The sequence below is a fragment of the uncultured Barnesiella sp. genome, from assembly GCF_946496565.1.
Taxonomy (GTDB): domain Bacteria; phylum Bacteroidota; class Bacteroidia; order Bacteroidales; family Barnesiellaceae; genus Barnesiella; species Barnesiella merdigallinarum.
Window position 1 is genome coordinate 1 of the sequence record NZ_CAMMHD010000003.1, and the last position, 115,343, is coordinate 115,343.

A 115,343-nucleotide genomic window follows, 5' to 3' on the forward strand; every position below is an offset into this window, starting at 1 on the left:
ATCCCTACAAGGACACCAAGATACCCGTGGCGCAGTTCACGGCGGAGGGCGGCTACTACCTCAAGATACTCTCCGATGCCCGTAAAATCGTGTTCGTCTATGCAGGGGCTTCGGCTCTTGCCGGATATGAATCGGTGAACTGGGGCGAAAAGGTGCTGTATGACGGCTCCACGCTTCATGACAGGGACGCCTTCATCTACGGCGGTGCGCTGACACTCGATGTGGAGTTTTACGTGGCTGACTGGATCGCCCTGCTCGCCAACCTCCGGGAGCGTTGCCTGTGGGGTGGTGACACGAGGAAGTTTCATACGCAGTTCGGGGTCGGTATCAAGTTCATCATCAACTGACACGGACATGGAACGGACGGAAATAGACATCATCAGACAAATGCCCATTGCGGTTTTTCTCGCACGGCTGGGGCATGAGCCTGTCAGAAGGAGCGGTAACGAGCTGTGGTATATCGCCCCATATAGGGGCGAGCGCACGCCCTCTTTCCGTGTGAACGTGGCGAAACAGCTCTGGTACGACTTCGGTCTGGGCAAAGGTGGCGACATCTTTACGCTTGCCGGAGAGTTTGCCCGAAGCGGTGACTTCATGGAACAAGTGAAATTCATAGCGGGAACCGCCAATATACCTATGCCTGTTCCCGAAGTGAGCAAACCGACTTTACTGCCTAAACCGTCAGAACCTGCCTTTGAGGGAGTGGAAGCCGTCCCGCTGTTTCGTTCTCCACTGACGGACTATCTGGCGGAACGGGGCATTCCTTACGCTGTCGCATCACGTTACTGCTGCCGACTGAATTACGGAGTGCGTGGCAAACGATATTTTGCAGTCGGTTTTCCGAACGTGGCAGGCGGATATGAAATCCGCAGCCGTTTCTTCAAAGGATGCGTGCCTCCGAAAGATGTGTCGCTGGTCAAGGCGGAAGGCTCTCCGGCTGACGTGTGCAGCGTTTTTGAAGGCTTCATGGACTTTCTTTCTGCTGCCACGCTCGGATTGGAAAAGGGAGACTGCCTCGTATTGAACTCTGTTGCCAACGTGGAAAAGGCAATGAGGTATCTGGACGGCTACGGGTGCATAGACTGTTATCTCGACCATGACGCAGCCGGACGGCGCACGTTGAAAACGCTGAAAGGACATTATGGAGAACGTGTCTATGACCGTTCCGCTCTCTATGACGGTTGCAAGGACTTGAATGAGTATCTGCAACTGACAACCAAAAAAGAACAATAACTTAAAAATCAAATGACAATGAACATACTGAACAACAAAAACAAGAGAATATCAATCTTCAAGACGTTGGCACTCTGCCTATTCGCTGCCGTGTCGCTCACGCTCGTGTCGTGTGACGATGACATGGATATCCAGCAATCCTATCCCTTCACGGTGGAAATCATGCCCGTGCCTAACAAGGTGACGAAGGGACAGACGGTTGAAATCCGCTGTGAGTTGAAAAAGACGGGCGATTACGCCAACACCCTCTATACCATCCGGTATTTCCAGTTCGAGGGAGAAGGCACGTTGAAAATGGACAACGGCATCACGTTCCTGCCAAACGACCGCTACCTGCTCGACAACGAGAAGTTCCGGCTGTACTACACAGCGGAGGGCGAGGAAGCGCACAACTTCATTGTAGTGGTAGAGGACAATTTCGGCAATTCATATGAGCTGGAGTTTGATTTCAACAACCGAAACGTTAAGGAGGACGGGGTTATCTCTGTTGTCCCCATCGGAAACTTCAAGCCCCTTACACGATGATGCGTGTATTCATAGCTATCCTTTGTTCGCTTCTGGCGGTCTGTTCCGTGTCCGCACGGGACAGCCGCCATGAGGGAACGGACGGACAGGCGGCTATCTATCGGTTGCTGCCATTTGAGAGGGCGGTGCGATGCACGAAGTATTTTGAAGGCTGGCACTCGGAAAAACATTACCCGTATGTGGGATATGGGCATAAGTTGTTACCGGGTGAAAGGTATTCTGCACGCACCATGACGAAGCGGCAGGCGGACGCGCTTCTGCGGAAAGACCTACGGAAGTTCTGCGCAATGTTCCGGCAGTTCGGGAAAGATAGTCTGCTCCTTGCCACGCTCGCCTACAATGTCGGTCCGTACCGTCTGTTGGGAAGCGGGAAGATACCCAAAAGCACGCTGATCCGAAAGCTGGAGGCAGGAGATAGGAACATCTATCGGGAGTATATCGCTTTCTGCAACTACAAGGGAAAACGCCATGCCATGCTACTCAAACGGAGGAAGGCGGAGTTTGCGCTACTGTATATCCCGTAATAGATTTCAATGGCATTTAAGTTCTGGTTATTCTAAGAACTTAAATGCCATTGTTTCAAATAAAACAATTACCTTTGTCATTAGTAATTTAGAGATAAAATGAAAGATATTCAATATTTCTTATCGGAAGAAGAAAAGTATTTAGCATCCTCACAAGCTGAGCCGGAATTAGTTTGGAATGAGGAACTTGAAGAATTTGGCTTTTCATATGACCCTTTGAGTTTCTTGGGTAAAAAACCTTTTCAGAGTTTTCAGCACAACAACATTGACAAGGAAAATCGCTATGGACTAACCGATGTGGAAAAAATGATATTAACCTGTTTTCTTGGTAATATATCGTATGCATTTAGAGATGACAATTATTATGGAGAAGTGCCTGATATTGTTCACGAAATGCAAATTATACTAAACAGTATAATAAACAAAGCACCTAAGTTTAACGGAAATATATTATATCGTTTTACTAAAACTGGAGATAAAACAAATTTTGAAGTAGGTGATATATACCAACCTTCCCATAGCCTTACGACAACAACCGAAGATTGGAAACAAAACAGAAGTGATGTTTACGTTATAAAAACTCTTCCTGAAAATGAAACGCAAGCACATTGTCTATACATGATTTATAATCATGGTCAGGAAACGCAAGTCAATTTTTTGAGAGGAACTTCATTTGAAATAACCGATATAGAGCCAATAGAAGGTAGTGAATACAAACGAATTTATATGTCAGAAATTAGGCAATAACATCGTAGATTAGAACAGAGGTTTCTTTGCTACTTTCTTTGTCCGCCATCATGCTCACTGAAAGAAAGTAGGCGGCTTTCGCCGCCCACCTCTCAAAAACGGGTGTAAAGCCCCGTCACCATCGTGAACATTTCCTCCAGCATATCGCAATATATCCCCTCGTGCGTTTCGATGTCCTTCGTCTTGCACTCGAATGTCTTTTTGCTGAACGTCCTGCGGTAGAAACGCATATTGTAGAGGTCTGCTCCTCCGTCATAGATGATGTCAAGTCGGTTGGCACTCGTCTTGTTCCTCGCAAGGCTCATGCGTAAACCGTTACCCATGTCTATGAAGTCTTTGCTTCCCGTCATGGCGGCAAAGCGTCTGCCACCTATCTGCTCCATAATTGTCTTTGCTATCATATTCGTTGTTTTTAAGTGTTATGGTGTGGCGGTGCGGACACCGCCACACCGTTCAAAATTCTGTTTTCTCAGCTATGGGTGTGCATCTTTCCAGCCACTTTCTCAGACACTCCATGTTGTACTCGCTCGTTATGACTGCCGTATGGCTGTCAATGGCGGTGAAACGGCTGCTTTCATAGCTGTCTATCCACCCCTTCAGGGTATCAACTCCCCACGCTTCCGCATCGTCAAAGATGCCGTCCAATGCCTTGATAGGCTCGCTGAATCTGACGATCAGTGTTTGGTAGCCTGCCACGTTCATCGCTTGCCCTCCTTTCCTTCCTTTGCCGTCAGCCACTTGTCCCGTGCGGTTCGGCACTCGTCCAACGTGGGTTTGACACAAGAGAACAACTCTCCGTCCGTGTGGCGGTAATCGTATTGCACAAGTGTTCGCCTGCGTCTGCCAATACCCATTTGAAATTTCTCGTATTTCTCCGTACCTGCTTCCGTGCAGGTACTTACTCCGTTGATTGTCATTCGTGTACTCATAATCGTTGTTTTTTAGATGGTTAGAAATGTACTGACAACACTCTGTTCTGCATCACCATATCGGGATTGCTTGTGTAGCGTTGGTGCAGGTAGAAATGGTGTGAGCCGAAGCCGTAAAGAAAGAACTTGTCAAGTTCGTGCTTCTCGGAAAAGTCTTTTACGCTTGCTCTTAACTGCTCCTCACTCTGACAAAGAGTGAGGAGGTTTATAAATTCAAGGAACATCGAGGGGATTTTATCGTCCCACAAACAAATCATACTTTCAATTCTTACTTCCATGCTGTTATGTATTATAAGTTGATATTATGCTGCGTTCATACGCTGACGGATAAGTCCGGCATTGTCCTCCACAAGTCGGATGATGCGGTCGTGGTACTCGGTATTGGAATTGCATACCCCTCTGCTCTGTACCACTTTCAGCGTTTTCAAACTGACTTCTATCGTTTCAATCCGTTTGCCTTCAATGGTGGCGGATAGGATGAGAGAGTTTGCCTTGTTGTGATAACCGCCCACGCAATGGTGCATCAGCCGTCCTTCCTCAATCATTTCCTCCACGCTTTCAATGACTTTGACAAGAATAAGGTTGTCGGAAAATACAAGCCCGAAGAACATTCCTTTGTCTTTCAGATAGTTCTTCTCGTCCTCAATCGCCTTTTGCCGTTGCTGTTCCGTCCGCTCACGCTCCCTTTGCAGGTTGCGCTTTGCCACCAACTTGTCGTGTTCCGCTTTGAGGTCGGCAGGGCAGACGTATTTCGGGCTGTTCGTGTCCTTGCCAAAATGACGCAGGAGGTCTATGGTGTCGCACCATACGGAGCCGTCTGAAATGGTGTAACCATTGCGGATGCAAATCTTGACGGATGCCCAATATTGCTCCATGTCAAAGGAACTGCGAATATAGTGGCTCAACATGGCGTATTGCCCTGCCTTCAAGAGTGTTTCGGCTTGGCTGTCGGAAAGGATAGCCGTGAAAAGGTCATACGGCAGTGTGTTGTGATAGTCCCCGTTGAAACCGTTGCGTTTCAGTTCGGGGATGAAACGCTGTCGGGGATAGGTACACACAGGTGCTATATCGTATGCGTGAAGTCCGTTGTTCTTGCGCACCTCCATGTCGCTGTATTCCGCCCATTGGTCGTAATACAACATTGACATACCACGAAGTCGGGCAACGGTGGTGGTTGTGCCTTTGGGCGAAATCCACCTCTGCACCACTTCATAAATGGAATACTCGGCTGCTTGCCCTGCCTTGTATCGGGACTTGACGAAGAAGAAGCGTATCACTTGATACTGCTTGCTGGTGGTGACAATGGAGAAGTATTCATTCTCGCTGAAAACGCTCTTTCGGGTGCGCAACGCTTCCAACTGCATACCGCAATGGGGGCAGATACATCCGCAAAGGGTGTCTGCAAGGTCGTGGTCGCTCTTCCACGAATGTCCGCACTCGGTACAGATGTTCGTGCCGTCCGCTCTCTTGATTGCGTAGTGCTTGAAGCAATGACGGAAAGCGTATGCCTTTTGCGTGGCGGTCAATCTCGGTAGTCGCTTGCTCAGATGTGCGACTTCCTGCTGTATGTGTGTTCTCGGTTTCATAAGCCTAAATCAAATAATGAGGGTTGTTGTATTTCTTGGATGGTCGCTTTGGTGGCGGTTCTCGGCTTGTTGCGGTTCTGCAACTTGCGGAGTTCCTCGTCTTGGTATTGTCGGATAGCGTTCTGACGTGCTTCCGCCTTTTCCTCTGCGGTGAGTTCCACCACATGGTTCACGGCTACTTGGCATTGGATAGGCTTGCCCACCTCTATCTCGTTCTCGTCATAGTAATGTACGGCTTGTCCGTATATCTCCCCGTCCGTGAAGCCGTTGCAACCGCTTTTCTGCACATAGTTCAGAATGTAGGTCACGCAATCGTCTATGTTCTTGGCAGGGTTACGGTATTTCTTGGCAAAGAGCGCATCTTCCGCTGCACGTTGCTCCAAATACATCTGTATCGTTCTCTTGAAATGGTCTGTCGTTTTCATATCGTTATCGGTAAGATTAAAGGGTGAATAACCAAAGGATGAAGCCGAAGAAGGCGATTGCGGAAAGGATAGCCACGATTATGCCTATCGCCACTCGGAACACTCCGTTTACTATCTCTCTGACGATGCCCCAAAGGATGCCGAACACCCAAAGGGCGGTGCGCATGATTAGGGCGCATATCGCAAGCCCTATGTATTGCGCCACTTGTCTGAAGTCTGCCGTTGCTGTCATATCCTCGCTATTTTTCAAGTTCTACAATGTTGTCTATCCTGCCGTATAGGTATCTGCGAAGTCCGGTCTTGTCCGTTGCCTTGTATTCCGTCCAACGTCCGTATTGGCACACGAGAAACGTGCGGAGTACATCGGAGAAGTCAAACCTCCAGCCTTGCAGGGGGACTGCGCTCTTGAAATAGGTGTTGCTATTCACCTTTTCGGTGAGCCAATCTTTTTCCTCTCGGTTCATCTGTCCTCCGTTGTTCAGTTTTTCACGAAGGATGTAAACCTTACTGCCTTTCAGTGCTTCCAATGTCGGCACTTCCCAAGCCACGAATTTTGTTGCCATTGTTGTTCCCATATCTGTTCTGTTTTTGATTTTTATTTTTTATGCGGATTCAAGAGCTGAGGGAGTTGAGTTTCAAACTATCTTATCTGCCTCTCGTTTATCCGACATTTTTTTTATGCGTCTTTCTGTCGCATCGGTCGTTTTCGTTTCGGGTGCTTGAAAAGGTAGGGATTAGGGAATGCAAGGTTTTTCGGTAAAAATACTACCCGCAGGGCTGGAGATTTTTCCCGAAAACAGGAGGCTTGACCTTGCTTTCCCGTCAAATCCCGGAGTTACCTTTGCGCCCAGAACGGAAATGACTGCCTGATGCGGCTTACTGAAAGGCGCGAAAATGGAGGTAAACGGAAGTAGAGGCAGATTATACAGGAAACTTCAAAAGAGAAATCCGTGAAAAAAGGAAGTCCCCAACAAAAAAAAGACATAGCCGGTAGCGTGAAACCGGGCAAACCACCTGCAAGGAAGTATGGTTTTATCTGTCCGGCCGGACGTGTCGGGGCGGGCAGATAAAATCATTCTTCCCGGTTTGCCTGCTGTGGGTGACGGCTTGTTCCATTTATGGGCAAGCGGTCATACACGGCTTTCCGCTTCCGGCTCAAAGGAACAGCGAAAAAGAAAAATTATCTGAAAAGCCGTAAAAACACCTCTTTGGCATAAGCACAAAAGAAATGGGCTTTGCCTCATCAGTCTAAACTGTTGCTTAGGCGTGAGGCAAAGCCCTTTTCTCCGCTTATGCAGTAGTCGGCACACGTTCGTTCAAAATCCTTTTGGGCGATGGTGTGCCGACGAATAAAGCCGCTTTTACGGAAAAATTTGTATGAGATAGAAAAAATCAGGGAGATTCATATCAAAATCTCCCGTTTTATTGTTACTTTTGCATATGAAGAGTTCTTTGAAGGTTACGCAACGCGCAGAGGAATAATGCAGCAGATAACTAACTAAATCGTAACCTATTACTATCATGAGCATCTAACCTACGCTCATTTCCAATAAATTACACTCTTTTCGTAACTTCGCTATACAAAGATAGAAAAAAAGTCCGAATAGATAATGCTCCGACAAAATTCAACAACCCGAAACCACCATTTCTCTCTCCGCAAGCTACAGGCAGGGCAACCGATAAAAGAAGGCGGGGACTGCCTCATCGAGAGGAGCCCCCGCCCTGTATGCGATACCGCTGTTATCCCGGCGGATGTTCATTACTCTACATCACCAAAAGCCTGCTTCCAGATATCCTGGCGCAAGTCGACCAGAACAAGCGCCGTGATAAGAGACGTTCTCCGCGACCCGCCAAAAGGTTTAGGCAATTGAATGGTATAAGCCACGTCGCCCATGGAAGGGATTGCCGGATTCTCATCATAGGTAATACCAAGTCGGATAATGGCGGCCCCGTTGGCATCCTGATCGACCAGGTTGTTGTCGCAATAGTAGATGTGCGACACATATCCCTCCTCGTCGAACTCAGCACCCCAGATGGTCATGGCGTGCAGACTCTCGCCTCCGGTGGTAAATTTATAGGCCGTAAAACCTATCGCCTTGTTCTCGGTGAAGGCCCGTTTCATCATCGCGTTGAAATTCTCCTTGGACATGTCACGACTGTCCTCGATAATAGTCGCCGTTCTTGACCACGACCGAGAAGTCGGTCGAGTTGTCGCTTCGCAGCAAATACTCTACCTCGTCCATTGCCACAATCTTGCCGGTATCGGTATCCATATACCACCGATACGAGGCTCCTTGAGCCGACGATACCCAACAAAGGGCACAAACGAGCACCATGAAATAAGGGAATCTGAATTTTCTTATTCGTTTTTATTTAAATTGATTCATACTATACACTTGGTCACATCGCAGCCATTCGACCACATTTGCATCGCTGCACAACAGGGAGAAATCCAGGATGGAATCACCACCATCCGATATTGGAATCGGCACATACACAACCGTTTCGGTCAGTCCGAAGGGCAGACAAGCCACCCGTTCGCCGGGCAAAGATAAACAAATTTCCCAAAATCTGCCGAAAGCAAACAATTTTCTCCCTCATTTATTATAATTATTATCAAATACCATATCGTTTTTTTTCTTACTTTTGTGAAGCAAATTCTAAAACCCAAATGATATGAAATCTATTAAAGTTCTGTCTTGTATTCTGATAGCCGGTATGCTGTTTACAGGTTGTAACATGTCAAATACCGGCAAAGGAGCCCTCATCGGAGGCGGTAGCGGTGCTGCCGTAGGTGCCGGATTGGGTGCCATCTTCGGAAAAGGCAAAGGTGCTGCCATCGGTGCCGCCGTAGGTGCTGCCGTAGGTACGACCGCCGGAGCCCTCATCGGTAAAAAAATGGATAAGGCTGCCGAACAAGCCAAACAGGTAGAAGGCGCACAGGTCGAGCAGGTAACCGACAATAACGGTCTGCAGGCTGTAAAGGTAACCTTCGACTCGGGCATCCTCTTCTCGACGAGCAGCTCTACCCTCAGCGCATCGGCCAAAGCCGCTCTGAGCAAGTTTGCCAACAACGTGCTGAACCAGAACCGCGACATGGATGTCGCCATCTATGGATATACCGACAATCAGGGCTGGAAAAACTCGACGGCCGAGCAAAGCTACCAGAAGAACCTGAACCTGTCGCAAGAGCGCGCACAGAGCGTAGCCAGCTACCTGCTGGGTTGCGGTGTGTCGTCGATACAAATCAAGACCGTCGAGGGCATGGGCGAGGCTAACCCCGTTGCCGACAACTCGACCGCTGCCGGCCGCCAGGAGAATCGCCGGGTAGAAGTATACCTCTACGCCAGCCAGCAGATGATTCAGCAGGCCGAAGCCGGAACGCTTTAAGCCGCACCTCTCACAGCACGAACCCGGCTCTCGAAAGCCGGGGCTTGTTTGCCCCACAGCATCGGCCATACCTACCGACGGGATGGCCGACAGGGTTTTGTGAGCCTCTATAAACCTATATTGACAATAAAAAAAATCGAAATAATGAAAACTGTTTATTTATTTCTCGCTACAGGATTTGAAGAAATGGAAGCCCTCACGGTTGTAGACATGCTGCGTCGTGCCGGAATCGACATCACCACGGTTTCCATCTCGCGCAATCTTCAAGTCGAGGGATCGCATGGAGTTACCGTAACCGCCGATTGTACTTGGGTAGAACTGTCGGCCGATGATGTAGAATGGCTTGTCCTGCCCGGTGGAATGCCCGGCACCAAACACTTGAGCGAATGCAAGCCCCTCGTGTCGCTGCTGCAACGCCAGGCTGCCGCCAACAAACACATTGCCGCCATCTGTGCAGCCCCCTCGGTATTGGGTCAGGCCGGACTGCTCAACGGCTACAAAGCCACCTGCTACCCCGGTTTCGAACAATTCCTTACGGGTGCCACCGTCACCGGCGAACTCGTAACCATCGACCGCAACATCATCACGGGCAAGGGCCCGGCTGCCGCCATCCCCTTCGCTACGGCCATCATCGCCCAAATTGCCGGCGAAGAGAAGGCCAAGGAGGTGAGAGCTGCCATGCTGCTGTAATCGGCAGAAATAAATCACTGCATAAAAAAACTCCGGTTCTCGAAAGAACCGGAGTTTTTTATATCGCGCGAATCGCAGGTTGCGGGAGATTTAACCCACAACCAGCGAAACCATCTTTTCCAACGCATCGGACAGGTGCTCGGCATTCTTACCGCCGGCCTGTGCGAAGTAAGGCTGTCCGCCACCGCCACCCTGTATCAGTTTGGCAGCTTCGCGCACGATAGCCGACGCATTCTTGCCATCGGCCACCACGTCGTTGCTAAACATCACCGTCAACAACGGTTTGTCGTTGTCCTTGGTAGCAGCTACAAAAGCCAATCCCTCGGCCACCTCGTTGCGCAGCATGAAGGCGATGCCCTTCACGACATCGGCAGGCATAGGCCCGATGAAACGAATCAGCTTCATACCGTTGACATTCTCGGCCGTCTTGAGCATGCGCTCCTTCATATCTGCCATTTTCTCCTTCACATACTCCTCGGCCTGCTTGCGCAACTCGGCATTCTCGTCGATAGCCTTGTGGATAGCCTGCATCAGGTTGGGGGCATTGTTGAAGAGAGTCGCTATCTCCTTGAGCGAATCCTGCAACGAGTAGATTGTCTCCTCTACACGGGCTCCCGTGATGGCCTCGATACGGCGGATACCGGCCGCAATCGAACTCTCGGTCACAATCTTGATCATACCGATGTTACCGGTATTGGCCACGTGGGTACCGCCACACAACTCGACCGACGAACCGAAACGGATTACCCGCACCTCTTCGCCGTACTTCTCGCCGAAGAGAGCCATGGCTCCCATGGCCTTGGCCTCGGCAATAGGCACGTTGCGGCGCTCGTCCAGCGGAATGGCTTCGCGCACCTTGCGGTTGGCCAAAATCTCTACCTGACGCAACTCTTCGTCGGTCACCTTCTTGAAGTGCGAGAAGTCGAAGCGCAGCGACTGGGGCGATACATACGAACCTTTTTGCTCGACATGCGTACCCAGCACCTCGCGCAGGGCCTCGTGCAGCAAGTGGGTGGCCGTGTGGTTGCAGGCCGTAGCCTGGCGGGCCTCCTTGTCGACAACGGCATGGAACTGAGCCGTCACCTCCTCGGGCATGTGCTCGGTAATGTGTATACCCAGGTTGTTTTCCCGTTTCGTCTGCAGAATCTCTACCGTCTCGTTGGCCGAAATCAGTTTGCCGGTATCGCCTACCTGGCCACCCATCTCGGCATAGAAGGGGGTGCGGTCGAGCACAATCTGGTAATATTCCTTGTTTTTCTGTTTTACCTTACGGTAGCGCAGGATGCGGCAGTCGCACTCCAGCATGTCGTAGCCCACAAACTCGGGCTCGCCCTCGCGCAGCACTACCCAGTCGCTCGTCTCTACGGCAGCGGCATTGCGGGCTCGCTCTTTCTGCTGCTGCATCTGGGCGTTGAATCCGTCGAGGTCTACCCCCATGCCCTTCTCCTTGAGGATGAGCTCGGTCAGGTCGATGGGGAATCCGTAGGTATCGTAGAGGGTAAAGGCATCTACCCCGCTTATCTCGTTCTTGCCGGCAGCCTTGGCATCGGCTACCACCTTGTCGAGCAGCTTGATACCGGTCTCGAGCGTACGCAAGAAGGCATCTTCCTCCTCCTTGATTACCTTGCCGATGAGCACCTTCTGCTCCTTCAGTTCGGGATAGGCATCGCCCATCGTCTCGATGAGAATATCGAGCAGCTTGTAGAGGAAGGCCTGTTTCTGACCCAGGAAGGTGTAACCGTAACGCACGGCCCGGCGCAAGATACGGCGGATTACATAGCCGGCCTTGGCATTCGAAGGCAACTGTCCGTCGGTAATCGAGAAGGCGATGGTGCGGATGTGGTCGGCAATCACACGCATGGCGATGTCGACCTTGGGGTCTTCACCGTAGGTCTTGCCGCAGAGGCGGCCAATCTCCTTGATGATGGGCTGGAACACGTCGGTATCGTAGTTCGAGGTCTTGCCCTGCAAAGCCATACAGAGGCGTTCGAAACCCATACCCGTATCGATTACCCGGGCAGGCAGCGGCTCGAGCGAACCGTCGGCCTTGCGGTTGTATTGCATGAACACGAGGTTCCAGATCTCGATTACCTGCGGGTGGCTCTGGTTCACGAGCGTGAGGCCATCGACCTCGGCCCGCTCGGCATCGCTACGCAGGTCGATGTGAATTTCGGAGCAGGGACCGCAGGGACCCGTATCGCCCATTTCCCAGAAGTTGTCGTGACGGTTACCGTTGATAATGTGCTCCTTGGGCAGATGAGCCTCCCAGTACGAGGCAGCCTCGTTGTCGCGCTCGAGCCCTTCGGGAGCATAGCCCTCGAACACCGTAGCATACAAGCGGTCGGGATCGATTTTGAGCACATCGACCAGATATTCCCAGGCCCAGTTGATGGCCTCTTTCTTGAAGTAGTCGCCAAACGACCAGTTGCCCAGCATCTCGAACATGGTATGGTGATAGGTATCGAGACCCACCTCTTCCAAATCGTTGTGCTTGCCGCTCACGCGCAGGCACTTCTGTGAATCCGCGACTCTCTTGTATTTGGCAGGAACATTGCCCAGGATAATATCCTTGAACTGGTTCATGCCCGCATTGGTAAACATCAATGTAGGGTCGTCTTTAATGACCATAGGAGCCGACGGCACAATCTGGTGGCCTCGTTCCCTAAAAAAATCCTTAAACGATTCACGAATCTCTTTTGCTGTAAGCATAACAATCTAATTAAATTAAGTTCTTACGGCGCTCCCGCTCCGTTACCGAAGCCGAAATCGCCTGTCTGGTATCTTAATATTACCAAAAACAATTTGCAAAAATAGCTCAATTTATTATTTTTGTGACCATGTGCAGATAAAAAAATGTTCAACAACATCTTTTTTTTGACGATTTACCCCGACGGGTGCCGATAGGACCGGCCTGTTAGTTATATCCATGAGTAAAAAGGTTTTCTACATATACAACCCCAAGACACTGACCTACGAACGGGTGTACCCCTCCCTGCGCCAACGTATCGCCGTGGTGCTGCGCCACCTGCTCGTCGGGGGAGTCATCAGTATCGCACTCGTGGCCGGCCTCTACTTTTGGCTGGGCTCGCCCAAAGAGGAGATTCTCAAGCTCGAAAACGAGCAGATGAAGACTCAATACAAACTCCTCTCCAAACGGGTAGATGCGGCACTGGCCGTGATGAGCGACCTACAACAGCGCGACGACAACATGTACCGCGTGGTGCTGCAAGCCGAGCCCGTGAATGCCGAGGTGCGCGACAACGGCATCTACAACCCCAGCCGGTATGCCGACCTGCTGAAGATGAGCGATGCCCAGCTGGTTGTATCGACCAGCCAGAAGGTCGACAACCTCACCCGCCAGGTCTATGTGCAATGCAACTCGATGAACGAACTCGTGAAGCTGGCTCAGGGACAGGAGGAGCGCATCAAGCACCTGCCCGCCATACAGCCGGTAGCCAACAAAGACCTCAAGCGCACCGCCTCGGGCTACGGCTATCGGGTCGACCCGGTATACAAGACCACCAAGTTTCACGAAGGCATGGACTTCTCGGCCAACATAGGAACCCCCGTCTACGCCACCGGCAACGGCAAGGTGATCGAGACCGGCTGGCAACAGGGCTATGGCAATACGGTCGTCATCGACCACGGCTACGACTACAAGACCCGCTACGCCCACCTGAACAAGATTCTGGTACGACAAGGTCAAACGGTCGTTCGCGGCGAAGAGATTGCCGAGGTGGGCAACACCGGCAAATCGACCGGGCCTCACCTCCACTACGAGGTATTGTATAAGGGGAAGGCTCAGAACCCCATCAACTACTATTTCTTCGACCTATCGCCCGAAGACTACGACCGCATGATTCAACTGGCCGAAAATCAGGGCCGTGTCATGGACTAACCTAATACGCTATCGCATGAAAGAGACAGATCCCGAAAAACAAAAGCTCTACTACACCATCGGCGAGGTTTCCGAAATGCTCGATGTGAACCCCTCGCTCCTCCGTTTCTGGGAGTCGGAGTTCAAAACCATCAAGCCCAAACGCTCACCCAAGGGCACCCGATACTATTCGCAAAAAGACATCGAGGAGATCAAACTCATCCACTACCTGCTCAAAGAGCGCAAGCTGAAAATCGAAGGGGCCAGGCAAATCCTCAAAAACAAACGCGAAAGCGTGACCCGCACCCAGCAGGTGGTCGAGCGACTCAAAGCCTTGCGCAACGAACTTGCCGACATGATTGCCGACATGGATTAGCGGCGGGAGTGCCACCGCATCCAGAGACGGGGCAACACATAGAGACTCAACAGAAATCCCAGCAGGGCTCCGCAACTGTTGGCGGCAAAGTCGAGCCAGTCGGCACTACGGCCCAGCCCCATCGCCCCTTGCAACAGCTCCATCACACCACCCCACATGACGGCCACAACCATCCACCCGAGACGACCTCGTACCGACGGGCGCCCCACCCGATACAAATCGTAGCTACCCACCACGACCAAAGCCAGATACATGCAGCCATGCACTACCTTGTCGGCCCCCTCGAAGAGGTGCAGCCCCTGGGTATGCACCGGGTCTTGAGCCAACGACAGATAGGTAATGGCCACCAACACGACGATTGTGGGGACAAAAGCCCCGCGCTTGAATAGTTGCATAGATCTCGTTTTTCGTTTTTCCATATAACACCTGTGAGCCGGGAATATCTCAAACCCTCGGGCCGAAGTAGCCGGCGCGGCAACAAAGTTAACACTTGCTCCCGGTAAAACCAAATACCTCCGTTGCGGCTTATCTGCCTCAAAGCCATGCGACTCGGTGCAGCCTCGAAGACTACACTTTTATACCAAAATCGTCAAATCTCCTTTTTATCATTACTTTTGCAGTCGAATAGATTAAAAATTTATATTTTTGCAATCATATTCCGAAAATGTCATAACGATGGGAGAACAAGCAAAATTTGCAACAAAACTGGGTATTATCGCCACCACAGTGGGCTCGGCGGTAGGATTGGGAAACATCTGGCGATTCCCCTACGAAGCCGGTATGAACGGCGGCGGAGCCTTCCTGATGGTTTATATTCTGTGTGTACTGATACTGGGCATACCGGTCATGTGTGCCGAGTTCATCATAGGCCGGCGCTCCAAGAGCGACACGGTCGACGCCTTCCGCAAACTGGCACCGGGCAGCCGCTGGCACTACATCGGCTACATGGGCATATTGGCCTCAGTCCTCATTCTGGGCTACTACATGGTCATCTCGGGGTGGACCCTCGAGTACCTCTTCCGCGCCCTCGGCAACGACCTGGCCGGGAAAACGGCCGCCGAGTTCAAAGCCGAACAGAATGCCTTTATCCAGAGCGATTTCCGCCCGCTGCTGTGGACCTATCTGTTCTTGATAATCAACTACGTGATTCTGTCGCGAGGGGTACAGAAGGGCATCGAAAAGATGTCGAACATACTCATGCCGCTGCTCTTCGTCATTCTCCTCGTCTTCTGCGTACGGTCGCTCACCCTGCCGGGCTCGAGCGAAGGGCTCGCCTTCTTCCTCCACCCCGACTTCTCCAAAATCACGCCGCAAGTCATCATCCGGGCCATGGGGCAAGCCTTCTTCTCGCTGAGTCTGGGCATGGGCATTCTGGTCACCTACTCCTCCTACTTCACCTCCAAGACTCATCTGATAAAGACCGCCTCGACGGTAGCCGTACTCGACACCACAGTGGCTATTCTGGCCGGGGTCATCATCTTCCCCGCCGTATTCTCCTGCGGTCTCGACCCCGTGGCCGGCCCCGACCTCGTGTTTGTCACCCTGCCCAATGTCTTCAACCAGATGCCGGTATCGGCGCTGTGGTCGGTGCTCTTCTTCCTGCTGCTCACGGTGGCGGCGCTCACCTCTACGGTTTCGCTCTTCGAGGTGGCAGTCGCTTTCCTCATCAACTACATGCACATGAGCCGTAAGAAAGCTACCCGGATAATGATACTCGTCATCGCCCTGCTGAGCACCGTCTGCTCGCTCTCCATCGGGTCGTGGAGCCACATCCGGATTTTCGGGAAGACCATCTTCGATGCCTTCGACTACTTCTCGGCCATCATCCTGCTGCCCGTGAGCGGACTGCTCATCAGCATCTTCATCGGCTGGGTACTGAAGCGCAACATCTCGCGCGAGGAGCTCACCAACCGCAACAAGTTGCACGAGCCGCTGTTCAATGCCATCTTCTTCTCGATCAAATACATTGCGCCTGTCATTATCATACTTATCTTCCTGTCGGGATTCGGCATTCTGTAAATGGCACTCAGACGCGACAGCTTCTTCAAACTCTCGAGGGGCGAACGACGAGCCGCCCTGTGGCTGACAGGCATGCTGGCCGTGCTTGCCGTCGCCCGCATGGCCAAGTCATACCTGTTTCTGCACAAAGTTCCCGACACACCGGTACAGGTAGAGGCATTCCGGAATGACTTGAACGTGCTCGACAGCCTGCACCAGAGCCAGGTCGATGCTACCGATGCACCCGTTACGACCGACCCGAAACCCGGCCCGCCCAAAAAGCTGGATGCGGTTCCGCGCGAAGAGTAGCCAGCCGGACGAAGTTTTTCGTCCAATCATGCCGTGCCATTCAACAAAAAGCGTTATCTTCGCTTAGTCAATCGGCACCCTCGACAGGCCGGTGCCACAAACCGGCCGGGACCGAAACCCGACACCTGCAAGAGATTGTCTATATGATATTTCGCAACGTACCGAACAAACCGCTATCGCTGAATCTGGGAGGAGAACTGGTCTCCCTCTCGAGACCTCTGGTCATGGGTATACTCAACGTCACCCCCGACTCGTTCTACGCCGGGAGCCGCACCCCCGCTCCCGAACAAATTGAGGCACGGGTGCACCAGATTGTCGACGAAGGGGCCGACATCATTGACATCGGGGCCTACTCGTCGCGGTCTCAAGCCGACGACATCGCCCCCGACGAAGAGATGCGCCGCCTCGCTTCGGGGCTCGAAATCATACGCAAGCTCTACCCGCAGGCTCACGTATCGGTCGACACCTTCCGGGCCGACGTTGCCTCACGCTGCGTGCGGGAATACGGGGTGCAGATGGTCAACGACATCTCGGGCGGCGAGCTCGACCCCCGCATGTTCGAAACCGTGGCCGACCTCAAGGTGCCCTACATCCTCATGCACATGAAGGGCACGCCGCAGACGATGATGCAACAGACCCACTACGACCACCTCATCGCCGAGATGCTCTACTACTTTGCCGAGCGCATCGCCCGGCTCGAGAGCCTCGGCATGAACGACATCATCATCGACCCGGGATTCGGGTTCAGCAAGACCCTCGACGACAACTACCGCCTGATGAACCGGCTCGACGAGTTTGCCCGCATGGGCCGCCCGCTGCTGGTGGGCATATCGCGCAAGTCGATGATATACAAACTGCTGGGCACATCGCCCGACGAGAGTCTGAACGGCACCTCGGTACTCAACACGCTGGCCCTGCTGGGGGGTGCCCATATCCTGCGGGTACACGACGTGAAAGAGGCCGTAGAGACGGTAAAAATAGTTTCAAAAACCTTACAATCTGGAGATTAACATGTTTTCATTCGGCATAAAAGATATTATCGACATACTCATCGTAGCCCTGCTGCTCTACACCCTCTACAAGATGATGAAGGAGTCGGGCACGATAAGCATCTTTACCGGGGTACTGGCCTTCGTGGGGGTGTGGATTGTGGTGAAGCAGATACTCGACATGCGGCTCATCGGCTCGATTATGGACAAGTTCATGAGCGTGGGCCTGCTCATCCTCGTCATTCTGTTTCAGGACGAAATCAAGCGATTCCTCGTGCAGCTGGGCTCGCACAAGCGGTGGCGATTCTTTTTCAACTTCTTCCTCAAGCACAAGGACCAGGGCGAAAAGCCCTATATCATCCCCGTCGTGTATGCCTGCATGAACATGGCCAAGACCAAGACCGGCGCCCTCATCGTCATCGAACAAGGGGTGTCGCTCGACAACTACAAAAACACCGGCGACACCATCAATGCCAACGTGAACGCCCGCCTCATCGAAAACATCTTTTTCAAGAACAGCCCCCTGCACGACGGTGCCCTCATCATCGCCGACAACCGCCTGGCCGCAGCGGCCTGCATTCTGCCGGTATCGCACAACAACAAGATTCCCAAGTCGATGGGGCTTCGCCACCGCTCGGCGCTGGGCATCACCGAGGTGACCGACGCGCTGGCCATTGTCGTGTCGGAAGAGACGGGCAACATTTCGCTTGCCCACAACGGCAAAATCACCACCAAGATTTCGGGTAAAGACCTGGAGCGCATGTTGGTACAGGAGTCTATCGACTAATACGAAAACACTGCGAACGGGCCCGATGCAAGAGACTCGTACCCCACGGTTCCCATCCGCCGGCTGCGGTCGAAATCGTCTTACCAATATCTGCAAATAAAAGTCAGGTAACCGAACTGCCCCGATGCAAGGCAGTTCAATCTTTGTCGTGCGGTGTCGCCGGGCGCGACTTCTGCACGGCCAGCGTATTGCGCTCCCAGAATACCCCGTCGGCATAACCCTGTATCGACGGGTCGCTCTCGGCCAGACACAACCGCTTGGCCGCCCACAGGCAATACTCCTCGTTCACCTCCACCCCCAGATAGCGGCGATTCAGCTTCCTGGCCACCACGGCCGAGGTGCCGCTCCCCAGGAAGGGGTCGAACACGAGGTCGCCCTCGCGCGACGAGGCCAGAATGAGCTTGGCATAGAGTTTCTCGGGTTTCTGGGTGGGATGGTCGGTATTCTCGGGCATCGACCAGAAAGGGATGCTGATATCGTCCCAGAAGTTCGAGGGGCAGGTGAGGCGGAAGTTTCCGGCACTCGTCTCCTGCCAGTCCTTGGGCTTGCCGTCCTGCCGATAGGGGGCTATCACCCGCCGCTTCTGCTTGACCGCCTCCACATCGAAATAGTAGTGCCGGGCATCCTTCACGCCGAACCAAATATCCTCCATCGCATTCTTCCAGTTGTGCAGGGCCCCTTTGCCCTTCTCGCGCTGCCAGGTGATGCGGTTGAGCACCGTAAGCTCCTCGTCCATCACCGTCTGTAAGGCCGCCGTACAACGCCAGTCGCCGCACAGGTAGAGCGACCCGGTGGACTTCAGCTTCTCGCACACCCGGTGGAACCAGCTGCGCAGATAATCCAGATAAGCCTCGTGCGAACGGGCCTGAAAGCTCATACCGTGAAAGTTTTTCGACAGATTATAGGGCGGGTCTACGATAATGAGGTCGGCCACACGGTCGGGGATACGGTCGAGCACGGCCAGCAGGTCGCCTTGGATGATGCGGTTGTCGAAGTCGAAATCCGCCGTCACCCGCCCGGCCGGGGTGATGAGCGGGCGCAACCGCTCCACCTCGTCGGGTTCGACGGTCAGGGTCCTGTTGTTTTTGGCACGTCTCTTTTCCATACGACAGAAACAGGCAGCGTCCGTATCGCCGCCCCGAAAGATGCGTGAAGATACGCAATTTTCTGCAGAAAGCCCCGCCTCACCCCACAAAAAAAACGGGATGCGAAACAAATCCGCACCCCGCTATATCATACAAAGTTTTATGGCTCTTACGAACGGTTGGCCCGCTTGCGCTCGGTCTCGTCGAGAATAATCTTGCGCAGGCGCAGGTGGTGAGGCGTCACCTCTACATACTCATCTTCCTTGATGTATTCGAGGGCCTCCTCGAGGCTGAAGATAACCGGCGGCACGATACGGGCCTTGTCGTCGGCACCCGACGCACGCATGTTGGTCAGCTTCTTCGACTTGGTCACATTCACCACAATATCGTTCTCCTTGGCATTCTCGCCCACTACCTGACCGGCATAGACCTCCTCTTGCGGGAAGATGAAGAAGCGGCCGCGGTCTTGCAGCTTGTCGATGGCATAGGCATAGGCCGTGCCCGACTCCATGGCGATGAGCGAGCCGTTGGTACGGCGCTCGATATTCCCCTTCCAGGGTTGATATTCGAGGAACCGGTGCGCCATGATGGCCTCGCCGGCCGAAGCCGTCAGCACATTGGTACGCAGACCAATGATACCGCGCGAAGGTATCTGGAACTCGATGTGGATGCGGTCGTTCTGGGTCGTCATCGACACCATCTCGCCCTTGCGGCGGGTAACCATATCGATAATCTTGCTGGCATACTCCTCGGGCAGGTTGATGGTGAGCAGCTCGATGGGCTCGCACTTCTGCCCGTCGATCTCCTTGATGATAACCTGCGGCTGACCTACCTGCAACTCGTAGCCCTCGCGACGCATGGTCTCGATCAGGACCGACAAGTGCAGCACGCCACGGCCATAGACCGTCCAGGCATCGTCGCTGTCGCCACGCTCTACACGCAGGGCCAGGTTCTTGTCGAGCTCGCGTTTCAGACGGTCGGCAATGTGGCGCGAAGTCACATACTTACCATCCTTACCAAAGAAGGGCGAGTCGTTGATGGTGAAGAGCATCGACATCGTAGGCTCGTCGATGGCGATACGCGGCAGCGGCTCGGGCTCGGCAGCATCGGCAATGGTGTCGCCAATCTCGAAATTCTCGATACCCACGAGGGCGCAAATGTCGCCCGAAGCTACCGACTGCACCTTGGTACGGCCCATACCCTCGAACACGTCGAGCTCCTTGATGCGTTGCTTTACGGTCGAACCGTCTTTCTTGCACAACGAAACCTCCATGCCCTCTTTCAACACGCCCCGGTGCACACGGCCCACGGCGATACGGCCTACATACGACGAGTAGTCGAGCGAGGTGATAAGCATCTGGGGAGTACCCTCGAGATACTGAGGTTCGGGGATGTATTCGATAATGGCATCGAGCAGCGCCGTAATGTTGTCGGTAGGTTTACGCCAGTCGGTCGAGAACCACCCCTGCTTGGCCGAACCGTATATGGTGGGGAAGTCGAGCTGGTCTTCGGTTGCATCGAGGCTGCACATCAGGTCGAAGACCATCTCCTGCACCTCGTCGGGGCGACAGTTGGGCTTGTCGACCTTGTTGATAACCACAATCGGCTTCAGCCCTATCTCGATAGCCTTCTGCAAGACAAACCGGGTCTGGGGCATCGGGCCCTCGAAAGCGTCGACCAGCAGCAGACAGCCGTCGGCCATGTTGAGCACACGCTCCACCTCGCCACCGAAATCGGCGTGCCCCGGAGTATCTATAATATTGATTTTGTAATCCTTGTAACGAATAGAAACATTCTTGGAGAGAATCGTGATACCTCGTTCACGCTCCAAATCATTGTTATCCAATATCAACTCTCCGGAGTTCTGGTTCTCGCGAAAAAGATGTCCGGCCAAAAGCATTTTGTCTACCAGCGTCGTCTTGCCGTGGTCGACGTGAGCGATAATCGCAATGTTTCTGATTTTCTGCATATAACCTATTTTAACCAAGTAGAGAGACCCAACCGCCACGCGAGTTGCGCATGCGCTTGCCTCTACGTTTCAAGGTGCAAAGTTACTATATTTTTTTGAAATGATACATCACTCTATTACTTTTAGTAATGACTTACCCCACTCTTCACGCCTCAGATACACCTCACTATCCCTGCACAACCACCCGGATGGACCACCTTTCAAAAAAAGAACAGCCAAATGTTTGTATACTCAAAAACAAATAACTACCTTTGTGCGCTCAATAATTTATATTAACAACAAAACTCAAAGAAATGTACTTAGATTCTGAGAAAAAGAAAGAGATCTTTGGGAAATACGGAAAGTCCAATACTGATACTGGCTCACCCGAAGCGCAGATTGCATTATTTTCCTACCGTATAGCCCATTTGACTGAGCACTTGAAGTCAAATCACAAAGATCATAGCACTGAACGAGCTCTTAAAATGTTGGTAGGTAAACGTCGTCGTTTGCTCGACTACCTCATCAAGGTCGACATCAACCGCTACCGTGCCATCATCGCACAAAAAGAGCTGGGTATCAGAAAGTAATTCTTTACGCTACACAGCAAAAAGAAAAGCGATTCGAAAACGAATCGCTTTTTTTGTATCCTTACCGAAGGTGCCGGCCCGCTCAATCGTCATAACGCTCCATTTCATAGCCATAGTCGAGCGAGCTATAATTGTTGCTGTGAAGAATCAGCTTAGTAGCATAATTCTCATCTTTGCCATAAGCCCACAGATTGGTTTGATAGTGGAACATCTCGCCATCGCCCGTAATGTCGACCCACTCTTTGTAGGTCTCGTGATAGGCGCCGCTGTCCTCCGGCTCAAAACCAAACACGAAGCCGACGAAGCCGTCGCCATCGAGGTCGCACGGGCAAGTATAATCGGTAATCATCTCCGACGGGAGGGTGCCCCCACCCAGACTTTGACGGTTCAAAACCACCTCACTCGAGAAATGGAAATGTGCCTGGCCGTTGGAAAACTCAATCCACTCAATCGAACAGGGCAGTTCTTCACCCACATAGGCCATCTCGCCCGACGGGTTCTCGACATAACCGGCTTTTACTACCCGCCACTTACCGGCCAGAGCCGTGGTATAATTCCCTTGTATGGGTTCGTCGTCGCCCCCGAAAAGGTCGTCCATCAACTCGCTGCACGAGGTCAGAGAGACTACCGTCAGGGAGACCAGCAGCATCCGCAATATACTATCTTTCAGTCTCATATTCTTCTTTTTATTAAACTCACAAACTCATAGCTTGTACAATCAGTCGTCGTAACGCTTCATCTCATAGCCAAAGTCGACACACTCGGCATTGGTGCCATAGAGCACAAGCGTGGTGGCATAGTCCTCGTCCTTGCCATAGGCCCACTGACGCACCGACGAGTAGAATATCTCTCCGGTATCGCCCATATCATACTCGGTATAGGTCTCGACATAGCTGTCCCGATCGCTGTCGTATCTGAACCCGAAGACGAAATTATGGAAACCACTCCCGTCGAGTTCACACGTACAAGTATAATCGGTCATGGTTGTCGAGGGTCTCTCACTCCCGCCAAAGACGAGGTAATCGAGGGTTACCGGCTGTGAAAAGTGGAAATGCGCCTGACCGTTGGAAAATTCGACCCACTCGAGCGAACAGGGCACTTCACCCCCTTCTCTCACATGAGCCATCTCTTCCGGTACATTTTCAATATCCCCGGCAGCTACGACCCTCCACTTACCGGCAAGGGCTGTCGAGAAATTACACTGAATGGAGTCCTCCTCTCCATCTCCAAAAAGTTCCTCCATCAATTCGCCGCACGATGTGAAAGAAAGCAGCGCACTCAGGCACAGCAATGCGCCTGTCAGTTTCCTTAATGTTTTCATTGCTATTATACGATAAGAGTTTATCTATCTCAGTCCTGTTTTTACGTATATTCAGTTTCTACGCCTCAAAGATAACACTTTTTTACAAGTCCAAGGTTGATGAACGGACATTTTTTCTCGCCTCACCCTCACCCGCCCCCTCTTGCGCCCTCCTATTAAGCCACAGGGCCGCGGCTGTATTCGACAGCCGCGGCCCTGCCTTTCTTTTATCCCGGGAAAGGTTCTATATGCGTTCCAGAACGGTCTGGATAAGATCCGAGACGGCCGTCTTGTAGTTGGGGTTGGCGTGGTGTGCCACCCGGTTGGCAATGATGCTGCACACGGTCATGGCCTTGTGGCCCATCAGCTTCGACAATCCGGCCAGAGCCGAGCTCTCCATCTCGTAGTTGGTGACTACATGCGAACCATACTTGAAGGCCTCGATTTTCTTGTTCAGCTCGGGGTCGGCCAGAGGCAGACGCAACTCACGGCCCTGCGGCCCATAGAAACCGTTGGCCGATATGGTCACGCCACGCACCATATCGTCACCCCCGATACGGGCCACCAGCTCGGGGTCGCTGTCGACTACATAGGGAGCGGCCCACAGCGGATTCCACTTGACCGACTCGCAAAAGGCCTTCTCAAACTCGAGGTCGCACACCTCGTTGCGACGGGCGTAGAAGTTGAGCACACCGTCGAAGCCGATAGACTTCTCGGCAATGACCGGCGTACCTATGGGCACATGGGGTTGCAACCCGCCCGAGGTTCCCACCCGCACAAGGGTCAACTGGCGGAACTGGGGCTTTTCGTAACGCGTCGTAAAGTCGATATTGGCCAGGGCATCGAGTTCGTTGACCACGATGTCGATATTGTCGGTACCGATGCCGTGCGAGAGGCACATCAGCGGTTTCCCCTTATAGGTACCGCCTATGGTATGAAACTCCCGGCTCGAAACCTCGAAATCGCGGGTGTCGAAAAACGAAGCGACCAGATTGACCCGACCGGGGTCACCGACCAGGATTACCTTGTCTCTCAACTGCTCGGGGAGCAAATGCAGATGGAACGCACTGCCATCGGCATTGATAATAAATTCAGACTCTGGGAAATGTTTCATATTGCTAAAAATTTTACCACGCCGCCCGATTGGGGACGGCGTGGTACGAATATACGGATTGTGAGTGAATCGGCGAAATTGTTTCCTCTAATTTTGTCTAAAAGGCTCTGATTCGCCCTGGCAGATGTCCGTTGCACTCCGAGGAGAGAACCTCGGCGGCACCACCCCCATCACTCTTGCTTCTCGGCAGTCTTCTTGGGAGTCTCGGCCTTAGCCTCTTTCTCCTTCTTGGCCTCGGCCCGTTTGGAGTGGCGCTCGGTGCGTGCCGACTTCAACTCTTTCTGCAACATCTCAATCTCGGCAGCCTGGTTCTTGATGGTTGTCAACAAGGCGTTCAACTCCTCGTTTTCAATCGACTCGGGATACTGGGCCTCGACGCGTACGATAAAGTCGCTCAACACATTCATGTAGTTGGTGAATGCCTCGTAAGGACTGTCGTAGGGGCTGTAATGGCTGTGCACGGCACCGTCGGAGAGATACTTCGTGCACATGTAGTAGAAGTGGTCGCTGGCCTGCAGATAGTTCCAGTCTTGTTTCAGGCGGCGGTCGTCGCACAGGCGCACCCGCTCGGCTACCGAATAGAGTTTGCGGAAGGCCTCGTTCTGCAACGTGTTACCCAACCAGGCACTGGTATCGCGAGCCTCGTCGGCCCACGACATGGGATAAGGTACCGACAGTGCGTCAACCGGTTTGAGTTTGCTGATGGCTTCGGTAGGCGTGCAGAAACCTATGCCCTCTTGCTCGGCAAAGCGAGGCAAAGCCTTCATAAACTCGAAGATGCCCGACTCGCGCGGTTGCAGCTCGCCCAGCGTCTCGTAGTTCATAAAGAGGTTGACGATAGGCTCCTCGGCCGGGGTATTCTTGATCCACGAGATAAACTTGTCGGCAGTGAGAGGATAGTCACTCCACTCGTAGTTGGAGAAGCGGAACGAAATGTCGTCGCTCATCTTGTAGTTCTTCAGCAACATTTTCAGTTTGGGAGCCGCAGCCGAGCAGTAAAGGTAGTTGGGACTCTTCCAACCCAGGATGTGCTTGGCCCCTTCGGTGATAACCCCCTTGAAGCCCATCGAGGCAATCATCGAGGCGATGTCGTCGGAGAATATCAACTCGGTATTGCGGAATACCTTGGGTTTCACGCCGAAGAGCTGCTCAATCTTCTCGTCGTGGTGTTTTACCTGAATCTTGAACTCCTCGGGATCGGCCAACGAAGCAAGCGAGTGGGCGTATGTCTCCGAGAGAATCTCCACGCAATCGGTCTTGACCAGCTCCTTCATGCTGTCGATAAACTCGGGCACATAAATCTCGAGTTGCTCGAGAGCTACACCCGATATCGAGAAAGCCACCTTGAACTTGCCGTTGGCATTCTTGATCATCTCGAGCAGCGTGGCATTGGCCGGCAGATACGACCGTTGAGCAATGCGGGTGATAATATCGTCGTTGGCAAAGTCGTCGTAGTAGTAGTGGTCGTTACCTATGTCAAAGAAACGATAGCGTTTCAATCGAAACGGTTGATGAATTTGAAAATAGAAACAAATTGTTTTCATATAAGGTTGTGTTTTTTCATTTATTTATAATTGCGCAGCACATTGTGGTAGATGTCGAGTACCTTCTGGCCGGCATACTTCCACTTAATCTCGTTTACTTCACGCTCGCCCTCTTCGCGCAACTGTTTATAGATGGCGGGATAGGTGATGATCGAATAGATAGCGTCGGCCATAGCGTCGATGTCCCAATAGTCGATTTTGATGACATTGGTCAAAATCTCGGCACAGCCCGACTGTTTCGAAATGATCGAAGGCACGCCTACCTGCATGGCCTCGAGCGGCGAGATACCGAACGGCTCCGATACCGACGGCATCACATACACGTCGCTGGCCTTCAACATCTCGTAGACCTGACGTCCCCGCAAGAATCCGGTGAAGTGGAAGCGGTCCGATATGTTGCGTTGTGCCGACAACATAATCATCTTGTTCATCATGTCGCCGCTACCAGCCATTACAAACCGCACGTTGTTGGTCTTGCGCAATACCCGGGCAGCCGCCTCGACAAAGTATTCGGGTCCTTTCTGCATGGTGATGCGGCCCAGGAAGGTAACCACCTTTTCCTTCGGATTGTGCGGCACCTCTATCGACTTGATTTCGTCGCTCAACGGCTCCACGGCATTATGTACCGTAGTCACCTTGGCCGGGTCGATGTGATACTTGTCGATAACCGTCTGGCGCGTGAGGTTGCTCACCGTGATGATGTGGTCGGCATGCAACATACCGTCGCGCTCGATGTTGTAGACCGTAGGGTTCACATTACCCCGGCTGCGGTCGAAGTCGGTCGCATGCACATGAATCACCAACGGCTTGCCGCTCACCTGCTTGGCATGAATGCCGGCCGGATAGGTGAGCCAGTCGTGCGAGTGAATGATGTCGAACTGCTCGGTGCGGGCAATCACACCGGCTACGATAGAATAGTTGTTGATCTCTTCCATGAGGTTGTCGGGATAGCGCCCCGAAAACTCGATACAACCCAGGTCATTGGTCTTCAGATAATTGAAATCTGCATAGATATGACTGCGAAGGTCGAAATACTCCTGCGGGTCCATGCAGTAGCCGTAGCGTTGCTGCACGTAATCCCAACTTACATCGCGCCAGGCGACAGGGGTATTGGCGGCCCCGATTATATGAGCAAAAGTTTTATCCTCATCTCCGTAGGGTTTAGGTATGACAAAGGTGATTTCAATATCGCCACACTCGGCCATGCCTTTGGTCAGGCCATAACTGGCCGTGCCCAAACCTCCCAGAATATGAGGGGGAAATTCCCAACCAAACATTAGCGCTTTCATAGATATAGGAATTAGGCTTTACATGTTATACTTCTTCAATAATTTCAACACTCTCAATATTTCACCGACGTTGGCGGCATAGCTGATGGCTCCACGACCGGCGAAGGGCGGGTTGCCGTCGAACAGCTCGGAGATGGACCCGATACAGGTTTGCGACATCTCGTCTTCAAACCCGATGAGCATCCGCTCCAGGAACGAGACACCACTGATGCCGAACACCTTCAGATAGGCCTCGGCATAGGCGCCCATCAGCCACGGACGTGCGGGCCCCTGGTGATAGGCATACTCCCGCTCGGTCTGCGAACCTACATAGGTGGGGTTATAGCCGTAGCTCTTGGGGCTGAGCGTGCGGATACCCTTGGGGGTAAGCAACTCGCGCGTAACCACCTCGAGAGCCCGCTTGCGCTGACGCTTGTCGAGCGGCGAGTAGTCGAGCCCCAATGCTATGAGCATGTTGGGCCGTACACTCCAGTCTGACATCGAGCCGTCGACATAGTCGATCAGGTAACCATAATCGTTCAGGAAGGTAGCTACAAACGTCTCGCCCGCCTTATCGGCAATGGCATTCCACTGTTCTACCCTCGAAGCCAATTCCATATCTTCGGCAAAAAGGGCGGCGGCAAACTTCAAAGCATTGTACCACAACGCATTGAACTCTACCAAATAACCGCTGCGCGGGTTCACGGGGCGACCGTCAACCACGGCATTCATCCACGAGATCACCCGGTCTTTGCCATTGGAGTAGAGCAGCCCGTTGTCGTGCAGGAAAAGGTTGGGATGCTTGCCTTTGACAATGTAGTCGAGAATATCGCACAGGAAACGGCCATACTTCTCGCGACAAGTCTCCATACCCTTCTCCTTGGCATACTGATAGATAGTCCAGGTAGCCCACAGCGGAATATCGGGCAGGTCGAGTTCGCCGATGTTTTCGTCGAGTTCGCCGGTAGTCATAAAGTGGCGCAGGGCCTTCTCGGCCGAAGCCATCACGTCTTCAAACGTCTGGTCGTCGCCAATGGCCAGCGTACACCCCGGCAGGGCAATAAACTGGTCGCGGGCCCGTACCCTGAACCAGGGATAACCGGCCAACAGATAGTGCCCCTTCTTCTGCTTGAAGTAGAACTGCTGAGCCGAGTTTTTCAGGCAGTTGTAGAAACTCGAGCGGCACATGTGGCGATTGGCCAACTCTACTTCGTAAGTGTGAGCCAACGAGCGGGGTTTGGCCTCGACGGTTCCCGCCGAGAAGATGATGCTTTCGCCCTTCTTGATAGGTATCTCGAAGTAGCCCGGCACATAGAGGTCCTCCTGATAGGGATAGCCTCGCTCCTGGTCTTTGATATACTCGATGCCCTTGTACCAATGGGGGTCAAATACAAACTTGGGGGCCTTGTTGAACTGCATGTACAACCGGGGATAGCCCTGGTACAGACAGCAGCTTATGCCGTTGGCCGCCTCTTCGTAACGCTGGTCGAGCGCATAGTTTTCCACACACAGATCGTTGGCATTGCGGAAGGCAAGAAACGGACGGAATTGCAGAATCGTCGGGGAGTGAGCATCGACGAGCGTATACTTGATAAGGATACGGTTCTCGTGCGAGATAAACACTTTTTCTTTCGTCAGAATCACTCCGCCCACCCGATACATCGTCTGGGGCACCGACTCGCAATTAAACTCTCGAATGTACTTGTGTCCGTTCGGGCTGAAACAGTCGCCCTTGTACTTGTGCAAACCCAAGTTAAACGCAGCGCCGTGCTGAATCACTGTCTCGTCCAGCGACGACAACATCACGTGATTGTCCTTATCCAGCTCGGGGATAGGAATTACCAACAACCCGTGTTGCTTGCGGGTGTTGCAATCGACGATAGTCGTACAATGATACGCGCCCGACTTGTTGGTACGCAGCATCTCCTTGGGCAGCGACCACTCGAGGTTTATCATCAGGTTCTTGTCAAATTTCAGATAACTCATATCTCAATTAATTTCTCTTACTTGTGTCTTTTTCATAATTTTTTCAGACTCTTCGGTCTATTGCAAATCATCCGATCCCTTGCCCTATTCCAAAGATTCCGAAATGCGCCATTCATATTTGTTTCGAATTTAACATAAACCGAAATAAAATGCAAACATTTTATCGGCGAAAAAGGCATGTTCTTCAACATACCTCCACAAACAACAATATATCAGCGCATTAGAACGATTATAAAATCAAAAAGGTTCCGGCCGAAACCGGAACCTTTTCTGATTTATCGTTTGATGATTCGTTCTACCCGATCGCCACAGCGCACCAGGTAGAGCCCCTGAGTCAACTGCGACATCTCTACGACGGTCAATCCTTCGGCAGGCTCGACAATCGAGACCGTGTGGCCCGACAAATCGTAGAGATAGATTGTCTGCTCGGCCCCGCTCACATAGAGCTGATGGTCTACTACCGTAGGATAGATGCGTACCTGGGCCGACATCGTCGACTCGATTGCCGAATAGCCGGGGTCCTCCTCGGTCAGCACGGGATAGCCCTCGTTTTGTGCGGCATCGACCATCCAGTAGAAGGCCTTATGCTCGGTATTGGTCGCATTGTATGTGCGGGTCCAGTTGTTCAAACCAGCGGCAAACGTACGGGTCTTCATCTCGTCGGAACCCAATGCACTGCCCAGATAATCGCCGGCAACCACGCAACCCGACTCATAGTAACTATTCTCTACATTGGTACCCTGTGGAGCAATCGGGGCAACGATTCCATCCGTCGTCGACACAGCACCCACATTGTAACAGTTGGCTACCCGAACCTCTATAATCCAGTGACCCGATATACCACCCACGTACGCCAACTCATCAGCAGATATTCGCCCGGTATTGTAACAGTTTATTACACTCGATTCTTGACTGGAATAACCCAGAATACCTCCGGCTGAAGAGTAGTCGTGCGTTGAACCCTCGACTGTTACATCAGCGCTATTGGCACAATTCAGAATCGTCGAACTGTCCAAATATCCTCCTATACCTCCCGTGAAGGCCATATAGACCGAATAGTTGCCCGTTATCTGCACCTGGCCTGCTACCGGGCCCCTGTTTTCACACTGGTCAACGACCGAACCAGTCGCATAACCCACAATGCCACCCACATAACCATAGGGAGCCTCGAGTTCGACCGAAGCCCGGTTGATGCACGCATCGATTGTCGAGTTGTAGGCATACGCGGCAATACCACCACCATAGGTCGAACTCTTTACGATACAGTCATCGGCCAGTACTACATGGGAGACACGAGCTTGATCAAGCTGCCCGAAGAGCCCCGCAACGGCGGTATAGGCCGAGACTACCTCGCTGTGCAGATTGTGAATCTCGTAACCGCCGCCGTCGAAGGTACCACGGAAGGCCACGTCTACCGAACCTATCGGCTCCCACTTGAGTCCGTCCAAATCGATATTGCCGGCCAGTGTCACCGTCTTCCCTTCGAAGGTAGTGCCTGTCTTGACCAGATAAGCCAAACCGGCCAACTGTGCCGGGGTCGAGAGGGTAAACTCGGTTTGCGACTCGTCGTACCACGAAGCGTCGTAGTTGCCTTCCGTGGTCCACCACCCACCTACCTCGATATTCCCACCCAATACGGGATAGCCATTGTTCTCACCGGCCCGGATTTCCCAGGCGGAAAGAGTGGGCGAATAGGGATCGCTATCCATAATGGCCGTAGCATTGGCCGTGAGCAGTTCGGCAAATTCGGCACGCTTCATCTCGTCGGGCTGCATGGCCACACCCTTGGCATTCAAGCCGGTCGTATCGGCCACGCACGTCACATCGTAATAACCGTTTTCCAAAGAGAACTCTGTCGGATTACCCAGAGGCGAAATCTCTACGGTGGCCGGATTGCCATCCACCTCTATACCCGTGGCCGACAATTTGCCTGCATGATATACATTCGTCTGATTGGAATAGGAAGCACAAATTCCCCCCACATGCACATCAGGTCCGGTTCCCGATATGTCGCCTACATGGAAACAATTTATGATACGGGCATTTACACCTGCCAAACCAGACACCCAGATAGTCGCATGGTCAGACACGGCAACGATACGGCCACTGCTCGACGAATTGTAGATGGGTTTGTAGGAGCCATCGAATCCCAGAAGTCCACCTATGAAAGACTCGGTATAGCCGGCATGGTTTACCTCTATCGAAGCCTGGCTGTGACAGTTATCCATACTTGGCCCTTCAAATGCACCGGAAACGGTACCTATCATTCCCTGCAACGCAGCGACTATCTTCACGCGCACCGAGCAGTCATCGGCCAAGGTAATATTCCTGACTTCGCCAAAAGTATACCCTATAAATCCAACCAGTACCGCACTTCCTACTCGACCGCTGGAATAAGACTCTACATCCACATCCATGTGATGAATCGCATGGCCATTGCCATCGATGTTACCCCGGAAGATTCGGTAATTGCAACCGATAGGCACCCAACGGTGGCCGCTCAGGTCTATATCGTGGGCCAGCTTCACCGTTTTACCCGTGAAATCATAAGAGTGATAGGCCAGATAAGAGAGGCCGGCCAACTGTGCCGGGGTCGAGAGGGTAAACTCGGTTTGCGACTCGTCGTACCACGAGATGTCGTAGTTTCCCTCCGAAATCCACCAGCCGGTAGCCTGCTGTTGCTCGGTACTCAACTCGGGGCCATTTGCACCCAGGCGCCACTGCGACAGCGATTCGACCCACGGGTCTTTCTCCAAAATGGTCATGGCAGCCTCGTTCATCGTGGTCACCCGTGCCTGGGAGAGTAATACATCTTGCGAGAGGGCATACTCGTTATCGCTCACCCCCTCGGGCAAGCAACCGGCCCGGTAGTAGCCATGTTCTACAAATTCGTTTTCAAAAGTACCGGCCAAACCACCAAACCGGGGAGCCTCAGCCATTCTGCTGGCAATAATCGGTAATCGCCACCCATCCAGATAGCCCACAAGTTTTCCATTTTCATAGGCTGTGATGGCCATCACTGTATTTTCGCCCGTGAAAGTAACTGCAACCCCATTTGTCGAAAGCGTTACCACCAGTTCACCACTTGCACCTGTCTCACTTTCCAAGGTCAACGAATAGCGGTTGGAATACATTCCTACCATCTGTCCCAGGGGAATGTGCAGCTTTCCATCGCTTTCCAGATTCCCGGTCATCGAATAGCTCATCTCGGCACGAGTAGAGTAGATAGACAAGATATATTCATCGGCCGAATCAATCGAAGGCGAAATCGTCACGTCTAACGGAATTTCAAGATCCTCTTCTCCCTGGAAAGGCGACAAAGCCGAGGCGTGATACGTGCCCACCCATTCACTGTCGGCACCTTGTGCGGCTACCCGGCCATTAAATATCGACGACAACAGCATGGCATTCATGCAGTTGCCTGCCAAACCGCCGGCCGTATTGCCATATACCGTAGCATCGGAGCGACAATTCGTAATCGAACCTGCGCTTATCAAGCCCGCTATCGAACCGGCCGTCAAGCCCGATACCATACACGTAGAGGAGAGCATAAGGTTACAGATATCGGCACCTTCGGCATATCCAAACAACCCGGCATAAGCAGCGCCGTCGACCTGCATTCCCGAGATGGTATGGCCACAGCCGTCGAACAGTCCCACGAAAGAGCGAGCCCCTTCCTGGGTTTTATTGCCAATCGGTATCCACCGATAGGCCGACAAGTCTATATCGGCTCCCAAACGAACCGTTACACCATTCGCAATGCCTATGTGATAGACCAAATAGGACAAGCCCGCCAACTGTGCCGGAGTCGAGAGGGTAAACTCGGTTTTCGTATTGTCGTACCACGAGGTATCGTAATTGCCCTCGTCCCACCACGAGGAGGTAGGACAAACCTCGGTACTCAAGGCAGGGCCTGAAGCCCCCGATGTCCACAAGTTCATACTCTTCTCGGCTTGTGTCGGAGCCACCTCACGCACATAATCATTCAGGTTGTCGACCAACTGCGACGATTGCATCTCCTCATCGGTAAGTGCCGTACCCACCACCTGATTGGCATTGGTTACACTGTTTTCGGAGTAGTAGCAATACGCCCAGTCATATCCGCCGCTACCGACAAGCGCTCCACTCACGTCATCGCTCAGTAACCGGGCCGAGAGGGGCATCACCAGACTTTCACAAAGATATAAAGACTCACCGTCTTCGGTCATCAAAACAGCAAACGTATTGCCCTGCGATGTGGTCAGGGTCACCGTCCTTCTATCGTCGGAGAGCGTTCCCAAAAATTCACCCTCGACAAAGGCCGTAGTTTCCTCCAAAGCACACAAATAGAGCTTCCAGGTATCGCTCGAGCCTACATACTGGCCCAATGGAATGTGCAGCAGGCCATCGCTCCCGACCTTTCCGCCAAACTGATACGACAAAGCTTGTACCCCGGCAAACGAAATATCCAGGCTGTCGGGATAATCGGTACGCGGTACAAATCCTATCTGAAAACCTTGCGAAACCGAGCTGTCGGATCCACTGGGTGCATATCCAAGATAATTACCCGACCATTTCTCGGGGAGGAACTTCGAAACCCGGCCATTGAATACACACAGGCGAACCCGCGTACCATTGCAGGCCCCGACCAGTCCGCCTACCGTATGGCCCGAAACAGTAGCTTCGGAGTAGCAATTCTCTATCACTCCCTCGTCGTCTATCGAACCAATTATGGAACCGGCGATATTGCCGCTTATCTGACAATCGGAGGCCAACATCACATTGCGTATCTCGCCCCCTCGCACATACCCGAAGAGTCCGGCATACTCCTGACCGGTCACATGCAGGCCCGAAATCGTATGCCCGCCACCGTCAAATGTACCTCTAAACGAGATTTGAGAGGTGCCAATCGGTATCCACTCGTGGGCCGACATATCCAAATCGGCCTCCAATCGTATGGTTACATTCCCAAAAGAATAACCCGAAGAGAGCCTATAGGCCAAACCGGCCAACTGCTCGGGAGTGGTCAGCCGATACAGTCTGACCGAACCATCGAACCACGATATATCGTAGTTTCCCTCATCGATCCAGGTCGTAGTCTGGGCCTGTTGCCGCCGGGCCATAACCTGCTCCCGACTGGACTGCAGCCGAGACCAGTCGCGCCCTGTAACCTGAACGGGAACCGACCACGACGGAATCGTCACCTTCGAGAGTCGCTTGCCGGAGAGCGACATAACCGACTCTCCCTTCGACAACTTTGCCTGTACAGACTTCTGCCCGGAGAGAGTCTGCGTACGGTTCGGAGCAGAAGCATCGTTCAAACTCTTCAGCCGCATCTGAGCCAGCTGTACGGGTGAGAGCCGCTTCAACGGCTGTTCGGTAGCCCCTACGATTCCCACAGCCAAGCAACTCAATACCAATAATGTAAGAATTCTTTTCATATATATTTCGATTAAAGTTTGCCCCTGTCTCCAAAATATAGCGAAGTAAATAAGCAGTCCCAAAGTCCTCCTTTTGATTTCAGCCCATCGTTTATAAATGCAAAGAAAATAAAAAATATAATACTCGAGCTGTTTTTCCTTTCCTTTTTTTTACATACCGACCCACAGAGTCAACAATTTATATAACAGCAGCGAGGCGGAGCACCCCAATCGGGTACTCCGCCTCGACGATATATCGCTATAAAAAAGTTACTACTACGAGAACGACTCGAGCGCTACGGCCAGATTCTGCAAGAACATGCGCACCGAGAGGGCCAGCAGAATGATACCGAAGAACTTGCGCAGCACATATACACCGGTCTTGCCCAGCACTCGTTCCAAGATGTGCACGTTGCGTATCACGATGTAGATGACAATGATGTTGAGCACCAAAGCCGCCAATATACTGCCCAGGCCATAGAGTGCCCGCAGCGAGAGCAGCGTGGTGAACGAACCGGCTCCGGCAATGAGCGGGAATACGATGGGTACAATCGAGGCGGCACCCTCGGGCCCGTCGTTTCTGAAAATTTCAATACCCAACAGCATCTCGATAGCCATCACGAAAATGACCAGAGCTCCGGCGATGGCAAACGACGAGATGTCGACCTGGAACAACTCGAGAATCATGTTTCCCATGAAGAGGAAGGCCAGGAAGGTAATGAGCGAATAGACGGCAGCCTTCCACGCCACAATGTTATGACCCTTTTGCTTCATGTCGATAATAATCGGGGTAAGACCCGTAATATCGATTACCGCAAACAAAATAATAAAAGCACTCAGGAAATCCTGAAATTTAAACGACAGTATATCCATATTCCATATAGTTTAGGCGTGTGTGACAACAATTCAAAACCGGCTGTGCAAAGGGCTATACACCCGTCGGTATCACTCCGAACAGACCTTCGTGGCCGCCGCAAAGTTAATGAAAAAAAAAGAAATCAATACTTTCTAAACAAAGAAGATGTTTTAGCATTTCAAACGAAACATAGTGAAAAAAATTTGTTAGTTTTGAGAATCCTAATTGAGACACTATATGGACAGCATGTATGATGTTTTATTACAACTCCCTATTTTCCAAGGAGTAAGCCGGAATAAAATATCGGAGTTGATCGAGAAAATGAAATTCCATTTCCTCAAATATCCCAATGGCGAGAAAATCGTCACAAGTGGTGAAGAATGTAATCATCTGAAATTTCTCATTTCGGGCGAAATCAGGTCGGAACTGATTACGCAAAACGAGAAGATGAAAATTACCGAAAAAATACAGGCGCCTAATGTCATAGCTCCCGAACATCTGTTCGGCCGCGATACCTATTTCCCGGCCAACCTGTATGCCGAAGGCACCGTAGGAATCATGCAAATCGAGAAGAGTTCGGTCGTACAAATGTTACAAGAAGAACCTATATTCCTCATCAACCTGCTCAACATTCTGTCGCGACGCTCGCAAAAGGCTCTCGAAAGCTTCACCGCCCTCTCGTCGAACGACTTGAAAGAACGATTGGCATTCTGGGTGCTGAGCCTTACGCAACAAAAATCGAGCGACATCCACATCATCTGCAAGCAAAAAGACCTCTATGCCTTCTTCGGGGTACAGCGGTCGGTATTCCTTTCGACACTCGACAGTCTGAAAGAGAGCGGCATCATCGACTACACGGCCAAAGAGATTGTCATCCTCGACCGCTCCCGATTGAAAGACCTGTTGCTCGGCTCGACCGATAAAGAGGACTTCTAACCCAAACATTCCACCTCATCGAACGAGGTACCCAAATGGTCACCTCGCACCATGAGTGTCCGCATAAAATCATAAGAGAGAGAACCGCGCTCAGCCACCACGACACGGTTCTCTCTCTTTTTTCTACCCTCTTCCACACAAAAACGAGAGGTCTGCCGGATTCGGCAGACCTCTCGTTTTATCTCCGCTTCCCGTCAAACGGGAAACAGCAGCACATCACTTCTTCTTACTTTTTCACTACACGGAAGCTCTTCGAACCCTCGTCGGTAGTCACAACCAGAATCATGCTACCGGCAGGAAGCGTATTGGCTTCTATTCTGTTTTCACCTTCGCTCACGGCTACACGTTTCAGCAAACGACCGGCCAAATCGTATACACAGGCTTCGCCGGCGGCTGTCGAGTTGAGGTTGATCTCACTCGTAAACATCGTGGGATAAACCGTCATTTGGGCAGCCCGATTGCCATCGATTGCCGAAGGAATATCTTCGAACTCAGCTTCAATATCGAGGCTTTCGGCCGGTACATCAACGGTGAGTTTGTTGTCCACCACGTCGGCCGTTCTATCGACCGAGTTTACCATGAGGCTGGCTACCTGGTAATTCTCGTCGGGAATCAAGGTAATCTCTACTTGTTCACCCACGATTATCTCGTCGTTGTTGTTGAGCAAAGCATCTTCACCGGCATAGCGAACCTCGATGGTACCGTTGGCGGGCGAGTTGAGAGTCAACACGGCCAAGTCTACGGGAGCAGGCTCCACGATATTCATCACGAAGTCGTAGCAACCACCCTTGTCGATAGCATCCATAGCCGTGTGCTCGTGGGCCGACTTGTTGTGCCAGGCATCGGAGAACTGGATTCTCAAGCGGGTTTCGGCAATCTTGGCATCGGCCGGTACCGTGATGTTGACTGTAAAGTCTTTCAGCATCGTGTTACCATTGGCCGACAAGGTAGCGTTGGTATCTTCGTACGAGTCAATACCGACCTTGGTAATCATCTCACCCTCGTCATTGAAGTCGTAGTCGCGATTCCAATCGGCAAAGAGTACGGCGTGGCACCAGATCATGGCTGTGGTACATTGTACACGCAGCGAGAAGGTCTGACCGGCCTCTACCGTAAAGGGAGCCTGCGTGTCGATAAATACGGTCGAGGGTTTGCTCGACTGGGTGTAATCGAGATTTTCAACGGCATCGGTCGTGGTGGCCGAAGTTACATAACGATCTTCGGTAGAATGTATCGTACCGGTAGGTTGCTCCCATCCGGAGAGGAAGGTGTAGGTGGCCGAAGCCATCACACTGTTCGACATGCCCTCTTTCACGGCAATGGCTTTGACGGTAACCGTCTCGTTCAACGTAATCGGGCCTTCATAGAGGGTCGATTCGGTAGTCGGAGTCGTATCGTCGAGCGTATAGTAGATTTGAGCATCTTCGGTCTCGGTCGTAATCGTGAGGGTTTGTTCCTCGGTATAGTATCCACTCTCCAGCGAGAATACGGGAGTAGCGACAGCTTCCATACCCGAAGGTTCGGTATAGGTATCGGCGTTGTCGGTGAGCCAGTCGAGCGAAACATTCAGGAAATAGGTGCTGTAATCTGTCGTGTTGTAGTTCTCTTCGACATATACACCTATCGTACCATCCTCGAGAATAGCGATTGACGAGTAGGCCGAACCGGTAGCGCAAAGCGTCTTCTTCACGGGCCAGGTTTCACCTTCGTCGTAGCTGAGGAAGAGCGATACGTTTTGTCTTTCGGTAGCGTGGTTGGGAACCGTGTGCAGAATGCGGTCCTTGTCATAGCCGTCGAGTGTAGAGGTATATCTGACGATGTCGCCGTTGCAGGCGGGTTCGATCATCTCGGCCCACGAGTCTACGGTAGAGGTGGTCTTTTGAGTCCAGCTGACGGGCTCGGTCTTGCTGGGCACGTTGTCCGAAATCGTGTAGTAGCGGGCACCCTTCGACTGGCGACGGATACTCATCAGGATGTGACCGTCGTTCAGTTCTACCACCTTCGACTCGTCACCGCCTACCATGGCGCAGTTCGATACGTTCCAGGTCTCACCGTTATCATTCGAGTAAACCACATGGTTGTAGAGGGTACTGCCCGAGTCGTGACGCATGGCGGCCACAAACATCAGCACACCGTTGCGGGTCTTCAAGCCGTTACCGGCGGCGCAGAACGAAGCGGTCCACGAGGCACGCTCGCCGCTGAAAATCTGGTTGGTAATATCCTCGGGAGTGCTCCAGGTCTGACCATTATCGGCACTACGCGAGATATAGGTTCTGATGCGGTCGGAAGTCGTCGAGGCAAACAGACCGTTGCCTCCGATGAAGATACAGAGCAGTTCGTTTTCGGTATTGGTTCTTACGATAGCGGCATCGCCATAACCATGTCCCACGCCCGTACCTTGAGCCATGGTTACAGGGTCGCTCCAGGTTTTACCGTTGTCGGTACTGCGGCGTACCACGATATCGATGTCTTCGGGAATATCGCCCTGATTATATTTGCGTTTGTCGGTAACGGCAACGAGCGAACCGTCCCAAGCCGTAATAATGCCCGGGATACGATAGGCTACCGAACCGTAATCGCCGGGAGCGAAGAGCAGTTTGCGGCCCAGCAGAATTTCGCGGCTGCCCGTAGTCATGTTGCTTACGGCCTTGGTATCGAGCATGGTCGGTTTGATGGCAATCACATTACCCTCGGCAGCATTGTCGGCTACATCGAAGGTAAGCCACAGGTATTTGGTACCTACGGGGCTCGAGCCCTCCAGCGTACACTCTACGGTGTTGCCCTCGGGAACACAAGTACCCAGCAGTTGGGCACCCGATACGTTACGACCGTCGAACGAATTCTGGTCGGTCATGTAAACCTTGATGGCTGCGATGTCCTGTACGTTGGTCGTTCCCGTCAAATCGAGCGAAAGGTTGCCAAACGTATAGCTGTTGTCGCCTTGGCCCGTGATGGCTACAACCATCGAAGAGGCTATCTCGTTGGTGTTGCCACGACCGGTGAAGTTGGTGTCGGCTTTTGACGTAACCGAATAGAGAGAGAGGTCGGAACCTACAGGATCGAAGCCCGAGAGAGTACCGTCGTGTCCGTGACCGCTCAAGTCGGGAACCGTCAGGCCCGAAATGTTGGCAAAGTCATAGGCGGCAATCAGGCCTTCGGTATCGGGGCCCACCGTAGCGTCCATGTCGGCGGCCACCTCGGCAGCAGTCAGCGCCTTGTTCCAGAAACGTACGTTACCCAGCTTACCATCCATCAGGTGCTCTACATCTCTGGAAGTGACATTATAACAGCAACCCAGATAGATATCGTTGTTATTGACTACCGTCCACGTGTTGAGTGCACTGTTTTGCTTCTGGTTACCCTGTACCCCATCACGATAGAGGGTCACCATGTTGGTGGAGCGGTCGATAACCATAGCCAGGTGCATCCAGGTACCAGTTGTTCCACTTCCTGCTCTACACCAGTCGGAGAAGATATTGCCCCCACCAGGGATAGGCGTATTCACGGCATAGTATTGGGAACTGCTGCCGCCGCCCCACATTTCATAACCGGTAGTTTGAGAGCTTTCGCCCATTACTCGGCGCGACACAAACCGCTGTCCGTTAATCAAGTCATCGACACTTACCCAGCAGGTAATCGAGAAACTTTTATCGGCCGTAATATCAAAATCGGAATGGGAAGGAATTTCGACATACTGGTCAGTCCCGTTAAATTCAATAAAGCTCTGTGGCTGAGCCCATGCTGCAGTATAGCTAGTGAGTAGTATCGCTACAGGCAACACATAATTTGCAAACTTCATGGCATTCTGAAATATTAAAGATAAAACGTGGTGCAAATATACAAATATTATAAATAAAATAGACATATTAAATAAATATATTTATTATTTGAAAAAATATGTTTTACAACATATTCATGAAATGTATTGCATCTCCCCGTACCTCAGTCCTCAGACATAACACTATTCATACACAAAGCCTCTAAACACCCTATCGATACAATGCACCTGCCTCATCACATATCGCCCCGTTACAGATACACGACCAGGATAAAGAGCCCCGATAAATAAATATCTTTATTTTATAGACCGGAATTTTCGAGACGACACCCATTAGGCATCTACCCGCATGCGCCTCGATTTATAAACGAAAAAGTCTTAAAAAAAGAGGTCCGAGACCTTTACAGGCCCCGGACCTCCCGGTTTTTATGGTGCGACTAAACGCGTCTTGTGTTTTTTAGTCTTCCTGTTCAACACCCCATTGCTGTTTGGCCAGACGACGGTAGTTGTTGTAACGCCATCTTGCATTGTCTTCGGCAGCCTTGAACAGTTCGGCAGCCTCGTTGGGATATTGTTTCATCACCGAAGCGAAACGAACCTCGCCTTTGAGGAAGTCTTGGAACTTCGACCAGTCGGGCTCTTTGCTGTCGAGCGTGAAGGGATTCTTGCCCTCGGCTTCCAACTCGGGGTTGTAACGCCACAGGTGCCAGTAACCGCAAGCTACAGCAGCAGCCTCTTCGGCCTGCGATTTACCCATACCGGCCTTCAGACCGTGGTTGATACAGGGAGCGTAAGCGATGATAATCGAAGGACCGTTGTAAGCCTCGGCTTCGCGGATAGCCTTCAAGGTTTGAGCCTGGTCGGCCCCCATGGCTACCTGAGCACAGTATACATAGCCGTAGGTCGAGGCGATAAGGCCGAGGTCTTTCTTACGTACGCGTTTGCCGGCTGCGGCAAATTTGGCGATGGCGCCGACAGGAGTAGCTTTCGAAGCCTGACCGCCGGTGTTGGAGTAAACCTCGGTATCGAGTACCAGCACGTTGACATTCTTGCCCGAAGCCAATACGTGGTCGAGACCACCGAAACCGATGTCGTACGAAGCACCGTCGCCACCGATAATCCATTGCGATTTCTTGATGAGGTACTGGCTGAGCGATGCAATCTCCTTGCAGATTTCGCACTTGTCGGCGTTAGCCTTCACGATGGGCGTGATTTTGGCCTCGAGCTCGACGGTGCGGTCGGTATCCTCACGGTTGGCAATCCAGTCGGCAAAGAGCTCTTTGGTCTCGGCCGGACAGCTGTCGCTTTCGATAGCCTGGTTCATGAGTTTGGCCAGACGGTCGCGCATCTTCTCTACGGCGAGCGTCATACCCAGACCGAACTCGCAGAAGTCTTCGAACAACGAGTTGGCCCAAGCCACACCTTTACCTTTTTCGTTGGTGGTATAGGGAGTCGAAGGAATCGAACCCGAATAGATCGACGAGCAACCCGTGGCGTTGGATACCATCTCACGGTCGCCGAAGAGTTGCGAAATGAGTTTCACATACGGAGTCTCGCCGCAACCCGAGCAAGCGCCCGAGAATTCGAACAACGGCGTAGCGAACTGCGAGTTCTTCACATTCGACTTGATGTCTACCAGGTGTTGTTTGCTCTTCACGTGGTCGGCGCAATATTCCCAGCGGGGAGCTTCGCTCAACTGGCTTTCCAGATCGGCCATCGAGAGAGCCTTGCCGTTCTTGTTGCCCGGACATACGTCGACGCAGTTGCCGCAACCCAGACAGTCGAGCACGTCGACCTGCATGCGGAAGTGCATGCCCTTCATCGTGGCCGGCACCTTCATCTCGAGCGTCTCACCCTCTTTGAAAGGCGAAGCAGCGAGCTCGTCTGCATCGAGAACGAACGGACGAATCGAAGCGTGAGGACAAACGTAGGCACACTTGTTACATTGGATACAGTTGGCATTATTCCATACGGGAACGAAAGTAGACACACCGCGTTTTTCGTATTTGGCGGTGCCGGCAGGCCAAGTACCGTCCTCGATACCCGAGAAGGCCGAAACGGGCAGGTCGTCACCGGCTTGTGCGTTGATGACTTTCACCACCTTCTCTACAAATTCGGGAGCCTTGCTTTCAACGGCCTCGTCGTCGGGAAGGTTGGCCCATGCGGGATCAACGGTAACTTTTTCGTATTCACCACCACGGTCTACGGCAGCGTAGTTCTTGTTGACTACATCTTCACCCTTCTTGCCATACGACTTCACGATGAACTTTTTCATCTGCTCGATAGCCAGGTCGACCGGGATAACCTCGGTGATGCGGAAGAAGGCCGATTGCAGAATGGTGTTGGTGCGGTTGCCCAACCCGATTTCCTGAGCAATCTTCGTAGCGTTGATGGTATAGAACGAAATGTTCTTCTGAGCCAACGTACGTTTTACGTTGTTGGGCAGGTGTTTTACCAGTTCGTCGGCCGTCCAGATGGTATTGAGCAGGAAGGTACCGTTGGGACGGATACCGCGCAATACATCGTACATGTGCAGGTAGGCCTGAACGTGGCAAGCCACGAAGTTAGGCGTATTTACCAGGTAGGTCGAGCGGATGGGGGTATCGCCGAAACGCAGGTGCGAGCAGGTGAAACCACCCGACTTCTTCGAGTCGTAGGAGAAGTAAGCCTGGCAATATTTGTCGGTGTTGTCGCCGATGATTTTTACCGAGTTCTTGTTGGCACCTACCGTACCGTCGGCACCCAAACCGTAGAACTTGGCCTCGAACATGCCTTCGCCACCGAGAGCCAGCTCCTCTTTCGGGGGCAGCGAGGTGAAGGTAACGTCGTCGACGATACCGATGGTGAAGTGATCTTTAGGCTCGGGCAAAGCGAGGTTCTCGTATACCGACAGGATTTGAGTCGGGGTAGTATCTTTCGAAGCCAAACCGTAGCGGCCGCCTACGATCAGCGGGGCATCGGCCTTGCCGTAGAATACGTCTCTTACATCGAGGTAGAGGGGCTCACCGTTCGAACCGGGCTCTTTGGTACGGTCGAGTACGGCAATGCGTTTTGCCGTCTTGGGCACAGCAGCCAGGAAGTGCTCGGCCGAGAAGGGACGATACAGGTGAACGGCTACCAAACCTACCTTCTCGCCCTTGGCCATGAGGTAGTCGATAGCTTCGCGGGCAGCCTCGGTTACCGAACCCATGGCGATGATTACGCGGTCGGCATCCTCGGCACCGTAGTAGTTGAACAGGTGGTAGTCACGGCCCGTGATTTCGTTGATTTTCTGCATGTAGTCCTCTACGATAGCCGGTACAGCCTCGTAATATTTGTTGGAAGCCTCACGATGCTGGAAGAAGGTATCGGGGTTCTCGGCCATACCGCGCATAACCGGTTTCTCGGGGTTCAAAGCGCGGGCGCGGAACTCGGCCAAAGCCTCTTGGTCGATGAGCGGAGCCAGGTCTTCGTTGTCGAGAGCTTCGATTTTCTGAATCTCGTGCGAAGTACGGAAACCGTCGAAGAAGTTGATAAACGGTACACGCGAACGAATCGTAGACAAGTGAGCGACACCGGCCAGGTCCATCACCTCTTGAACCGAACCTTCGCACAACATGGCGAAACCGGTCTGACGAGTCGACATCACATCCTGGTGGTCACCGAAAATAGAGAGTGAGTGAGAGGCCAATGTACGAGCCGATACATGGAACACGCAGGGGAGCAACTCACCGGCAATCTTGTACATGTTGGGGATCATCAGCAAAAGACCTTGCGATGCCGTGTAGGTAGTCGTCAAGGCACCGGCCTGCAACGAACCGTGAACGGCTCCGGCAGCACCGCCCTCCGACTGCATCTCTTGTACGAGAACCGTCTCGCCGAAGATGTTTTTACGACCGGCAGCAGCCCATTCGTCTACATACTCGGCCATCGTCGAAGAGGGAGTGATAGGATAGATGGCAGCCACCTCGGAAAACATATACGAGATATGTGCAGCGGCTTGGTTACCATCACAAGTTAAGAATTTTTTCTGTTTACTCATCTTTACTGTTATTAAGTAATTAGTATTGTTTTTTCATCTCTATATCAATATACAAACCCAAACAGCCACAAAGGTATCAAGTTTTCGCTTCCAATCTTCATATTGTCTATGGCATAATAGAAATTGGGATTGATGCGGCTGCGGGGCACATTGCCCTGGACACGGAACAACTGCTCGCGATTGACCAGGAACTGCGCGTTCTTGCTGCCCATGTTCAACCGGTGGTCCTTGTGCAACGTGTTGTAAAAGAAGGTCTCGCGCACGGCCTGGTCGTTGACTTCGACCGAGCGGTTGGAGTATATGATGTTGGTATTGTGCATATAGACCATGGCCGGCTTCTTGGGGAACTCTTCGCCATCGCGATAGAGCATGTTGATGAGGCGGGCATCCTTCAGGCTCTTGATGTAGTTCATCACCGTGGCCCGCGAAATCTGTATGTCCTTGCTCAACTGACTCACATTGGTGGGCGCCGGCGACTGCACCGAGAGCAGGTACATGAGCCGCCGCACCTTGGGCAGATACGACAGCTCTATCTGCTTGATCAGGAGTATATCGACCTCCATAATCATGTTGATGTTCTTCACCAGATTTTCCGAGAAGTTGGTCTTATCGAGGAAGAACGGATAGTAACCGTGGTGCAGATAGCCGGGGAAGTAATCGAGCGGATTGACCTGACTGCAAATCTCTTGAGCTATCGTCTTGTGATGGGCCATGATGTCGTCGAGCGTGTAGGCGGGGAACCGGGTCGAAGCCATCAGATTCAGATACTCTCTGAACGAGAAGCCCCGCAGGTTGTACGAGTCGACCAGGCCGGCCAGCACGGGATTCTCCTCTTTCAACCGCATCACCGACGAACCGGAGAAGATAATCTTCAACTCGGGGAAAGTATCGTAGCAGTATTTCAGCTCTTCGGACCATCCGGGATACTTGAACACCTGGTCGATGAGCAGCACCCGGCCGCCCTGACTGTAAAAGCGCTCGGCAAACTCCCTCAACGTATGCTCCGTAAAGTATAGGTTATTGAGATTGATATACAGGCACGACCGGTCCAAGCCGTAATTTTCCTTGGCATACTGCAACAGAAAGGTGGTCTTGCCCACTCCCCGACTGCCCTTGATGCCTACCAGACGGCTGTTTTTGTTGATTTGATACATCAAGTCGCGTTTGACCGGCGACTCGACATGCTCAACGAGATACTTGTGTGTCCTATAAAACGATTCCACGGCTTCTCTCTTAAACAGGGGGCAAAGATAATAAAACCCGACTATTTTGGCAAGCCGACTTTGCAATTTATAGTGAGATTGTGGAGTTTACATCCGATTTTAACATTCTTTCAACTCTCTCTGTTCTCTCGATTTTCATCCCCTTCTCCCACCCGACGGGGCTTTGCGAGACACTCCATTCAACCGGGAGAGCCTCTCTCAAGGAGAAACAAAAAAAGAGAGAGGCTGCCATTCAGCAACCTCTCCCCCTATTGTGTTTTGTTCTCTTGTGCAGTAATTACTCAGCCGGCGAAATAGTAGCGGCACGGTCGAGGATATAAGAACCGAAGCGATCGAGTTTGGCATCGCTGGTCTTTTGCTCCAGTTGGTCGGGATTTACACCGTAAGAAACCAAAGCATCGTAAACTCTTTCGGCACGAGCCTTGCGCAGTTTGGCATTGAAGGCAGCCGTACCCGTTTCGCTGTCGGCATAACCGGTGATGACATATTTCTTGCCTTCGTTAGCCTTGATGGCTTTCGCTACGGCTCTCAACACTACGCGGTCTTTCGATTGCAGTTCCGAGCTGTTGATGTTGTAGTAAACCGTAACTACGGGAGCAGGTTCTTCAACCACTTTCTCGGCCGGACGATTCTTGCACTCGGCCAATTGTTGCTCGAGGTTGGCAATCTTGCGGTTGGCATCGCGCAACTGAGCTACCAGAGCATCGCCTTCGGCATCGCTATATTTGCCTACAACCGGTGCTACAACAGGAATCTCGGGCGACTTCCATCCACGATCTTTGAATTTGTAGGTTACACCTACCAAAGCCGAAAACGCTTTGCCGTGATTTCCTTCATTAGAAACGGTCGTTTCCAATACGTCGAAACGCAAATCGAGGTTGATGGCCCAAGCATCGCTCAAGCGGAAGCGGTTGAGCAAACCACCACGCATACCCATGTTGGCCCAATTGGGAATATCACCTTCGCCCGATATGCCTACAGGGACACTCATACCGACGTACAGGATAGGCGAATAAACGCGTTCGCGATAACCACAGAACAGACTCGCCAAGTCACCCATCACATCGAGACCGGGAACAATAAGGCCATACGATTGTTTATAATAGGTGTTGTCGAGCATCTCTCCACTGAGACCATTACCCCACAAAGCAGCACCTTTGATTCCGTAATAATCGGCGCCCAAACGCAAACCGATAATAGGTGAGAACCATTTCTCAACATTCAGTCCAAACACAGGGGCGATACGTTTGCCAAAAGAGGCATTACTATCAAAACGTCCCAAGCTAAAATCGGCTCCGCCCTCAAGCGAAATCATCCAATTGTCCTTAAAGCTATTCAAGACAATCTCTTTGGAAGATTCTGTTTTAGCTTCCTCCTGGGGAGCTGCTGCAAGCATTGCCGGCGTTGCTACTCCAGTAGCCATAAGCAAAACCGCAAATACAGTCTTCTTCATACTTTTTCCTTTTTTTAATTAAAACTACTTTAATATCGGCAATCCGACCCTCTTCTTTCAAGGAATAGAGCAGATTGCGTCATAGACCCAACTAAATTTTCGGATAAAGGTACACGTTTTTTTTTACTCAGCAAACAATTTTTATTTAAATTTACAAGAAAATCGCTTCTCCGTATTCCAGAGAAGCGATTTCGGTCAAATATGGCAATAGTTTCAACCTTTATTTACCAATGTATGAAGCTATTTCGTGCGCAATATGATCGGGTGTAAAGCCCAATTTCTCGTCGAGCACCTTATAGGGAGCCGAATAACCGAAGCGGTCCAGCCCGTAAATCTTACCACCTGTACCCACAACCGGCAACAGCGTCGAGGGCAAACCGGCCGTCAACCCGAATACGGGCAAGCCGGCAGGGATTACAGCCTCGCGATACGACTGCAGCTGGTCGAGGAAGAGCCCAATCGAGGGCACCGATACGATTTGTACCTTTACGCCCTGACCGTGCAGTATCTCGCTCGCACCGACCAGAGTCGACACCTCTGAACCGTTGGCAACCAGCACCACATCGGGGTTCTCGTCGCGCATCAACACATAGGCGCCCTTCTCGGCCTGCAAGGCATCGGCATAACGGTTGCCCGTAGCCGAAGGCAGGTCGGGCACATCCTGCCGCGACAGAATCAAGGCCGTAGGCGTATCGTTGTTCTCCATCGCCAGCTTCCAGGCGACCAACGTCTCGGCACTGTCGGCCGGGCGCAACACCAATACGCTGTTCTTTCCGCTGTGGTTTTTCAGCTGTTCCAAAAGCCGGATTTGTGCCTCTTGCTCTACGGGCTCGTGAGTAGGACCATCTTCGCCCACCCGGAATGCGTCGTGTGTCCACACATACTTCACCGGCAGCTCCATCAAGGCAGCCATGCGCACGGCAGGTTTCATATAGTCCGAGAATACAAAGAAGGTACCGCAAGCGGCCTGCATGCCGCCGTGCAGCAAAATGCCGTTCATAATCGAAGCCATGGTGAGCTCGGCTACACCGGCGTGCAGGAAGGCACCTTTGAAATTTCCTTTCGAGAAAGCACCGGTCTTTTTCAAGAAGGCCTCGGTCTTGTCCGAATTGGCCAGGTCGGCCGACGAAACCACCATGTTTTTCACCCGCTCGCCCAGATACGAGAGCACGTTGGCCGAAGCCGTACGGGTAGCCACATTGGGCTTGTACTCAATCGAAGCGAAATCGAGTTCGGGCAATTTGCCGGCATAGAAGTCGTGCAGCTCGGCAGCCAGTTCGGGATTCTCCTTCTCCCAGGCGGCCTGCACGGCCTTGCGCTCGGCCACAATCTTTTTCAGCTCCTCGGCCCGACGGGCATACAGGTCGGCTACCTCGGGGAATATCACGAACGGATTCTCTACGTTTCCGCCCAAATTTTCAATAGTCTTTTCGTACGACGCACCCGACTTGCTCAAGGGTTGCCCGTGCGTAGAATATTTACCTTCGAACTTCTCGCCTGTAGCCGTCACGCAGCCACGACCCATGATGGTCTTGCCGATGATGAGCGTAGGACGTTCGGTCTCGCGGTTGGCCAGAGCCAAAGCATCGCGAATGGCCGCAGGGTCGCACCCGTCTATCTCGATGACATTCCAGTTCCACGCCCGATATTTGGCTGCCGTATCTTCGTCGGTCACCGCATCGGTATCGGTCGAGAGCTGCACGTCGTTGCTGTCGAAAAACATAATCAGGTTGTGCAACCCCAGGAACCCGGCTACCCGACCGGCACCTTGCGAAATCTCCTCCTGTATACCGCCGTCGGAGATGAACGCATAGATCTTATGGCTGCACCACTCGCCGAAACGAGCTGCCATGAAGCGCTCGGCAATCGCTGCGCCCACAGCCATCGTATGCCCCTGACCCAGCGGGCCCGAGGTGTTTTCGATACCATGTTTCACATCGACTTCGGGGTGCCCCGGCGTGATGCTCCCCCACTGGCGGAACGATTTCAAATCGTCCATCGTATAGAAACCCGCCATCGCCAGCACGCTGTACAACATAGGGGACATGTGCCCGGGATCCAGGAAGAAACGGTCCCGATTGATCCATTGCGGATCCTCAGGATCATACACCAGAAACTCGGAATACAACACATTGGTAAAATCGGCACCACCCATGGCTCCGCCGGGGTGTCCCGATTTGGCCTTTTCAACCATTGCTGCCGTCAATACTCTTATATTGTCAGCCGCTCTGTTCAACAAGCTCGTATCGTTCATGGAATTTTTTTTACAAAAATAATACAATTCGCGAGTATAAACCTACAAAAACAGACAAAAGTTCTCAAAAAGAAAAAGAGAGCGAGGCTCCGGCCCCACTCTCTTTTATCTATATATTTATGCGATAGACAAATAGTCGATCAATCTTCGGTAGGAATATCGGTATTGACATTCTTGCAACCGATCAGGCCATAGTACAGCAGGTATGCCAACATGGCAATTACCAGCCAGTAGCTGGCCAGGTAGCCGAAGCTGCCCGAGAGCATGTTCTGGATAAACGGCATCACACCGCCACCCACTACCATGGCCATGAAGATACCCGAAGCCTTGGCCGTGTATTTGCCCAGACCTTCGACTGCGAGGTTGAAGATACCACCCCACATCACCGAGGTGCACAGACCGCAGAGTACCAGGAAGAGGGCACTCAGGGGAACCTTGGGCGTTTCGAGCGATTTCATCACCGACTCGGGAGTCATCTTCTCCGTAGCCAAGGCTGCGGCATTTTGCTCCAGGAATTCGGCAGAGGGATTGGCCACGAAAGCCTCGGCCTCGGCAGCCGGGATACCGGCATTCTCCAGAAGCTCGACGGTCTTTTTGGCCGGGTCGTATACAAACTTCGGTACATCGAAACCTACGGTTTTGGGCGTGAAGATGGCAATCAACGTGAGGACAATGGCTACCGACGAAACGGCTATCAACTGAGCGCGGGTCGAAACCTTGCCGCTGATCAAGCTACTCAAGAAACGGCCTACCAGCATCAGCAACCAGTAGATGGCCACGATGGCACCACCGATGGCGGCCCCGTTCACCAGAATACCGGCACCCTTGGCACTCGTATCGGCCATGAAGAAGTTCAACTGAGCGGGGATACCTACCTCGATACCTACATAGAGGAAGATGGCAATCACACCCAGCAACGTGTGACGGAAGGCCAGCGGGCTATGCTCGAATTTCTCTTGGGGCTCACCCTTCTTGGCCAGGTGAGGTTCAGGGATGGCAATCGCCGAGATGATAATGAACGAAACGGCAAACACGGCCATGGCGATGAAGAGCAGCGGAGTCACGTCGCTCATGGCGGTCTTGTCGGTTACCGAACCGATGAGCACACCCACGAAGAGCGGGGTAAGCGTAGCGGCCAGCGAGTTGAGGGTACCACCGGTTTGAATCAACTGGTTACCTTTGTTACCGCCACCACCGAGCAGGTTCAGCATGGGGTTTACCACGGTGTTGAGCATACATACGCAGAAACCGCAGATGAAGGCACCCAACAGATAGATAATCAGGTTCAGATACACCTCTTGTCCCCCTACGGAGAAGAGAGCCGTATCGGCACCGACAACACTCGACAAATACTGAATAAAGAGGCCCACGAAACCTACGGCCATAGCCGTAAGAGCTGTTTTCTTGTAACCGATTTTCACCAGCATCGTACCCGCAGGTACACCCATAAACAGATAGGCCAAAAAGTTCATCATGTTACCCATCATGCCGGCCCACGAATACTGGTTACCCCAGATAAGTCCAAACGGTGCCGCCAGATTAGTGACGAAAGCAATCATTGCAAACAGGAACATCATTGCGATAATGGCAATAATTTTCCCCTTGTTTTTCTGATCTGTACTCATTTTATAAGATTTTAATTTTAATGTATTTAGAATAATATAAATGTCTCTATTGATATATGTGTGTGTCTATTCACGTGAATTCTTTTTCGGCCTTCTGTTTTTCTGGAAAACTTAAAATTAAGGACAAAAGTAATGCTTATTATTCAGCTACGAACACAACAAATATATGTTCTTAAACATAAATTTCATGGTCAAACACTCTTTCAAGCAGACGAGCGGGCCTGCTCAATAGACCCGCTCGCCGAATATCGAAGTACCTATGCGCACCAGCGTACTGCCATGCCGCAGAGCCAGCCGGTAGTCGTGCGACATACCCATCGACAGCTCGGTAAAGGCTGCAGCGTCGACCGTACCCGAGGCCCTCAGTTCGTCAAACAGACTCTTCAGCTCGCCGAACTCCCGGTCTACCTCGGCCTCGTCGTCGGTGAGCGTGGCCATACCCATGAGACCGCACACCCGCACATGCGGATACCGCTCCAGGGGCTTCCCGCTCAGCCACTCGCGGCACGACTCGGGGGTGAATCCATACTTGCTCTCCTCGCGGGCCACATGTATCTCGAGCAGACAATCGACCACCCGGCCGCACTTGGTTGCCTCGCTGTCGATCACACCCAGCAGCTTCTCGCTGTCGACACTGTGAATGAGGGAGATGAAGGGGACGATATATTTCACCTTGTTGGTTTGCAGGTGGCCTATGAAGTGCCACTCGATATCCTTGGGCAGCGCCTCGTACTTGCCCACGAGCTCCTGCACCCGGCTCTCGCCAAAGATGCGTTGTCCCGACTCGTAGGCCTCCATCAGGGCCTCGGCGGGGTGAAACTTCGACACGGCCACCAGGCGGGTACCCACCGGCAGCTCCTGTCGTATGTTGGCTATATGTTGCGCAATTTCGTTCATCACTCTTTCGGTCGGTCCTCCTCCTGCGTTTTATCTTCGGGATTAAACGGATAGACATCCATGAGCGGGGTCTCGGCAATCGACACGATTACCCAGTCGGCCATGGTGCCCTTCATGCCGGCATTCAGATTCTTGAGTGCGGTTTCAAAGTCGGCAGCCTGCACCAGCATGTACGATGCGGTGCGTTTCTCCATGCCGCTCTTCTCGTCGAGGGTGATGAAATTGATTTTACACTTGTACCAGCGGTCGCCCGTCTCGTCGAAGAAGAGCTCGCTGAAGTTGGCCCGCTTCACGGCCGACACCGAAAACTCGCCCGAGATAAAGGGCGACACCTCTTCGATGATGCGCGCCTCGGCCTCGGTAAAGGAGAGGGCATCGACCAGATAGGGTTCCGTTACTTTCTTCTGCATGCCGTTTTCCAGCATCTTGTCATATTTGACTCTGCATTCAAACCAGTTTGCCATACGTTTCTATTCAAAAAAAGGAGGTGCTGCGCACCCCCGGTGGTTCATTATATCGGTTAATATTCTATTTTGTCGCTTTTGTTCTCCCACTTCTCGAAAGCCTTGATAGCCTCGTCGTGCATGAGGGGGATGGCCTTCAAGTGCCGCTCATCCATCGGCAGAGCCAGCTCGTCGTAAATAAACGAGTCGTCGAACCCGATAGCCTTGGCATCGGCCTTGGTGTTGCCGTAATAGACCTTGTCGAGGTGCGCCCAATAGATGGCCCCCAGACACATGGGGCAGGGCTCGCACGAGGTGTATATCTCGCACCCGCTCAGGTCGAAGGTACCCAGCACGCGGGCCGCCTCGCGAATGGCATTCACCTCGGCATGAGCCGTAGGGTCGTTCGAGGCCGTCACCCGGTTGGCTCCCCGGGCGATTATCCGGCCATCCTTCACGATTACGGCTCCGAAGGGACCGCCGCCGTGGTCGATATTGTCGAGCGAAAGGGCTATGGCCTCGCGCATAAAGATATCTTTTTTACACATATCTTCTCTATTAAAAACTCAAACATGCGGTGCCGGTTGCCCGACAGTCCGCCTCAAGAGAGCATCTTCCCCTCTTGGGTATACAAAGATACGAATCAAATCGGGAGAAACAAAAGAACTCCCGCCGAAAAAGAGCCGCCCGCCTCCGATTTCAATCGGCATCGGCCGCCTCCTTCAGGCTCCGGTTCACCTGGTCGATATAGTCGAGCAGTTCGTCGCGGCCGCTCCCCCGCTCCGACGAGGTGGCGAAGACCGGGGGCAACTCCTCCCACGTCTCGAGCAGTACCTGTTTGTAGTGCTCGATGGCCGACTTGAGGGCCACGGGCCCCACCTTGTCGGTCTTGGTAAAGACCAGAGCAAAGGGCACGCCGTTCTCGCCCAACCAGTGTATGAAGTCGAGGTCTATCTGTTGCGGCTTGTGGCGGCAGTCGAGCAGCACAAACAGGCAGGTGAGTTCCTGACGATGGAGGGCATACCCCTCGATCATCTTGCGCAGTGCCTCGCGGCTCTCCTTGCCCCGGCGGGCATAGCCGTAGCCGGGCAGGTCGACCAGATACCAGCTGTTGTCGATGAGAAAGTGGTTGATGAGCATCGTCTTTCCCGGCGTGGCCGAGGTCATGGCCAACCCCTTCTGCCGGGTGAGCATGTTGATGAGCGACGACTTCCCCACGTTGGAGCGTCCGATAAAGGCATACTCGGGCAACCGATGCGACGGGCAATCCTGCACCCGACTGCTGCTCACCACAAACTTGGCGTTTTTTATCTCCATATCAATCTCTTTTTTCAGATGTTCAGGGAGGACAAATATACTGACTTTTTCCGGATTTCCTACTTTCGCCCCCGGTTTGTACGTCGAGGACGATCGGCAACACGCTCAATCTCAACCCGTCGCACAGCATACCGGGTGGATACCGCATCGAGGTGCGGTATGACCAGTACGTCACCCCGCGCTGCGACGCGGGGTCCAGAGAGGGACGTAAAAGGAATGTATCTTGCGAACACTCCTGCCCGAGCTTTTTCTGGATACCGCATCGGGGTGCGGTATGACCGCACGTCACCCCGCGCTGCGACGCGGGGTCCAGAGAGAGACGTAAAAGAAATGTATTCTACGGGCTCTCCTGCCCGAGCTTTTCCAGGATACCGCATCGGGTGCGGTATGACCGAGGGCGTCACCCCGCGCTGCGACGCGGGGTCCAGTAGAAAGGGCATCGATAAAGTTGAAAAACAACTTTTCCCGTTTGCCTTTTCCCCTCACCTTTCACTATCTTTACATAAGACAGGATGCGTCTCGGGATAAAAAATATCTGAAACAAGTTTCGATATTTTATTCTCCCCTCGCCTTTCACTATCTTTTCAGAAGAAAGGATACGTCTCAGCATAAAAATCAAGCGAGCTTGTTTTTCTGCTTTCGACTTTCACTATCTTTGCATACTGCGAAAATAGGAGTCGGTTCGGCAAAAAGCTCAAGTAAACTTGGCTTTCTGCTCTCACCTTTCACTATCTTTGCACCACGGCTTTGCGGAGGGGCGGAAGTGCCGCACCTCGTCGGGAGCCGCGAAAGGGAAACTATTCGTATGGATCAACAATACTCTTCGGTTCTGCTCGAAAATGCAGTGAGCGAGTTTGCCAAGCTGCCGGGCATCGGCCGCAAAACGGCGCTGCGCCTGGTGCTCTACCTGCTGCGGCAGGAGGAGGGCGAGGCCGAGAAATTCGGGAATACCATCATCAAGCTGTGCAAGGAGATCAAGCACTGCCACGTGTGCCACAACATATCGGACACCGACACCTGTGCCATCTGCAGCGACCCGTCGCGCGACGCCTCGACGATATGCGTGGTCGAGAATGTAAAGGAGGTGATGGTGGTCGAGAATACCCGTCAGTTCCACGGGCTATACCATGTGCTGGGGGGTGTCATCTCGCCCATGGACGGCATCGGGCCGGCCGACCTCGAAATCGAGAGCCTGGTCGACCGTGTGGCGGCCGGCGGCATCAAGGAGGTGATTCTGGCCCTAAGCGCCACGATGGAGGGCGACACGACCAACTTCTACATCTTCCGCAAACTGGCTCCCTTCGACGTGAAAATCACCATCATCGCCCGGGGTGTCTCGGTGGGCGGCGAACTGGAATACACCGACGAAATCACGCTAGGCCGCTCCATCCTCAACCGCACGCTCTTCAGCGAAAGTTTCAAGGGATAGCGCACACTATTTCGGGCGGGGTATCGTTATACATTATATAAAATAGAGGAGTCGCATTCTGTGGTAAAAATCAGCATCGTCATCGTCAACTACCGGGTGAAATACTTTCTGGAGCAGGCGCTCCGGTCGGTACGGGCTGCCCTGACGGCTCACCCCATGGAGGCCGAAATCTTCGTGGTCGACAACCACTCGCAGGACGACTCGCTCGACTACCTCGCCCCCCGATTCCCCGAGGTGCGATTCATCGCCAATACCGAAAACGTGGGATTCGCCCGGGCCAACAACCAGGCCATGGAGCTGGCTACGGGACAGTACGTCCTGCTGCTCAACCCCGATACCGTCGTTGCCGAAGATACGCTGCACGAGGTGTGCCAGTTCATGGACTCGCACCCCGATGCCGGCGGTGTGGGGGTGAAGATGCTCGACGGCAACGGCCGTTTTCTGCCCGAGTCGAAACGGGGATTCCCCACGCCGTGGGTCTCGTTCTGCAAGATTTTCGGGCTGTCGGCCCTCTTCCCCCATTCGCGCCTCTTCGGCCGCTATCACCTGAAATACCTCTCGCCCGACGAGTGTCACCAAATCGACATCCTGTCGGGGGCCTTCATGTTCATGCGCCGGGCCACGCTCGACAAGAGCGGTCTGCTCGACGAGAGCTTCTTCATGTATGGCGAGGACATCGACCTCTCCTACCGGCTGGTACTGGCGGGGTACCACAACTACTACCTGCCCACGCCCATCATCCACTACAAGGGCGAGAGCACCAAGAAGGGGAGCCTGCGCTACGTGCGCATCTTCTACGAGGCGATGCTCATCTTCTTCGAGAAGCACTACCCGCATTACAGCAAGGGGTACTACCTGGCGGTGAAGTTCTCGATCTTCTTCCGGGCCCTGCTGGCCGCCGCCCACCGTATTGTGCTCCGCCCCTTCCGTCGCAGGCAGGGCGAGGGCGACAAGCGCGAACGGGGCGAATGGTATATCCTCTCCCGCGAGGCCGACCGCGTGGCCAGTCTCATACCCGGCACTCCCCGCGCCACGGCCATAGAGTCGATGCAACAACTGCCGGCCCCCCGCAAAGGGTCGCCCCTGCGCTACATCGTGCTCGACTCGGGGCTGCTCACCTATCGCCAGATTATCGACATCGTGCAACAGGGGTGCCACGACCGCAACCGATTCCTCATCTACAACCCGCAAGCGCAAGTCATTGTCTCACCCAAAGAAATTCATTCCCGGCCATGAACTACCTCACAGGAAAACAGATTGCCCTACGGGCTCTCGAACCCGAAGACCTCGACATCCTCTACCGCTGGGAAAACGATACCACGCTGTGGCAGCATGGCTGCACCGTAGCACCGTTGTCGCGCTACCTGCTCAAATGCTATATTGAAAGTTACACGGCCGACATCGCCCGCGACAACCAGCTGCGCCTGATGATTGTACGACGCGACAGCCTCGAGCGGGTGGGACTCGTCGACTGCTTCGACTACGACGCCTCCAACCGGCGGGCCGCCATCGGACTGCTCGTCGACCCGGCCTGCACCCGCCAGGGGTTGGGCCGCGATGCGCTCGAAACCTTCATGGAGTATGCTTTCCGATTTCTGCATCTGCACCAGCTCTATGTGCATATTGCCGTGTGCAACACGGCCAGCCTGGGGCTCTTCCGCGCCTGCGGATTCAGGGAGTGCGGCCACCTGGCCGACTGGGTGCGGCTGCCTCACGGCTATACCGATGCCCTCGTATTCCAGAAAATCAATCCCGCAGAAAACGACTAATTGAGCGACGGCTCTTGCGGCGAGTTGAGCCACAACAGATACCCCTCGCCCATGCTGCGCACCGTCTCGCGCCAGAAAGTATCGTCGGTCGCCGCCAGACAACTGGCTGCCGACTGCATGGTGGTGACCGCCCACGACTCTTGCCGCAGCTCGCCGTCGAGCTGGCCGGGCGACCAGCCGCTGTAACCGATGAGGAATTTCACGTGGCGGCACACACTCTCGTCGCTGCGCATGAAGTCGAGCAGCATGTCGAAATCGCCATTGGCAAACAACCCCGGCGCCACCTCTACCGCCCCGGGCAGCGAGGCGATGTCGTGCAGGAAAAACAGGTGGTCGGTACCCACCGGACCACCGCAATAGACCGGTATCGAAGGGATGTGTCCCACCCCCTCGAGCAATTCGTCCAAATGGTATTGTGTAGGGCTGTTGAGCACGAATCCCACGGCCCCCTTTTCAGAATATTCGGCCAGACAGATGACAGCCCGGCGGAAACACCCCTCGTCGAGAAAGGGCTCGGCTACCAGCAGAGCTCCCCGATGAGGCTCAATCAGCTGTCGGCGTATATGTAACGACTCGATGTGCATATCTCCTCCTGTTTGTATCTCTACAAACATACAAAAAAGTGATGAAATTCTGAAACACCCGAGACGATTTTCGTCGCCTCATCGGACAAAACGCTATGTAGAACAGGTATAAATTAAAGATTATGCTACCCCAAACGATATAACCTAACTCAAAACACTCTATATTTGCACTGTTTTTATCTCACTTTGCAATGAACGAGACCGAACAAATAAGCGACATCGACCGGGAGAAAAAAGCGGCCCGGGTCACCTGGGTGGGATTCTTTACCAACCTCATACTCTCGGCTGCCAAAATCGTAGCTGGCGTAGTGGGCCGAAGCAGCGCCATGGTTGCCGACGGTATCCACTCGCTCTCCGACTTTGTGACCGACTTTATCGTCATCATCTTCATCAAGATTTCGGCCAAGAACGAAGACAGCGACCACCCCTACGGCCACGGCAAGTTCGAGACCTTTGCCACCATGCTCATCAGCTTTGCCCTCTTCATCGTGGCCATCGGCATCTTCTACTCGGGCAGTGTAAAGATATACGAGGTACTCAACGGGCGCACCATCGAGCGGCCCACCTACCTGGCCCTCATCATGGCCGCCGTATCGATTGTGGTGAAAGAGGGGCTCTACTGGTATACCATCATCATCGGGCGCAAAATCGAGAACCCGGCCGTCATTGCCAACGGCTGGCACCACCGGTCCGACGCCTTTTCGTCGATAGGTACCCTCATCGGCATCTCGGGCGCCATGTTCCTGGGCGAACGCTGGCGCATACTCGACCCCATCACCTCGGTTATCGTGGGCATATTCATCATTGGCGTGGCCTACAAGCTGGCCCGTCCCAGCATACAGGAGCTGCTCGAAATGTCGCTTCCCCAGGAGATCAAGCAAAACATCGAGCAGAAGATACAGGCGACCCCCGGGGTCATCACCTTCCACCACCTGCGCACCCGCAAGAACGGCAACGCCTTCATCATCGACATGCACATCAAGGTCGATGCCCGTTCGTCGATTGTCGAGGCTCACGACATCGCCACCCACGTAGAGAACAACCTCAAGGCCGCCTTTGGCAAACACACCCAGGTAAACGTGCACATCGAGCCCTACCAGCCTAAAGCCTGAGCAGCCCCCTGTGGTTACCACCGCAAGCGGGGAGGCACACAGCCGCCACACGCCACACGGTCAGAGCAGCCCCAGGTCCTTGGCCACGCGGCACGCTTCGATTGAGTTGCGCACCTGCAACTTGGCCAGAATCTCCTGCCGATGCCGGCTCACGGTGTGGATGCTGATTGAGAGTGTATCGGCTATCTGCTTACTTATCAACCCCTTGTCAATCAGCCGAAGTACCTGAATCTCGCGGTCGGACAAAATCTTGGACTCGCCGCGCGCCCCCAGCTCGACCACGGCCCCCGTGACCGTATCGACCAGATGGCCCCCGCCCGGCCAGTCGAACGACAGCGGACCATACAGGCACAACGCCAGCCACAGCGAGTTGTTGAAGGGGTCGGGCACATAAAACATGCGGTGGCACACCCACAGACAATCGCCCGAGGGCGACCGCATGCGCAACTTGCTCACCAGGCAGTAGTGCTGGCGCCTCTCCCTGGGCAGGCGCTTCACGAAGTTGAAGAAACGCAACTCCTGCAAATACTTGTCATACAAGTCCTCGCGAGGAATCAACCCCAATATGTTCTCCTCCCAAATCGAGGCTATCGACTCTTCGGTGCCGGGGCGCTTCAGATTGAGCGTCTTGGCAAACCCGCCATAATAGAGGTAGCTCACGTTGGCGTGCATGTCGCTCAAAACCGACACCGTCCCCTCCATCAGGCTGTAGCTGCGAGCCACCATCTTGTAGCGCTCCAGCTCGTCGAGGTAACGGCGCCCCTTGGCACTGTCCTGCTTCAGAAACAGACTGTTAAGTTTACCGACTATATCCACGATAGAAAATGGTTATTTATAATCATTGTATATTCTATTTCAGCTCTATACATTTGCAAATATAAAAAAAGTAATGGTTATTTACTACTTATAGACATATACAAATGAAACGCTCAATTCTGTTAACCCTTGCCGTGCTGCTGGCAGCCGCCACGGGCATGGCCCAATCGTTAGAAAAAATGCAATGGTTCAACGAACCCGAACAATGGGAAATCAAAGACAACACCCTCGCCATGTTTGTAACCCCCAAGACCGACTACTGGCGCATCTCGCACTACGGCTTCACCGTCGACGATGCCCCCTTCTACTACGCCACCTACGGCGGTGAGTTCGAAGTGAAAGTCAAAGTCACCGGCGACTACAAGACCCGATTCGACCAGGCCGGCATCATGCTGCGCATCGACCACGAAAACTACATCAAGGCCGGCATCGAGTTCGTCGACGGCAAATTCAACCTCAGCACCGTGGTTACCCACCACACCTCCGACTGGAGCGTCATCACCCTCGACCGGGCCGTGCCCTACATCTGGATCAAGGCCGTGCGCCGTCTCGATGCCGTCGAGGTGTTCTACTCGTTCGACAACAAGGAGTACACCCTCATGCGCAACGCCTGGCTGCAAGACAACACCCCCGTTCAGGTGGGCGTGATGGGTGCCAGCCCCGACGGCGACGGATTCCGCGCCACCTTCGAGCACTTCAAGGTAAAACACCTGCCCGACATGCGCCGCCTCGAATGGCTGAAAAAGAACAGTGCCCAATAAGAGACAAGCAGTTATAAATCCACGTCCCGCGATGCTCTCACCCTCCCCCCCCGAGCTCGCGGGATTTTCTTTTTCCGTTCCTCCCCGCCGGCATGCCGCGCCACAACGTGGTGGCGTTCGTCATGCCACGCCACGACGCGGAATCCAGAGAGAATCTAACTCAACAAGTTTTATTCCTGATAATTAAAAATCATATATATAGATTTTTTTATTAGAATTTTGTACCTTTGTATCATACAGATAAAAAACAACCATAGAAACGATTTTTTTAATACCTAATAGGAAAGGAGATATACTTGTAAATAGAAAAATATTTTTATCGAAATAATTGAGCTTTTAGCTCTTGTTCTCTTTACGTTGAATACCGCCAATCATTCATTCCACGAGAACAAGCGTCTGAAGGTTCACGTTGTAACGGCGTGGACTGTTCTGTGCTTGTTGTGGAATATGGTCACTTGGCGGTAACCAAACGTAAAGACAAGCGAAGAATAGTTACACGCCATTTTTATATTCAAACCATAAAGAACATGAAAAAAATTATCGCCCTGCTAAGCGCTTTATTAACGCTGTTAGCATTTTCTTCTTGTACCAATGATGAACCCTCTCCATCAAACACCCAACCGGAAACCGAAACCGGGACCGAAACCGATGCGAACTACTATGTAAAATACACAGCACTCGCCTATGGAGGTGTAGGCTATGAAAATGCCAGAATAGAATCAGTTACCGTCGAAACCGAAACAGGCTCAAAAACGATTGAACCAAATGTAAAATCCTGGGAGGAAACCTATGGTCCTGTATCTAAAGGATTCAAGGCAAAAATTCAAGCTACTGGGGCAAGCAAGACTGTTCGCATCTACGTTTGCCGTGGAGAAGAGCCATTCGTTATCAAAGGCGAAGGTTCATCATCAGCTTCTTACACAATAGATTTCTAATTACTAATACGCTAAAATCATGAAAAGACTATTAACACTCTCGATGCTGTTCGTTTGCGTAACGGCACTATTTGCACAGAACGATGTCACTAAATTTTTGGGAATTCCTGTAGACGGAAGCAAAAGCGAAATGATTCAAAAGCTCAAGGCAAAAGGATTTCGATACGACAGCGAATTAGATTGCTTGAAAGGAGAGTTCAATGGCCGAGACTCCTACATCTCCGTCGTAACAAACAGCGATAAAGTGTATCGCATCATGGTAAGAGATGCCATAAGTTCAAGTGAAAGCAACATCAGAATACGGTTCAATGCCCTCTGTCGACAATTTGAAAACAATAAGAAATATCAATCTGTATCTTCCGAGTCCTACATCATACCAGAAGATGACAACATCTCTTATGAGATGTCCGTGAATAAAAAACGATACCAAGCATCTTATTTTCAAGTCCCGGAAGGAGGAATAGATTCGACTGCCATTGCGCAAGAAACCCAAGCATTCATTTTTTCCAAATATTCACAGGAACAATTATCATCCCTTACCGAAGAGCAAGGACAAGAGCTTATGACGGAATTGCTGCAATACATGACTGACAAGCTTTATAAAAAATCCGTTTGGTTTATGATTGCCGAACAATACGGCGAATACTATATCCTTCTATACTACGACAACGGCTACAACCAAGCCAATGGTGAAGACTTATAAATCTTACCCTTAAAAGAATATCGGCAGAGATGAAGATTTTCAAGCCTCTTCATCTCTGCTGTATTTACACCTCACTCATACACATTACCCACACCCAGTGCGGGGGGGGACTTCCACGTCATACCGCACCACGATGCGGTATCCAGAGATACTGGCAAAATTACCCGCAAAATACATTTTCCTTTGTGACACTTGCCTGGACCCCGCATCGCCGTGCGGGGTGACACGGTGCGCATCGGGTGCGGGGGTATCCTCGCAACGGGGTGACTCTCTCTTTTTATCAACAGGCCACGGCGGGGCGGGGCGGGCGACCGAAATTTGCAGCAGAACCACTTAAATGCAAATTCCGACATGAACGAACGCAACGTAATCAACGGCACCCTGGCGTCGTATCTGGCTTGGGCGGCCGACCTGGTCTCCCCCATCCGCTGGTTTCTGCTGGCGGCGCTGGCTCTGGTGCTGGCCGACCTGAAGTTCGGCATCGATGCGGCCCGCCACCGGGGCGAGGTCATCCGCAAGAGCCGGGCCGTGCGACGCAGCATCAACAAGATTATCGACTACATCTGCTGGATACTGGTAGCCACGAGCTTCGGCCAGGCATTCGGCACCCCCTTCGGCATACCGGTGCTGCCGGCCATCGTGCTGCTGGTGGTCTACGGCTGCGAAATCAACTCGTGTTTCAACAACTACTTCGAGGCCCACGGCAGCCGGTTGCGCATCAACATTTTCAAGTGGTTCAAGGGCAAGAGCGACATCATCGCCCCCGAAGAGGGCGACGACAAGCCGGACGACACCCCCAGGCCCCCGCACGAGACAACGCCCTGAATGACCGTTCGATAACAATAATTTACGCCAAATCGTAGACGTTTTCGCCCAAAGTTTTGTATTTTTGCGAAAATTTACAAACTTACGTCTATGAATATTCTCGATCTGAGCGAACAAGAGATCATTCGCCGCAACAGTCTTGACGAGTTGCGCAAAATGGGCATCGAGCCCTATCCCGCAGCCGAATATCCGGTAAATGCTTACTCTCAGGAAATAAAAGATAATTTTGTCGACGGTGCCGAAGAGCCCCGTCAGGTATCTATCGCCGGCCGCATCATGAGCCGCCGCATCATGGGCAAGGCCTCGTTTATCGAGTTGAAGGACTCGGTGGGCCGCATCCAGGTATATATCTCGCGCGACGACCTTTGCCCCGGCGAAGACAAGGAGCTGTACAACACGGTATTCAAGAAGCTGCTCGATATTGGCGACTTCGTGGGTATCCGCGGTTTCGTATTCCGCACACAGACGGGCGAAATCACCGTACACGCCCAGGAACTGACGGTACTCTCCAAATCGCTGCGCCCGCTGCCTATCGTCAAGATGAAAGACGGCGTGGCCTACGACTCGTTCGAAGACCCCGAACTGCGTTACCGCCAGCGCTACGTCGACCTGGTAGTAAACGAGGGAGTAAAAGATATTTTCATCAAACGTACGAAGGTCTACACCTCGATGCGCGAGTATTTCAACGCCCGCGGCTATCTGGAGGTCGAGACCCCTATTCTGCAATCGATTCCCGGCGGTGCCGCCGCCCGGCCCTTCATCACGCACCACAACGCCCTCGACATTCCGCTCTACCTGCGCATTGCCGATGAGCTCTACCTCAAACGCCTCATCGTGGGCGGCTTCGAGGGGGTATACGAGTTCTCCAAGAACTTCCGCAACGAGGGTATGGACCGCACCCACAACCCCGAGTTTACCTGTATGGAGATTTACGTCTCGTACAAGGACTATAACTGGATGATGGACTTCACCGAGAAGATGCTCGAGAAGATTTGCATCGACGTGAACGGTACCGACCAGATCAAGGTGGGCGACAACGTCATCAGCTTCAAGCCGCCCTTCAAGCGCATCACCATGCTCGACGCCATCAAGGAGCACACCGGCATCGACATCAGCGGCATGAACGAAGCACAACTGCGCGAGGTGTGCAAGCAGATAGGCGTAGAGATCGACGAGACCATGGGCAAGGGCAAGATCATCGACGAAATCTTCGGCGAAAAATGCGAAGGCCACTACATACAACCTACCTTCATCACCGACTATCCCATCGAGATGTCGCCCCTCACCAAGCGTCACCGCCACAACCCCGAGCTGACCGAGCGCTTCGAGCTCATGGTCAACGGCAAGGAGCTGTGCAACGCCTACTCCGAGCTGAACGACCCCATCGACCAGCGCCTGCGCTTCGAAGAGCAGCTGCGTCTCTCGGAGAAAGGTGACGACGAGGCCATGTTTATCGACAACGACTTCATCCGCGCCCTCGAATACGGCATGCCCCCCACGTCGGGCATGGGTATCGGCATGGACCGCCTCGTGATGCTGATGACCGGCCAGACCACCATACAAGAGGTGCTCTTCTTCCCGCAGATGCGTCCCGAGAAGGTACAGAAACGCGACAAAGAGGCCGCCTATACTGCCATAGGTGTACCGGCTCAATGGGTAGCCCCCATCCAGAAAGCCGGCTACCTCACCGTAGCCGACCTGGCCGAGGCCAACCCCAACAAGATGCACCAGGAGATTTGCGGCATCAACAAGAAATATAAACTCGACCTGGCTAACCCCACGGTCGACGACGTAAAAAATTGGGTAGAAAACGCAAATAAATAATCCTCCAAAAAGCCCTATCCTATCACATGACCATTCCCGGTAAAATAGCGATCATGGGGGGCGGCAGTTGGGCTACGGCGCTGGCCAAACTGACGCTGAACAATGCCGACAGCATCCTGTGGTACATGCGGCGCGACGACCGTATTGCCGATTTCAAGCAAACCGGCCACAACCCGGTGTACCTGTCGGATGTCGCCTTCGACACCTCGCGCATCCACTTCAGCTCCGACATCAACGAAATTGCCGAAGCGGCCGACACCCTGATACTGGTGACGCCCTCGCCCTACATGAAGGCCCACCTCAAGAAGCTGGACACCGACATCAGCGGCAAATTCGTAGTGACGGCCATCAAGGGCATCGTACCCGACGAGAACATGATTGTCACCGAGTATCTGCAAACCTTCTATCACGTGCCCGAATCGCAGTTGGCCGTCATCGGCGGCCCCTGCCACGCCGAGGAGGTGGCCCTCGAACGACTCTCCTACCTCACCGTGGGATGCAACGACCTGGAGCGGGCCCATGCGCTGGCCAACGCCCTCAACGGAGCCAAACTGAAAACCATCGTCTCGACCGACGTCAGAGGCATCGAATACTCGGCCGTGCTGAAAAACGTCTACGCCATTGCCGCCGGCATCTGCCACGGCATGAAGAGCGGCGACAACTTCCAGGCCATGCTTGTCTCCAACGCCCTCAACGAGATGAACCGCTTCTTGCGGGCCGTATCGCCCTGCGAACATCGAAACATCAGCGACTCGGTGTACCTGGGCGACCTGCTGGTGACCGCCTACTCCCGCTTCAGCCGCAACCACAATTTCGGCTCCATGATCGGGCGCGGTTATTCGGTCAACGCCGCCAAGATGGAGATGGAGATGATTGCCGAGGGATACTACGGCACCAAGTGCATCTACGAGATAAACGAGCGCTACCACGTGAACATGCCTATCCTGCAATGCGTTTATGATATACTTTACAAAAAGGTATTGCCCCGGCATGCCATCGAAAATATTTACGATACATTTCTATAATCAACAAATAGAGTCAAAGCTATGAAATCAATCGAATTGAACATCGAAAAAGCTTTAGGAACCGTATCCAAGAGCGACGTCTTCGCTTTGCAAGACAAAGCTGCAAACGGCATCGAAATGCTTCACAAAGGTACCGGCAAGGGTAACGACTTTCTGGGTTGGCTGCACCTGCCCTCCGAAATAACCGAAGCCCATCTGGCCGACCTCGAAGCCACAGCCAAACAGATGAAAGAGCGCTGCGACATCGTAGTCGTTATCGGTATCGGCGGCAGCTACCTGGGTGCCAAAGCCGTAATCGAGGCCCTCTCGGATACCTTCGAGTTCCTGCACCACGAACATAAAAACCCCATTGTCCTCTTTGCCGGACAGAACATCGGCGAGGACTACCTGTATGAACTGCAAACCTTGCTGAAGGGGAAATCGTTCGGCATCGTCGTTATCTCCAAATCGGGAACGACTACCGAGCCGGCCATCGCCTTCCGTCTGCTCAAGGAGCAACTCGAGGCTCAAGTGGGCAAAGAGGAGGCCAAACACCGCATCGTGGCCATCACCGACGCCCACAAGGGTGCCCTGCGCAAACTGGCCGACACCGAGGGTTACAAGACTTTCGTCATCGCCGACAACGTAGGCGGCCGCTTCTCGGTACTCACCCCCGTAGGTCTGCTGCCCATCGCCATCGCGGGCTTCGACATCCGCGCCCTCGTGGCCGGTGCCGTTGCCATGGAGAAGGCTTGTGGCGAAGAGGTTCCCTTCGAGCAGAACCCCGCCGCCATCTATGCCGCTACCCGCAACGCCCTCTACCAGAGCGGCAAGAAGGTCGAGATTCTCGTCAACTTCAACCCCAAACTGCACTACTTTGCCGAGTGGTGGAAACAACTCTACGGCGAGAGCGAAGGTAAGGACCACCTGGGCATCTTCCCCGCTTCGGTCGACTTCACGACCGACCTGCACTCGATGGGTCAATGGATTCAAGAGGGCGAACGCATCATCTTCGAGACCGTGCTCTCGGTAGCCCAGATGAAGCACACGGTTACCATCCCCTCGGACCACGAGAACCTCGACGGCCTCAACTACCTGGCCGGCAAACGCGTAGACGAGGTGAACAAGATGGCCGAGCTCGGTACGCAAATCGCCCACGTCGACGGCGGTGTGCCCAACCTCAAAATCGTGGTTCCCGAACTCACCGAAACCTATCTGGGCCAACTCATCTACTTCTTCGAGAAGGCTTGCGGTATCAGCGGCTACATCTTGGGCGTGAACCCCTTCAACCAACCGGGCGTAGAGGCTTACAAGCGCAACATGTTCGCCCTGCTCAACAAACCCGGCTACGAAGAGGAGAGCAAAGCCATCCAGGCTCGCATCTGACCATTGACCATCGCACTTCTGGTGACAATTATAAAGCAAAAGCCTGCCGATTTTCGGCGGGCTTTTACTTTATATAGCTTTTCAGTAACATTTTTCCATATATTTACCTATCTTTACGGGGTAAACTTTATTCGTTCGAGCTATGAAAAAACTGATTGCTCTCCTGTGGGCGCTTTATGGCCTGCAAGCGACACAAGCCGCCATCGAATCTCCCGTCGCTCTCCCGGCTACCGATGTGACCACCACCTCGTTCACAGCCAACTGGCAGCCCGTCGAAGCGGCATCGGGCTATCAACTGAATGTTTTTGCCTACACAATGGCCGATTCGGGTACCCCCGAGACCTCGATTACCGAAAGTTTCGAGGGGCTGGTCCCCACCACGCTGGGATCGAAGCGCAACAAATACATCGACTTCGACCGGTCGACCCTGCCCGAGGGGTGGTGCCTCGACGTAACCGGCGGCTCGGTGCGCCAGCTCTACACCACGACGGTCGCCACCGACACCACCTCGGTACACTCGGGCACGATAGCCCTCGCCTTCGATTCCGAGCGCGACTCGATAGTCACCCCCATCCTGCCGGCTCCCGCTTCACGGTTTTCGTTCTGGGTCAAGAATGCCAACGGCAACGGCACCGTAGCTGCCTACGGTTACGACGGCAACCGGTGGAGCCTGCTGGGCGAAACCTCGACCATCTACTACCCGGCCGGCGGCATCGTGGAGTATAGCCGCGAAATTCCCGTGGGGTGCATCCGGTTCAAAATCACCTACACCGACGAGGCTCCCGACATGAACAGCCCCACCGCCATCGACGACATAGCCATCACCTACGGCGGAATGGTCAAGACACGCGACTATCTGATAGAAGGGTTGGAGACCACAAACACTTCGGTCCCCGTAAGCGGTCTGCAACCCGATACCGACTACTTCTATACGGTGCAGAGCATCCAGGGCAACGAACGCTCGGCCGAGTCGAACATCGTCGATGTCTTCGGCTTTGCCGGCTCCCTCGAAACGCCCCGCCTCAACGACTTTACCGAAGTGCACGGCGGGCAGTATACCGCCAACTGGAGCACCGTAATCGGGGCCGACGGCTATGTGCTCTACAACGTCTATACCCACACGGCCCAACGCGACGAGCCGGGACAGACGATTCTCTATGAGAACTTCGACGCCTTCACCGGCGGCACCGTAGAGCTACCGGTCGACGACATGGGCGGCACCAACTACGACGACTACACCACCGTGCCCGACTGGTCGGCCTTCTACGGCTGCTGGACCGGCGGCATGCTCGGCGGTATCAGCATCTCCACCCCCACCATCGCCATGAGCAACACCGGCGGATACACAGCCAAGGCCCGCATCTACGGAGCCATGGGCGACCAGGTCGACTTCAACAACTACTACCAGACGGGGAATGCCGAGAAAAAGAGCGTCACACTCTCCCACCCCGGCTACAACGAGGTCACGATTACCTTCGACCACAGCAGCCCGACGACCAGTCTCGAAATCTACTTCCGACAGAGAGACTATACGCAAGAGATGTATCTCGACGAACTCACCCTCACCCAGGACCTCTCCACGGGCGACAGCTTCAGCTACAACTACGACTACCGGCTCGTCGAGGGACGACGCATCAACAGCTATACCTTCACCGACCTGCCCCAGGCGTGGGGCGACCGCTTCGCCTTCCGCATGAGTGCCTATGCCGAATCGGACGGCAAGCTCTACCAGTCGTCGTGGACCGCGCTGACCGAGGTTCCCCTCCCGGCCAGTGTCGAGAATCTCGAGAGCGACCCCGCCGGAGTGAAGGTGATGGCCCGTCCCGGCGGCCTCGTCGTACGCCTGCAAGCCTCGTGCCCCTTGACGGTCTATAACCTGCAAGGGCAACTGGTACGGCAACAGCCGGGCCTCGAAGGCGACAATACCCTCGACCTGCAACCCGGCCTCTACCTGCTGCGCTGCGGCAACCACACCCTCAAGGTGGTGGTACCGTAACCCGCCGGCCGGCCAATTCTACACACAGATAGACACATACCTGACAGAAAAATCGAAGGGGCACCGACCGATACCGTTGTATCGTGCAGTGCCCCTCTCGTTTACAGGTCGCACAGATTAGCGTACCAGCACTTTAAGATTAGCATAATTCAATCCTTTTTCGTCGCGCAACACGACCACATAACAACCACGCGCCAAGGTTATATCGGTACTCCCGACAAAATTGCGCTGGGCAACCAGTCGCCCGTCAAGGGCAAATATATGGGTCTGCAAAGCCACTGCAGTCGTGGTGTGCAGCGACAGCGTATGGTTCCACGCATACCAGGTGAGGCCGCCCAACTCCTCGACGGGAGCGATGCCGCTGCCCCCGATGGTCTCCTCGGTATCGACGCGCATCTTCATCCGATTGAGGTCGAGCGTGATGATACACGGGTCGGTGGCAGCCACGGTAAACTTGTAGTCGTTGCCCTCGACAAACGAGTTGTACTCATAGACTACGTCGTGCTCCTCACCGGGGTGAACCGGCTCGTCGCGGGTCGTGGCCACATAGCAGCGTTCCCAGGTACCCCGCCGGCGCAGGAATTTGAAATCGCCGCCCTGCACCTCGCCCTGCCAGCGGTATACACCGTCGGCAATGGGGTCGAGCACCATCGGGTGCGAGTTGTCCCACCCACAGGGCATGGCGGCACCTGCGGCAAATACCGAGAGGGGGAAGGGATCCTCGATCAGGTCGGGTTCGAACTTCTCGACCGTCATGGTCATGTGGAGCAGATCGACCTTGATTTCGTAGTAGCCGTCGCCGCTGCGGTCCGAGGCGATGCTCCATTTGTTATCCTCGCCATTCAGCCGCATGTCGAGCGGTTGACCTATCTTGTCGGCAATCGGGCAGTCGCCCGTGAGCGCCGGGTGATACTTGTCGTCCCATGTCAAGTGCGGTATGAACATGAAGCTGCCGCACTCGTCGCCCTCGTCGTTGTAGCGCATCACCCCTTTGTAGTAGAAGATATAGGGATACTGCGTATCGGGAACGAGTTGCTTGGCATCCTGGAATTTCCAGAACTGAATCTCGCGGTTGAACGGGCCGCCGATGATGTAGAGATTCTTCGGCAACTCTATCCGCTCGGCTTTCAAACTCTTCTCCTCACCGTCGACGGTAAGGGTGAGCCGGTATACATCGGTCTTGCCGGCATAGCGGATGCTCATGCCCCGCTCGTCGGGGTCGGCCTCGCGCAAGGGTATGGAGTCGCCCAGAGGGTTGTTGCTGCCACACTCCTGAATATACTGGGTAGTACCGTCGGTTACCTTGAAGAGATCTTCGACCATAGGCCCTACATACTCAAACCGATTGGCGTTGTCGCTCACCGGCGAGAATACCACCGGACTCTTCAGCTCGGCCGTATCGCCCACGAGTTTCCATTCGGCGCCTGCTGCCGGAAACATGCCCCACAGCAAGGCAAAAGCAACTATATATTTACCTGCTTTTCCCATAACCGCCTCCTCCTTTTATTCAACGGTGAGGGTTATGGTTTCGCTGCAAGCCGTAGCGGGTACCGAGATGACAATCTTCTTACCCTCGGCGTCGTATTCATAGTCGGCAGCCGTACCGTCGGCGTATGTTACCCGGGCAGGAGCCTCATCGCGAGCCAGAATCTCGAGGCGATAAGAGCGCGACTGAGGCATGCCCTCGAACGAGCCGGTGCGCGGATAGATGGTGCAGACGGTCTTCTCTCCGTCGCTCTGCTGGGTGATGCGGGTAAAGGTATAGGCGGTTTCGTAGTCGGCACTGTTGCCGGCATCTTCGTAGAAGTTGAACTCACCCTCGGCACCCGGAGCAAATTGCAGAATCAGCGTTTCGGGGCGCTCCTTCAGGTGCATGATGCGCGGGTAGAGCGGCACGATGGCCCCCTCGCGATAGTAGTAGGGAATCTGGTCGCGGGTAAAGGTGCGCGTCACCACACGACCGCCGTCGAGCACCTGGCCGGTCATCACCTCGTACCACTTGCCTTCGGGCAGCCAGATGGTTTTCTCGCTCTGGTTCGTACCGTTGTCGGTAGCCGTGATGGGAGCCGCCAGAATGTCGTTGCCAAACATGTACTGACCCTCGTAGCGGTAGGCCTCGTCGGCCTCGGGATAGTCGTAGTACATGGGGCGGCAGATGCCTACGCCCGTGTCGTACGACCAGCGGGCCATCGTATAGATATAGGGGATAAGGGCGTAGCGCAGATAGATGGCATCGCGCATCTGCTCGAAGTTCTCATATTTCCAGATACGGCGCTCGATGTGGCCGGCAGCCGTCGAGTGGGTGCGCAGGATGGGCGAGAATACACCGTATTGAATCCAACGCAGGTAGAGCTCGGAGTTGTTGGGCCAGTCTTGAATGTGGCCGCCGATGTCGTGGCTCCAGTAGCCATAGCCTACATTGGAGGCGGTAGCGGTGAAATAGGGCTGGAAGGCCAACGACGAGAAGGTCGAATGCGAGTCGCCCGAGAATCCGATAGGATAGCGGTGGTTGCCCAGTCCGCCCCAGCGGTGGAAGATGAAGGGACGGTCCTTGCCTTGCAGCTTCTTGTCGTTGAAGAAGACATGGTTCAACCAGAAGGTGTTGCCCAGGTTGGGTTCGTTCTGGGCAATCATCCATTGTTGCCAGTCGACCCACCAGAAATCGACACCGATATTCTCGTGCGGGCGCAGAATGTGCTCGAAAAAGGCTTCGTAGAAATCCTTGTTCTCGATATTCCAGCGGATGGTACCGTCGGCATTGGTCAGGCTGTCGGCCGTGATGTCGGAATAGCGGTTGGACAAGTCGGCATACAAAGCCTCGTAGTTATCCTCTTTAGGGAAAACACCATCGGCCGGGTGCAGGTTGAGCGTCGTGTTGAGGTGCTGCTCGTGCAACCAGGCGATAAAGCCGGCCGGGTCGGGGAAGAGCGCCTTGTTCCAGCTCCAGCCGGTCCACTCGGTACCGTTGGTATCGCCGGTCTTGCCGTTGCGGTGCCAGTCCATATCGATGACGAGCACATCCATGGGGATGTCGCGCGAGCGGATGTCGTTCACAATATCCCGCATGTCCTGCTCGGTATAGCGTTGATATTTCGAATACCAGTAGCCAAAGACGTAGAGCGGGGGCAACGGCATTTTACCGGCAATGCGGGTGAAATCGTACAAAGCCCGCTTGTAGTCGTGACCGTAGCCCATGAAATACAGGTCCAGCGAGTTGGGGTCTTTGCGTTGGGCCACCCAGTCCATACCCCCGTCGGGGTCTTTCTCGAACATCAGGCTCAGGCTGCCATCCTTGCGGGGCTCGCGCTCGTCGATTACCGCCCAGCCCGACCGCGACAGCAAACCGTTCTCGAGCCATTCGCGCACATCGCCCTCGGCATTGTCGAGGGTACGGGTGGTACCTTTCAGGTTATAGGGGTCCTCTTTCCCGGGATACCACACCTCTTCGGCACCATTCACCTCGAAGGCTATCTGCAGGTTGTGGTCGCAACGGTCATTGTTCACCGGGTAGGTACCCAACTTGTACTGCAGCTCCAGCTTGTCGGTCGTGATATAGAGGTAACCGTCACGCTCTTCTTGCGTGAAACGGGGTACCGGCAAGTTACGGTTGATGACCACAAACGAAGCCCGATCTTCGAACTGTTTCTTTTCGCTGTATTCGATACGAATCATTTCGGGAGTCAACACCGTGAAACGCATGTTTCCCGATTGGACAATGGCGGCCTCGTTGGCTACCGGATTGTTTTGTGCCCAGCCTCCGAACGAGAGCAGAAGAGTGGCGGCACTTAGGAGCATTTTTTTAATGTGATTCATGAATCTATAAATTTAAATAGATGTTTAAGGTCATTACACTTTTATGACAAAAAAAAGGCAACCAACCCTTATAGGCCTTTTGAAAAAATTTCGCCGTGTAGCCTAACAGACTCAAAGAGAATAAAAATAAATAGAAAAAGAAGAGGCCACCCCCGCGAAGGGGTAGCCTCGGTACATGCTGTTACAATGCGTTATCGGCAACGGCGAGCGTCAATCTTCCGACTCCAGCTCGGCGTCATACTCTGCGGCATCGCCCACCGTATCGTCGTCTTCCAACGCTTCAGAATCGGTAAGGATAGCTTTGACAAAGGTCGGTTTTTCGTTAAACAGCACCACGGCCGACTGATAACCGTCGGGGGTGATAAACTCCACCCGGGCCACGGTGCCCAACACCTCGGCCGTATCGCGACCGGCATACTGAGCCAGCGACTCGTACGACCCGATATAGTCCTCGACGTTCACGCCCACAAACTGGTCGTAAGCCGCCTTGGCCTCTTCGTATTTACGGATGTAGGAGAAGTCGCGGTCCTTGTCGAATTTCACATAGGCCTCGTGATTCTCGGGCAGGCGCTCCATGGCCACCTTGTAGCCCTCGATTTTCGAGGCATAGTTGCGGTCGTTGCCGTGGGCACGCTGGGCCTCCTGCAGTTTGCGGGCATAGTCGGCCCGGCGGGCAAACTGGCTGTTCTCGTCGAGCTTGTAGTTGTGCTCGGCCACCTCCATCTCGTATTTCAACTGTTGCTCGGTAGATACATAGGTATCGATTGCCGCTTGACGACCGGCCCGGAGGCTGTCGGCAATAGTCACCTCGTGCAGGGCCTCGACCTGAATCGAATCGACCTGGTCGGGGGTCAACCCCTCATCGGCCGACAAAACCCACGTACCGGCTTTCAGTTCCGATTTTACATACTCTTTGAACGCGCCGGCATAGTCGCCGTCGGCTACGTTGCTCCCGCAAGCACACAGAAGCACGCTCAATGCACAAGCCGGGAACCATTTCCTGATAACTGTCTTCATATCTCAACTATAATTTTTCACAAAAATAGTGAATGCTATTTTATAATCAAAAGATAAATCGAAGCATTCACAAATTTCCTCTTTGGCAAATTATTTCAAAAACTCTATTTTTGTATAAACAAACTACCGATAGAAGATGTGCGAAATTGAAGCTATCCAAAACTACCTGATCAAACATAACGCCGCGTGCATCGACCCCAAGGCCGCCCTCATCGACATGGACGGCGTGCTCTACGACTCGATGAAAAATCACGTCGAGGCCTGGTATCGCACCCTCACGCCCATGGGCATCCGCTGCACCCGCGACGAGTTCTACCTCCACGAAGGCCGGACGAGCAGCAGCACCATACGCTGCCTGTTCGAGAAGCAATTCGACCGGCATCTCTCCGACGAGGAGTGCGCCCGCATCTACGACATCAAGAAGAGAATCTTTGCCGAACTGCCCGAAATTGTCCCCATGCCGGGTGCCGACCGCATGCTGCAACGCCTCCTGGCCAACGGCATACGCCCCGTGCTCGTCACCGGGTCGGGACAGAGCTCGCTGCTCGACCGCCTCGACCGTGACTATCCCGGGGTATTTGCCCCCGATTGCAAGGTGACGGCCTTCGATGTGAAGATAGGCAAACCCAACCCCGAGCCCTACTTGATGGGGCTGACCAAGGCCGGCGTCAAGGCCAACGAGGCCATTGTCATCGAAAACGCCCCGTTGGGTGTCACGGCCGGTGCTGCCGCCCGGGTATTCACCGTAGCCGTCGATACCGGACCCATCGAGGCCCAGGCCCTCACCGAGGCCGGTGCCGACCTGGTGTACCCCTCCATGCCCGACTTTGCCGACCGGGTAGACCACCTCATCGAAATCCTGCGTACCACCAACCGATAACCCCCTTTGCCCTATGGAGCCGCAAAAACTGATATTTACCGCACAACCCGGCGAGGCACTCACTCGTGAAATCGAACGCATCGCCCCCGACAACCTCTTTGTCCTCTGCGACACCCACACCCGGGCCCTGTCGTTGCCCCTGGTGGCCGAGTCGCTCCCCCCATCGACCCGCTACATCGACATCGAGGCGGGCGATACCCACAAGACCCTCGAGGCTCTCGCCCACGTGTGGGACGAGCTGAGCCGTCACGGGGCCAGCCGCAAGTCGCTACTCGTGAACCTGGGCGGGGGTATGGTCACCGACCTGGGCGGATTTGCCGCCGCCTGCTTCAAACGGGGCATCCGGTTTATCAACATGCCCACTACCCTGCTGGGCGCCGTCGATGCGGCCGTAGGGGGAAAGACCGGAGTCAACTTCAACGGACTGAAAAACGAAATCGGCGTCTTCCGTCCGGCCGATACCGTAATCATCTCCACCCGGTTCTTCCACACCCTGCCCCACGAAGAGCTGCTCTCGGGCTATGCCGAGATGCTGAAGCATGCCCTCATCGACAGCCCGGAATCCTACCGGGCCCTGCTCGACTTCGACCTCGCGACCCCCGACTGGGACCGTCTGCTCCGGTTGCTCGAAGAGTCGGTGCAAGTAAAACAACGCATCGTTGCCCAAGACCCCCTCGAGACCGGCATACGCAAAGCCCTCAACCTGGGGCACACCGTAGGACATGCCTTCGAGAGCCTGTCGCACCGACGGGGTACGCCCATCCCCCACGGCTATGCCGTAGCCTGGGGACTCGTGTGCGAGCTGCTGCTCTCGCACCACTACCTGCAATTCCCTTCCGACCTCATCACCGGCCTGGCCCAATACATCTACCGCCACTACGGAGCCTTTGCCATCACCTGCAAAGACTACGAAACCCTCTACGAACTGATGACCCACGACAAGAAAAACGAGGCCGGACACATCAACTTTACCCTCTTGCAGGCCATCGGTCACCCCGTTATCGACCAGCATGCCGACAAGGAAGAGATATTTGTTGCCTTCGACCTCTATCGCGACCTGTTTAAATTATAAATTTATCTACTCTCATTTACAATCAGTTATGAGAAATAGCAAAAAAAGTTGCAAAAAAAGTCCACAAAAATTTTGTCATTGTAAAAAATAGAGCTACTTTTGCATCACCAAATCAGCGGGGTGTAGCTCAGCCCGGTTTAGAGTACGCGTCTGGGGGGCGTGTGGTCGCAAGTTCGAATCTTGTCACCCCGACTGAATGAAAGGCTTGATAATCACTTGATTATCGAGCCTTTTCTTTTTATCCACGCCTAACCCGCACCCCGCGGGAGGGCTGCATAAGGGGGAAGGGAACAACACCGATACTCTGAAATTCATATCCTACTCCTACTTTTGATTGCAATTGGCAAAGACCGGTAGAAATGCAAAACATTCATATGCGGGTACAACTATCCACAATCTATCTATTTCGAAACAGGCGCAAAAGAGTTATTTTTGTAGAGCTAAAAACAAACACTATGAAAGTTTTACTGATTAACGGAAGCCCCCATAAAGAGGGGAATACCTTCATTGCCTTGTCGGAAGTAGCCAAGACTTTGGAAGCCAATGGTATCGAAACCGAAATCGTATCCATCGGCGCCAAGGCGGTTCAAGGGTGCATCGCCTGCGGACGCTGTAGAGAGTTGGGCCGGTGCGTATTCAATGACGAATTGTACAACCGGGTGAGAGAACAGCTGGAGGGTGCCGACGGCATCGTGATAGGGTCGCCGGTCTATTATGCCGGTCCTAACGGTTCGCTGTGCGCATTGCTCGACCGCCTGTTCTACTCCGCCGGATCATTGCTGGCCTACAAGCCGGCAGCCGCGGTTGCCGTGTGCCGCCGCGGAGGAGCCAGCGCCACCTTCGACCGGCTGAACAAATATTTTACCATCAACAACATGCCGGTAGTCTCGTCGCAATACTGGAACAGCGTGCACGGCCGCACTCCGGGCGAGGCCTCGCAAGACATCGAGGGGCTGCAAACCATGCGCACCTTGGGCCGCAACATGGCGTGGATGTTGAAAAATCTGAAGCAGGGAGGAGAGCCTATCCCCGAGCAAGAACCGTGGACCCCTACCCATTTCATCCGATAATAGATTTTTCCTTACCGGTTCCAGCAGGGGCCTGCTACATTATATTATAATAAGTAGCGCGAATGTGTCAACACCCCTCTTGCAACCTGTAACCGATAGAGCCAAGAGTCCGGAACTTTGCCTGAACACCCGGGCAAGATTCCGGGCTCTCTTTTTAACTTTCCAAATTACATCATCTCAACCTCATCCAATAGACTAATACATCTATCTGTTAATTAACGACTTATAGTGCAACCCCAAATAATTCCTAGTCTTATAACAAATAATACTGCATATATATCAAACACTTTCTTAAAATATTAAGCCCTAAAAGGCTGTATTCCGACTTTTAGGGCTTAATTGTTTAAAATTTAATTAAAGTTTATTCAGATCTTACAAACTTTAGAATTTCAATTTTATCATCATACTCAACAGCCAACATATAAATACCTTTTGATAAATTTTGAATATTGATACAAACCAGATCTTCTCCCTTATGTTTCTCTACATGCAGTTTTACTCCATCCATTCCAATAATATAGAAAGTTGTTTCAACATCTATAGGAAATCCTGTAACATACAAATTTGATTTCACCCAACATCTCAAATTTAGAAATTCTGCATCTTCAATTCCAGAAAAGAAATGCTTTTCAATTTCTAATTCATCATATACTGAATAATCGGAAGTAGAAACAGCCATAACTTTAATAGTACCATTATCAAATCCGACTGATTCCAGCAATCCTGAATCAGACAAAGTAGCAAGACCTGAACCTGATATAATATTCCATTCTACCAACTGAGAAGCGTTCAGCGGGTACACTGTCGCTATTAACTGCAATGTAGGATTCTCTGGAGTCAACTCCTCTACTCCATTCTCCGACTCAATAATTACACGCTCCGGATAAATAATGAATCCTCTTTTCTCTACTGTAAATAAATCGTATATATCAGGATACCCCGTTACTTCAGCTCGAACCACAATCGTGCCATTTTCAACACCTACGGCAGTCAACAGACCATCTTGTGAAATAGAGGCTAAATCCTCTCCTTCAACTATCGACCACTCCACTGTTTGGGGAGCCTCATCTGGAGATACTACAGCGGAAAGTTGCAAACTCTGTTGTTCAGGAGTTAACTCCGCCTTATTCCCTTCTGAAATAATGTTTATATAAACAATAAAGTTCTTCTTCTCTACTGTAAATAAATTGTATATATCAGGATATCCTGCTACTTCAGCTCGAACTACAATTGTACCATTTTCGATGCCCATGGTTGTCAATAAACCATCTTGCGAAATAGAGGCTAAATCCTCTCCTTCAACTATCGACCACTCCACTGCTTGGGGAGCCCCATCCGGAGACACTACGGCAGAAAGCTGTAAACTCTGTTGCTCAGGAGTCAACTCCATCTTATTTCCTTCTGAAATAATATCCACTCTTTCCGGATAAATAATAAATCCTTCTTTTAGAACAACAACTTCAGCATAAACATTAGAACCATCCTTCGTAGTAGCTCGGACTACAATCTTGCCATTTCCCTGACCTTTCGAAACAAGTAATCCATTCTGGTTAATTTCAGCTAAATCAGAACCCTCCATTATTTGCCATTGTACATTGCGAATATCCGCATCAATCGGGAATAATTCTGCATTAAAATGTAATTCCAATTGTTCCGGTGTCAACTTAATATCCTTTTCCAAAGCCACAATATTTATCTGTTCTGCTAATACAATATCATATGCATCTTGTGTTGACACGACATTCGACATTCCTCCCCTATACATATTATTCTCCGATTTCATAAATATAGGTACACTCGCATCTTTCACCAACTTATCATAGCTTAGGGCATAATAATAAGCATCATTTCCTGCGGTCATATCTGTATATGAATAGACAGATCCTGAGACTTGTGCAATTTCTTCCATAGCATCTTTCGTTTGTCCACGAAGAATTACAAATGACTCAATCATACCACCCTCATATTGATTCCACATCAAGTTTATTCCAGAACCAACACTATGATTCAACATCAAATGAATACCCGAATGAGGTTTCGAGCCACCACCTTCACAACCATCACTTGTTTGATAGCGTAATTGATAGCGATTAGAAGAGACTTGTGGATTAGATAAAACATCTATAAATCCTCCATCAATAGGATTAGCACTACCTATATAATCAAATTGATTATATACAGGACCTTCCTTATAAACATTTACTCTATCAATATAACCTGGTAGTTCTTCAGTAGTCCAAAGAACCATATTTTTACCGCTTTCTTGATCGACTTTGACCAATGAAATCTCAGGCACTGGTATCTTATCTCGGATTTCTATTTCAGCTTTATATGACAAATCTCCAAACAATTCATCCCTAACTTTCAGCTCTATCCATTGACTTCCCGGGGTTGAGAATATAACTGTTATCCGTTGCCTATCATTTTGTTGTTTTACAATCAACTGTTCATCAGAAGAGCTAATTTCTCTTTTCTGGGACAACGCATCGACAAAAGGTTGTGGCAATGCTAATTCATATTCAACCCCAGCGTATCCCGAATCTGGGAATTCAAAAGTCATATCAGGACGGTCTCGAACTATAATCGTTTTTTGTACAGTTACATTATTTGTATTTATTGTAATATTTTTAGTTCCGGGTACATTCCAAGAAACCTCAAGTACATTTTGTGATTGAGAAACTAAAGTTCCTCCATCTAGATCGACCGAAATATTGTTCCAGTCCTGAACAGGTCCTTCACATGTTAATTCTATAATCTTATTTACCCCTACTTCGCTATTACTTTTTATATATAAATCGTTTTCTACTATAAATGTATAACTTTGAGACATCGGCGAAACAGCGCCCCATAAATCAACAGATTGTATCTGAACCTCATATTCCACTCCTGCTTCAAAACGCCGTATAGGAACTTCTTTTCGTGTGGCGTATGTACAATATGGCAATTGTCCTGCTCCAAAAACTACATTGCCCTTACCTTTAAAATATACATAATTAGAGCCAAAACCTACCTGAGGAGAAAGAATATAAGCAGAGTTTCCACTTGCCCCTTTCTTTTTAAGACTGATATTATATCCTATTTTATTAACAGGAGTCTCCTTATCTTTGGCTGCATCCCATTCAAGTACAATACAATCCTCTTTCTGTGTCATCCTGATATTTTGAGGAGCTTCTGGCAGTTCATTTTTCAAATTAGACTTCATAAGATATCGACCAAAATCAGGCACGCTATCACAATTGATATCCCGTATATTTTCATCAGTGGGTAACGATTCATACCGTTCTATCTCATATGACATATCATCCTTTAGATAAACAATATATCCATACCCTCCGTCTTCTCTCATCACAATATCAAGAGTTCCGTCATTGTTCATATCAAACACTGTACTAAAAGAACAAGGCTCTGGCAACAAATAAGAAAATGATTGATCATAAATATAATCCTCCGACCCAAGAACTATCGTCATCACATACTCATTTTGATATATAATTAAATCAACATACCCATCATTATTAATATCTGCCACTCCACGTAATATAACTGAGCCATACTTCTCCATACTCAATTCCCTTTGATGGAAGGTTCTGTTTCCCTTATTCTCTAATAATATAATATAATCTTCACGTTCTGGCTCCCATAATATATCGTAAAACCCATCATTATTTACATCTACAAAATATTTAGATTCATCACCCCAATCTGACCTATCAAATGTCTCATAATTCATATTATCTCCCGAATTAAATAGAATTCGATTAACCCCATCAGAACACTCCATATATCCATCATTGTCCAAATCGACTAAATTTGAAGATAAAAATGTATCAACATCTTTCCCCTCAAAAGACCTCGGTCCATTATTTTGAATTAAATTACCTTTATTAGAATTGACGATTATATCCAAGTCTCCATCCATGTCATAATCGACTGTTGAAATCAATCGATTTATTTCAAGATTAGAATTAAAGATCGAAGGTAATTTTGAAAAATTTCCCATCCCGTCATTAACATACAATCCTCCAGAATCCATGACATCTAAACTACCATTCCCGTCTATATCAAATAAATCATTATACCATTTTGAAGAGCTATACACAAACCCACAATTCTTTAATGTTACCATTTTACTTATGGTAAAGCCCTCTCCTGTCTCCTTATTTGTCATTGACAAAGTTACCTTTTTCTCTCCGGCACTATCAAATAAGACATAATATCGACTTTTATCTACAGACTCTTTTACTATATGTCCATTTTCAATATTCCATTCATAATTATACAAATCGAACCGAGGCGATATGGTCAAGACTAAACTATCAGTCGGTTCTAAAGAACTTGACGATAGAGAAAAATCCTTCTTCACCCAATCATGATGATAGACTATCTCATCCGACCACACAGAGCCCCTTCCCATAGGATCTATAGCCTGTACAGATATATAATAGTCACCTTGTTCCCACTGGCTTACATCAACAACAGTTTCCAAGTTAGATCCCATATTTCCAAGGCTACAACTACGCCGACTTCCATCAACATCTGCATCTGAAAAATAGAAATCATCTTTACCCGATTGACTTCCAATACGTAGAGCATATGTTAAATCAATTGAAGAACTCTCATTATCAACACCCCTATCCCAAGAAATTTTCAACATTCCAGCCCCTTCACTAAACAATATGGTGGGTGCATTCATTTTTAATGGAGACTGATTACTTGTAATATTACTATACCGAGGTACTTCATTTATTGAAAATGGAGGGAAGTAAGGGAATAATAATTCATAATAGCCGTCATTATCTACATCCAAGAACAAAGAGCCACTAGTAGTTCTAATACCCTCTACCAAAGACTCTTGGGGTTCTTCTATTTGGCTCATTTGAATATTATCGAACAGGTATAACCCATCTTCAACATCCGCCAATATTTCAAACCTCCCATCATTATCAATATCTATACAGTCTAAAAAAGACCACATAGTCTCATAAGCATTCTCGTGAATAATAAAATTCCCTGTTCCATCATTTTCACAAAGTACAAGAAATGAATATTGAAAATCTTGATTATAATCAAATGTCAATAAAATATCAATATCTTCATCTTTATCGAAATCATAGCAAAAAATCTTGGATAATTCAATATCTGAAATCAATGTTTGTTCCTTCCACTCTCCATTTCCTTGATAAATACGCGTGTATACCCTGCCAGACTCCACATCATTATATATAAAATCTGATATAGCATCACCATTAACATCTTTTATTATAAACTCACCTGGTTGATTTGCTACAGCAAAAAAGCCATTCCCCATATTATATAAAATAGTAGAAGAACTTACCAAATCAATAAATCCATCTCTATTTATATCAATCCCCTCTAGTTGCGACTCATTATTCATAGGGCCCGACCCGCCAACAAACATCTCCTCACTTAAATTAGGTAGCCCCCCCATAAAGGTAGCCCCCCCATAATATGGCCTGACCCATTGTTGTAAAAATGTTGAATCTGATTTCGCATCTGAAACTAATTCTACGTCAGATTCAAAAAAACTTCCGTCTCTACACTGATAATAGATACTATATCGACCATGATAACCATCTACAGCAGCTTTTGTCGTATAAAAATCTTTTAACCCATCATTATTAATATCTGTCACCGACCGGAAATCCAAAGGAAGTTCCTCTGGAGACAACCCATACTCTCCATCCTTGCTGATATATAATTTTGTAGACATATACACATCACTCATATTAGGGTCAGTCTTATAAAAATCCAACACCCCATCATTATTCCAGTGTATTGGTTGAACTTGATCAGACGTTCCTATATCAGGTAATATTTCTTCTTTTGTATCCACAATTTCATTATCAGCCCATTTATATACACTTGTATAGCCATCTATAAATTCTTTTATACCATCTCCATCAATATCGTGAAACTGATCTTTAGTGGCATACCAAGGGAGCTTCCCTCTATCAAAAAGAGTATTATCTATTGTTACAGAAATATTTTTTATATATTGATTATCTCCCTGATAGCCAGTATTGTATTTATATGTTATTTGTTCACCGGTCCCTATTAATAAATTTTCTTCTATCCTTGCATTTTCTAACTCCGACACTTTCGATGCATCAAAATTATAATCGACCAAATCTATGCCATTAACAAACTCTATTTCAGAAATAACGCTATTATATGATCCCTCTCCTGCTACTTTTAATAATGAATTATTACTCAAATCCAATCCTAATAATTGATTCCTACCGCACCTCAAATATTCTAACAATAAACAATCTCTTACATTAATATCTCGAAGCCGATTATAATTACACTCCAGAGTTTGCAATGAACTACACCCGCTAACATCCAAACGAGTCAATTGATTGTTGGTACAATTCAAGGTTTGCAATATACCAAATCCGCTAACATCCAAACTGGTCAATTGATTGTTGGTACAATTCAAAGTCTGCAATGAACTACACCCGCTAACATCCAAACTTACCAATTGATTACTATAACACTCCAGAGTTTGCAACAAACCAAATCCACTAACATCCAAACTGGTCAATTGATTGTTGTGACAATACAAAGTCTGCAATGAACTACACCCGCTAACATCCAAACTTACCAATTGATTACACCTACAATCCAAAGTCTGCAATGAACTACACCCGTTAACATCCAAACTTACCAATTGGTTATTGAAACTACAATTCAGAGATTGCAACGAACTACACCCACTAACATCCAAACTTACCAATTGGTTGTAACTACAATACAGAGTTTGCAACGAACTACACCCGCTAACATTCAAACTAGTCAATTGATTGTTGTTACAATCCAAAGTCTGTAATGAACTACACCCGCTAACATCCAATGACTCCAAAACGCCATTCCAAGTCAATTCTTGTAAATTATAGAAAAAAGAGATTCCTTCAAGCGTTTTAACATTTTCATCATGATAATTATTAATCACCGTTATTGATGAGAGTTGCCTCGCACTTAATTCTCCATCTCCATCTGAATCATAACGCTGTGTAAGGTACACTCGAAAATTTTCATCCGGAAAGTTCTTTTCATCAATTTTTATTTGAGCTTCTAACTTAAATATAAGGCACAAACAGATAATAAGGGTTAACGAATATCGCATAAGATATAATTTTTTAATTTGTCCTCTTTTTTTTACAAAAATAAGAATAAATTTTATAATAGTAAAACAATATTCAGTATTTAATTCAGCAAAGCAGTAAGGATCTCGTGGCTCTGAGTGTCAACGGTGGCGTAGGCATATACTCCTACAAGATGAAAGAGGGTATCCCCGAAGTAACCGAAGAGTTCAAGATTGTGATGCCCGAAATGGGTGGCTATGTCAACGACTTCGAGTTTGACTATGCCGGTAACCTCTACGCCGTTTCTAACTCGGGCGAACGCCTGTCGATATGGGCCATGCCTACCTCCGACAACAGCTGCATCACCCCGGCCAAGAAGTCGCTCGTACTCAACAGCGTCTACACCGGCATCGAGAATACGGCTGTCGTTACCCGCATCGCTCCCAACCCCACGACCGGTCTCATCCACATCTCGGCTGCTGCCGAAATAGAGACTGTCGAGGTTTACAACATAGCCGGTGCTCAAGTAATGCGAGTAGCTAACGTAGGAGCCAACACGGTTTCGATCGACCTCGCCGATCTGGCCAGCGGCATCTACTTCGTGAAAGTAAACAACGGCAAGGCCGTGAAGGTAATCAAGAGATAACCACTTTTTTCAATAGCAATCCGGCCGTCGTGCGACGGCCGGGCCTCTCTTAAAACCCTCAAGGGGTTGTGCCGATACGAAATCGGGCACAACCCCTTGCAGTTTATATATAGCAAAGGATTCTACAACGCGACACCCGCTACTTCGAACGGCGCAGGAAATCCAGCCGCACAACCGGAATCAACCGGACTTTGAAGCTGTGCCACAGCCCCGTGTGGGTCTGGCGCAAGGCCAACACGGCAAAGCCCAGCGAACAGAGCGAGCAGACGAAGAAGATGAGCCCCGTGGTTGTGAGAATGTCGCCCAACCCTACCAGGGGCGAGACGATGCCGCCGAAAGCGAACCCGGCAGCCCCGAAGAGGGCCGAAGCCGTGCCCGAGTTGGCCCGCTCGCAATCCATGGCCAGCGTCGTGCTGGCCGTGAAGGTGAGTCCCAGCGCAAAGAGCAGCAGGAAGAGCAATGCCTCATACACCGCAAAGCTGCACCCCAGGCCAAGGGCCGCAAACTCGATGGCCGACAACAGAGTCATGCCCACACACCCGACAAACATGGCGTGCTCGGGATTGCTGAATTTCACCGACAGCCCGGCAGCCACCCCGATAGCCAGGGCATTGATGCCGAAAAAGAGGCTGAACTCGAAAGCCGAAAAGCCGTAGTGCTGCTGCATGATGAAAGGTGAAGAGGAGATATTGGCGAAGAGCACACCCATGGCAAAGCCCATCTGCAGCACATAGTAGAGATACCGCCGGTTGCGCAGCACCGTCCCGAAGGTGGTCAGCAATCCCTTCACGCTGCCCCGCTTGCGGAGGTCGACCGGCAGCGACTCCTTGAAATAGAGGTTACCCAGCAACAGCAAAAAGCCGATAACCAGAAGCACCATGAAGATACCCTTCCACCCGATCGAGTCGGTAAGGAATCCGCCCAACACCGGCGAAGCGACAGGTGCTACCCCGTTGATGGCTCCGATGATGGCCATCGCCTTGGCCAGATCCTTACCCGTAAAGAGGTCGGTAGCGATGGAGCGCGACACCACGATACCGCCGGCTCCGGCCACACCCTGTATCAGACGGAAGAAGATGAAGCTCTCGATCGAGGTCGATAGCAGACAGCACACCGTCGACACGATAAAGAGTGTCATGGCGGCCAGCAGCGGCGAGCGACGGCCGTAGCGGTCGCTCAACGGACCGAAAAAGAGTTGGCCCAAAGCCAACCCGATCATACTCGACGTGAGGCCCAACTGAACCATCGAAGCCTGCGTATTGAAATAGCCCACCATCGACGGCAAACTGGGCAGATACATGTCGGTCACAAAGGGACCGAAGGCCGTCAATGCCCCTAACAGTACAAATAAAAAGGGGCCTGTATTTTTACCTTTCATAACTTTACCTTTAAAAACCGTGACAAAATTACCAAGAATGTAGCCACATCTCTACACCGACAACCCGGTTATTAACCTTTTTTCAAGGTTGCCCCTTCATCCAGAACTCCCGCCCCGTCGCCCCCCCGCGAGAATGCGTGAAAAAATTTTTTTTATTTAACCCTATTCTCTCCTTTCCGGTGCTCATATTCCCGGAAAGATACCGTATATTTGTTGCTCAAACTTTTGAAGATGAAAAAAATAATAGGACTTTTAGCGGCAGTCATGCTGCTCTCCATAGCGGGTGCCCAGGCCCAATCCTACAACACCAAAAGCCTGGGTGTGTCTGCCGGATACCTGTTCGAAAGCGAAAATGCTCAAGGGGGTATCTTCATCCACCTGCCCATTGCCAGGAACTGGCGGGTAGCCCCTTCGGTCAACTATACCTTTTCGAACCACAAGCGCAACAACCTCGAGATCAATGGCGACGTTCACTACCTGGTACCCTTCGCCGGACGCTTCTCGTTCTACCCGCTGGCCGGTATCACCTTCCAGAGCTGGCGGGGCAGCGGCCTGCAGACAGACAAGGAACTGTCCAACACCATCAACAAATTCGGCATCAATGCCGGTGCCGGTTTCGAGATGAATCTTTCGCAACGGCTCGACCTCCACATCGAGGGCAAATATATCTTTATCGACCGGTTCCACCAGGCCAACATATCCATCGGTCTGGGCTACAAATTCTGATTCGCCCCATGCCGTCGCCTCGTCTGCGCATTCATGTGGTATCGCTGCAGGTGCCCTTCCCTCCCGACTACGGGGGTGTCATCGACATCTACTACAAACTGCGGGCTCTCAAAAGCGCCGGCTACGAAGTGCTGCTGCATACCTACCAGTACGACCGGCAGCGGGCTCCCCAGCTCGACCAGGTGGCCGACCGTGTCTATTACTACCCGCGCAACCGCTCGTTTGCTCGTCAGTTCTCGGTCGACCCCTACATCGTCTCGAGCCGACAGTCGTCGCAACTGCTCACCGACCTGCTGGCCGACGATGCCCCCATCCTCTTCGAGGGGATACACTGCTGCGCCCACCTGGCCGACCCTCGCCTGACCAGCCGCTGCAAACTGGTGCGCATGCACAACGTCGAACACGAATACTACGACGGGCTGGCCCGCAAGGCCACCGGCTGGCACCGCCTCTACTACCGGATAGAGGCCACCCGGCTGAAACGCTACGAGGCTATACTCGCCCACGCCGACGCCATCCTGGCCATCACCGAGAGCGACCGTTGCTACTTCGCCTCGAAGTATCCGCAAGTCGCCACGCTGTGGCTGCCCGCCTTCCAGGCCCACGACCGGGTGGCCCCCCTCTCGCCCAAAGGCGACTACATGCTCTACCACGGCAACCTCTCGGTCGAAGAGAACATAGAAGCGGCCCAATACCTGCTGCAACAGGTGGTACCCTCCACCCCGGGCACATCGTGGGTATTTGCCGGGAAGAACCCCGCCGACCGGCTGGCCCGCCAGATTGCCGCCACCCCGGGAGCCCGGCTCGTGGCCAACCCCTCGGACGAGGAGATGGAGCGCCTCATCGGCGAGGCGGCCGCCAACGTACTCATCACCTTCCAGCCCACGGGCCTGAAGCTGAAACTGCTCCACGCCCTCTACACGGGGGGCCACTGCATTGTCAACAGCAAGATGCTCGTCGGCACGGGTCTCGACCGGGCCTGCCTCGTAGCCGACACCCCGCAGGCCTTGAGCCATGCCGTAGCCACGGTACTGAAGAGCCCCTTCGACCACCAGGCCCGCGAGCGGCGCATCCGCCTGCTCGAGCCATACGACAGCGCCCGCAACATCGCCCGGCTCACCCGACTACTCACAGAAAAAACGCTCTGAACAACCGACAACGGCTATCAGAGCGTCTTCCGGACAGGTAAATCCTCCCTGGACCCATAACACCATACAGTAGCTATTTATAATCTTTCAATATCTCTTGCAACCGCTGCCGGGCAAAAAAGATACGGCTCTTGACCGTACCCAGCGGCAGGTCCATCTTCTCGGCTATCTCGTGGTACTTGTACCCCGCCACGTGCATGGCAAAAGGCACACGATACTCCTCGCCGAAACTGTTGATGGCTTTGGTAATCTCTTTCACGGTATACGACCCCTCGGGCGAAGTGAAACCCGAATCCTGAGGCAAATTCAAGTGGTACAGATCTTCGGTCTGGTCGATAATCGTCTGGTTGCGTACCACCCGGCGGTAGTTGTTGATAAAGATATTCCGCATGATGGTAAACACCCACCCTTTGAAATTGACATTGTCGATATATTTATCCTCGTTGTCAAGGGCTTTGAGCGTAGTGTCCTGGAGCAAATCCTTTGCCTCTTCCCGGTTAGCCGTAAGCATGTAGGCAAAATTCAACAGATTGTCTTGCAGATCGAGCAATCGGTCCTGAAATTTTAGAGAGCTCATATTTGATAATTCTTCTGATGATTTTTGTAATTTGTGTTTTGTCTCTTTTCACTACTACTCTGTATTACGAAAATGCACCGAAAATTCACTATCAACTACTACTGTCTGAAATCCCAACATTCTCCCAAAACATCCTCGAGACCTGCTACAATCTCGAGGGGAGCTCAAAAAGATCTATTTTCGCAAAATACAACCCAATAATATCGGTTCTGACTATTTTTTATTTACTTTGTAACATGTTTCTTGTCTTTTCAGTTTTTGTTTCTTGATAATAAACACTTTTGTTTATGAAAAAGTTTCACAAACCGCTATTTTTTCTCGCATTATTTTTCTGCCTCTTCGCAGCAAATGCACAAGACACTATATATCAGATAGATATAGATAAAGAGATTGGCAGCACTACCTGGCGATACCTGCGTACCGGTCTGCACCAGGCGCAAGAAAAGGGTGCCAAAGCCGTCGTTCTCAGGCTCAATACCTACGGCGGGACCGTCGTACATGCCGACTCCATGCGCACCGCCATCCTCAACTGTCCCCTGCCCGTCTATGCCTTTGTCGACAACAACGCCGCATCGGCCGGAGCCCTCATCGCCATTGCCTGCGACAGCATCTACATGCGCTCCAGCGCCAGCATGGGGGCCGCCACGGTGGTGAACGAGACGGGGGCCGCCATGCCCGACAAATACCAGTCGTACATGCGCGCTACCATGCGCGCCACGGCCGAGGCGCATGGCAAAGACTCGACCGGCAACTGGCGGCGCAACCCGCTCATTGCCGAGGCGATGGTCGACGAGCGCATCGTGGTGCCTCACCTGTGCGATTCGGGCAAAGTGCTCACCCTCACGGCCAGCGAGGCGATAGCCCAACGCTACTGCGAAGGGACGGTCGAAAGCGTCGACGAACTCATCGCCCAACAGCTGCACCGCAACCGCTACACCCTGCAACAGTTCGAGCCCTCGCTCTTCGACGAGATTGCCGGCTTTCTCACCAACCCCGCGCTGCAGGCCATCTTGGTCACCCTCATCTTCGGCGGCATCTTCATGGAGCTGAAGACCCCGGGCGTAGGGCTGCCTGCTGCCGTGGCCTGCACCGCCGCCGTGCTCTACTTCGCCCCGCTCTACCTCGACGGACTGGCGGCCAACTGGGAGATTCTCATCTTCGTCGTGGGCGTCATCCTGCTCATCTTCGAGATATTTGTCATCCCGGGCTTCGGCATCGCCGGCATCTCGGGTTTCACACTCATATTCGCAGCCCTCGTGCTGGCACTGGTGGGGAACGTCAACTTCGACTTCGAGTTCGTCCCGGGCCGGGAGATAGGCCGCGGGCTCATCACCGTCTCCGCAGGCTTCATCATCTATTTCGTGTTGCTGCTCCTCTTCTTCAAAAAGCTCACGAGCAAAGGCCCCATCGGCCGGCTGGCCCTGAACTCGGCTCAGGATAAGGACGAGGGCTACATAGGTGTACCGCCCGAACTGCAACAGTACATCGGCCAGACGGGCGAGGCGGCTACCATCCTGCGCCCCTCCGGCAAAGTGGTCATCGACGGCACCCAGTTCGACGCCGTAGCCCTGCACGGCTATATCGAGCAGGGAGCTACCGTGCGGGTGGTCAAGTATGAGAACGCTCAACTCTATGTGGTTGAGGTAAAATAAAAAGAGAAATCAACAACGCTATAAAAACAACTACCGATATGAAATTCATAGGCATCATTCCGGCCCGCTACGCATCGACCCGATTCCCCGGGAAACCGCTGGCCGACATGAAAGGGAAATACATGATTCAGCGGGTATACGAACAGGCCCGCAAAGTGCTCGACCACGTGTGTGTGGCCACCGACGACGACCGCATCTTCAACGCCGTACAGTCGTTCGGCGGAGAGGTGGTGATGACCTCGGCCCAACACCGCAGCGGCACCGACCGCTGCTTCGAGGCCTACCGCACGCTGGGCGGTCACGAAGATGTAGTCATCAACATCCAGGGCGACGAGCCCTTCATCAAACCCGAGCAGATCGAGAGCCTCATCGCCTGCTTCGACTCGCCCCAAATCCAGATTGCCACCCTCGTGCGGCCCTTCGAGGCGTCCGAGGGGTACGAAGCGCTGGCCAACCCCAACTCGCCCAAAGTGGTGCTGAACGAGCGGCACGAGGCCCTCTACTTCAGCCGCTCGGTTATCCCCTACCTGCGAGGTGTGGAACCGGCCGAATGGCTGGCCCGCCACACCTATTACAAACACATAGGCATGTATGGCTACCGGGCCGACGTGCTGGGCCAAATCACCTGCCTGCCCCAGTCGTCGCTCGAACTGGCCGAATCGCTCGAGCAGCTGCGCTGGCTGCAAAACGGCTACACCATCAAGGTAGGTATCACCACCCAGGAGACTATCGGCATCGACACCCCGGCCGACCTGGAAAAAGCTATCGCATTACTGCCATGACCACGACTCTCGACCGCATAACCCCTCCGCCTGTGGGGGCATTCCCTCCGCTCGCCCTGCCCGAGCCCCAACGCTATCGCCTGACCAACGGCATCGAAGTGACAGCCTGCAACCTGGGCGACGAAGAGGTATGCCGCGTCGACCTCATGTTCGACGGCGGCTACTATGCCGACATCCGGCCCGGCACAGCCTCGCTCACCCTGCTCATGCTCAAGGAGGGGGCTGCCGGCAAAAGCTCCGAAGCGATAGCCGAGGCCTTCGACTACCACGGGGCCTGGCTGCAAACCACCACATCGAGCCACTACCAGTATGTGACCCTCTACACCCTCAACCGGCATCTCGACACCTGCATCGGTCTGCTGGCCGACATCGTGACCAGCCCCGACTTCCCGCAGCCCGAGTTCGACCGGCTGAAGGAGCGACGCATCCAGCAACTGCTCGTGCAGAACGAGAAGGTCGACTCGCTGGCCTCCGACACCTTCCTGGCACAGATTTTCGGCAGCGAGCACCCCTACGGACGCATCGTCACCCCCGCCCACCTCGAGCGCATCGTCACGGACGACCTCCGGGCCTACCACCGCCAGCACATCCGCCCCGACCGATGCCACATCTTCGTCGCCGGCAAGGTGACCGACCGCCTGCTCGACAACCTGGAGCGTCACTTCGGCCAAACGTGGCACGGACCCGCCGACAAGCCTGTAGCCGACCCCGTCTACCCCATAGAACCGGCCAGTCAGCACATCGCCATCACCCACAAGGAGCACGCCCTGCAATCAGGCATCAGGCTGGGACTGCCGGTCATCAACCGCGACCACCCCGACTTCTTCGCCCTCAAGCTGCTCTGCACCGCGCTGGGCGGATACTTCGGCAGCCGCCTCATGTCGAACATCCGGGAAGAGAAGGGCTACACCTACGGCATCTCCTCGTCGGTAGCCGCCATGCGATACGGCAGCTACCTGGTCATCTCTACCCAGACCGGCACCGAGTTCACCCGCCCCCTCATCGACGAGGTCTTTGCCGAAATCGAGCGGCTGCGCCACGAACCCATCCCCGCCGACGAGCTGACCGTTGTCAAGAACTACCTGCGCGGCGACATGGCCCGCACCCTCGACTCGCCCTTCTCCATTGCCGACTACTACCTGTCGCTCAAGGCTAACGCCCTCACGACCGACTACTTTGCCCGGCAAGACGAGGCCATCCGCCGGCTCACCGCCAACGACCTGCTCGAGGCGGCCCGCCGCTATCTGGAGCCCGACCGCTTCTACATAGCCGTAGCCGGCGACCGCGAGAAGATTCCCGAGTTGTCGCTACCCCGATAACCCGACCTCCGACCCATAAAAAAATCCGGTCCTGCAACCATCTGCAGAACCGGATTTTTTTGCGGCACCCTCACCCGTCGGCACTACCGCAGCACCAGCCGGCGGGGCGAGCCGCTCCACGAGCAGCCCATGCAATAGACCGTCTCGAGGTCGAACCCTTCGAGGCTCTCACCCTCGTTGCGAGTCACCACCCGATAATCGTCCGTCACATAGACCGACCGCCGTTCGCCCCCGCTGTTCTTCACATACAGGGCCGAGACCTTACATTGCGGGCACAGCAACTTTCTCATCATTCATGCGTTTTTACGATTACACAAAAAAATACCCCGACAGGAACAGAGTTTCTATCGGGGCAATTCTTTTCAATCACAACAGAGGTTTTAACTCAACGATCGATTATTCTCTTTCGCCCAGTTTGTCGTCCAGGAAGAGGACACCCGATTCGTCTTTGCAGCGTTTCAGTTTCTCAACGATGTTGAGAGCGGTAGCCTCTTCTTCAACCTGCTCGCGAACATACCCCCAGAGGAAGTCTTGAGTAGCTTTATCTTTCTCGGCCGAAGCTACGTTGACCAACTCGTCGATCAACGAAGATACGTGGCACTCGTGTTGATATACGTTCTCGAAAGCATCGAGCACGTTTTCCCACTCTTGAGGAACTACGTCGATTTTATCCACTTTAGCTACACCGCCACGTTTAGCCATATAGTCGGCCAAATCGTAAGCATGCTGCAACTCTTCCTGCGATTGTTTACGCATCCAGTTGGCAAAACCGTCGTATCCCAGTTTCTTGAAATAGAACGACATCGACAGATAAAGGTTCGACGACCACATCTCGGCCGTAATCTGTACGTTAATGGCTTCTTGCAATTTCTGTGAGATCATAATGCTATGTTTTTAAGTTTAATATTCAGTTTTCAAAACCACAGAGAGTACTACAAAAATTGTACCACCTGCCAACCGGGCGGCCTATATGCCCCACTGTCAGTATCCCGGTATCGCTCCGCCCCCATTTTCATGCCGTATTTTCGCCGTCGGCGCCATCTTGTCCGATTCCCGGCGTGGACATTTTGGCAGGCCACGGCCGGCACGACCTGGATACCGCGTCGCAGCGCGGTAGGACATGAACGGGTATTCCTGGGGCGCGGTATGACATCGACTCCCCTCCACGTGCAGTATGCCCAAGCCTCTGCATCGTAGCGATAGACTCCGCCTTTATCGGGCCGGGAAGAGGCCAGCCGACCGAGGAGCGAGGGCGAGGACTGTCTGAGCGCAGCGAGTTCCGCAGCCCCCGAGGACGGCGCCAGCCGACGACCGACAAAGCCCGATAACAGCGGCGGCGCTTCTTGGTTCGTTCTTCTCGCTGCTGAGAAGAATGAACATACCCCGCACTCAATGCGGGGTCCAGTAAAGTGTCGCTTGCGGGTACCAGCCTTTGCCGGTATTTCTGGATTCCGCGTCACAGCGCGAAATGACATGAACGGGTATCCCTGGATACCGCGTCGGAGCGCGGTATGACTAGTCCACTCCGTCACGCTGCGGTATGTCATAAACAAAAACCCCTGCAACTCGCACGAGTTGCAGGGGTTTGTCATATCGATAGTGTTATCGATTACTTGTTCAGGGCTTGGGCTACGTCTACGGCGCAAGCTACGGTGCAACCTACCATGGGGTTGTTACCGATACCGAGAAAGCCCATCATCTCTACGTGGGCAGGTACCGACGAAGAACCGGCGAACTGAGCGTCGCTGTGCATACGACCCATCGTGTCGGTCATACCGTAGGAGGCGGGACCGGCAGCCATGTTGTCGGGGTGCAGGGTACGGCCCGTACCACCACCCGATGCAACGGAGAAGTATTTCTTGCCTCTCTCTACGCACTCTTTCTTGTAGGTACCGGCTACGGGGTGTTGGAAACGCGTGGGGTTCGTCGAGTTACCCGTGATCGATACGTCTACGCCTTCGTGCCACATGATGGCTACACCTTCGCGTACGTCGTCAGCACCATAGCATTTTACTTTGGCGCGTTCGCCTTTGGAGTAGGGGATTTCACGAACCACTTTCAATTCGCCCGTATAGTAGTCGAACTGAGTTTGTACGTAGGTGAAACCGTTGATACGCGAGATGATTTGTGCAGCGTCTTTACCCAGACCGTTGAGGATGCAACGGAGGGGCTCTTTACGTACTTTGTCGGCTTTGGCGGCAATTTTGATAGCACCTTCGGCAGCGGCAAACGACTCGTGACCAGCCAGGAAGGCGAAGCATTTGGTCTCTTCGCGGAGCAGACGGGCAGCGAGGTTACCGTGACCGAGACCTACTTTACGGTCGTCGGCTACCGAACCGGGGATACAGAACGACTGCAGACCGATACCGATGGCTTCGGCAGCGTCGGCGGCGTTTTTGCAACCTTTCTTCAAGGCGATGGCGGCACCTACTACATAGGCCCACTTGGCGTTCTCGAAGCAGATGGGTTGAGTCTCCTCGCAAGTTTTATAAGGATCGAGTCCGTAAGATTCGCAGATGGCGTTGGCCTCTTCAATATCTTTGATGCCGTTGGCGTTCAAGGCAGCAAGAATTTGCTTGATACGACGGTCTTGACTTTCAAATTTCACTTCTCTAATCATAGTCTCTTCCTCCTTATTTTATTCGTTACGGGGATCAATATATTTCACTGCACCGGCCTCTTTGGTGAAACGACCGTAGGTACCGGTTACTTTCTTGAGAGCCTCGTTGGCGTCGGTTCCTTTTTTCACCTCTTCCATGAATTTGCCCATGTGAACAAATTCGTAGCCGATGATTTCGTCGTTCTCGTCGAGAGCCAGCGTCTTGATGTAACCTTCGGTCATTTCGAGGTAACGGGGACCTTTGGCCAGCGTACCGTACAGCGTACCTACCTGGCTGCGCAGACCTTTACCGAGGTCTTCGAGACCGGCACCGATCATCAGACCGCCTTCCGAGAAGGCCGACTGGGTACGACCGTAAACGATTTGCAGGAAGAGTTCGCGCATAGCCGTGTTGATGGCATCGCAAACGAGGTCGGTATTCAAGGCTTCCAAGATGGTTTTACCGGGGAGAATCTCCGATGCCATAGCGGCCGAGTGAGTCATACCCGAGCAACCGATAGTCTCTACCAGAGCTTCTTGGATAACACCGTTCTTTACATTCAACGTCAGTTTGCAAGCACCTTGTTGAGGAGCGCACCAACCGATACCGTGGGTCAAGCCCGAAATATCAATCACTTCTTTTGCTTTCACCCATTTTCCCTCTTCGGGGATAGGAGCCGGCCCGTGATTAGGACCTTTCTTTACAACACACATGTGTTCTACTTCGTGTGAATAAACCATAATTCGCTCTTTTTATTTGATGAGTATTTTTATGCTCTTTTCAGCGATGCAAAGATAAGTTTTTTTCTTCATGTAAACAAGGGCTTCCCCCGGGCAATCGCATCAAAAAAAACAGAGTCCGGGAAAAATTGGCATCTCTGCGGCGTGCACACATTTCTCTATTTTTCACTGCCGTAACCGATTCGCCCGTGACAGATCGTCGTCCGTACCGGCCGCCGGGTGTATCACCGACAGGTCTGTTCCGGCCGGTCACTGTTCCTGGGCAGAGAATGTCTTCCTCCACTTGGAGGGCGAGCACCCCTCCTTTTCGGTAAAAATCCGGGAGAAATAACTCAGCGAGAGGAACCCCGACTCCTCGGATATGGCTGCAATCGTCAACTCGGGATGCTCCACCATCTGCTGCTTGGCATACTCGATGCGCAGCCCGGCAATCCACTCGCGGAACGAAGCCTGATAGACAGACTTGATGTAGTCAGAGAGGTAGGTGCGGTTGGTGCCCAACTCGAGGGCCAGGTCGCCGATAGTCAGCTTCGGGCTGGTATATCTCTGACTCCCAATCCAGGCGGCGAGGCGTATTTCCAGCTTCTTCCGATACGGCTGCGGGCCCAGTAGCATTTCCTCCTCGACGGGAACAAGGTCGTCGGCATCTTCATCTTCGAGAGGTTCCTGCTCCAGGATGCTTTCCACCTGTTCGTAGAAAAGCAGGTAGTTGATGTAGGAGCCATAGAGGTAAATGTAGAACGGTATGGAAGAGAGCACCCACAGGAAGAGATACCGGTCGGGCAGGAAGGTGAGCAGCCCGCAGCTGACCCCATAAATGACCGCCCACCAGGTGAAGATGGACATCCAGCGGATATAGGCCGCAATATACTCGGAGTACGTGTCGTCGAACAGGCGGACCGCCCATCGGTAGGTGCGGATGAGCCTGCGGGCCAGCCATAGGCCATAGGCCAACAGCCACAAGTCCAGGAATACCAGTCCCACCTGCTGCACGGGACCCGAAGGCACGGCTATGAGAAGGAGGGCCGAGAGGGCGGTAAACAGCGCCCAATAGCCCATGTGCCGCCAGAAGCGACGGCGGGTCAGGAAAAAGCGGTCGAGCAATATGGTAAGGGCTGCACTGAACAACCAATAGGCCATGAAGTAGGTGGAGAGGTTCATCAGGATAGCTTCCTGCTCGTGGAGAGGCCGAAGCCCGCAAAAGAGGTGTACCGAATAGTTGGCACTCAACACCAGCAAGGCTACACCCATGATGCGGCGCGAACGCAGATAGTTGACGAATATGGGCTTGTCGGGAGTTTTGCCCACCAGAAAATAGCCGGCAAAAAACAGCATCAGCACCAAGGCTATGCCCAATGAATAATCATAGAGAGCAAGATTCATCTTTTCACACTTTGCGGCAACTCGATGCAAAGGTATAAGGATTTCCGGTTATTTCGCACTCGGTATCGGCACAAAAAATCGAGGGCGGTACTCTATTTCAGGAATCGCCCCCGGAGGCTTCGGCGGGGATGATGCCCATCTTTTTCATCAGGAAACAGGCGTTCATGTTGCGGGCAATGCCGGGTTGCAGCCGGTAGGTAAAGGTGAGCTCGTCGCCCTCGATGGTGGCCTCGAAACGGTAGTTGCTTATCTGCCCGGGCAGCTTCTCGGCCAGTTGGCCCAGCACCAGGTCGTGGGTGGCGATGATGCCGGCGGCACCGGCCTCGACCAGCTGTCGCACCAGGGCGAGCGAGCCGGTCTGCTTGTCGACCGAATTGGTGCCCCGCAGAATTTCGTCGAGGATGACAAAGAGTTTTTCGCCGGCACGCAACCGCATCACAATCTGCTGCAGCCGCTTGAGCTCGGCAAAGAAATACGACTCGTTGTCGGCCAGCGAGTCGCTGGCCCGCAGACCGGTGAAGAGGGGCAGCGGCGTGAAGGTCATGCTGCGGGCACACACGGGGGCTCCCATGCACCCCAGCAGGTAGTTGATACCTATGGTGCGCAGGTAGGTGCTCTTGCCGGCCATGTTGGCCCCGGTGATGACCTGGAAGGAGCCTTCGTTTATGGGGGCCACGTCGTTGCAGACACAGCGGTCGCGGGGAATGAGGGGATGCCCCAACGCCTCGGCCTGCATCACGGGCCGACGGTCGAGCACAATCCGGGGGAAGACGTAGTGCGGATGATTGTAGCGGAAGGTGGCCAGTGAGCAGAGAGCGTCGAACTGCGCCAGCACATCAAGCCAACGGGGCAGTTGCTCGCGGTTCTCGTCGAGCCAGCGATTCAGCGCATTGAGTTGCCGCAGGTCCCACAGCAGAAAGCCGTTGAGTACCGTGAAGCCCACGAAGTTACAGCGTTGGTCGAGGTTGCCGAGCAACCGACGCAACCGGGCCACCCGCTGCGAAACCGAGCCGTGACCGTCGACACACACGCGTTGCAGTTGGCCCAGCCATTCGCTCTCGAAGCGGTTTTGCTCTACCATCTCGAACAGGCGGGCGTAGTGCGACAGGGAGGCCAGCGCGCCATTGAGCTGCTCCTGCAAGCGGGTCACCCGCTTGGCCAGCACACCAGCCACGGCCAGCAAGGCGATAAAGGGCCACACAATCACACTGCCGGCAATCGCTCCGGTCAGCCCCAAGACAACCAGAACGAGGTAAAGGACAGGGATGGCGAGAATCAGACGGTGCACCAAACGCCCCGTGCCGAAGCGGGGCAACGCGGCCAGTTGCTCCAGCAAACGGCTGTCGGCCGGGCTCTCGCCCGAGCAGGCGCCCCACGACTGGAAGTCGATGCGCAGGTCGGTGCAACGGCTCAACTCCTCGATTGCAGCCTGCCGCCGGCGAATGGTGTCGGCCGTGAGGTCGGGGCTCAACATGGTGCAGGCCAAAGCCTTGCGCCCCACCGCCGTAGCACTGCGGTTGAGGTAGGCAAAGAACGATTTCGATCCGAAGAGGTCGAGGTCGAAACTGTAATCGTGTGTGGGGTCGATAAACTCGTCGCCGCCGTCGATGCCCTCGAAGCGGTATTCGAGCAGAGCGAGTTCCCGTCGAATGACCCGCTCGCGGCAATCGGTAAACTCTTTCCGGCGAAACCACCGGTCGTGCACCCGGGCCAGCCCCAGAAACACAGCAATTCCCATCAGGGCCACCGAGCCCCACGCCCAAGCTCCCGCATCGCGCAGCAGGTAGATGCCCGCCACGGCCCCCACAAAGACGACCAGGCGAAGCAACCCGATGAGCCGAATGCGCCCCTTTATCCGCGCCGCCTCCCGGGCGTTGGCTTCGAGACGGTCGCGGTAATCGTGTTGTATCTCTTCCATAAATCTATTCGGCTAAAGGCTTGTTGATGCGCCACAGATATTTCATAATCATGCGGTCGTAATCCTTAAATGAATCAGGCAACGCATCATAGGGTTTGAGGCAATCATGTACAAAAAGCACTCGAATTAGTTTCTTTCGTATTTTACGACGCTTTTCCCAATCTCCTGCAGCATTTAATAAAGACTCCTCTTCTATGGTCGTAGGTCGATATCCTTGAATCAGCCGTTCCATTACCCAACGGTTATGCTCGACCCGGGCCATCCGCTCAATCAAAACCGAATCGTTCCAAAGATCCGCAGGCTCCTCTGCCCCAAAACTGCGCAACTTGGTCGGTATCGAAAGTGCATTGTAAATATTAGACCATCGATGCACTGTAAACAAATTCTTCCACAATTCTTCGGCTTTCTCATCGTCTAACAATTTCCAAGAAATATCGTTGAGCCTTGTTGCGTAATAAACAAAATTAACACGCTTAGCAAACCTCAAAATATCATTATCAACGATATGTTCTTCATCGAGCATACCGAAAGCTCTAAGATCCTTATATTTCAACGAATTACGAACCAGTTCCACAATTAAATGAGATACATTCTGCCGAACCAGTATCGAAAGGACTTTACCATACACGCCCTGTGGCATGTAGAGAGCCGTAGCAATACTCTTTTGAGAAGATTCGAAACAGATAGCAATCGTCAATAGACTTTGATTATCAGGACTCGCCCATTTTTCAAGCAATTGCTGCACGGGACGACTCTCGACAGCCCCCTTTACAAACTCAAACTCGATGTCGGTCAATCCCGTGCCCTTATTCTCATAGCTGCGCGAGGAATCGAGCGTATCGACTACCCGATAGTCGCACTGTTCAAAGAGTGCACTATACCGTCCTCGCAGCATATCGAACTCGGTATCGGCATTCAGATCGATAAATGTGATGCGGGTTTTCAGTCTTGAATCCCGTACAAAGTTGGGGTAGTGAGCTATGTGGGCCGCCTTCATGGCCAGAGCAATTCCCATACAAGTCATCCCCACAACGACCAGATGTACGTAACGGTCGCTCTCGTAGTCAATGCCCTCGCCATCGAGCGGAGTATAGACAATGGAGGTTCTATCATCGCTATGCGAATTATACCCACTCCATACCAACACTTTCTCAGCCCACATTTCATAAAAATTAAACGGTATGAAATCGATATGTCTATCGGGCTGGCCATTAAATGAATATTCTTGTAAAAGTTTTGACCAGCCTTCTTGTCTTTTATCTACCTCATCAGAGGGCTTCGCTCCCCAAAGAGCTAAAATAGACTCTACATCAAATCGCTCAAATATAGAAACGGTAAACTGATTCTCAAGAAGCACATTACACTTTTTATAATTTCCCCGTAATTGATCATCTATACTTATTTCGAGTTTATCCCTATGAGAAATTTTTCCTCTCTTGCTCTCTCCCAAAATCTGGTTAATGAGTTTTACACTTTCAATATTAACCGAATCATGGTCAGTCTCGCCCTCCTCGCCCAAGAGAAAAATCTCCTGACAATAGGGCAACCGCAAACGCTCCAAATCTTCACGCGAATCGCGCCCACCGTGCAAGATGATGGTGCGACGGTCTATCTCGGCATCAAGTTTCGACAATAGTTCGTGGCGCACGGTCTCAACATTGCAGGTAGTCTGGATTACAAACAGATAAGGAATATCTTTAACTCGATCGTCACTTTCCGCCTTTCGATACAGTTGCTTGATAAATCCGATAGCCATCTTGTTGAACCCGATAATCACATAATGGTGCTTGAAGTTGTAACTTATCTGTCCCTCACGGGCACGCTCTACCCGGCGGTCGATGATGTTCGAGAAAATCGAAATGAGTAACCCGCCCATTAACACAGAACCTGTAATTGAAACAAACAAAGCCAACAAGCGATTGCCAAACCCTTCAACCACATACTGGTTGCCCGGGTCGGCAAAATGGTAATAGACATCGAGCAGAATGTTGCGCGGCTCGTTCTCCTTGATGGTGAGCGTACTGCCGGTGGCCCACTCGATAACGATAAACAGCAGTATAAAAAAGACAATGACTACCGCCAAAAACAGCAACTGCCACCGAATGCCCGACGACAAGATGCGGTCGATACCGATTACCGGGTATCTGAAAAGCTCCTTCAACCGTTTCATTTCCGTTTTACGATTTCAAACCCCGCCGCTTGGATAAACCGCAAGGTACCCAGGGCTGTATTTCGGTCATATGCTTTCTCGATTTCGGGCAGTTCTTCATAAGGCACCAGGCAGGGGTGTGTCTTCGCCACGTTGTCCCGGCGCTCACCATAGCGCCACCCTTCGGCCAGGCGCGACTGGGCCCACACCTCATGCACATTTTTTGCCAAAGCTTCGACCAACGGAGTCAACGCCTCGGGCAGCACCTCGCCCGAAGTATCGAGCGGTGCCGGCGTATAGGATTCTTTTCTCATGATTCTACGGATAAACGATTTTTTAATTTTAATAACAAAGATAGTATTATCGGGGAACCGAAACAAATTTCACACCGTCAATCCTACAAAAATCTGTCGAGAGTCCATCTCACCGCAACTCGAGCGTGCGCTGCATCACAAGATGCTCGTGCAGCTCATCGGTCTCGAGATAGAGATTCACCTGATAACGCCCGGCCCGGAATGTGTCGACGGAGCCGTCGGAACGCTCGTACCAAAAGGTTCCCGAAATCTCGAAATCTTTATAGAAGAGGCTCTGCGGGTCGAAAGGCTCGGTCTCCCGGTCTCTGGAACAGGAGTATATGAGATTGCCGTCCAGATAGAACCGGAAGGTCAGTTTCAAGGGGTGACCCGCCTCGAGAGAGCGCCACTGAAATCCGGCAATCATGTACTTACAGGCATTGGCCCTGAACTGGAGTTGTCGGGCCACCCCCCCTTCGAGGAGAGAGAGTCCGCAATCGTAAGCAACCCAGTCTGTCATCTCCTTCTCGTCGTTGTAGAAGTAGAACACCAGAGCCACCGGCTCAATCCAGCCACGCTGCATGGGCGACTTTTCGACCTCGAACTGCCCGCTGCCCACCTGCCGCCCCTTGTAACAAAGCAGATAGGTGTAACGTCCCGGGTCGTAGGAGTTGCCCGAATCGCTGCCCCAGCCGCACATCTGCAACCAGCCTCCGGCCGGGTCGAGGGTCACCGTGTGGTCAAATCGGCTCGTCTTGCCCGTCTGCTCGTTTCTGATTTCGACATCATATGTAATCTCGCGCTCGACATCCGACAGGCTGGAATATCGGCAACGCATCGCCATATAGCGGGGAGAGACAAAACTCCCGGTGCCCCAGTCGTCGATTACCGTCTGTTCGCTGTCGTTGTTGCGAAACTGGAAATCCGACTCGATGCGAATCCACCCCTGCTCGTCCCAAAGTTCTTCGACCGGGACAATGTGGAGCCGGGAACTAATTATAAGTTCTCCTTTCTTATCTAAAAGCTCATATTCCCACCAGCCCACGGTTTTAAAAGCGGTTCCCTCTTCCGACCCCCAGGCCGGCAGATTGGCCAGCCGGTTCTCACAAATCTGCAAGGGCGCCTCGAAATCATAGCTGTTCACCTTGCCATCGGGAGCCGTCATGCGCACCGTCATCGTAACCTTGCGCTCGATACGCGAGGTTATCCTCGCCACGGGCATCACATAGCGAGCGTTGTTATAAAGCCTATTCTCCGGACGGGAATCCCGTTTACCGTCTTTTCCCACCTCACAAAAATTGAGCGCATGGACTTTATAGCCCCGGTCTCTCTTGAAAAAATCAAACAGTCCCATAAGTCTTATTAGATGAGGTTAATGAGTGATTATGCGAATATACAAAAGCAACAAATAATCCATGGGATCCGCTCTTACCCGAGTCACCCTTTTTCGACCTATTTCATCAAATCGATGGTCTGTTGCATGACCAAATGCTCGGCGAGCTCCCGGGTTTCGAGGTACACCTTCACTTGATAACGTCCGGCCGGGAAAGGGTGCAACTCTCCATTAGAGTCTTCCAGCCGCATGGACCCGGAGACCTCGAAATCCTGTTCAAAAATATCTTGTTTGGTCAGGTCGGGATCATGAGTGACCACATGTGAAGAATTGGAATAGACCAGTCGGCCATCCATATAAAACTTGAATGTCAGTTTCAGCCGATGCCCCTTTTCAAGAGAGCGCCATTGAAAACCGGCTACGGCTTTTTTATACGCATTGGCCTTGAATGTCTGCTGCTTAATCAGTTCGCCTTTGGCCAAATCCAAATTCATGCCACAATCATAAGCTACCCACAATTTCAATTCGTCGTCGGTATTATAGAAATAGAGAACCAGAGCCTCGGGTTCGATCCAACCCTGCTGGCGGGGCGATTTCGCCACTTCGAAGCGGCCGCTTGCCAACCGCTTCCCCTTGTAGGAAAGGGTATAGATATAACTCCCCGGCGAGTAGGATGTGCCCGATTGCGAGCCCCAACCGCACATCTGCAACCACCCGCCACGGGGGTCGAGCGTGGCCGTGTAATCAAAGCTTTTGGTTCGACCCGTCTGCTCATGCTCGATTTCCACATGATAGGTAACTTTCCGCTCCACTTTCGAATAGCAAGTGTATCCACACCGCATCTGTATATACTGGGGCTCTACAAAACTCTTCGTTCCCCAGTCGTCGATTGCGTTGCCGCTGTAATCGATATTGCGAAATTCGAGATGTGTAGTCACATGAATCCACCCCTTCTCCTCCCAAAGGCTGTCCAGCGAGGCGATTTCGAGCGGAGCCTCGATTACCACCTCGTCGTTTTCGTCCAGCACCTCAAACCGCCAGATGCCCGTTTTGGAAAAAGCGGTACGGCTCTCCGACCCCCACCACGACAGATGAGCCTCCTGGTTTTCAAAGGGGCGCAAGGGGGCGTCCAAAGTATACGTACGCACCACCCCCTCGGGATTGGTAATGCGCACCGTCATCTGCACCGTGCGCTCTACGCGCGAGGTCATTCGCACCACGGGCATCACATAGCGGGCATCGTCGTACAGCCGCAGGCCCGGCCGGGTCTCCTTCTTCCCATCCTTGCCCACCTCGCAAAATTCGAGCGAGTGAATATCGTAACCTCTATCTTTCTTGAAAAAATCAAATAGTCCCATAAAAATTGAACAAGAATAATAGACAAATTATAAATACCATAAAAACAAACCACCGGGGGACAACCCCGTTCGACTGTCGGGAACCGACGAGGTCAATAAACATCGATAGTGCGCTCCATCACAAAATGCTCGGCGAGTTCTTGGGTTTCGAGATACACCTTCACTTGATAACACCCGGCCGGGAACGTAGATGAAGAAGTACGATATATCACACCCGAATACATGATTTTTTGCAGGGAACGCCCTATGGTCTCTCCGTTTGAGACCCAAGTGTACAGCAAATTACCATTATAGTAAAATTTGAATGTCAGCTTCAAAGGGTGATTCCCTTCAAGAGACTTCCACTGGAAACCGGCAATCAAACTCGTATAGCTGTCTCCCTTGAATGATTGCTGCTCGACAGGCTTCCCTACAACAATAGTCGATGCACTTTGCAGCTGCCATTTCCTTAACTCGTCGTCGGTGTTATAGAAATAAAGAACCAAAGCCTCGGGCTCGATCCAGCCACGTTGACGGGGCGATTTCGCCACTTCGAAGCGGCCGCTTGCCAACCGCTTCCCCTTGTAGGAAAGGGTATAGATATAACTCCCCGGCGAGTAAGATGTGCCCGATTGCGAGCCCCACCCGCACATTTGCAGCCAATGGGTACCGTCCCGGGGGTCAAGCGTGGCCGTGTAATCAAAGCTTTTGGTTCGACCCGTCTGCTCATGCACGATTTCCACATGATAGGAGACTTTCCGCTCCACTTTCGAATAGCAAGTGTATCCACACCGCATCTGTATATACTGGGGCTCTACAAAGCTCTTCGTTCCCCAGTCGTCGATTGCGTTGTTGTGGTAGTCGATATTGCGAAATTCGAGATGCGAAATCACATGAATCCACCCCGTGTCCTCCCAAATGTCATCTAATGAAGCGATCTCGAGCGGGGCGCCTATGACCACTCGGTCGTCCTCATCGAGAATATCGAATTGCCATGTGCCCACCGTGGTGAAATAGTCTCGTTTCTCCGAGCCCCACCACGGGAGTTGCGCCGATATGTTTTCGGCCGGAGTCAACGGTGCGTCAAAATCATACACATGGACCTTGGAATTGGGCTCGGTGATACGTACTTTCATCTTGACAGTGCGGTCGATACGCGACGTCATCTTCACCACCGGCATGATATAACGCGAGTCGGTATAATGTTTGAGGCTGGGTAAAGTTTCGCGCTTGCCGTCTTTCCCCACTTCGCAAAATTCGAGCGAGTGAATATCGTAACCTCTATCTTTCTTGAAAATATCGAACAGTCCCATAATTGCAGCATTAGATGACAGTGTATATTCTGCGAATATATAAAATATTTTAAAATTGCCAAACTATCTGACGATAAAGTTTATAGCTCAATGACAGCAACGACAGGCGGGAGACCCCGACCGATTCCCCGACATGAGGAGCGGCAGCACGTTCCCGACCGTCGGGCCCGAGAGTATCCACCCCAATCGTCCGCCCCAAATTCGAGGTACAACGAGTAAACAAATTCGCGTCTTCCTGTTTATATTCCCGTCTAAATTCCCTACATTTGCAAAGAGTAGAAAAACCAATACGAAGATGAAAAAAGAGTTGTGTCTGCTGCTGGCCATTTTGTTTACCCTGTCGCTCCATGCCGGCAACGGGAAGGCCAAGATTACGTTTGAGTCCCCCCGCTACGATTTCGGCTACATCCAGGAATCGAAGGGCAAAGTGACCCACACGTTCGAGTTTACCAACACGGGCAACGCCCCGCTCATCATCGTCGACACCCGCAGCCTCTGCGGCTGTACCGCCTCGCGCTTCACCAAAGAACCCATTGCCCCCAACGGCAAAGGCTCTATCGATGTCCAGTTCGACCCTGCAGGGCGACCCGGGCCATTCCGCAAAGAGATCAAGGTCTACACCAATGCCAGCAAAGCGGCTGTAAAACTTATTGTCGAGGGGGTTGTTGTCTCTAAAAAGAAGTGATTATGAAACGTACTCTCTTAGCCCTCTGTTTCGGCTCACTGCTGGCTACGGCCCTGGCCCAGCCGCGCATCACGTTCGACGAAAAGGAGCACGACTTCGGCACCTTCGAGGAGGAGACCGGCCGGGTGACACACGTCTTCCGGTTTGTCAACTCGGGCAACGAGCCGCTGGTGGTGACCAACGTGCGCACGACTTGTGGTTGTACTGCCTCGCAATACACCCGAGAACCTGTGGCCCCCAACGATTCGGGTGTCATCAAGGTGACCTATAACCCCAAAGGGCGTCCGGGCCGATTCTCCAAACCGGTCTACGTCACGACCAACGCCTCGACCGACCGTGAGACCCTGCGCATCACGGGGGTAGTCATCGGGTCCAAATCGCGCCGGGCAGCCAACCCCTACCGCATAGGCGACCTGTCGCTACGCAGCCTGCACATGCCACTCTTCGACGTACCCAAGGGGCACCTCAAAACAGGCCAGCTCTTTGTGCGCAACGAAGGGAAGAGCGACCTGATTCCCATCTTCAAGCAGGTACCCTCGCATATCACGGTCGAGATGATTCCAGCCATACTCCACCCCGACGAAGAGGGAATTATCAAGATAAGCTACGACCCCGATGCCATCGACGACTGGGGATTCCGTCGCGATGAATTCAAACTGGGATTCGAAAGCGACACCGAGAGCACATTCAACACCATCACCGTATCGGCCAACCTGCTCGACGACTTCGGGTCATGGACAGCCGAAGAGCGGCAGCAAGCCGGCCATGCCACCCTCTCGACCGAGGTGGTCGACTTCGGCATCATCAAAGGGAACAAACCCCAAAAGCAAACCCTGACGATTACCAACAACGGGGAATCGAAACTGACCATACACAAGGTGACCAACGAAAACCGGCCCTTGCAAGTAAAACTGAAACGACACACGATCAACCCCGGGAAGTCGGCCGAGCTGACTATCGTGGTCGATCCCTCGCTGGCCCGCACCAACCTGCTGAACTGCCGGGTTATGCTCATCACCGACGACCCCAGTCGTCCGTCGGTACCCATACGGGTATTAGGCTCTTTTGAATAACCTCTTAACACAGAAAAAAATTATGGAACATCCCGAGAACGACGCACAATATGCCGGCCTTGCCGTAAACAAAGGCATTGAACAACCGCCCACGGTCAATCCCTATCTGAAAAAAATGCGGACAGCCCGTCGCCGCTCCTTCACCGCGGCCGAATATGTAGAGGGCATCATCAAAGGCGACACGAGTATCCTGAGCCAGGCCGTCACACTGGTCGAGAGCAACCGCTACGAACACCAGGCCATCGCCCAGGAGGTAATCGAGAAGTGTCTGCCCCACGCCTGCGACTCGGTGCGGGTGGGTATCACCGGTGTGCCGGGTGCGGGCAAAAGCACCTCGATCGACGCCTTCGGCCTCCACGTGCTCAAGCGGGGCGGCAAACTGGCCGTGCTGGCCATCGACCCCAGCAGCGAGCGCTCCAAGGGGAGTATTCTGGGCGACAAGACCCGCATGGAGAAGCTCTCGGTTCATCCCAATGCCTTCATACGGCCTTCCCCCTCGGCCGGCTCGCTGGGTGGTGTAGCCCGCAAGACCCGCGAGACCATCGTACTGTGCGAAGCCGCCGGCTACAACAACATCTTTGTCGAGACCGTAGGTGTGGGCCAGTCGGAGACGGCCGTACACTCGATGGTCGACTTCTTCCTACTCATCCAGCTGGCCGGTACCGGCGACGAGCTGCAGGGCATCAAACGCGGCATCATGGAGATGGCCGACGGTATCGTCATCAACAAGGCCGACGGCAACAACATCGAGAAGGCCAAGCTGGCCCAGGCGCAATTCCGTAACGCCCTGCACCTGTTCCCCCCCACGCCTTCGGGCTGGACGCCCCAGGTGCTCACCTACTCGGGCTACTACGAGATAGGCATCGCCGAGGTGTGGGAGATGATCGACAACTACGTGGCCTTCGTCAAGAAAAACGGCTACTTCGACTACAAGCGTCAGGAGCAGGCCAAATACTGGATGTTCGAAACCATCAACGAACAGTTGCGCGACCATTTCTACCGTAACCCGCAAATCGAGAAGATGCTCGAGGAGAAACAGGCCAAGGTGCTGAACAACGAGCAGAGCTCGTTCATGGCCGCCAAAGATGTGCTCGACTACTACTTCAACCAAGCCAAATAACAGTTGCCGCCCATGAAACAGGTCATTTGCCCAAAATGCGATAAAGCCTTCACCTTCGACGAGTCGCGCTACGATGCCACGTGCAACATCTCGTTCATCTGCCCGAACTGCCGCAAGCGCTTCGTGATGACCCTCGACGAGATAGAGAGTGCCGAAGGGGGCAGACTCGATACCTCGCACGGCTACATCACCGTGCTCGAGAATGCCTTCGGCTACCGGCAGGAGTTTCCGCTGCACCCGGGCGACAACCTCATCGGCCGCGCCTCGAAGGGGACCGAAGTCGACATCGCCATCGAAACCACCGACATGAGCATGGACCGCCGCCACTGCATCATCCACGTCAAGGAGAAGGGGGGCCATCCGCAACTCACCCTGCGCGACAACCCCAGCCTTACCGGCACCTTCCTGCGCAACACCCTGCTGGGCGACCGCGAGCGGGCCCTGCTTCACGATGGTGACGTGGTGTCGATAGGGGCCGCCACCTTCATCGTGCACATCCCCGACGAAGAGGAGGACGACGAGTATTTCGAATAAGAATTTTCAATCTTTAGAATGAGAGAAGAAGTATCTAACGCTACTTTACGGAACTGGCAAAAATTGCATGTCGACAAATCAAACAAGTTACTCAGCCGAGCCAATAAAAGCCGGTCGAGAAAACTTGTTTTACCTACCTCTTATCTGCCCGAATATCATCTCGAAGACTATATATCACACCTCCTGTCACTCCCTTATCGCATCGACGACATTATCTATTCGTTGTGCGTTTACAGATTATCCATCTTTGGGCTCATCGACAAAAAACATGTGCAACAGACTTTTGCCGAATACAATCGATACCAATACATTCCCGAAATAGAATCGAAAGAGATTCTTACCATCGAGAAGGATATTTTAGGCTATATCTATCAGGCCATGACACCTGAAGGAGAGCGAAACAAAAGCGGTAAATATTATACGCTCGAGCATATCGTATCGGACATGACAAGCGATATTTGCCTGTCGAATGACAAACGCTTTTTAGATCCCTGTTGCGGAAGCGGGGCCTTCCTGACCCAAATAGCAGCATCAAATCCCGAGAACTTATACGGAATCGACATCGATCCCTTGGCCGTAATGATAGCAAAAACCAATCTCCTCATTCGCTATCCCCACAACACCTTCTCGCCCCGTATCTTTTGTTTCGATTTCCTGCAAGGCATTACCATAGAGACCCCTCAAACAACAAAAGAGATACTGTCTACCACATTCGACTATATCTATACCAATCCGCCATGGGGAGGAACTCGCCAAAATATCTACCCTTCGGAACACATATCGTCGAAGGAGAGAGCCTCGCTGTTCCTGGAAAAAAGTTATTCGCTCTTGAAAAAGAAGGGAACTCTCAAATTCCTGTTACCTATTTCGATACTCAACATATCAACCCACAACGACATACGCAGTTTCATCTGCAAAAATACGGCCATACGGGAAATACAGATTCATAATCGTAAATTCAACGGAGTATACACCGACTTCTTCGAGATAAAGCTGTCGAAAGAGACGCCGTCATCATCGATGCAACAGTATACCGTGTGCAAAGAGAATAATTCCTATACAGTCTCTTTCCGGTTCAACCAGACCGATAAATCCATGGCTATCCCTGTTACCACCTCATACGAGGCTGCCATTCTGGGGAAACTCGAACAAAAACGGCACGACGACCTCACTCACAGCATGTGGGCTTTGGGTATCGTAACCGGCGACAATAAGAGTAAATTGAAAACAGAGCCGGCCCCCTCGCTCGAAAAAATTTATACCGGGAAAGAGATAGAGCCGTACACGCTGAAAGAGAACAAATACTTTATCCTCTACGATAGAAACCAGTTGCAACAATGTGCAAAAGACGCCTTATACCGAGCTCCCCAAAAACTGGCATACAAGTTTATTTCCAAAAAGTTGATATTTGCCTATGACGACCAAGGCCGACTCTTTCTCAATAGTGCCAACCTGCTGATTCCGTCGGTCGATACGCTTTCCATAAAAAGCGTATTGGCATTCCTGAACTCCGAACTATACCAGTTTATCTATCAGATTCAGTTCAACGACATAAAAATCTTAAAGGGGAATCTCTCGAAACTACCTTTCCCCAAACTCACACCCGAAGAGGACCGATTCCTTTGTACGCAGGTCGACGAGATATTGTGCGGGAACACATCGGCTCGACAAGAAATTGAAGACTTTATATATTTCCTCTTTGATATATCGCAAGAAGAAAGAAACTACATAACGAAATTTCTATATGGATAATCTACTGATAGAACTAAAAAAGCTAATACCACAATTACCGCAGGAAGAACAAAACAGATTGTCAGACGATGTTCTGGACAAACTGCACTCCATATATCCGTTCAATAAATTCGAATATATCCTCTCTCATCTTATTGCCCATAAAATAATTTCCATACAAGATTATTACAATATTCGCTCCTCCTATTTGAATCGGAACAAATATTTGTATATCTTTGAAATTACGGCACCTCGCACATTCGGAGAGAATTGGGCACAACGTCATTTAAATGAAGTTGTACCCGAATTGCAACGCCCCTCTACACTATTGGATCCGGGCTACTCGGGAGAATATGATTTTTGGTACCACGGAATAAAAATAGAAGTAAAGGCATCGAGAGCTGTAAAAAGAGGAAGCAAAGAGACCCTCATTATGAAAGCCTTGAGCTACGGCAGCCCCTTTGGCTTTGATATGAATTTTCAACAGCTGAAACCGAAGTGCTGCCATGTTTTCGTATGGATTGGGGTTTGGAAAGACCGAATCATATATTGGGTACTATCCAATGCCGACGTCGTGAACAATCCTCATTACTCGAAAGGGCAACACCGGGGCAACACGGGGGAAGGGCAATTATGGATAAAAGAATCCAACATAAAGGAGTTCACCCCGTATGAAGTGGATGTACGGAATATCTTAAACAAAATAGAACAGAAATATACGGAATCTCAACTCATGACATCATTATAACACTCAATAAAAAATCTATGAAACTACGATTCACACTACTGGTGCTGTTGGCCCTGCCGCTGTGGCTTTCGGCACAAACACAGGTACGCACCGAGACGCTGCTGGAGAAGGGGTGGAAATTCACCCGCGAAGACAACGCGCAATTCAAGGATGCGCAATTCGACGACTCGCAATGGCAGTCGGTCCGCATTCCCCACGACTGGGCCATCTACGGACCCTTCAGTATCAATAACGACAAGCAGAACACGGCTATCGTCCAGGACGGCCAGAAAGAGGCCATGGAGCATGCCGGCCGCACGGGCGGTCTGCCCTTCGTGGGTACCGGCTGGTACCGCCGTTCGTTCGACGTGCCCCAATCGATCGAGGGCAAAAAGTATACGCTGGTATTCGACGGCGCCATGAGCCACGCCCGGGTCTACGTCAACGGACAGGAGGCTTGCTACTGGCCCAACGGATACAACACCTTCTTTTTCGACGCCACGCCCTACCTGCGCCCGGGCGAGAGCAACACGCTGGCCGTACGGCTCGAGAACTTCACCGAGAGCTCGCGCTGGTATCCCGGAGCCGGCCTCTACCGCAACGTGCATCTGCTGGTGACCGACGAGGCTCATGTGCCGGTGTGGGGTACGCAAATCGTCACCACCGACCTGAACGACCGCTATGCCAAGGTCGAGCAGAAAACTTCGTGGGAGATGCCCCAGGGGAAATCGATGAGCGACTATGTGATCGAGACCTCGATTGTCGACCCCAGCGGCAAGACCCTGATGACCGAGCGCATGCGCGGCAACGACTTCGACCACAACACCTTCGAGCAGGAGTTTGTCGTTGAAAATCCTGCCGTGTGGAGTCCCGAGACACCCAACCTCTACACCTCGGTATCGAAGGTCTATGAGGGCAACGAACTGAAAGACGAATATACCACCACCTTCGGTATCCGCACCATCGAGGTGCGCCAGGGCGAAGGCTTCTTCCTTAACGGCAAACCGCTGAAGTTCAAAGGGGTGTGCAATCACCACGACCTGGGCCCGTTGGGCGGTATCGCCAACGAGGCCGGTATCCGCCGCCAAATCCGCATCCTCAAGAATATGGGCTGCAACGCCATACGTACCTCGCACAACATGCCCGCCCCCGAGCTGGTGCGCCTCTGCGACGAAATGGGTATGATGGTGATGGCCGAGTCGTTCGACGAGTGGGCCACCGCCAAGGTACAGAACGGTTACCACCTCGTATTTAAGGAGTGGGCCGAGAAGGACATCGTCAACCTCGTGCGCCACTACCGCAACAACCCCAGCGTGGTGATGTGGTGCATCGGCAACGAGGTACCCGACCAGTGGTCGGGCGACCAGGGCCCCAAACTCACCCTGTGGCTGCAGAACATCTGCCACCGCGAGGACCCCACCCGTCCCGTTACGCAGGGTATGGATGCCCCCGACGCCGTAGTGAACAACAACATGGCTGCCGTGCTCGACGTGCCGGGCTTCAACTACCGCCCCTTCAAGTATATCGAGAGCCAGAAGAAACTGCCCCAAGGCATCATTCTGGGCAGTGAAACGGCATCGACCATCAGCTCGCGCGGGGTCTACAAGTTCCCCGTAGAGCGTCGCTCCATGCCCAAATACCCCGACCACCAGTCCTCCTCCTACGACGTGGAGCACTGCGGATGGTCCAACCTGCCCGAAGACGACTTCATCCAGCACGACGACCTGGCCTACTGCATGGGCGAGTTCGTATGGACCGGCTTCGACTACCTGGGCGAGCCCACCCCCTACTACTCCGATTGGCCCAGCCACTCGTCGCTCTTCGGCATCATCGACCTGGCCGGTATCCCCAAAGACCGCTACTACCTCTACCGCAGCCACTGGAACCCCGAGGCCGAGACGCTGCACATCCTGCCCCACTGGAACTGGGAGGGCCGCGAAGGTGAGGTAACCCCCGTCTTCGTCTATACCAACTACCCCACCGCCGAGCTCTTCATCAACGGCAAGAGCCAGGGCAAGCGCACCAAAGATCTCTCGGTGACCGTGCACAACAGCGGCGACTCCATCTCGACCGCCCAGTTCAAGCGCCAGCAACGCTACCGCCTCATGTGGATGGATACCCGCTACGAACCGGGTACCGTCAAGGTGGTAGCCTATGACGAGCAGGGCAACGCCGTGGCCGAGAAGGAGATGAAGACGGCCGGCAAGCCCTACCGCATCGAACTCACTGCCGACCGCTCGACCATTGCCGCCGACGGCCGCGACCTCTCGTTCGTCACCGTCAAGGTAGTCGACAAGGAGGGCAACCTCTGCCCCAATGCCTCGAACCAAATCTCGTTCAAGGTGAAAGGCAAAGGCTACTACCGTGCCGGTGCCAACGGCGACCCCACCTCGCTCGAGTCGTTCCAGGAGCCCCGCATGAAGGTATTCTCGGGCATGATGACTGCCATCGTCGCTTCGACCGAAGAGCCGGGCAAAATCACCCTCGAGGCTACCGCCAAAGGACTGAAGAAAGCTACTCTTGTAATCGAGAGCAAATAATACCCACACGCGGCATCTGCCGCGCATACCTCACCACCCCGGCCTCCCCCGAGTGCCGGGGTGTTTTTTATGGTTTCCCGTCACCCCGCACCTCGATGCGGGGTCCAGAAAAGGGAAGGCGTTGGAAACTGTTGCGGGTATTACCTATGCCGACAATTTTGCCCGTATTCCTGGATACCGCGTCGTAGCGCGGTATGACACGGCAAGTCACCCCGCACCCCGATGCGGGGTCCAGAAAAGAGAAGGCGTTGGAAACTGTTGCAGGTATTACCTATGCCAACAATTTTGCCCGTATTCCTGGATACCGCGTCGTAGCGCGGTATGACACAGCGGGTCACCCCGCACCCGATGCGGGGTCTAGAGTGTGGGGGCGATAAAGAATATTCCTCCACCTGTAAATGCTCGCCCGGGTATTTACAGGATTCCGCATCACAGTGCGGAATGACAGGCTCTCCGCGTCGAGTGTAAAATGCCGCCCGACACAAAAAAGGCGGCAGAGTATAATCACCTGTCGCCTATCTAACCAAAAGGAAATATAGTCAATTATTTCACCACTACTTTTTGTGAACTATCGCTCGTGCACACCACATAGACTCCCGCATCGGCAAGTGATACGGTTGTGGCGTGCCCCGCATAAACCAACTGACCAGTGGTCGTATAGACACGATAGTCCCCTTCTACATTCTCTACATACAGCGTGCGATTCTTCACATAGATGAGCATACCTTTATCCGTCTGTGTTTCTATTCCACTACTCGAAACAAACTCAGCCACCAAGTCGACCAACTTGGTGACAACGACCGTGCGCGGATTCTCGGTATTCCCGTCGCTCCACCGGGAAAAACGGTATCCCTCCTTGGGAGTCGCCATCAATATGGCTGTCACACCACCCATCGTATCGTCGATTGAACGGACTGTCAACCGAGCCAAGTCCGAGAACTCGGCCGAGAGCGACACATCTTCGGTCACAGTGATTTGGCGGGGATTCTCCGTATTACCATCGCTCCATGCAACAAAGTAATAGCCGCTGGCCGGTACAGCCGCAAGAGTAGCCACGGTACCTTCGGCATATTCACCACCACCCATGACTGTACCCATTGTCTCATCTGACGAATAGACCTCGACCGTATACCGGGCTACTTCCATTTCCTGAATATCGATAAAATTACGCCAGTACTCGGCTGCCTGATATTTCGACTTACACCCGACCGGTACATAGAGCGACACACCATAGTCATCGAAGGTATTCAACCAAATCTCGGGCGGCGTCTCCGCATGAATCGTTACCGACCCCAGCCGATTACACCCGGCAAAAGCACTTTCTCCGATACTCGTCACCGATTTACCTATCGTGACCGAACTCATGCCACTACAACCCCAAAAAGCACTCTCTCCAATACTCGTCACCGAATCGGGAATTGTGATTGAGGTCAATCCGCTCAATCCTGCACAAAGTTTATCGGGTATCCGCCCCACCTTGTCGCCAAAGATAAAGTCTGTTATTCCACTATCGTTAGCAAACATATAGGAGCTAACATTTTCAATACTACAATTTCGAGCATTCCAAATGACCGAGGTCAAGCCCGTACAATTCATGAATGCCGTGTAACCGATTCTCTTCACCGAAATGGGAATCGTAATCGAAGTCAAGCTCGTACAACCCTCGAATGCCGTGTAACCAATTCTCGTCAACGACTCGGGTAGCGTGATTGCAGTCAAATCCGTACAACCCGAGAATGCATAGTTGCCAATACTTGTCAACGACTCGGGTAGCGTGACTGTGGTCAAACCCGTACAACCCAAGAAAGTGCTCTCTCCTATACTCTTCACCGAATCGGGAATTGTGATCGAAGTCAGACGGCTCAATCCTGCACAAAGTCTATCGGGTATCAACTCAACCTCGTCACCAAAGGTAAAGTCCGTTATAGTATTACTACTGTCTTCAAAAAGTCTATTATTAATAGAGGCTACATCACTACAAGCTCGAGCATTCCAAATAACCGAGGTCAAACTCGTACAACCCTCGAAAGCAGTTCCGATATTCGTCACCGACTTGCCTATCGTGACCGAGTGCAAGCTCGTACAATCCGAGAAAGCGTCCAATCCGATGCTCTT

The 115,343-nt window shown here is 52.4% G+C and carries 95 protein-coding genes, 1 tRNA gene and 1 pseudogene (1 of these 97 running past the window's edge); 45 read left to right on the top strand and 52 right to left on the bottom strand.

The window, feature by feature from the left end:
• The 5 genes from Q1K76_RS02215 to Q1K76_RS02235 all read left to right on the top strand — a co-directional run.
• On the top strand, positions 1 to 347 hold a 347-nt coding region (locus tag Q1K76_RS02215; protein ID WP_300130717.1), incomplete at its 5' end, for a conjugal transfer protein TraO.
• 7 nt (positions 348 to 354) lie between these two features.
• Complete coding sequence (locus Q1K76_RS02220) at positions 355 to 1,233, top strand: toprim domain-containing protein (RefSeq protein WP_008653313.1); 879 nt, start codon at positions 355 to 357, stop codon at positions 1,231 to 1,233.
• Between the two features lie 18 nt (positions 1,234 to 1,251).
• A complete protein-coding gene (locus Q1K76_RS02225) occupies positions 1,252 to 1,758 on the top strand; it encodes a DUF3872 domain-containing protein (protein ID WP_008653312.1) in 507 nt (168 codons plus the stop codon).
• The gene (locus Q1K76_RS02230; RefSeq protein ID WP_008653309.1) at positions 1,755 to 2,282 is read left to right on the top strand and encodes a glycoside hydrolase family protein; all 528 of its coding nucleotides are present in this window, start codon (positions 1,755 to 1,757) and stop codon (positions 2,280 to 2,282) included. The genes Q1K76_RS02225 and Q1K76_RS02230 overlap by 4 nt, the downstream gene beginning before the upstream one ends.
• A gap of 99 nt (positions 2,283 to 2,381) precedes the next feature.
• Complete coding sequence (locus Q1K76_RS02235) at positions 2,382 to 3,029, top strand: hypothetical protein (RefSeq protein ID WP_008653304.1); 648 nt, start codon at positions 2,382 to 2,384, stop codon at positions 3,027 to 3,029.
• Between the two features lie 92 nt (positions 3,030 to 3,121).
• Here the strand turns inward: Q1K76_RS02235 and Q1K76_RS02240 are convergent, their stop codons facing one another.
• Genes Q1K76_RS02240 through Q1K76_RS02275 form a run of 8 tightly spaced genes read right to left on the bottom strand, consistent with a single transcriptional unit; the run spans position 3,122 to position 6,544 of the window.
• Positions 3,122 to 3,430, bottom strand: coding sequence for a hypothetical protein (locus tag Q1K76_RS02240; protein ID WP_008653303.1), 309 nt, complete (start codon positions 3,428 to 3,430; stop codon positions 3,122 to 3,124).
• 52 nt (positions 3,431 to 3,482) lie between these two features.
• Complete coding sequence (locus Q1K76_RS02245) at positions 3,483 to 3,788, bottom strand: hypothetical protein (RefSeq protein WP_008653302.1); 306 nt, start codon at positions 3,786 to 3,788, stop codon at positions 3,483 to 3,485.
• Complete coding sequence (locus tag Q1K76_RS02250) at positions 3,728 to 3,958, bottom strand: DUF3873 domain-containing protein (RefSeq protein ID WP_008653296.1); 231 nt, start codon at positions 3,956 to 3,958, stop codon at positions 3,728 to 3,730. Before Q1K76_RS02250 ends, Q1K76_RS02245 begins: the two co-directional genes overlap by 61 nt.
• A gap of 20 nt (positions 3,959 to 3,978) precedes the next feature.
• Positions 3,979 to 4,236, bottom strand: a complete 258-nt coding sequence (locus Q1K76_RS02255; protein ID WP_008653294.1) for a hypothetical protein — start codon at positions 4,234 to 4,236, stop codon at positions 3,979 to 3,981.
• Between the two features lie 24 nt (positions 4,237 to 4,260).
• Positions 4,261 to 5,544, bottom strand: coding sequence for a PcfJ domain-containing protein (locus tag Q1K76_RS02260; RefSeq protein WP_008653292.1), 1,284 nt, complete (start codon positions 5,542 to 5,544; stop codon positions 4,261 to 4,263).
• Entirely contained in the window at positions 5,541 to 5,969 is a 429-nt protein-coding gene (locus tag Q1K76_RS02265; protein ID WP_008653290.1) for a PcfK-like family protein, read from the bottom strand. Before Q1K76_RS02265 ends, Q1K76_RS02260 begins: the two co-directional genes overlap by 4 nt.
• 16 nt (positions 5,970 to 5,985) lie before the next feature.
• Complete coding sequence (locus Q1K76_RS02270; RefSeq protein ID WP_008653288.1) at positions 5,986 to 6,201, bottom strand: hypothetical protein; 216 nt, start codon at positions 6,199 to 6,201, stop codon at positions 5,986 to 5,988.
• Positions 6,202 to 6,208: 7 nt separating this feature from the next.
• Entirely contained in the window at positions 6,209 to 6,544 is a 336-nt protein-coding gene (locus tag Q1K76_RS02275) for a hypothetical protein (protein ID WP_008653285.1), read from the bottom strand.
• A gap of 667 nt (positions 6,545 to 7,211) precedes the next feature.
• Here Q1K76_RS02275 and Q1K76_RS11875 point away from each other — a divergent pair.
• Positions 7,212 to 7,413: pseudogene (locus Q1K76_RS11875) on the top strand (hypothetical protein).
• 315 nt (positions 7,414 to 7,728) lie between these two features.
• Here Q1K76_RS11875 and Q1K76_RS02280 read toward each other — a convergent pair.
• Complete coding sequence (locus Q1K76_RS02280) at positions 7,729 to 8,118, bottom strand: IdeS/Mac family cysteine endopeptidase (RefSeq protein ID WP_300130732.1); 390 nt, start codon at positions 8,116 to 8,118, stop codon at positions 7,729 to 7,731.
• Between the two features lies 1 nt (position 8,119).
• A complete protein-coding gene (locus Q1K76_RS02285) occupies positions 8,120 to 8,305 on the bottom strand; it encodes a hypothetical protein (RefSeq protein ID WP_300130735.1) in 186 nt (61 codons plus the stop codon).
• A 340-nt stretch (positions 8,306 to 8,645) separates the two neighbouring features.
• Between Q1K76_RS02285 and Q1K76_RS02290 the strand changes: the two genes are divergently transcribed.
• Positions 8,646 to 9,359, top strand: a complete 714-nt coding sequence (locus tag Q1K76_RS02290) for an OmpA family protein (protein WP_087408248.1) — start codon at positions 8,646 to 8,648, stop codon at positions 9,357 to 9,359.
• 144 nt (positions 9,360 to 9,503) lie between these two features.
• A complete protein-coding gene (locus Q1K76_RS02295) occupies positions 9,504 to 10,049 on the top strand; it encodes a DJ-1 family glyoxalase III (RefSeq protein WP_087408249.1) in 546 nt (181 codons plus the stop codon).
• A 90-nt stretch (positions 10,050 to 10,139) separates the two neighbouring features.
• On the opposite strand, the gene alaS is transcribed toward Q1K76_RS02295, so the two are convergent.
• Entirely contained in the window at positions 10,140 to 12,758 is a 2,619-nt protein-coding gene (gene alaS, locus Q1K76_RS02300) for an alanine--tRNA ligase (protein WP_300130737.1), read from the bottom strand.
• A gap of 217 nt (positions 12,759 to 12,975) precedes the next feature.
• Between alaS and Q1K76_RS02305 the strand changes: the two genes are divergently transcribed.
• Positions 12,976 to 13,947, top strand: a complete 972-nt coding sequence (locus Q1K76_RS02305) for a M23 family metallopeptidase (protein ID WP_087408251.1) — start codon at positions 12,976 to 12,978, stop codon at positions 13,945 to 13,947.
• 16 nt (positions 13,948 to 13,963) lie between these two features.
• Positions 13,964 to 14,302 (top strand): MerR family transcriptional regulator, encoded by a 339-nt coding sequence (locus Q1K76_RS02310; RefSeq protein WP_087408252.1) that lies wholly within the window; start codon positions 13,964 to 13,966, stop codon positions 14,300 to 14,302.
• Here Q1K76_RS02310 and Q1K76_RS02315 read toward each other — a convergent pair.
• A complete protein-coding gene (locus tag Q1K76_RS02315; RefSeq protein ID WP_298663624.1) occupies positions 14,299 to 14,697 on the bottom strand; it encodes a hypothetical protein in 399 nt (132 codons plus the stop codon). The genes Q1K76_RS02310 and Q1K76_RS02315 overlap by 4 nt on opposite strands.
• 274 nt (positions 14,698 to 14,971) lie before the next feature.
• Here Q1K76_RS02315 and Q1K76_RS02320 point away from each other — a divergent pair, with 274 nt between their 5' ends.
• The 4 genes from Q1K76_RS02320 (at position 14,972) to cdaA (ending at position 18,385) form a co-directional block, all read left to right on the top strand.
• On the top strand, positions 14,972 to 16,321 hold the full coding sequence (locus Q1K76_RS02320) for a sodium-dependent transporter (RefSeq protein ID WP_300130946.1): 1,350 nt from the start codon (positions 14,972 to 14,974) through the stop codon (positions 16,319 to 16,321).
• Positions 16,322 to 16,609, top strand: coding sequence for a hypothetical protein (locus tag Q1K76_RS02325; protein ID WP_298663622.1), 288 nt, complete (start codon positions 16,322 to 16,324; stop codon positions 16,607 to 16,609).
• A gap of 143 nt (positions 16,610 to 16,752) precedes the next feature.
• Entirely contained in the window at positions 16,753 to 17,619 is an 867-nt protein-coding gene (gene folP, locus Q1K76_RS02330) for a dihydropteroate synthase (RefSeq protein WP_300130740.1), read from the top strand.
• Between the two features lies 1 nt (position 17,620).
• Positions 17,621 to 18,385: a diadenylate cyclase CdaA gene (gene cdaA, locus Q1K76_RS02335; RefSeq protein ID WP_087408257.1), complete on the top strand. Its 765-nt coding sequence runs from the start codon at positions 17,621 to 17,623 to the stop codon at positions 18,383 to 18,385.
• Positions 18,386 to 18,521: 136 nt separating this feature from the next.
• Here the strand turns inward: cdaA and Q1K76_RS02340 are convergent, their stop codons facing one another.
• Both Q1K76_RS02340 and typA read right to left on the bottom strand, forming a co-directional pair.
• On the bottom strand, positions 18,522 to 19,490 hold the full coding sequence (locus tag Q1K76_RS02340) for a DNA methyltransferase (protein ID WP_087408291.1): 969 nt from the start codon (positions 19,488 to 19,490) through the stop codon (positions 18,522 to 18,524).
• A gap of 149 nt (positions 19,491 to 19,639) precedes the next feature.
• The gene (typA, locus tag Q1K76_RS02345; protein WP_087408258.1) at positions 19,640 to 21,439 is read right to left on the bottom strand and encodes a translational GTPase TypA; all 1,800 of its coding nucleotides are present in this window, start codon (positions 21,437 to 21,439) and stop codon (positions 19,640 to 19,642) included.
• Positions 21,440 to 21,732: 293 nt separating this feature from the next.
• Between typA and rpsO the strand changes: the two genes are divergently transcribed.
• On the top strand, positions 21,733 to 22,008 hold the full coding sequence (gene rpsO, locus Q1K76_RS02350; RefSeq protein WP_025278228.1) for a 30S ribosomal protein S15: 276 nt from the start codon (positions 21,733 to 21,735) through the stop codon (positions 22,006 to 22,008).
• Between the two features lie 82 nt (positions 22,009 to 22,090).
• Here rpsO and Q1K76_RS02355 read toward each other — a convergent pair whose 3' ends face one another.
• The 8 genes from Q1K76_RS02355 to Q1K76_RS02390 all read right to left on the bottom strand — a co-directional run bounded on the left by Q1K76_RS02355 (position 22,091) and on the right by Q1K76_RS02390 (position 35,492).
• A complete protein-coding gene (locus tag Q1K76_RS02355) occupies positions 22,091 to 22,684 on the bottom strand; it encodes a hypothetical protein (RefSeq protein ID WP_300130744.1) in 594 nt (197 codons plus the stop codon).
• Between the two features lie 42 nt (positions 22,685 to 22,726).
• Complete coding sequence (locus tag Q1K76_RS02360) at positions 22,727 to 23,329, bottom strand: hypothetical protein (protein ID WP_300130746.1); 603 nt, start codon at positions 23,327 to 23,329, stop codon at positions 22,727 to 22,729.
• A gap of 223 nt (positions 23,330 to 23,552) precedes the next feature.
• Positions 23,553 to 24,422, bottom strand: a complete 870-nt coding sequence (locus Q1K76_RS02365; RefSeq protein WP_300130749.1) for a nucleoside phosphorylase — start codon at positions 24,420 to 24,422, stop codon at positions 23,553 to 23,555.
• A 170-nt stretch (positions 24,423 to 24,592) separates the two neighbouring features.
• The gene (locus Q1K76_RS02370; RefSeq protein ID WP_087408262.1) at positions 24,593 to 25,966 is read right to left on the bottom strand and encodes a glycoside hydrolase family 57 protein; all 1,374 of its coding nucleotides are present in this window, start codon (positions 25,964 to 25,966) and stop codon (positions 24,593 to 24,595) included.
• Between the two features lie 20 nt (positions 25,967 to 25,986).
• The gene (locus tag Q1K76_RS02375) at positions 25,987 to 27,255 is read right to left on the bottom strand and encodes a glycosyltransferase family 4 protein (protein ID WP_087408263.1); all 1,269 of its coding nucleotides are present in this window, start codon (positions 27,253 to 27,255) and stop codon (positions 25,987 to 25,989) included.
• 18 nt (positions 27,256 to 27,273) lie between these two features.
• A complete protein-coding gene (locus Q1K76_RS02380; RefSeq protein ID WP_087408264.1) occupies positions 27,274 to 29,220 on the bottom strand; it encodes a glycogen debranching enzyme N-terminal domain-containing protein in 1,947 nt (648 codons plus the stop codon).
• 275 nt (positions 29,221 to 29,495) lie between these two features.
• Positions 29,496 to 34,640, bottom strand: a complete 5,145-nt coding sequence (locus Q1K76_RS02385; RefSeq protein ID WP_300130755.1) for a GLUG motif-containing protein — start codon at positions 34,638 to 34,640, stop codon at positions 29,496 to 29,498.
• 255 nt (positions 34,641 to 34,895) lie between these two features.
• On the bottom strand, positions 34,896 to 35,492 hold the full coding sequence (locus tag Q1K76_RS02390; protein ID WP_258326640.1) for a MarC family protein: 597 nt from the start codon (positions 35,490 to 35,492) through the stop codon (positions 34,896 to 34,898).
• 304 nt (positions 35,493 to 35,796) lie between these two features.
• Between Q1K76_RS02390 and Q1K76_RS02395 the strand changes: the two genes are divergently transcribed.
• Positions 35,797 to 36,411, top strand: coding sequence for a Crp/Fnr family transcriptional regulator (locus tag Q1K76_RS02395; protein ID WP_298663607.1), 615 nt, complete (start codon positions 35,797 to 35,799; stop codon positions 36,409 to 36,411).
• A gap of 226 nt (positions 36,412 to 36,637) precedes the next feature.
• On the opposite strand, the gene Q1K76_RS02400 is transcribed toward Q1K76_RS02395, so the two are convergent.
• The 10 genes from Q1K76_RS02400 to yihA form a co-directional block, all read right to left on the bottom strand.
• Complete coding sequence (locus tag Q1K76_RS02400; protein ID WP_300130757.1) at positions 36,638 to 40,210, bottom strand: chitobiase/beta-hexosaminidase C-terminal domain-containing protein; 3,573 nt, start codon at positions 40,208 to 40,210, stop codon at positions 36,638 to 36,640.
• Positions 40,211 to 40,646: 436 nt separating this feature from the next.
• Complete coding sequence (gene nifJ, locus Q1K76_RS02405) at positions 40,647 to 44,210, bottom strand: pyruvate:ferredoxin (flavodoxin) oxidoreductase (protein ID WP_298663603.1); 3,564 nt, start codon at positions 44,208 to 44,210, stop codon at positions 40,647 to 40,649.
• A 44-nt stretch (positions 44,211 to 44,254) separates the two neighbouring features.
• The gene (locus Q1K76_RS02410; protein WP_300130761.1) at positions 44,255 to 45,433 is read right to left on the bottom strand and encodes an AAA family ATPase; all 1,179 of its coding nucleotides are present in this window, start codon (positions 45,431 to 45,433) and stop codon (positions 44,255 to 44,257) included.
• Between the two features lie 277 nt (positions 45,434 to 45,710).
• Positions 45,711 to 46,748: an OmpA family protein gene (locus Q1K76_RS02415; protein WP_300130764.1), complete on the bottom strand. Its 1,038-nt coding sequence runs from the start codon at positions 46,746 to 46,748 to the stop codon at positions 45,711 to 45,713.
• Between the two features lie 358 nt (positions 46,749 to 47,106).
• The gene (locus Q1K76_RS02420; RefSeq protein WP_300130767.1) at positions 47,107 to 49,140 is read right to left on the bottom strand and encodes a transketolase; all 2,034 of its coding nucleotides are present in this window, start codon (positions 49,138 to 49,140) and stop codon (positions 47,107 to 47,109) included.
• 140 nt (positions 49,141 to 49,280) lie between these two features.
• Complete coding sequence (locus Q1K76_RS02425) at positions 49,281 to 50,765, bottom strand: MFS transporter (RefSeq protein WP_087408272.1); 1,485 nt, start codon at positions 50,763 to 50,765, stop codon at positions 49,281 to 49,283.
• Between the two features lie 225 nt (positions 50,766 to 50,990).
• The gene (locus Q1K76_RS02430) at positions 50,991 to 51,662 is read right to left on the bottom strand and encodes a YggS family pyridoxal phosphate-dependent enzyme (protein WP_300130769.1); all 672 of its coding nucleotides are present in this window, start codon (positions 51,660 to 51,662) and stop codon (positions 50,991 to 50,993) included.
• Complete coding sequence (locus tag Q1K76_RS02435) at positions 51,662 to 52,126, bottom strand: DUF4494 domain-containing protein (RefSeq protein ID WP_300130772.1); 465 nt, start codon at positions 52,124 to 52,126, stop codon at positions 51,662 to 51,664. The genes Q1K76_RS02430 and Q1K76_RS02435 overlap by 1 nt, the downstream gene beginning before the upstream one ends.
• 56 nt (positions 52,127 to 52,182) lie before the next feature.
• Positions 52,183 to 52,632, bottom strand: a complete 450-nt coding sequence (locus Q1K76_RS02440) for a nucleoside deaminase (protein WP_300130949.1) — start codon at positions 52,630 to 52,632, stop codon at positions 52,183 to 52,185.
• 172 nt (positions 52,633 to 52,804) lie between these two features.
• A complete protein-coding gene (gene yihA, locus Q1K76_RS02445) occupies positions 52,805 to 53,422 on the bottom strand; it encodes a ribosome biogenesis GTP-binding protein YihA/YsxC (RefSeq protein ID WP_258326648.1) in 618 nt (205 codons plus the stop codon).
• Between the two features lie 805 nt (positions 53,423 to 54,227).
• Between yihA and recR the strand changes: the two genes are divergently transcribed.
• From recR to Q1K76_RS02460, 3 genes are read left to right on the top strand one after another with little or no spacing between them, the layout of a single operon-like run.
• Positions 54,228 to 54,851: a recombination mediator RecR gene (recR, locus tag Q1K76_RS02450; RefSeq protein WP_087409033.1), complete on the top strand. Its 624-nt coding sequence runs from the start codon at positions 54,228 to 54,230 to the stop codon at positions 54,849 to 54,851.
• Between the two features lie 60 nt (positions 54,852 to 54,911).
• Positions 54,912 to 56,087 (top strand): glycosyltransferase family 2 protein, encoded by a 1,176-nt coding sequence (locus Q1K76_RS02455; RefSeq protein ID WP_300130776.1) that lies wholly within the window; start codon positions 54,912 to 54,914, stop codon positions 56,085 to 56,087.
• A complete protein-coding gene (locus Q1K76_RS02460; protein ID WP_300130778.1) occupies positions 56,084 to 56,620 on the top strand; it encodes a GNAT family N-acetyltransferase in 537 nt (178 codons plus the stop codon). The genes Q1K76_RS02455 and Q1K76_RS02460 overlap by 4 nt, the downstream gene beginning before the upstream one ends.
• Here the strand turns inward: Q1K76_RS02460 and Q1K76_RS02465 are convergent.
• Positions 56,617 to 57,204 (bottom strand): YqgE/AlgH family protein, encoded by a 588-nt coding sequence (locus Q1K76_RS02465; protein WP_158096865.1) that lies wholly within the window; start codon positions 57,202 to 57,204, stop codon positions 56,617 to 56,619. The two genes, Q1K76_RS02460 and Q1K76_RS02465, sit on opposite strands and share 4 nt — an antisense overlap.
• A gap of 191 nt (positions 57,205 to 57,395) precedes the next feature.
• Here Q1K76_RS02465 and Q1K76_RS02470 point away from each other — a divergent pair, with 191 nt between their 5' ends.
• Complete coding sequence (locus tag Q1K76_RS02470) at positions 57,396 to 58,316, top strand: cation diffusion facilitator family transporter (RefSeq protein WP_300130782.1); 921 nt, start codon at positions 57,396 to 57,398, stop codon at positions 58,314 to 58,316.
• A gap of 60 nt (positions 58,317 to 58,376) precedes the next feature.
• Here the strand turns inward: Q1K76_RS02470 and Q1K76_RS02475 are convergent, their stop codons facing one another.
• The gene (locus tag Q1K76_RS02475; RefSeq protein ID WP_300130785.1) at positions 58,377 to 59,132 is read right to left on the bottom strand and encodes a helix-turn-helix transcriptional regulator; all 756 of its coding nucleotides are present in this window, start codon (positions 59,130 to 59,132) and stop codon (positions 58,377 to 58,379) included.
• 104 nt (positions 59,133 to 59,236) lie between these two features.
• Here Q1K76_RS02475 and Q1K76_RS02480 point away from each other — a divergent pair, with 104 nt between their 5' ends.
• From Q1K76_RS02480 to Q1K76_RS02515, 8 genes are all read left to right on the top strand, one after another.
• Positions 59,237 to 59,893: a DUF1349 domain-containing protein gene (locus Q1K76_RS02480; protein ID WP_300130788.1), complete on the top strand. Its 657-nt coding sequence runs from the start codon at positions 59,237 to 59,239 to the stop codon at positions 59,891 to 59,893.
• 527 nt (positions 59,894 to 60,420) lie between these two features.
• Positions 60,421 to 60,828, top strand: coding sequence for a hypothetical protein (locus Q1K76_RS02485; RefSeq protein ID WP_300130790.1), 408 nt, complete (start codon positions 60,421 to 60,423; stop codon positions 60,826 to 60,828).
• Between the two features lie 19 nt (positions 60,829 to 60,847).
• The gene (locus Q1K76_RS02490; RefSeq protein WP_258326654.1) at positions 60,848 to 61,531 is read left to right on the top strand and encodes a hypothetical protein; all 684 of its coding nucleotides are present in this window, start codon (positions 60,848 to 60,850) and stop codon (positions 61,529 to 61,531) included.
• A 351-nt stretch (positions 61,532 to 61,882) separates the two neighbouring features.
• On the top strand, positions 61,883 to 62,356 hold the full coding sequence (locus Q1K76_RS02495) for a hypothetical protein (RefSeq protein ID WP_300130793.1): 474 nt from the start codon (positions 61,883 to 61,885) through the stop codon (positions 62,354 to 62,356).
• Positions 62,357 to 62,446: 90 nt separating this feature from the next.
• A complete protein-coding gene (gene lysS / locus Q1K76_RS02500; protein WP_087409025.1) occupies positions 62,447 to 64,180 on the top strand; it encodes a lysine--tRNA ligase in 1,734 nt (577 codons plus the stop codon).
• Positions 64,181 to 64,206: 26 nt separating this feature from the next.
• Positions 64,207 to 65,205, top strand: coding sequence for an NAD(P)H-dependent glycerol-3-phosphate dehydrogenase (locus tag Q1K76_RS02505; protein ID WP_087409024.1), 999 nt, complete (start codon positions 64,207 to 64,209; stop codon positions 65,203 to 65,205).
• Positions 65,206 to 65,226: 21 nt separating this feature from the next.
• Positions 65,227 to 66,570, top strand: coding sequence for a glucose-6-phosphate isomerase (locus Q1K76_RS02510; protein WP_300130797.1), 1,344 nt, complete (start codon positions 65,227 to 65,229; stop codon positions 66,568 to 66,570).
• Positions 66,571 to 66,712: 142 nt separating this feature from the next.
• A complete protein-coding gene (locus tag Q1K76_RS02515) occupies positions 66,713 to 68,566 on the top strand; it encodes a T9SS type A sorting domain-containing protein (RefSeq protein WP_300130799.1) in 1,854 nt (617 codons plus the stop codon).
• 117 nt (positions 68,567 to 68,683) lie between these two features.
• On the opposite strand, the gene Q1K76_RS02520 is transcribed toward Q1K76_RS02515, so the two are convergent.
• From Q1K76_RS02520 to Q1K76_RS02530, 3 genes are all read right to left on the bottom strand, one after another.
• Positions 68,684 to 70,054 carry a hypothetical protein gene (locus tag Q1K76_RS02520; RefSeq protein WP_298663653.1) on the bottom strand — a complete coding sequence of 457 codons (1,371 nt, stop codon included), beginning with the start codon at positions 70,052 to 70,054 and terminating at the stop codon, positions 68,684 to 68,686.
• A gap of 15 nt (positions 70,055 to 70,069) precedes the next feature.
• Positions 70,070 to 72,379 (bottom strand): glycoside hydrolase family 31 protein, encoded by a 2,310-nt coding sequence (locus Q1K76_RS02525; protein WP_300130802.1) that lies wholly within the window; start codon positions 72,377 to 72,379, stop codon positions 70,070 to 70,072.
• A gap of 210 nt (positions 72,380 to 72,589) precedes the next feature.
• Positions 72,590 to 73,396 (bottom strand): hypothetical protein, encoded by an 807-nt coding sequence (locus Q1K76_RS02530; RefSeq protein WP_300130804.1) that lies wholly within the window; start codon positions 73,394 to 73,396, stop codon positions 72,590 to 72,592.
• 136 nt (positions 73,397 to 73,532) lie between these two features.
• On the opposite strand from Q1K76_RS02530, the gene Q1K76_RS02535 reads away from it, so the two are divergent.
• The 4 genes from Q1K76_RS02535 (at position 73,533) to Q1K76_RS02550 (ending at position 76,418) form a co-directional block, all read left to right on the top strand.
• Entirely contained in the window at positions 73,533 to 74,276 is a 744-nt protein-coding gene (locus tag Q1K76_RS02535; protein ID WP_087409018.1) for an HAD-IA family hydrolase, read from the top strand.
• A 13-nt stretch (positions 74,277 to 74,289) separates the two neighbouring features.
• Positions 74,290 to 75,348 (top strand): 3-dehydroquinate synthase, encoded by a 1,059-nt coding sequence (gene aroB, locus Q1K76_RS02540; protein ID WP_300130806.1) that lies wholly within the window; start codon positions 74,290 to 74,292, stop codon positions 75,346 to 75,348.
• Between the two features lie 116 nt (positions 75,349 to 75,464).
• Positions 75,465 to 75,540, top strand: a tRNA-Pro gene (locus tag Q1K76_RS02545).
• A 263-nt stretch (positions 75,541 to 75,803) separates the two neighbouring features.
• Complete coding sequence (locus Q1K76_RS02550; RefSeq protein ID WP_087409016.1) at positions 75,804 to 76,418, top strand: flavodoxin family protein; 615 nt, start codon at positions 75,804 to 75,806, stop codon at positions 76,416 to 76,418.
• Between the two features lie 361 nt (positions 76,419 to 76,779).
• Here the strand turns inward: Q1K76_RS02550 and Q1K76_RS02555 are convergent, their stop codons facing one another.
• Positions 76,780 to 83,565 (bottom strand): leucine-rich repeat domain-containing protein, encoded by a 6,786-nt coding sequence (locus Q1K76_RS02555; protein ID WP_300130809.1) that lies wholly within the window; start codon positions 83,563 to 83,565, stop codon positions 76,780 to 76,782.
• A gap of 107 nt (positions 83,566 to 83,672) precedes the next feature.
• Between Q1K76_RS02555 and Q1K76_RS02560 the strand changes: the two genes are divergently transcribed.
• Entirely contained in the window at positions 83,673 to 84,170 is a 498-nt protein-coding gene (locus tag Q1K76_RS02560; protein WP_300130812.1) for a T9SS type A sorting domain-containing protein, read from the top strand.
• 139 nt (positions 84,171 to 84,309) lie between these two features.
• Here the strand turns inward: Q1K76_RS02560 and Q1K76_RS02565 are convergent, their stop codons facing one another.
• Positions 84,310 to 85,548, bottom strand: a complete 1,239-nt coding sequence (locus tag Q1K76_RS02565) for a multidrug effflux MFS transporter (RefSeq protein ID WP_300130814.1) — start codon at positions 85,546 to 85,548, stop codon at positions 84,310 to 84,312.
• A 231-nt stretch (positions 85,549 to 85,779) separates the two neighbouring features.
• Between Q1K76_RS02565 and Q1K76_RS02570 the strand changes: the two genes are divergently transcribed.
• Complete coding sequence (locus tag Q1K76_RS02570; protein WP_298663072.1) at positions 85,780 to 86,274, top strand: outer membrane beta-barrel protein; 495 nt, start codon at positions 85,780 to 85,782, stop codon at positions 86,272 to 86,274.
• Between the two features lie 8 nt (positions 86,275 to 86,282).
• The gene (locus Q1K76_RS02575) at positions 86,283 to 87,422 is read left to right on the top strand and encodes a glycosyltransferase family 1 protein (RefSeq protein WP_300130817.1); all 1,140 of its coding nucleotides are present in this window, start codon (positions 86,283 to 86,285) and stop codon (positions 87,420 to 87,422) included.
• Positions 87,423 to 87,495: 73 nt separating this feature from the next.
• Here Q1K76_RS02575 and Q1K76_RS02580 read toward each other — a convergent pair whose 3' ends face one another.
• Complete coding sequence (locus Q1K76_RS02580; protein WP_025278265.1) at positions 87,496 to 87,999, bottom strand: RNA polymerase sigma factor; 504 nt, start codon at positions 87,997 to 87,999, stop codon at positions 87,496 to 87,498.
• 287 nt (positions 88,000 to 88,286) lie between these two features.
• Here Q1K76_RS02580 and Q1K76_RS02585 point away from each other — a divergent pair, with 287 nt between their 5' ends.
• From Q1K76_RS02585 to Q1K76_RS02595, 3 genes are read left to right on the top strand one after another with little or no spacing between them, the layout of a single operon-like run.
• On the top strand, positions 88,287 to 89,651 hold the full coding sequence (locus tag Q1K76_RS02585) for an NfeD family protein (protein WP_300130821.1): 1,365 nt from the start codon (positions 88,287 to 88,289) through the stop codon (positions 89,649 to 89,651).
• 38 nt (positions 89,652 to 89,689) lie between these two features.
• On the top strand, positions 89,690 to 90,433 hold the full coding sequence (gene kdsB, locus Q1K76_RS02590) for a 3-deoxy-manno-octulosonate cytidylyltransferase (protein ID WP_298663069.1): 744 nt from the start codon (positions 89,690 to 89,692) through the stop codon (positions 90,431 to 90,433).
• The gene (locus Q1K76_RS02595) at positions 90,430 to 91,752 is read left to right on the top strand and encodes a pitrilysin family protein (protein ID WP_300130824.1); all 1,323 of its coding nucleotides are present in this window, start codon (positions 90,430 to 90,432) and stop codon (positions 91,750 to 91,752) included. Before kdsB ends, Q1K76_RS02595 begins: the two co-directional genes overlap by 4 nt.
• A gap of 83 nt (positions 91,753 to 91,835) precedes the next feature.
• Here Q1K76_RS02595 and Q1K76_RS02600 read toward each other — a convergent pair whose 3' ends face one another.
• From Q1K76_RS02600 to Q1K76_RS02650, 11 genes are all read right to left on the bottom strand, one after another.
• Positions 91,836 to 92,042 carry a hypothetical protein gene (locus tag Q1K76_RS02600; protein ID WP_258326676.1) on the bottom strand — a complete coding sequence of 69 codons (207 nt, stop codon included), beginning with the start codon at positions 92,040 to 92,042 and terminating at the stop codon, positions 91,836 to 91,838.
• 106 nt (positions 92,043 to 92,148) lie between these two features.
• Entirely contained in the window at positions 92,149 to 92,634 is a 486-nt protein-coding gene (locus tag Q1K76_RS02605) for a ferritin (RefSeq protein ID WP_087409007.1), read from the bottom strand.
• 727 nt (positions 92,635 to 93,361) lie between these two features.
• Positions 93,362 to 94,372: a GGGtGRT protein gene (locus Q1K76_RS02610; protein ID WP_087409006.1), complete on the bottom strand. Its 1,011-nt coding sequence runs from the start codon at positions 94,370 to 94,372 to the stop codon at positions 93,362 to 93,364.
• A gap of 18 nt (positions 94,373 to 94,390) precedes the next feature.
• Positions 94,391 to 95,092 (bottom strand): iron-sulfur cluster assembly scaffold protein, encoded by a 702-nt coding sequence (locus tag Q1K76_RS02615; protein WP_025278272.1) that lies wholly within the window; start codon positions 95,090 to 95,092, stop codon positions 94,391 to 94,393.
• A 249-nt stretch (positions 95,093 to 95,341) separates the two neighbouring features.
• A complete protein-coding gene (locus Q1K76_RS02620; RefSeq protein WP_300130826.1) occupies positions 95,342 to 96,475 on the bottom strand; it encodes a helix-turn-helix transcriptional regulator in 1,134 nt (377 codons plus the stop codon).
• Between the two features lie 97 nt (positions 96,476 to 96,572).
• Positions 96,573 to 98,393, bottom strand: coding sequence for a hypothetical protein (locus Q1K76_RS02625; protein WP_300130827.1), 1,821 nt, complete (start codon positions 98,391 to 98,393; stop codon positions 96,573 to 96,575).
• 4 nt (positions 98,394 to 98,397) lie between these two features.
• A complete protein-coding gene (locus tag Q1K76_RS02630) occupies positions 98,398 to 100,563 on the bottom strand; it encodes a hypothetical protein (RefSeq protein ID WP_300130828.1) in 2,166 nt (721 codons plus the stop codon).
• Positions 100,560 to 100,856 carry a RyR domain-containing protein gene (locus Q1K76_RS02635; RefSeq protein WP_300130829.1) on the bottom strand — a complete coding sequence of 99 codons (297 nt, stop codon included), beginning with the start codon at positions 100,854 to 100,856 and terminating at the stop codon, positions 100,560 to 100,562. The genes Q1K76_RS02630 and Q1K76_RS02635 overlap by 4 nt, the downstream gene beginning before the upstream one ends.
• Positions 100,857 to 100,965: 109 nt before the next feature.
• Positions 100,966 to 102,189 (bottom strand): hypothetical protein, encoded by a 1,224-nt coding sequence (locus Q1K76_RS02640; RefSeq protein ID WP_258327882.1) that lies wholly within the window; start codon positions 102,187 to 102,189, stop codon positions 100,966 to 100,968.
• A 98-nt stretch (positions 102,190 to 102,287) separates the two neighbouring features.
• Positions 102,288 to 103,526 carry a hypothetical protein gene (locus Q1K76_RS02645; protein WP_300130830.1) on the bottom strand — a complete coding sequence of 413 codons (1,239 nt, stop codon included), beginning with the start codon at positions 103,524 to 103,526 and terminating at the stop codon, positions 102,288 to 102,290.
• A gap of 92 nt (positions 103,527 to 103,618) precedes the next feature.
• Entirely contained in the window at positions 103,619 to 104,818 is a 1,200-nt protein-coding gene (locus Q1K76_RS02650) for a hypothetical protein (RefSeq protein ID WP_300130831.1), read from the bottom strand.
• A 295-nt stretch (positions 104,819 to 105,113) separates the two neighbouring features.
• Between Q1K76_RS02650 and Q1K76_RS02655 the strand changes: the two genes are divergently transcribed.
• The 7 genes from Q1K76_RS02655 (at position 105,114) to galB (ending at position 113,228) form a co-directional block, all read left to right on the top strand.
• Positions 105,114 to 105,503, top strand: a complete 390-nt coding sequence (locus tag Q1K76_RS02655) for a DUF1573 domain-containing protein (protein WP_300130832.1) — start codon at positions 105,114 to 105,116, stop codon at positions 105,501 to 105,503.
• Positions 105,504 to 105,505: 2 nt separating this feature from the next.
• Positions 105,506 to 106,576, top strand: coding sequence for a DUF1573 domain-containing protein (locus Q1K76_RS02660; protein WP_300130833.1), 1,071 nt, complete (start codon positions 105,506 to 105,508; stop codon positions 106,574 to 106,576).
• 22 nt (positions 106,577 to 106,598) lie between these two features.
• Positions 106,599 to 107,696: a methylmalonyl Co-A mutase-associated GTPase MeaB gene (gene meaB / locus Q1K76_RS02665; protein ID WP_298663060.1), complete on the top strand. Its 1,098-nt coding sequence runs from the start codon at positions 106,599 to 106,601 to the stop codon at positions 107,694 to 107,696.
• A gap of 12 nt (positions 107,697 to 107,708) precedes the next feature.
• Positions 107,709 to 108,230: an FHA domain-containing protein gene (locus tag Q1K76_RS02670; RefSeq protein ID WP_300130834.1), complete on the top strand. Its 522-nt coding sequence runs from the start codon at positions 107,709 to 107,711 to the stop codon at positions 108,228 to 108,230.
• A 270-nt stretch (positions 108,231 to 108,500) separates the two neighbouring features.
• A complete protein-coding gene (locus tag Q1K76_RS02675; protein ID WP_258327875.1) occupies positions 108,501 to 109,982 on the top strand; it encodes a TaqI-like C-terminal specificity domain-containing protein in 1,482 nt (493 codons plus the stop codon).
• On the top strand, positions 109,975 to 110,709 hold the full coding sequence (locus Q1K76_RS02680; RefSeq protein ID WP_300130836.1) for a hypothetical protein: 735 nt from the start codon (positions 109,975 to 109,977) through the stop codon (positions 110,707 to 110,709). The genes Q1K76_RS02675 and Q1K76_RS02680 overlap by 8 nt, the downstream gene beginning before the upstream one ends.
• A 17-nt stretch (positions 110,710 to 110,726) precedes the next feature.
• Complete coding sequence (gene galB / locus Q1K76_RS02685) at positions 110,727 to 113,228, top strand: beta-galactosidase GalB (RefSeq protein WP_300130838.1); 2,502 nt, start codon at positions 110,727 to 110,729, stop codon at positions 113,226 to 113,228.
• 543 nt (positions 113,229 to 113,771) lie between these two features.
• Here the strand turns inward: galB and Q1K76_RS02690 are convergent.
• Positions 113,772 to 115,343, bottom strand: partial view of a leucine-rich repeat protein gene (locus tag Q1K76_RS02690; protein ID WP_366944475.1) — the 3' portion only. 354 nt of this gene lie beyond the right edge of the window; only the last 1,572 of its 1,926 coding nucleotides appear in the window; the start codon falls outside the window, past its right edge; the stop codon is at positions 113,772 to 113,774.

What these genes read in the sequence shown, in the direction of transcription:
- Q1K76_RS02360 (WP_300130746.1), bottom strand. Translation starts at nt 23,329, where the DNA reads ATGAAAACATTAAGGAAACTGACAGGCGCATTGCTGTGCCTGAGTGCG.
- Q1K76_RS02240 (WP_008653303.1), bottom strand. Translation starts at nt 3,430, where the DNA reads ATGATAGCAAAGACAATTATGGAGCAGATAGGTGGCAGACGCTTTGCC.
- Q1K76_RS02435 (WP_300130772.1), bottom strand. Translation starts at nt 52,126, where the DNA reads ATGGCAAACTGGTTTGAATGCAGAGTCAAATATGACAAGATGCTGGAA.
- Q1K76_RS02605 (WP_087409007.1), bottom strand. Translation starts at nt 92,634, where the DNA reads ATGATCTCACAGAAATTGCAAGAAGCCATTAACGTACAGATTACGGCC.
- Q1K76_RS02480 (WP_300130788.1), top strand. Translation starts at nt 59,237, where the DNA reads ATGAAACGCTCAATTCTGTTAACCCTTGCCGTGCTGCTGGCAGCCGCC.
- Q1K76_RS02310 (WP_087408252.1), top strand. Translation starts at nt 13,964, where the DNA reads ATGAAAGAGACAGATCCCGAAAAACAAAAGCTCTACTACACCATCGGC.
- Q1K76_RS02420 (WP_300130767.1), bottom strand. Translation starts at nt 49,140, where the DNA reads ATGAACGATACGAGCTTGTTGAACAGAGCGGCTGACAATATAAGAGTA.
- Q1K76_RS02655 (WP_300130832.1), top strand. Translation starts at nt 105,114, where the DNA reads ATGAAAAAAGAGTTGTGTCTGCTGCTGGCCATTTTGTTTACCCTGTCG.
- Q1K76_RS02495 (WP_300130793.1), top strand. Translation starts at nt 61,883, where the DNA reads ATGAACGAACGCAACGTAATCAACGGCACCCTGGCGTCGTATCTGGCT.
- Q1K76_RS02470 (WP_300130782.1), top strand. Translation starts at nt 57,396, where the DNA reads ATGAACGAGACCGAACAAATAAGCGACATCGACCGGGAGAAAAAAGCG.
- Q1K76_RS02285 (WP_300130735.1), bottom strand. Translation starts at nt 8,305, where the DNA reads ATGGTGCTCGTTTGTGCCCTTTGTTGGGTATCGTCGGCTCAAGGAGCC.
- galB (WP_300130838.1), top strand. Translation starts at nt 110,727, where the DNA reads ATGAAACTACGATTCACACTACTGGTGCTGTTGGCCCTGCCGCTGTGG.
- Q1K76_RS02270 (WP_008653288.1), bottom strand. Translation starts at nt 6,201, where the DNA reads ATGACAGCAACGGCAGACTTCAGACAAGTGGCGCAATACATAGGGCTT.
- kdsB (WP_298663069.1), top strand. Translation starts at nt 89,690, where the DNA reads ATGAAATTCATAGGCATCATTCCGGCCCGCTACGCATCGACCCGATTC.
- Q1K76_RS02325 (WP_298663622.1), top strand. Translation starts at nt 16,322, where the DNA reads ATGGCACTCAGACGCGACAGCTTCTTCAAACTCTCGAGGGGCGAACGA.
- Q1K76_RS02610 (WP_087409006.1), bottom strand. Translation starts at nt 94,372, where the DNA reads ATGATTAGAGAAGTGAAATTTGAAAGTCAAGACCGTCGTATCAAGCAA.
- Q1K76_RS02575 (WP_300130817.1), top strand. Translation starts at nt 86,283, where the DNA reads ATGCCGTCGCCTCGTCTGCGCATTCATGTGGTATCGCTGCAGGTGCCC.
- Q1K76_RS02530 (WP_300130804.1), bottom strand. Translation starts at nt 73,396, where the DNA reads ATGAAGACAGTTATCAGGAAATGGTTCCCGGCTTGTGCATTGAGCGTG.
- Q1K76_RS02525 (WP_300130802.1), bottom strand. Translation starts at nt 72,379, where the DNA reads ATGAATCACATTAAAAAAATGCTCCTAAGTGCCGCCACTCTTCTGCTC.
- Q1K76_RS02380 (WP_087408264.1), bottom strand. Translation starts at nt 29,220, where the DNA reads ATGAGTTATCTGAAATTTGACAAGAACCTGATGATAAACCTCGAGTGG.
- Q1K76_RS02265 (WP_008653290.1), bottom strand. Translation starts at nt 5,969, where the DNA reads ATGAAAACGACAGACCATTTCAAGAGAACGATACAGATGTATTTGGAG.
- Q1K76_RS02650 (WP_300130831.1), bottom strand. Translation starts at nt 104,818, where the DNA reads ATGGGACTGTTCGATATTTTCAAGAAAGATAGAGGTTACGATATTCAC.
- aroB (WP_300130806.1), top strand. Translation starts at nt 74,290, where the DNA reads ATGGAGCCGCAAAAACTGATATTTACCGCACAACCCGGCGAGGCACTC.
- Q1K76_RS02570 (WP_298663072.1), top strand. Translation starts at nt 85,780, where the DNA reads ATGAAAAAAATAATAGGACTTTTAGCGGCAGTCATGCTGCTCTCCATA.
- Q1K76_RS02505 (WP_087409024.1), top strand. Translation starts at nt 64,207, where the DNA reads ATGACCATTCCCGGTAAAATAGCGATCATGGGGGGCGGCAGTTGGGCT.
- typA (WP_087408258.1), bottom strand. Translation starts at nt 21,439, where the DNA reads ATGCAGAAAATCAGAAACATTGCGATTATCGCTCACGTCGACCACGGC.
- Q1K76_RS02625 (WP_300130827.1), bottom strand. Translation starts at nt 98,393, where the DNA reads ATGGAAGAGATACAACACGATTACCGCGACCGTCTCGAAGCCAACGCC.
- yihA (WP_258326648.1), bottom strand. Translation starts at nt 53,422, where the DNA reads ATGGAGATAAAAAACGCCAAGTTTGTGGTGAGCAGCAGTCGGGTGCAG.
- Q1K76_RS02615 (WP_025278272.1), bottom strand. Translation starts at nt 95,092, where the DNA reads ATGGTTTATTCACACGAAGTAGAACACATGTGTGTTGTAAAGAAAGGT.
- Q1K76_RS02280 (WP_300130732.1), bottom strand. Translation starts at nt 8,118, where the DNA reads ATGTCCAAGGAGAATTTCAACGCGATGATGAAACGGGCCTTCACCGAG.
- meaB (WP_298663060.1), top strand. Translation starts at nt 106,599, where the DNA reads ATGGAACATCCCGAGAACGACGCACAATATGCCGGCCTTGCCGTAAAC.
- Q1K76_RS02680 (WP_300130836.1), top strand. Translation starts at nt 109,975, where the DNA reads ATGGATAATCTACTGATAGAACTAAAAAAGCTAATACCACAATTACCG.
- cdaA (WP_087408257.1), top strand. Translation starts at nt 17,621, where the DNA reads ATGTTTTCATTCGGCATAAAAGATATTATCGACATACTCATCGTAGCC.
- Q1K76_RS02355 (WP_300130744.1), bottom strand. Translation starts at nt 22,684, where the DNA reads ATGAGACTGAAAGATAGTATATTGCGGATGCTGCTGGTCTCCCTGACG.
- recR (WP_087409033.1), top strand. Translation starts at nt 54,228, where the DNA reads ATGGATCAACAATACTCTTCGGTTCTGCTCGAAAATGCAGTGAGCGAG.
- Q1K76_RS02275 (WP_008653285.1), bottom strand. Translation starts at nt 6,544, where the DNA reads ATGGGAACAACAATGGCAACAAAATTCGTGGCTTGGGAAGTGCCGACA.
- Q1K76_RS02220 (WP_008653313.1), top strand. Translation starts at nt 355, where the DNA reads ATGGAACGGACGGAAATAGACATCATCAGACAAATGCCCATTGCGGTT.
- Q1K76_RS02340 (WP_087408291.1), bottom strand. Translation starts at nt 19,490, where the DNA reads ATGGAAAAGAGACGTGCCAAAAACAACAGGACCCTGACCGTCGAACCC.
- Q1K76_RS02645 (WP_300130830.1), bottom strand. Translation starts at nt 103,526, where the DNA reads ATGGGACTATTTGATTTTTTCAAGAAAGATAGAGGTTACGATATTCAC.
- Q1K76_RS02440 (WP_300130949.1), bottom strand. Translation starts at nt 52,632, where the DNA reads ATGCGCGAGGCCATAGCCCTTTCGCTCGACAATATCGACCACGGCGGC.
- Q1K76_RS02460 (WP_300130778.1), top strand. Translation starts at nt 56,084, where the DNA reads ATGAACTACCTCACAGGAAAACAGATTGCCCTACGGGCTCTCGAACCC.
- Q1K76_RS02295 (WP_087408249.1), top strand. Translation starts at nt 9,504, where the DNA reads ATGAAAACTGTTTATTTATTTCTCGCTACAGGATTTGAAGAAATGGAA.
- Q1K76_RS02430 (WP_300130769.1), bottom strand. Translation starts at nt 51,662, where the DNA reads ATGAACGAAATTGCGCAACATATAGCCAACATACGACAGGAGCTGCCG.
- Q1K76_RS02580 (WP_025278265.1), bottom strand. Translation starts at nt 87,999, where the DNA reads ATGAGCTCTCTAAAATTTCAGGACCGATTGCTCGATCTGCAAGACAAT.
- Q1K76_RS02510 (WP_300130797.1), top strand. Translation starts at nt 65,227, where the DNA reads ATGAAATCAATCGAATTGAACATCGAAAAAGCTTTAGGAACCGTATCC.
- alaS (WP_300130737.1), bottom strand. Translation starts at nt 12,758, where the DNA reads ATGCTTACAGCAAAAGAGATTCGTGAATCGTTTAAGGATTTTTTTAGG.
- Q1K76_RS02260 (WP_008653292.1), bottom strand. Translation starts at nt 5,544, where the DNA reads ATGAAACCGAGAACACACATACAGCAGGAAGTCGCACATCTGAGCAAG.
- Q1K76_RS02400 (WP_300130757.1), bottom strand. Translation starts at nt 40,210, where the DNA reads ATGAAGTTTGCAAATTATGTGTTGCCTGTAGCGATACTACTCACTAGC.
- Q1K76_RS02630 (WP_300130828.1), bottom strand. Translation starts at nt 100,563, where the DNA reads ATGAAACGGTTGAAGGAGCTTTTCAGATACCCGGTAATCGGTATCGAC.
- Q1K76_RS02565 (WP_300130814.1), bottom strand. Translation starts at nt 85,548, where the DNA reads ATGAAAGGTAAAAATACAGGCCCCTTTTTATTTGTACTGTTAGGGGCA.
- Q1K76_RS02250 (WP_008653296.1), bottom strand. Translation starts at nt 3,958, where the DNA reads ATGAGTACACGAATGACAATCAACGGAGTAAGTACCTGCACGGAAGCA.
- Q1K76_RS02520 (WP_298663653.1), bottom strand. Translation starts at nt 70,054, where the DNA reads ATGGGAAAAGCAGGTAAATATATAGTTGCTTTTGCCTTGCTGTGGGGC.
- Q1K76_RS02395 (WP_298663607.1), top strand. Translation starts at nt 35,797, where the DNA reads ATGAAATTCCATTTCCTCAAATATCCCAATGGCGAGAAAATCGTCACA.
- Q1K76_RS02635 (WP_300130829.1), bottom strand. Translation starts at nt 100,856, where the DNA reads ATGAGAAAAGAATCCTATACGCCGGCACCGCTCGATACTTCGGGCGAG.
- Q1K76_RS02225 (WP_008653312.1), top strand. Translation starts at nt 1,252, where the DNA reads ATGAACATACTGAACAACAAAAACAAGAGAATATCAATCTTCAAGACG.
- Q1K76_RS02370 (WP_087408262.1), bottom strand. Translation starts at nt 25,966, where the DNA reads ATGAAAACAATTTGTTTCTATTTTCAAATTCATCAACCGTTTCGATTG.
- rpsO (WP_025278228.1), top strand. Translation starts at nt 21,733, where the DNA reads ATGTACTTAGATTCTGAGAAAAAGAAAGAGATCTTTGGGAAATACGGA.
- Q1K76_RS02600 (WP_258326676.1), bottom strand. Translation starts at nt 92,042, where the DNA reads ATGAGAAAGTTGCTGTGCCCGCAATGTAAGGTCTCGGCCCTGTATGTG.
- Q1K76_RS02375 (WP_087408263.1), bottom strand. Translation starts at nt 27,255, where the DNA reads ATGAAAGCGCTAATGTTTGGTTGGGAATTTCCCCCTCATATTCTGGGA.
- Q1K76_RS02425 (WP_087408272.1), bottom strand. Translation starts at nt 50,765, where the DNA reads ATGAGTACAGATCAGAAAAACAAGGGGAAAATTATTGCCATTATCGCA.
- Q1K76_RS02305 (WP_087408251.1), top strand. Translation starts at nt 12,976, where the DNA reads ATGAGTAAAAAGGTTTTCTACATATACAACCCCAAGACACTGACCTAC.
- nifJ (WP_298663603.1), bottom strand. Translation starts at nt 44,210, where the DNA reads ATGAGTAAACAGAAAAAATTCTTAACTTGTGATGGTAACCAAGCCGCT.
- Q1K76_RS02555 (WP_300130809.1), bottom strand. Translation starts at nt 83,565, where the DNA reads ATGCGATATTCGTTAACCCTTATTATCTGTTTGTGCCTTATATTTAAG.
- Q1K76_RS02660 (WP_300130833.1), top strand. Translation starts at nt 105,506, where the DNA reads ATGAAACGTACTCTCTTAGCCCTCTGTTTCGGCTCACTGCTGGCTACG.
- Q1K76_RS02415 (WP_300130764.1), bottom strand. Translation starts at nt 46,748, where the DNA reads ATGATTTCGCTTGAGGGCGGAGCCGATTTTAGCTTGGGACGTTTTGAT.
- Q1K76_RS02365 (WP_300130749.1), bottom strand. Translation starts at nt 24,422, where the DNA reads ATGAAACATTTCCCAGAGTCTGAATTTATTATCAATGCCGATGGCAGT.
- Q1K76_RS02620 (WP_300130826.1), bottom strand. Translation starts at nt 96,475, where the DNA reads ATGAATCTTGCTCTCTATGATTATTCATTGGGCATAGCCTTGGTGCTG.
- Q1K76_RS02670 (WP_300130834.1), top strand. Translation starts at nt 107,709, where the DNA reads ATGAAACAGGTCATTTGCCCAAAATGCGATAAAGCCTTCACCTTCGAC.
- Q1K76_RS02315 (WP_298663624.1), bottom strand. Translation starts at nt 14,697, where the DNA reads ATGCAACTATTCAAGCGCGGGGCTTTTGTCCCCACAATCGTCGTGTTG.
- lysS (WP_087409025.1), top strand. Translation starts at nt 62,447, where the DNA reads ATGAATATTCTCGATCTGAGCGAACAAGAGATCATTCGCCGCAACAGT.
- Q1K76_RS02465 (WP_158096865.1), bottom strand. Translation starts at nt 57,204, where the DNA reads ATGCACATCGAGTCGTTACATATACGCCGACAGCTGATTGAGCCTCAT.
- Q1K76_RS02515 (WP_300130799.1), top strand. Translation starts at nt 66,713, where the DNA reads ATGAAAAAACTGATTGCTCTCCTGTGGGCGCTTTATGGCCTGCAAGCG.
- Q1K76_RS02640 (WP_258327882.1), bottom strand. Translation starts at nt 102,189, where the DNA reads ATGGGACTGTTTGATTTTTTCAAGAGAGACCGGGGCTATAAAGTCCAT.
- Q1K76_RS02235 (WP_008653304.1), top strand. Translation starts at nt 2,382, where the DNA reads ATGAAAGATATTCAATATTTCTTATCGGAAGAAGAAAAGTATTTAGCA.
- Q1K76_RS02290 (WP_087408248.1), top strand. Translation starts at nt 8,646, where the DNA reads ATGAAATCTATTAAAGTTCTGTCTTGTATTCTGATAGCCGGTATGCTG.
- Q1K76_RS02385 (WP_300130755.1), bottom strand. Translation starts at nt 34,640, where the DNA reads ATGAAAAGAATTCTTACATTATTGGTATTGAGTTGCTTGGCTGTGGGA.
- Q1K76_RS02550 (WP_087409016.1), top strand. Translation starts at nt 75,804, where the DNA reads ATGAAAGTTTTACTGATTAACGGAAGCCCCCATAAAGAGGGGAATACC.
- Q1K76_RS02585 (WP_300130821.1), top strand. Translation starts at nt 88,287, where the DNA reads ATGAAAAAGTTTCACAAACCGCTATTTTTTCTCGCATTATTTTTCTGC.
- Q1K76_RS02485 (WP_300130790.1), top strand. Translation starts at nt 60,421, where the DNA reads ATGAAAAAAATTATCGCCCTGCTAAGCGCTTTATTAACGCTGTTAGCA.
- folP (WP_300130740.1), top strand. Translation starts at nt 16,753, where the DNA reads ATGATATTTCGCAACGTACCGAACAAACCGCTATCGCTGAATCTGGGA.
- Q1K76_RS02390 (WP_258326640.1), bottom strand. Translation starts at nt 35,492, where the DNA reads ATGGATATACTGTCGTTTAAATTTCAGGATTTCCTGAGTGCTTTTATT.
- Q1K76_RS02230 (WP_008653309.1), top strand. Translation starts at nt 1,755, where the DNA reads ATGATGCGTGTATTCATAGCTATCCTTTGTTCGCTTCTGGCGGTCTGT.
- Q1K76_RS02255 (WP_008653294.1), bottom strand. Translation starts at nt 4,236, where the DNA reads ATGGAAGTAAGAATTGAAAGTATGATTTGTTTGTGGGACGATAAAATC.
- Q1K76_RS02535 (WP_087409018.1), top strand. Translation starts at nt 73,533, where the DNA reads ATGTGCGAAATTGAAGCTATCCAAAACTACCTGATCAAACATAACGCC.
- Q1K76_RS02490 (WP_258326654.1), top strand. Translation starts at nt 60,848, where the DNA reads ATGAAAAGACTATTAACACTCTCGATGCTGTTCGTTTGCGTAACGGCA.
- Q1K76_RS02595 (WP_300130824.1), top strand. Translation starts at nt 90,430, where the DNA reads ATGACCACGACTCTCGACCGCATAACCCCTCCGCCTGTGGGGGCATTC.